The sequence below is a fragment of the Flavobacterium sp. 103 genome, assembly GCF_003096795.1.
Lineage (GTDB): Bacteria > Bacteroidota > Bacteroidia > Flavobacteriales > Flavobacteriaceae > Flavobacterium.
In genome coordinates, this window is record NZ_QENX01000001.1 from 1,211,104 (window position 1) to 1,326,446 (window position 115,343).

Genomic DNA, 115,343 nt, shown 5'->3' on the forward strand with positions numbered 1-115,343 from the left:
TAAAACTGGAAGCCAGGCCCACAATTAAAAACATACTCATCGTCTTGTTTTTTTCTTTTAGTGACCTAACAAAATCTTGGTCTTCTATACAATAATACTGGAAGCCCTTGATGTACTCTTCGGGTATTTTTAGAGTTTCTATGTAATATTTGTCTTCAAATAGTCCGTCTATTTTGGCCATCAAAACCTCTTTTTTCTCAACCGTTACAGCTTTTTTGAGCATTGCTGTCCTACCATTTATGGCATTCAAAATAGGGTCAACCGCCAACATCCCACCTAACAATCCTAATAAGTGTATTGGCTTAAAATCACCAGCTGTTTGCAATTTCCTTTCTTGAGATGTCAGTTTGACTTGATCGCGGGGGATTATTCCGAGATTCTCAGCACTTATTTCGGAGTGTTCATTAATAATCACTTCTTTCAGTTCAATACTTTTGGGGGTTAAATCCACAACAATATTCCCCATTCTGAATTCTTGAATCTTTATGTATTTCCTTAATTCCTCATAATTAACCGCCGAAAAATTCAAAATATCACCCACTTTCGCAAGAATCGAAAAAGCACCATATTGATCTGAGACTACCATTATTTTGGTCGAGGCATTCGTAATATTGATTCCTTCCAGCGGAACTCCATCCGAGCTTACTTGCCCCTTTATCCATTTCTCGACCCCCACTTGTGCTACCGCGAACTGGACTATAAAAAAGAAAATAAATAAAAAAGTAAAATTATTCTTCACAAGTTATCAAGAGATTTTTATGAGTTTTAAAATTATTTGCCGTTTTCATCAGACGCTCTGTTCTTGTTGTAGTGTGTAGCCAAGCCAACAATTAAAAACATACACATTGTCTTGTTTTTAGAATTCAAAGCATTCTCGAAATCGGGATCTTCAACACAATAATATTGAAATCCTTTAATCAGTTCTTCTGGAATTTTCAAGGTTTGTATATAATATTTATCTTCAAAAAGATATTCCAGCTTGTGCATTAAAATTTCTTTTTTTTCTACAATTACATTCTTTTTTAAATTTTCCAATTCACCAGTTAAGAGATTAATAACACCTACTATACCACCAGATCCTGAATAAAGTTTTCGCACAGCAGGTGTTAGTTTGACTTGACCTCGGGAAATTATCCCCATATTTTCAGTGGTAATTTCGGGATGACCGTTGACAACCACTTCTTTTAATTCGACACTTATAACAGTCATCTCAACAACAACATTCCCTAATTTGAATTCTTGCTTGTTTATAAACTTTCGCAAAGGTTCATAATTAACTGCTGAAAAATTCAAAATCTCACCTTCTTTTGCCAGTATAGAAAAAACTCCATATTGATCTGAAACCACTGTTGCTTTAGTTGACGAATTCGTGACATTAATACCTTCTAATGGAGTCGCATTCGACAATACTTGCCCTTTAACCCATTTCTCAACACTCGCTTGTGCCACTGAAAACTGGACTATGAAAATTGAAATAAATAAAAAGGTAAAATTATTCTTCACAAGCAATTTGGGAATTGATTTTTTAAAAACTTAATTATTCTCAGGATCTAAGCATTCGAAAACAGTTCAATTTTTGCGCATAAAACCGATTTTATCTTTTTAGACTTAAAAAATCTTCATCACAACTTATTTGCAAAATGTAAAAGTATCCCAATCCCATCCAAATTAATTACTAATAACTTGGTAAAAGTTTGTTAATTAAAACCGCTCTTCGATACATTGAAAAACAATCATTTTATACCTTTACACAGAATTTCACACAGCGCATAAAAATGAAAAACTGTATTATAGCAAGTACTTCAACCTTGCACGAAGGAGAATACCTTGAGTATTTATTACCCGAATTACAATTGCATTTTAAGGATTGCAAGACAATTCTATTTATTCCATTTGCAAGATCAGGCGGTATATCACATGACGAATACACTTCTAAAGTTGCCACGGCTTTCGCCAAAATAAACATAGCAGTAAAAGGTATTCATGAATTTGAAAACCCAAAAGAAGCCATACAAAAAGCAGAGGGTATTTTCACGGGTGGAGGCAACACTTTCCTGCTTGTCACTCAATTATATAAAAACGATCTCATGAATATTCTTGCTGATACTGTAAAAAATGGAACTCCTTATTTGGGCACCAGTGCAGGAAGCAACATTTGCGGATTGACGATGCAAACGACCAACGATATGCCTATTATTTATCCGCCTAGTTTTCAAACTTTAGGATTAATTCCGTTCAATTTGAATCCACATTATTTGGATCCAGATGACCAATCCAAGCATATGGGAGAAACGAGAGAAACGAGAATCAAAGAATTTCATGCATTTAACACTTTGCCAGTATTGGGATTACGAGAAGGAAGTTGGTTAGACGTAAAAGGAGAGAAAATCATCCTCAAAGGAAATTTGCAAGCACGCCTTTTTAGACAGAACCAATTACCTGAAGAATTAGCCAGCGGAAGTGATTTGAGTTTTTTAAATTAAAGCACAAGTAAATTCCACATCAAAGTGACAACGTACAAATGAAGCAATGTATTAAAAATGGATTTGCTATCAATTGGGATTTGCCATGATTTTATACAGTTCAGAATTGGAAGTGTAAAAACGGTTTTCTAATGCAATCTGCGATAGACGGGCACTAACCAAGCTGTTTTCTCGAGTGTTGATAAGGAATAACGAACTCTCTCCTAAATTGAATAATCGCTCTTCAGATTTTAACATTGTTTCATAATCCATGACCAGCTTATTGGTCAGTTTTTGTTGTTTAACCAAAGACTGAATTTCAATTTTTTGGGCATTGATCTTGTTCGTTAACTGCACTTTTTCTAAATCTCTTGTAAATTCGGACTCCTGAATTTTATATTGAGCTAATTTCAAACTGCCTCTTTCTTTTCTTAGAAACAAAGGAAAATAAAAATCAATACCCACTTTATAATTATCAGAATTGTTCGGAATGTTTGGGTTTGGCTGAGCCAAATAAGAGTAACCTAAATCTATTTTAGGCAAAAGCATATTGGCTTTTAGCTTTTTTTCGACAGTCAAAAAATCAATTTTGCTTTGCAGGGCTTCAATTTTAGGATGACTGGCCAGTGAAAATTCCTGATTCAAATCATTAATATTCAGTGTTTCCTGAATGGTTTCTACAAGGCTTTTCTCCGGAACAATAGCATCAGCAAGTTCTAGCGGTATATTGTTTTCTATCCAAAGAAAGTTTGACAGCTCCAATTTAGCTTTTGATAATTTCAATTTTGAATCCTCAAGAGCAAGCAATCTGTTTTTGACCACAATACCTGCTTCGACGCTATCTATAGCAGGTTTGTCACCTTGCTTGATTAAAGCTTCAATTCCTTCATATCGTTTTTGGGCGTTAACGCTGTAGCTTTCATATAATAAATTTTCTTCGTAGTTTTTTTTCCAATTAAAGTACGCAACTGAAGCATCGTATAAAACCGCAATGGCTTGAAGTTTTTGTTCGGCTTGGCTTAATTTGACTTGGATTTTTGCTTTTTGCAGGTCGGCCATCCTCTGATTAATTAGTAATCCTTGTCCAATAGGAACGCTAATTCCCAGCGATGCTAAACCATTAGCTGGCGTCTTACTTTGAGGATTAAGATAGTACCCCTCGTTCTCTTCGAACCCCGCTTTAATGTCAATTCCAAACCAGGTCGGGATTTTGAAACTGCTGTTTAGTACCGAATAATATTCAGTACCCTGAAACTGTTTTTTGTTATAATCCAGTTCAAGTTTTGGGTCAAATCCGCCACGCGCCATCATCAGATTGGCTTGTGCTTTGCTGATTTCCAAATTGGCATTTTTTACCAGTGGATGATATTTTTTTACAAAACCCAAATATTCATTATAACTCATTTCTTTGAGATGTAGCGGGAGCTGTTCCCCGTTATTGGTCTGACCGTAAATAGTCATTCCCAGTAATGAAAGTATGACAAGAAGGTGTTTCATTATTTTTTTCCTTTTGAAGGTTTCTCTTTTCCTTGATAATAATTTGGAGGAAAACCATTTAGTGTTCTCCATATTTCAAACCAAACCGGCACAGTGTTTAACAATGCTAAAGTTTGAGCACCAGATCCAATACTCAATTGTTTTGGCCACGGAGTTTCGCTTTTGTCTGGTGCAATAAGGATTCTGAATTTGCCATTATCACTGATAAAGTTTTCAATCGCCACTATTTCACCGCCAAATGTACCATACGACATATCCGGCCATCCTGAAAATACGATTGTAGGCCATCCGTCAAACCAAACTCTTACTTTTTCTCCTTTCTTTAGTAAGGGCAGATCTATTGGATCTACAAAAGATTCTACCGCTATATCATATCTGGAAGGCATAATTGTGGCAATAGGAGTTCCTTCTTTTATGGTTTCACCAATTCCCGACTGCAAAGCTCTGTTTATATAACCACTTTGTGCCGCTTTGATATAGTACATCCCGTTTCGAATACTGTAATTAGCATACTGATTCTCCAATTTACTTACCTGAGCTTCTGTGTCGTATTGATTGCTCATTGCAGTATATTGGTCACTTTGTGCTTTGGATAATTTTTCAGAATACTCAGCAATGATTCTGTTGATTTCTACCTCTGCATTGATTAATTCATTTTGGCTCGTGTAAAATTTATTCTCCTGAGTGATGATTTTAGCCTCTGATTCTTGCAGTTTCAAGCGTTTTTCTTCTACATCTGACAAGGCTTTTAGACCTTCTTTGTTCAGTTGTAGCGAACGGTTATACTGCGTGTTGGCAATCTTAAATTGTGTTTTTACCGCTTCAAGATCCATACTGTCGCTTTTTATTTTCAGACGTGCCTGTTTAATCTTGTTTTGGGACTGTTTGAGTTTTAGGCCTTTTTCTTTTTCAATGGCCTGCATTTGTACATTAAGAGTTGTAACTTTCGAACCATAAGAAGCTAAAGACTGTTTTTTTGCATTCACCTGATTTTTGGTGTTTTTGACCAAATTTGGATCCATATAGTCTTCTTTTATTTCAGATATAAAAAGAATAGTATCTCCTTTATTTACATAATCTCCCTCCTGTACATACCATTTTTCAATACGCCCTGAAATGACGGATTGAATAGACTGCGGTCTTTGGTTGGGTTTCAATGTAGTGACTGCTCCAGAACCCGAGATGTTTTGTGTCCAGGGAAAGAAAAGTACAACAACCACAAATATCGATACCGCCAAAATTATTCTGTTCAGAATTTTATAATGAGGCCGGTTGCTCAAATTCTTTACCGTAGAATATTTTTCGAGAGCTTTATTATTTATTGGATTTTTGTCAGATATATTTAACATAACCTTATTTTTTAGTGTCTAATAAAACCGTTCCTTTTTGCATTGTGATTTCCCGCGTACATTTGGTTAACCAATGTGGATTTTGAGAAACAACGATGACTGTCCATTTATTTTTTTCAGAAAGAATAAAGTCTATGATTTCATTGGCTACTTTTATGTCCATTTTATCTGTGGGTTCTTCATAAAATAAAATATTAGGTTTGTGTACAATGCTTCTTGCCAATAAAATCTTTTGCGCATTGGAAGAGGAAAGCTCTTTTCCTTCCGGGAATATTTTAGTGTCTAGTCCTTTTGGCAATGTTTTTATATAGTCGGTTAGCTGAACAGCATCTAGCGCCCATTTTAAAGTTTCGGTATCAATATTTTTATCATTAAAAGTTATATTCTCCAGAATTGTTCCTTCAAAAGGTGTTTCTCCTTGTATGATACTGCCAATTCTAGAACGGTATTGCTTTATGTCTATTTTGCTGAAGGTATCGTCATTGATGAAGAAGTTTCCAGAAGTAGGATGCAATAAACCGGAAAGTACTCGGATTAAAGTCGTTTTTCCTGAACCATTTTCACCATTGATTATGATTTTTTCACCTGAATCAATTTTTAAATTAATCCTCTTTAAAATTCTGGAATTACTTTCCGGAAGCCTGAATTCCAAATCATTGGTTTCAAGGCTGATGTTGGTGTAACAACTTTTGCTTTCAACATTAAATTCTTCTTCCAGTTCCATGTCGGTAACCTGACCAATCTTCTCGACTGCAGTCAATACATCATAAAAAGTTTCCAGTCCAAGAATAATTTTCTCTACAGAATTAATTACCAACAAAATAATGATTTCGGCAGCGACAAATTGTCCAATATTCATTTCTTGACTTAAAACCAAATAACCACCAATAATCAACAAACTTGCAGTAATAACTACCTTGAAAATGATAAGATGCCCAAATTGTCTTTTGAGGACATTAAAGTGATTTTCACGGCTGTGTAAATAATCTTTTATAATTCCATCGTTTTTCTCTAATGCAAAATCATAGTTGAGTTCATTTCTGAAACTAAAATTGTTTCGGGCAATTTCCTGGAGCCATCCAGCCGCTTTGTATTTATTCTTGGATGTTTTTAAGCTGGTTGAGATTCCTTCATTGTATGAAAATTTAAAAATGACATATAAAAAACCTAACAGTAAAAGCCCGAATACCATAAAGAACGAATGGTACAGCGTTAATAATATGATGCTGAAAACTATCTGCAGGATTGCCGCCGAAAAATCAACCAATAATTTTGATGTTCCTTTCTGTATCGTCAAGGTGTCAAAAAAGCGGTTGGATAATTCGGGCGGATAATGACCATAAAGCTCTTTAAATTCTATTTTAGGAAGTCTGGAGGCAAATTCGAATGACGAGCGTACAAACATTTTTTGCTGTAAATTTTCTGTAATTCTTAATTGCATCAGAGATAAGACACCTACAAGGATAACTCCAATAACCACAAGTATAACCAGAACAACCCACGACGCACTTACTCGACCGGATTGAATAAAGTTTACAATCGCCTGAATACCCAATGGAAGGGATAAACTCACGATTCCGGCAAAAATAGCGTAGAAAAAAATTTGTGAAACATCTTTTTTGTCCAGTTTCAAAAGGTTGAATAATCTTTTTAATGAAGTCATGTTTTATTTTTTTAGTACATTTTCAATTAAGTTGAAATAAAAATCAGTTGGCGATATTGTTTCATTACAATTAGTAATCGTTTTCATGTGTTCTCTCAAAAAATGCTGATGCAATGCTCCTTCCACGATGCTCGATGCTAGGCTTTTGGCATAAGCATATTCTGGGTTTACCTCGCTAATAATGGCCGTTATTCTATTGATAACTCTTTTGTAAATGAAATAAAAACCTTCTTTGTTTTCTTGGTCGACCTCTTTATTGTGAAAGGTCTTTGTAAATTCAGCAATAATAATTTTATTTAAAACAGCTTCGTTTATGTAGATTGTTTCATGGTCGTCTTCTATTTTTTCGGTAACCACGGTAATGGCTATTTTTAGTTTTTCCCGAGAATCCGAAACATTTGAAGTTAAAAAAACTAATTTGTATTCCATCCAACTCCAATACCAGGAAGATAAATATACTAACAATTTATGTTTGTTTTCGAAGTAGCGGTAAATAGAGCTCTCATTGGATCCTATTTTTTCTCCCAATTTCTTAAAAGTAAAATCGTCAAAGCCAATTTCATCAATGAGCAAAATACTTTCTTGAATAATTTTTTTGCCCAATGCCGAGGTTTCAGGATCCTTTACAAAGAGCTTGCTGTTTATCTGAATTTTGATGTTTGCTAATATTTGATCCATTACAATATATTTAATTGCAAATATAATAGTAATACTTTTAACTATGAGATTTTAACTTTTATTTAAATATTGTTTTACTTTGAATATGAGCGTTGTCATATTTTGGTTTTATCTAAATGAATATATTTGTGATAAATACAAGTTTATGGGAAAATATGTAACTGCCGAGGAAGCTGTCAAAGTCGTAAAATCAGGAGATAGAGTATATCTTCAGGCGGCTGCGGCTGCACCAACGATTTTAGCGAATGCTTTAACCGAAAGAGCTTCCGAACTACGGAATGTAGAAATATGTCATTTGCATACGGAAGGTGAAGCGCGATATGCTAATCCTGACCTTGCAGAAAGTTTTCATGTCAATTCATTTTTTATTGGTGGGAATGTCCGGCATACTTTAAAAGCTGGAAACGGTTCATATACTCCTGTTTTCTTGAGTGAACTGCCGCGTCTCTTCCGAAGAAATGTGTTGCCGATAGATGTTGCTTTTATTCATGTGTCACCGCCTGACAGCCACGGCTATTGTTCACTTGGAGTTTCAGTGGAGGCTTCGGTTGCAGCGATTGAGAATGCGAGAATTGTGATAGCGCAGGTAAATCCTCAGATGCCGAGAACTTTTGGTGACGGAATCCTGCATATTTCAGAAATAAATTATTTAGTGGACGTAAATGTTCCTATTTATTCACATGAAGTGGAAACTTTTACCGCCGAGGAAGATAAAATAGGAAATTATATTGCCTCTTTGATAGAGGACAGAAGTACGTTACAAATGGGAATTGGTTCGATTCCTAATGCCGCTTTGAGCAAATTGGGGAATCATAAAGATTTAGGATTGCACACCGAAATGTTTTCGGACGGTGTGATTGATCTGATTGAAAGCAATGTGATAAACTGCAACTATAAAGGATCATTACGAGGAAGAGTACTGTCCACTTTTGTGTTGGGCTCAAAGCGGTTGTATGATTTTGTAAACGACAATCCGTTTATTGAATTGCGGGAATCTTCGACAGTAAATGACACCGCCAGAATCAGAAAAAATCCAAAAATGATTGCTATTAATTCGGCTATAGAAGTTGATTTAACCGGACAGGTTTGTGCTGACTCTATTGGACCAAGAATGTATTCGGGTGTTGGAGGGCAAATGGATTTTATACGCGGCGCATCTTTGAGTGATGGCGGAAAAGCGATTATTGCCCTGCCGTCAACTACCAAAAATGGGGTAAGCAGAATTGTACCTTTCTTGAAGCAGGGAGCTGGAGTGGTAACAACCAGAGGACATATTCATTATGTTATTACCGAAAATGGAATTGCTGACCTTTACGGCAAAACATTGAAACAACGCGCAGCCGAACTAGTCAGGATTGCTCATTCGGATCATCAGGAGAGCATTGAGCGAGAGTACTTTTATCTGTTGGACAAATTGTAAAAATACAGTTAGTACATATAAAATGGGCGTGAAAAATTAAATTCACGCCCATTTTGGCTTAGTAAAAAATGCCAATTGGCTTTTTATTTATAGTAAGGAATGACAAGTCATAGCGACTGGTTGATCAATTCCCATTAAAGCAAGAATCGTAGGAGCAATATCCCCTAAAACACCATCGTGAATGGTTTTCAACTCTTTGTCCACAAGAATAATCGGCACTGGATTGGTAGTGTGAGCAGTATTTGGAGAACCGTCAGGGTTAATCATTGTTTCACAGTTACCGTGATCTGCAATGATGATAGTTGTATAATCATTGGCAAGAGCAGCTTCTACAACTTCTTTTACACAAGCGTCAACAGCCTCACACGCTTTTATTGCTGCTTCCATAACTCCTGTATGCCCAACCATGTCACCATTTGCAAAATTTAAACATACAAAGTCAACTTCCCCTTTGTTTAATTCTGGAACCAAAGCATCTTTCAATTCGTAAGCACTCATTTCTGGCTGCAAATCGTAAGTGGCTACTTTTGGAGAGTTTCTTAAAATTCTAGTTTCTCCATGAAAAGGAGTTTCCTGACCTCCAGAAAAGAAGAATGTCACGTGTGGATATTTTTCTGTTTCGGCGATACGAATTTGTTTTTTATTGGCCTTTTCCAAAACTTCACCTAATGTTTCTGTGATGTTGTCTTTGTTGTACACCACTTTTACATTCTCGTATGTTTCGTCATAATTGGTTAGCGTCACATAGTACAATTTTAATTTGTGCATGTTTTGCTCGTGGAAGTCTTTTTGCGAAAGCGCTTCAGTCAATTCACGTCCTCTGTCTGTTCTGAAATTGAAGAAAATAACCACATCGTCTTCTTGAATAGTTGCAAGAGGCTTATCATTTTCGTCCACCATAACCATCGGAGCGATGAATTCATCTGTCACGTGGTTTTTGTAACTTTCTTTTATGGTTTCATAAGCATTAGTTGAATGAGTTCCTGTCCCGTTTACAAGTAAATCATAAGCCAGTTTTACTCTTTCCCAACGTTTATCACGATCCATTGCATAATAACGACCTACCACAGAAGCTAATTTTACGGTAGTGTTTGCAATGTAATCTTCAAGATCTTGTACATATTTTTTTCCTGATTTAGGATCTACGTCACGACCATCCGTAAAAGCATGTACAAATACATTTTGCAATCCATAATCTTGGGTTGCATCGATTAATCCTCTTAAATGAGAAGTATGCGAGTGAACTCCTCCATCAGAAAGCAATCCTAAAAAATGTACTTTTTTATTATTCTTTTTGGCATATTCGAAAGCGTCGATAAGTACCTGTTCTTTCACCAAAGTTTTGTGTTCAACGGCAAGATTGATTTTGGCCAAATCTTGGTAAACAATTCTTCCAGCTCCAAGGTTCATGTGCCCTACTTCGCTGTTTCCCATTTGTCCTTCAGGAAGACCAACATGTAAACCGTCAGTCCTAAGTTGTGCACTCGGGTATTTTGTATAGAGACTATTTATAAACGGAACATTTGCATTATCAATTGCAGAAACTTTCGGGTCAGGTGATTTCCCCCAACCGTCTAAAATCATTAAAATTACTTTTTTGTTCATGGTATGAAATTTTTTGCAAAGATAAAGCTTTCCAAAAAAATATAAGTTCGTCAAAACTACTATTGTACATAAAAAAGAGAAGTACAACAAATACTTAAAATTGTGTTGCAAAAAGCGGCTTTTTCTAAAAAAAACGCAAAAAAAATCCTCAAAATTCCAGTCTGAAAAACAAGAATTTTGAGGAGAATTTTATCCTAATAAAAAGGTACGCCGTTTGACAGGAAAATTTATTTTGGATCGCCACAATCTAGAAAACGTTTTTGACCTGATTGTAGTCTATAAAATATTTGACACTAATGGAAATCACATGACTTAAATCTTCATTGTTTAGCATACCAGTATAATTGTTTCCAAAATCTTTTTTGATTAAATTATCATATTTTGCAGCATTACTTCGGTACAAAATAGTCAATTGACTTCCGGGGGCAAACCACCAATTGTACGACAAATCCAAATTCCAAGTAATCAGATTTTGATTTTTGTTATCGGTATAACCAACGTAGGGACTTAATCTTCCGTTGTCTTCCAGTTTATAAAAATCTTTATTCTCAGTATAAGACCAATAATAACGGGCAGAAAGATCAAAATTCATTTTACTGTTCAACGAATACTTTCCGTTTATATTGTTGGTATAATTGACAACATTTCGGTTCGCATAAATTATAGTATTAGGTGCCAAAGCATCGTTTTGGGAACTACTGTCAACATATCCTTTGTTATTATTTTGGCGAAAAAAGTTGAATTCATAATTTAATGCCACATGGTCATTGAAACGGTATCTTGGACTTAAATAAAAACCATATGATCTTCTTTTCGTTTCATTTAACACCGCAAATGAAGGATTAAAATCAAAAGCAAATTTCTTGTTATAATCGGTCGACAGTGAAAACCATCCTCCAAAACGAGTAGGATCAATGCTGTAACGTCCTTCGGTTCTTGGTTCATAGTAATTGTAGATTTCCACAGGGCGATATTGTAAACCAAATCCAATATAGTTGTTCTTTTTCGTAGTGGTATTTACGTTCCAATTGATTTGATCATCCTGTACTTTGCCTGTTTCTTTCTGAAATTGAGTATACCCATTAATATTGGTGTTGAATGAATTGAATAATTTGGTTGGATTAAGAATTCTGTAACTCGTAAATCCATTAAAGCTATAATAATTAGTTTCGAAAATAATACCCAAATCGTTGTTATCGAAGTCTTTTGTTACCAAATTTCCGCCAAAATTAGAACGATATTTACCACTAGTCTCTGCAAAATTCAAAGTTGTGTTGATTCCGTCTTTTTTACCTTCAAGATCATTTACATAACTATATTCAAAGTTTCCAGATAAATTGTAAGTGTTTTTAGCTGTGTTTAAATCCCAAACCAATGCCGATACATTCGCATCTCTGAAAGATCCATTTCTTGTAACATTCGTATTTACAAAAGATGCTGAAGAATTTTTATGAAAACGCTGGTCAAAAACCAAGACATTGTAATTCGTCAACGGTTCCACTAGAACACGACGTGTTTCTTGTGTAATAGTATCTTTAATAGTCGCATATGTTTTTTGGGTAACAGCATTTAGATATCCAATTCCTAAACCTCCTTTTGTTCTACCCGATATTTTTGTCGCATTATAAAGATCAACAGTCGTTGCTTTTTCTATTATTTCTTCATTAGTTTTTATCTCTGGAGAATAGGACGGCGGCCCTCCGATTCTTCTGGAATAAAAAAGATTTCCTTTGCTGAACAAGTCAGTCCCTTCAGTAAAAAAGGCACGATTTTCATTAAATTGTTGCTCAAAGGGAGACAAATTCAAAATTCGATCATCATATTTGGTTTGACCAAAATCAGGAATAAGCATTGCATCAAGAGTGAAGGCGTCATTTATTCCATACTTAATGTCCAAACCTCCTTTTAATTCTCCGTAGGTTTTTTGGTAGGCATTAGCATACGTATAGAAAGAAGCATACGGCAAAAAGAAAAGTCTTGTAGGTGTTTTTATGTTTTCGATCCCATCCACAGTCCCATTTTGTTGAGTAAATGTTCCTATTTTATTATCGATCAAATTCCACGAATATTTTTGTCGGTCTCTACGTATTTCCCTAAAAAAGTTAACACCCCAAGTTTGCTTGCTTTCACTAGAAAATCGCAAAGCAGAATAAGGAATTCGCATTTCAACAATCCATCCGAAAGAAGTAATAACTGCTTTACTGTCCCAAACGGCATCCCAAGAATAGTCTTCTCCATTACTGTCGGTTGCCAAACAATCGGCTTGTCCATCTGCAGCATTTACAAAAAACTGAAAATTCTGCTGTCCATCATTATAACCATTAATGAAAACACCAAAAAAATCAGCTGCTCCAAAATTGTCTCTTTTATTTATTTCTCTCAGGATTTTGCTTGGCTCGTCGTCATACATCAAGGCTCCAATATAAATAGCCTCATTATCATACAAAACTCGAACTTCGGTTCTTTTATTTTCTGGAATTGCCTTACCATTATCAGGTTGAAACATGACAAAATCAGTTGCAATAGGAACCGATTGCCAAATTGCTTCGTCTAATTTTCCATCTAAACTTATTTTTTCAGTAATAAATTTTGTCTGTAAAGATTTCTTCTGACTATACATCAAAGTTGAGAATAAAAGGAAACAAAAGAAATAATACTTTTTCATGAAAACAATAATTTTAGATGCTTAAGAATATTAAATCAGATTTTAAATTGAAATCTAAAATTGGGATTTAATAAGCTGTTGCATCAATAGACTATTGATTACTGTTAATGTTACAGTTTTATGAAAAAATGATCAAAATTTATTTTTTACCACATTATAGTCAATGTAATAGCGAACGCTAACCGAAAAAATACTAGTCAAATTGCTATTGAAAATATTAGTCAAGTTAGACGAAAGGTCTTTCTCTACTTGTCTGGTTTCTTCCAAAGCGTAATTTCGGTACAGGACAATCATTTCGCTTCCGGGAGCAAACCACCATGAGTACGACAAGTCTAAGTTCCAGGAATTGAAATTTCTGTTTTTATTAAGGTTGTAACTAGGATTTGGAGTTAAATAACCATCCTCCTGCAATGTAAAGAATTCATGATTCTCTGCATAAGACCAATAGTAACGGGCATCCAAATTTAGCGCCATTCTATTGGTAATAGCAAATTTTCCAGTAAGCGTGTTTTGAAGAATTTCTCTATTTCTTTCGGCAAATACAATTCCAGAATCGTCATAACCCACACGCCCTCTGTCATTATTTTTGGAGGTATAGTCTAATGCATATTCTAATGAAAATTGATTATTGAATCGGTATTTTGGATTGATGTAGATCTCATAAGTTTGTCTGTTTTCTTCATTATATTTCGTGAATGAAACAGTTGCATCCAAAATAAAAGCATGATTTCTATTTAATTCAAATCCAAAATAAGAATACACCCTTTTCGGTACATACACATAGCGACCGTAAACCCGTGGCTCATAAAAATCAAAAGTTTCTTTAGGCGTGTAAAATAAAGAAAATTCGTAATAGTTGTTTTTTAAAGAAGCTGCTCCTATGGTAGTTTTTAAGTAGTCATCTTGTATTTTACCAGTTGTATTTTGAATTTCCAAACTGGCCTCCTGAAGAACTTTGAAAGTATTAAAAACTGAAGTCGGATTCAAAATTCTATAACTTGCATTGGCGTAAGCAGCATGATAATTGGTGTAATAAATAAGCCCCAGATCATTGACATCATAATCTTCTGAAATGTATTTTCCTGAAATTTCATATCGAATTTTCCCGCTTGTTTTTTCAAAATTCAAGGCTGTTTTATAACCGTCATAATCTTCGAAAGTATTTACAGTACTGTATTTAAAATCACCATTTAAACTATAGCTGTTTTTCTTGGTATTCAAATCGAATAAAAGCCCAGAAACATTGGCGTCCCGAAAACTACCATTTCGAATAGTATTGGTATTGATAAAAGTTACGGATGAATTTTGATTAAAACGTTGGTCCAAAACAACTATATTATAATTGGCAAGCGGTTCAATGACTTCTTTTCTGGTCGTCGAAGTTACAGTGTCTTTTATGGTTGCGTATGTTTTTTCGGTAATGGCGTTCAAAAAACCTATTCCCAAACCTTTTTTCGTTCGTCCTGATATTTTGATTGCATTTAGTAAATCAACTGTACTTGGATAATCTGTAATTTCCTCATTTTCTCCAACCGTGGGGTCCGAACTTGGATATCCTCCAATTCTTCTTGAATAAAAAAGGTTTCCTTTAGAAAACAACTCGGTTCCTTCGGTAAAAAAAGGCCTGTTTTCATCTAATTTTTGTTCAAATGGTTCGAGATTTAAAATAGCATTGTCAAATTTGGTTTGACCAAAATCAGGTACCAAAATCGCATCCAGCGTAAAAGCATCATTGATTCCGTATTTGATATCGAGTCCACCCTTGAATGTATTATCCGACTGGCTGTTGTCTTTTTGATTGTAAAATGAAACGTAAGGAATAAAGAATAATCGAGTTGGAGTCTTGATATTTTCAATTCCTTCCAATAGCCCGTTTTGAGTAAGCTCGGCTCCAATTTTAGTGTCGATTCGGTTCCAGGAATACACTTGAACATCCCGTTGAATATTTCTAAGGAAATTGACACCCCAGGTTTGCTTGTTTGAATTTGAAAAACGTATTGCCGCATAAGGAATTTTCATTTCTACTACCCAACCTTTATCAGTTATCACTGCTTTACTGTCCCAAATCGCATCCCATGAAAAATCTTTATAATCTTCGGTAGCGATGCAATCTAACTGTACTCCGGCTGCGGTCACATAAAATCTAAAATCCTGCTGTCCGTCATTAAACCCATTAATAAAAACAGAAAAGTAATCGGTTACCCCAAAACTGTCTCTGTTAGTGATTTCCTTTTTTATTTTGCTCGGGTTTTCATCGTATAATGTCGCAGCGATATAAATAGCATCATTATCGTAAACGACTTTTACTTCCGTTTTTTTATTTTCACTTATTGGCTTACCGTTATCTGGCTGATACATAACAAAATCGGATGCAATTTCGGCCGAATTCCATGCATCTTCTGTTATTTTACCATCAATAGAAATCTTAGTTGTAATAGACTTCGTATTAAGAGTCTTTTTTTGACCGTACAGTAGACTTGTGCAAATAATTATGATAAAAAAAATACTATTTCGAATTATGGTCATAAAAAACTATTGATTTACAATCAAAAGTAATACAATATTTTAATAAAAAACTGACATAAGTTATTTTTTTTAAAAAAATAATCGATGAAAAGTTAAAATTTACCGTTAAAATACGTTTTTATTTTGACAAGTGGTATTTGTTTGTATATTTGCAATCCCTGAATTAGTTTGTAACCAAATGAAAAACAATGATTTATAAGATATTTATCTCTACATTTTATCTGTTTGTATCATTGTCCTTTAAAGGCAATACCACAAATACTCCTAAAATAGCCACAAATAAAACAACCGTTTCTAATGTAATCTCAAGTATTGACAACAAGATTCAATTAGTTTATAACTCACTACAAGCCAATCAATTTCAATTACCCAAAGAAGAATGTTTTGCTGAAGCATTGAAAGGGTTTTATGAATTAAAAGAAAAAGGGCTAATCAAAAAAGACATATTGACCTTGGTTGATTTTAGCCTATCGTCTAATGCCAAGCGTCTTTGGATTATTAATTTGTCGACAAATGAAATATTGTTTCAATCTTTAGTTGCTCATGGAAGAAACACTGGTGACGAATTTGCGAATAATTTTTCCAACACACCAGAATCTTTCAAAAGCAGTTTGGGCTTTTATGCCACAGGAGAAGTTTACAATGGAAAGCATGGTATTTCGCTAAAACTTGATGGTCTAGAAAAAGGTTTAAATGATCATGCACGCGAAAGAGCTGTTGTGATTCATGGCGCCGATTATGTTTCAGAATCCTTTATAAAATACCATAAGCGCTTAGGAAGAAGCCAAGGATGTCCAGCTGTTCCGCTTGAATTTGCTCCAGAAATTATTTCGATGATAAAAGGTCAATCTTGTCTGTACATTTATCATCCTTCGATAAATAATCTAAAACAATTCAAACTAATTTCGTAGTTGATTATATAAATCGGTATCCAAATTGTAGATATCATCTCTAAAAATCAATTCATCATTTTCACTCCATGCCGTCCAATACCATTGGTAAATCGCATAGCGTTTTGTTATACCAATAAACAGCGTTTTTTTGGTCGCAATGATAGAGTCCATTTTTTCCCTTGAATATTTCTTTGGGTTTTCCAGTAAAAGCTCCACCAATTCTAAAGGCTCTTCAATGCGAACACATCCTGAACTTAGTGAGCGAAAATTTCGTTCAAACAAATCTCGATGATTGGTGTCATGCAAGTAAACACTATACCTATTAGGAAAATTAATTTTGACAACTCCCAAAGCATTATAATAACCCGGTTTTTGGATATAGCGATATCCTCTGGGGCGCTTTTCATTCCAATTTTTTGGATCTACTTCATTAGTGTCAGAGTCATATATCCCAATACCCTTGTTTTTTAAGTAGTTTCTATTTTTAATTAATTCAGGAATAATATCCTCTTTCAAAATAGTCGGAGGAACCGTCCATGTAGGATTAAAAACAATCGTTTGCAACACCGAAGTCAATACCGGAGTCCTTCTTTTATTTTTCCCCACCACAATACGTTTACTCATAGTAACGTTTTGGTCTTCTACTACATTTAGGCTATAATTAGGAATGTTAATCAGAACATAATTTTGAGCAAATGATTTAGCAAACCATCTCCAACGTTCCAGATTAACTATGATTTGATGTTTTCTTTCTTCTTTTGTAAAATTAAGTGCTTTTATGGTGCTTTTGCCAATCACACCATCCGAAATCAAACCATGTCGAGTTTGAAATTTCTTGACCGCTTCAAACGTTTTATCATCATACACCGAATTAATGCTGTCTTTACTGTCCAAATCTTTCCAATAAAGTAATTTCTTTTTGATATTGACTATTGCCCTATTTTTATGATTGCGTCTTATTATCCCTGTGGTATCTACCTGCTGTGTTTTGTCCTCCGGAAATCCATTAATAAGTTCCAAAGCTTTTATTAATTTTTTATACGTCAACGCTTTTGGCTCAAATTTTTCTGTTATACAAATAAGAGAATCTTTTTCCAAAGCATTATTCAAAATAGAATTCATGTCCAATTCATCGACAGGTAAGTCCCAATTATTGTATAGTTTTCTTGGGTTAAGTTTTCCATTATGAAGATGAATCAGGTATTTTTCAAAATTATAAGTAAGTAGCAAATCATAGTTTATCTGTTCTTCTTCGTCCAATTCACTGAATTTTTTTTCAAGATCTTCTAATTTTGAAATGTTATAATCTGATGGATTTAACCCTTCTCTTTCACATTCTTTGATGATTTTAAGAATGATTTTTCTGTTTTTTTCAGATTGCCATACCGTTTGATTGTCTCTGGATCTATAAAAATCCATGAGTGATTTGCTTTTAAAAGGAGTAATCAACAGAGTGTCAATTTCAATAACCTCTCCTTCTTTGTCTGTAGGGTCAGATATTTTTAAAGAGTCCAAATTTAGAATAGGCTCTTTTTTGCAACTTATTAAAACTGCAAAGACAATAAACAAATAAAACTTATTCATTTCTTATACTTTTTGCCATTAAATAATGCTCGCCAACATCTTTGATTTCAAAAGCCATTCCAACTTTGGCGTAGCCCAATTTTTCATAAAAGCCAACAGCAACTGTTCTGGCATTAAACCAAATTAAATCGGATTGCAGTTTTTTACAATACACTTCACAATGCTTAACCAGTAATTCTCCGATTCCTTTTTTTTGATGCGATTCTAAAACAGCCATTCCTCGAATTTGATATTGATTATTGGCTGCAAAGATGACATTATTATTTTTAAAAATAGATATAATTCCTACTAGATCATTATTTAGGAAATACCCAAAATGACGAGTTGAAGGTAAAGCATCACCTTCAAATTGACAAGTTTCGATTGGTTTTCCTTTTCTAAGAACAGCATGTCTTACGGAATAGGTCTCTAAATCAGTTATTTTTTCGATGTTTTGCATGGTCATTTAAAAAAAATAAAAGTATAACATTTTAATTTTAAAACGGTTGTAATCAAGAATGAGAAATGTCGATTTATTTTTCAAAAAAAAATTTGCAAATAACTGTTTTTATTATTTATCTTTGCACCTCAGTAATGCGAAAGTAGCTCAGTTGGTAGAGCTCCAGCCTTCCAAGCTGGTTGTCGCGAGTTCGAGCCTCGTCTTTCGCTCTAAAATCAAATTCATTTTGATTGTAAAGGGTAAATTTTAATGATTAATGCGAAAGTAGCTCAGTTGGTAGAGCTCCAGCCTTCCAAGCTGGTTGTCGCGAGTTCGAGCCTCGTCTTTCGCTCCAAAACCTCAAATGAAAATTTGGGGTTTTTTTTATTCCAAAATTTCACATCACAAAACTCTGTAACACGCATTCTACTGCGTAAATCAAAAGCCCTACCAAACCTCCCACAAGAGTTCCATTAATTCTTATATACTGAAGATCGCTTCCTATTTCCAGTTCCAACTTTTTGGAAACCTCATCAGTATCCCAACTTTTTACGGTGGAAGATATCAAATCGCCAATCATTTTTTTATTATTGATAAGCACCGACAGTACATCATTCTTGATGAAATTATTAATCTTACCCATCATCAACTGATCGGACTGAATTCCTTTTCCAAAACTCTGTATCATATTGGCAATACTCTTTTTAATAGTTGATTTATCTTTTTGATCCAAATCATTCGTAATAGCCATTTTGATCTCCAACCAAATACCGCTGATATAATCCTGCACCTCTTTTTTGTTAGCAAAACCAAGAACCAAATCATTGACCTTCTGCTGCATTTCAGGAGATTCTTTCAACTCGTTTATAAAATCTATTACATAGTTGTTTACTTTTTTTCGAATAGTACTGTCTTGATGACTTGCCTGCTCCAGAAAATTATACAATCCATTGAAAATTCCTTCTGTTATTTTTTTATCGGCCAAACCAAAAGAAAGAAACGGAGTCGAACTTTTTACTTTTTCTTCAATCAGATGTTTGTTGTTTTGTAATTCAACTATAAGTGTTTTCAAAACATTGGTTACCAATTCTTCTTGTTTATCGCTTTTGGCCAATGATTCCAAACCAAGAGCAATCCATTCAGCAAAATTTACTTTGCTTAATTTACCACTAAACTGCGTTTGTATAAAATGCTGAACTTCGGTATCGTCTATCGTTTTCAAAACTCCCGGAATAACATTTTCAGCAATTAAGCCAGCAACTATATTAGCATTTTTCGCATCAATCAACCAATCAGAAGCTTTCATTGCCACATTAAATTGATCAATTTTTACTTCTAATTTTTCTCTTATCAAAAATTCTTCTGAAACAAAATCCCCAAGATTCTCCCCTATTTTATCTTTGTTACTAGGAATCAAAGCCGTATGGGGTATCGGAATTCCAAGCGGATGCCGGAACAGCGCCACAACAGCAAACCAATCGGCAATACCACCAACCATGGCAGCTTCGCTAAAAGCTTTCAGCCAATCATACTTATAGACGTTGGCAAACACAAAAAGAACTACAGCAAATCCCAAAAGGATCAATGCATTTCTTTTCATCTTACTTAAATCCTGTTCTTTCTTCCTGTTTTCCTGTTCTAGAACTGCATCCATAGTTAACAAATTGATTTATTAGCTAATTTAAGCATTTAAAAAACTATACTTTAAAAAATTAATTGCAAAATTCACTTATCCTTGCTATTAAGTATAAAAATTAAAACAAACTCAACACAAAAGAAATAATTTTAAAATTGTACTTTTGCACACTGAAAATTCGAAAATATGATTATTCAAAAAACCCGTGAGGAAATAGAATTAATGCGCGAAAGTGCATTGATCGTATCAAAAACGTTAGGAATGATAGCTTCTGAAATAAAAGAAGGAGTTACAACATTATATCTAGACAAAAGAGCCGAAGAATTTATCAGGGATCATGGTGCTGTACCTAGTTTCCTTGGACTTTATGGATTCCCGAATTCATTGTGTATGAGTCCAAATTCTCAAGTGGTACACGGAATTCCGAACAACAAACCATTAGAAAGTGGTGATGTAATTTCGGTTGATTGCGGTGCTTTCAAAAACGGATTTCACGGAGATCATGCCTACTCTTTTGAAATTGGCGAGGTTGCTCCCGAAACCAAAAAACTACTTCAAGTTACCAAAGAATCTTTATACGTAGGAATCCGCGAATTGCGTTTGGGTAACCGTGTAGAAGATGTTGGAAATGCGATCCAGAAATATACCGAAGCACATGGTTATGGTGTGGTTCGAGAACTAGTGGGTCACGGTGTGGGACAAAAAATGCACGAAGATCCCGAAATGCCCAATTACGGAAAAAGAGGTCGAGGCAAACTTTTTATCGAAGGAATGGTCGTTGCAATTGAACCGATGATTAATATGGGAACCAAAAACATCAAACAGCATAAAGACGGTTGGACAATAACCACTGCTGATGGAAAACCATCTGCGCATTTTGAACACGACGTTGCCATCATCGATGGAAAACCTGAGATTTTATCGACTTTCTATTATATATACAAAGAGTTAGGAATCGTGAGCAATGAGGAAGATGAGTTTAGAAAAGTGCCATTGGTAATATAAACACGAATTTCACTAATTAGCACGAATTCAAAATCTATCTAAATTTCACTAACTAAATTGAAAAACACTAATTTCACGAATTGGCACAAATTCTAAATCTATTAAATTTCACTAACATCAAAAGATGCACGATTTATATTTAAAAGAAGAAGCTTATACAATTGTTGGTCTTTGTATGGAGGTTCATAAAATTCTTGGAAAAGGACATAGTGAAAAGGTTTATGGAGATGCTTTAGAATACGAGTTTAAGAAAAATAATATTCCCTATTCAAGAGAATCAAAATTCAATATTGAATATAAAGAAATCATCTTGCCAACTTATTATTTTGCCGATTTTGTAATTTTTGATGAAATTATTTTAGAAATAAAAGCAATTCAACAACTTTCCAGTAGTGAAATAAAACAAACATTAAACTATCTTGCCGCATCACAAAACAGACTAGGATTACTAGTTAATTTTGGAGAAGACAGCCTAAAATACAAAAGAATAATTCTTTAACCATAACATAATATTCGTGAAATTCTTATTTTACACACCATTCATTCGTGTAAATTCGTGAAATTCGTGTTTAAATTTTTATCAAATGAAATCTGTGTTTAAACTTATACTCAATACAATCCCGCGTCCCATCCTTATTCGATTAAGTTATGTAGCACGCCCTTTTATCGCTTTTTCATTAAAAGGAGACACTTATACCGATCCAATTGACGGGAAAAGCTTCAAATCGTTCTTACCTTACGGGTACGAAACACAGCGCAATAATGTGCTTTCGCCAAGTACACTTTCGTTGGAGAGACACCGTTTGCTTTGGTTGTACCTAAACGAGCAAACCGATTTTTTTACCGCTCCAAAGAAAGTCTTGCATTTTGCACCGGAACAGGCTTTTTACAAAATGTTCCGCAAGCAAAAAAATCTGGATTATACCACAACCGATTTGTTTTCGCCTTTGGCAGATGTTAAGGCTGACATTTGCAACTTGCCTTTTGAAGACAATCAATACGATGTAATTCTTTGCAATCACGTATTGGAACACATTCCGGACGACACAAAAGCAATGCAAGAACTTTATCGCGTTTTAAAACCGGGCGGAATGGCTATTTTACAAATCCCACAAGATTTGAAGAGAGCCGTAACCTTTGCTGACGATACAATTACTGACCAAAAAGAACGAGCCAAAATATTTGGACAATACGACCACGTACGCATTTATGGCCGTGATTATTTTAACAAACTTAGAAGTATTGGTTTTACCGTTGTTGAAGAAGATTACACGAATAAAATAGCTCCAGAATTGGTAGAAAAATATTGTTTGGCAAAAGGCGAAATCATTCCTGTTTGTTTTAAATAAATATATTTTTTGCGGATCAAAAAGCTCAACACAGATTTCACAGATTTTCACAGATGAAATATTATTTTAATAATCTGTGCTAATTTGTGAAATCTGTGTTTAAAACAGTCTGCTCAGTAAATAATCTTATTAAATAACTGTATTTGAAAACCGAGAATTCATTCCAGTTCTGCTTTGATATTAGTTTTGAGAAAAGGCTAAACACCTATATTCCGACTGCTTATATTGTCGGACATTCCGAAGCTATAACTTATCTGGACAAAAAAGCGAGTCCCGAAGTCCTTCAAAGTTTTGGCGTCGTTTTCGAAAATTTAGACACAAACACTAAAAAGGTTTTATCTCTTTGTGAGGCGCTTAAACCTGAAGCAATTTATAAGAAATTCAGCAAAAACAGTAAATCGTCCAAAAACATTGAGGATTTACTTAAAGACAGCAAACTGGAATTTGGGATTCGACAATTCATACAAACTAATCTAGACCAGTTTTATACTTTAGTTTCTCAAGATGATCTTCCAATTTCGCTTAATTTGGGAAAAGAAAAAGATTTTCGTATTAGTCGAATTGCTTCTAAAAATCAAGCATTAGAAACCAGCCTTCAATTTGACAAACACGAAAACGGAATTTCCTACACGTTACTTTTAAAGGACGACACTACAGTATTTGCACCCTCAAACACAACGATTACTCTTCTTTTGGACGAACCGGGATGGTTAGTAGCCTATCATAAACTGCACCGTCTAAAAGACATCAACACTAAAAAAATCACTCCTTTTTTAACTAAAAAATCTGTTGAGATTCCGTCAAAATTGGTTCCTGACTATTTTGAAAAATTCATCAAGGATATTGCAAAAAAAGCAGATATAAAAGCTACCGGATTTGCAGTCGAACTTAAAGACAAAGTCACATCCTGTTCGCTCCAGCTGGCCCACGATTTTTTTAAAAACACTTATTTTATCAACCTTTTATTCGACTACGACGGTTTTAGTTTCGACAATAGCAAAACCAAGAAAACTCATTCTGAAATTGACACCCGCAATTTGGATGAAATCAAAGTCATTCAATATAAAAGGACAGCCGAAGAAGCATCATTTGAAAACAAATTATTAGACATCGGCTTAATTAAAACCGAAAATGGATTGTTTGGACTTTCGCCAAAAGCAGAAAAACAAGATCCGTATTTAACCATTCAATGGGTAATCGAAAATCAAGAAACCCTAGAATCTTATGGTTTTTCGGTTAAAGATTTAAAAATAGACAGCAAGAAAATCGACACTCATAAAGTAAGTATTCACTTCTCGAATGAAGTCAAAAGCGATTGGTTTGACATCAAAATGACAGTCGTTTGCGAGTCATTTGAGTTTAATTTCACCGAAATAGTTTCGAACATAAAGAACCGAAACAGACTTTTCCTTTTGCCAAATGGCAACTACTTTTTAATTCCAATCGAATGGATGACGCTTTACGGTCCAATGGCAAAATTGGCGAAAGTCCAAAACGGAAATCTTACGTTACCAAAAAGCAATTTTGCAGTTTTAGAAGACATTCCAGAGCTTAAAGATTCCATAAATTTAAAAGCAGATATCGAGTATCACCCTTCAACATTGGTGAAAGCTACATTGAGACCCTATCAAATTGAAGGGGTCAAATGGTTATTGGAACATTACAACAATGGCTTGGGAGCTTGCTTAGCCGACGATATGGGATTGGGAAAAACACTCCAAACCTTAACTACCCTAGTAGCCGTACAAGAACAATTGGATTTTGAAAAAGCCGAAAACGTTCAACTCGATTTGTTCGGAAACGAAATTGCAACACCAAAAGAATATCTAAAAGCATTGATCGTTCTGCCTTCCTCTTTGGTTTTTAACTGGTACAATGAAGCACGTAAATTCACACCGCATTTTCGACGAGTGCAATACATTGGCAACGACCGAAAAATCCTTTCTAAAAAATTAGAAAAATACGATGTGATTTTCACGAGTTACGCGATCGTTTCTAGAGACATTTCGATTTTGGAAAAATACAATTTCAGGTATTTGATTTTGGACGAAAGTCAATACATCAAAAACAAAAACTCCAAAATTTTCAAGGCAATCAATCAAGTTAAAGCCAACCATAAAATATCTCTGAGCGGAACTCCGATCGAAAATTCACTTGATGATTTATGGTCGCAAATGCAATTTATCAATCCGAATATCTTGGGGAGTTATTCCTTTTTTGCCGAAAATTATAAATTTCCAATCGAGAAAAAGCAAGACGAACATAGTTTATTGGAACTAAAAAATCTCATCAGTCCTTTTATTTTACGACGCACCAAAGAACAGGTTTTAAAAGATTTACCAGAACTATCCGAGCAGATTTTCTATTGTGAAATGGAACCTGAACAAGAAAAATTATACGAAGAGGAAAAATCCAAAGCCCGAAACTCGTTATTAAAAACTGATGGTTCTGGAATAGACAAAATCAATATCATCAACACATTGATGCGTTTGAGACAATTGAGCAATCACCCCAAAATGATTGATTCCAAATCGGAAATGGATTCGGGGAAATATATCGCCGTGACCCGATATTTAGAAACTTTGGTACAATCCAACCAAAAAACAATTATTTTCAGTTCGTTTGTATCCAATTTGGATTTTTACAAAAGCTGGTGCAAGGAAAACAAAATCGCTTTCTGTGAACTCACGGGAGAAACCGCTTTGAAAGAAAGGGAATACCAAGTCAATCGTTTTCAGGAACAGGAAAAACCATTACTGTTTTTCATCTCTTTGAAAGCGGGAGGCGTTGGGCTTAATATTACCAAAGCTTCTTATGTCGTTTTCTTGGATCCTTGGTGGAATCCTTTTTCGGAAAAACAGGGAATTGGCCGTGCACATAGAATTGGCCAATTGAATAAGGTAAACGTGATTCGGTTTATCGCCAAAAATACTGTTGAAGAAAAAATTATCCGCTTGCAGGAAAGCAAAAAACTATTGGCTGATTCACTTCTGGACGAAAATTATATTAGCACAGAGATTGAAGATAATTTAGAATTTATATTGGAGTAGAAGGGATTTTAGATTGAAGATTAGCGATTTTAGATTTGGTTTGCTAAATATTTAGGTTGTCGATTTAATGAGGTGCATACTTCTGAAATCAAAAATCGTTAATCAAAAATCAACAATCGTTTGTATATTTACAACTCATGAACGATAATCAATAATGAAATCAATAGCCGTTTTACTTCTTTCTTTCTTTTGCCTGACTCTTACTGCACAAGTGGAGACTGAAATAGCCCCTCCTTATAATATTAAAACGGTTTCTTTTGTACAGAGCAATCAAAACGTTATTCCCATATTCAGACTGGGAGAACAATTTGAATTCCAATTTGATGATTTATTTGGCAACGAAGCCGACTATTATTACGAAATCCAACATTGTGATTACAATTGGGTTCCAACAGACATTCCAAAAAGCGAATACCTTTCCGGTTTTGACGGTCAAAAAATCCAAGAGTATGTAAACTCTTTCAATACTTTGCAGATTTTTACCCATTATAAATTATCCCTTCCAAATAATTATACTAAAATACTATTGAGTGGTAATTATGTTCTTACCATTTTAAATTCGGACAAAGAAGTGGTCATGAAACGGTATTTGATTTTATATGAAGACTTGGTATCAGTCCCTTTAAAAATCAGAAAAGCCCGAACAGTCAAAAACATTTATACGAAACATAATTTAGATTTTGAAATCAAAACGGGAGATCAAATTTTATTTCAAAACCCAATGCAAAACCTAAAGGTTCTTTTGCTTCAAAACGGGAAATTCAGTACTGCCATAAAAAATGTTCCTCCACAATACACAGTCAGCAATAATTTTGTTTATAAATACGATCAGGAAACACAGTTTTGGGCAGGAAACGAATTTTTAAATTTTGATTCCAAAGACCTCAAAAACGCCAATAACTATGTGAGTTTTGTCAACTCAGACAATGATATTTACAACACTCATTTATATACCAATAATGACAAAGCAAATTTTCCATACACAAACTACTCAGACCTTAACGGAAATTTTTCTATCCGAAAACTAGACGGTGAAAACAACACAATTGAGGCGGATTATTCTTGGGTCTACTTCAGTCTCTCTTCTCCTTTGGCCAATCCAAGTTCGTCTATTTACGTAGTTGGGATGTTCAATAATTACAGCTTGACCCCAGAAAATAAAATGGATTTTAATTCCAAAAACGGTCTTTATGAAAAAGCGATCTTAATCAAACAAGGATTTACAAACTACCAATATTTGACCGTAAACAATAAAGGAATTATCGATCAGGAGCATGCTATCGATGGAAATTTTTATCAAACCGAAAACGAATATAACGTATTGGTTTATTACAAAGGAAGCAGCGATCGATACGAGAAGGTCATTGGTCGAGGAACCGCCAGTTCATTAAACATTACAAATTAGAAAACTTTAGTTTTTTTTTAATTAAAATATTCATTTTTTTTGTAGATTTGTTGCCATACAGCACTTAATTAGCTCATTAACATGGTTTCACAAATAACAAGAGGCATTAAAATTTCGGTATTGACTAGTTTTGAAGGAACGTACTTCAAAAACTACAAGATTCATTTTGCCTTTAGTTATGAGATCACAATCGAAAACCACAGTAAAGATTCTGTACAATTGACTTCGCGCCATTGGGAAATCTTTGATTCTTTAAATGATTTAGAATTTGTGGATGGAGAAGGCGTTATTGGCAAAAAACCAGTATTGAAACCAGGAGAACAACACACCTACAGTTCAGGATGTCTATTATCATCTCCTTACGGAGCCATGAAAGGTTATTTCAATATGATTAACTTTACTTCTACCAAATCTTTTAGAGTTATCGTGCCTACGTTCAGACTTTGTGCTCCTTTCGCATTGAATTAATTTGACTTTAATTATGACATTTTTAGCATAATTTAAATCTTTCCTTTGTACTTTTGCATCAAATTTATAATCGTTTAATATTTAATTATAGAGATATGCTAAAAGGATTTTTCAATGTACCCAAAGCGGTAAACGAACCCGTAAAAGGATACGCACCTAATTCCCCAGAAAAAGCAGCTGTTTTATCAGCGTATAAAGAAATGTGGAATACTAAAATTGACGTTCCATTATATATTGGTAGCGAAGAAATTAGAACAGGAAACACCAAAAACATGACCGCTCCACACGATCATCAGCATATCGTAGGAACTTATCATTTAGCCGAAAAAGGACATATACAAAAAGCTATTGCCAATGCATTGGAATCCAGAACAGCATGGGCAAATATGGCTTGGGAACAAAGAGCTGCTATTTTCCTTAAAGCAGCTGAATTGATTGCCGGTCCTTACAGAGCAAAAATTAACGCAGCAACGATGATTGGGCAATCCAAAAATATTCATCAAGCCGAAATCGACGCTGCCTGTGAATTAATTGACTTTTTACGTTTTAACGTTGAATTCATGACTCAAATTTACGCAGACCAACCTAAATCGGCATCCGATATGTGGAACCGTTTAGAATACAGACCGCTTGAAGGTTTTGTATATGCGATTACTCCATTCAACTTTACAGCTATTGCTGCCAACTTGCCTGCAAGTGCCGCTATGATGGGGAATGTTGTAGTTTGGAAACCAAGCGACAGTCAAGTATTCTCTGCCAAAGTTATTATCGATGTATTCAAAGAAGCGGGAGTTCCTGATGGAGTAATAAACGTTGTTTTTGGAGATGCATTGATGATTACAGACACTGTTTTGGCAAGTCGTGATTTTGCTGGAATCCACTTTACTGGTTCTACTCATGTATTCAAAGATATCTGGGCAAAAATTGGAACAAACATTCACCATTACAAAACATATCCACGAATTGTTGGAGAAACTGGTGGTAAAGATTTTATCATTGCTCACCCAAGTGCCAACCCAAAACAAGTGGCTACAGGAATTGTTCGTGGAGCATTTGAATTTCAAGGACAAAAATGTTCCGCTGCTTCAAGAGCTTATGTACCACAAAGCTTATGGCCAGCTATTAAAGAGCAATTAATTACGGATACAAAATCAATGAAAATGGGTTCTCCAGAAGATTTCAGCAATTTTATAACTGCTGTTATTCATGAAGGCTCATTTGATAAATTGGCTAGTTATATTGACCAAGCCAAAAAAGATGCTGATGCCGAAATTATCGTTGGTGGAAATTATGACAAATCTGTTGGATACTTTATTGAGCCAACTATTATAGTAACTACAGATCCTCATTATTCTACAATGGAAACCGAATTATTCGGACCTGTTATGACAATTTATGTTTATGAAGACGCTAAATGGTCTGAAACATTAAAATTGGTAGATTCTACATCTGAATATGCTTTAACTGGAGCAGTTTTCAGTCAAGACCGTTACGCTATTGAAGAAGCAACAACAGCTTTACAAAATGCAGCCGGAAACTTCTACATCAATGACAAACCAACTGGAGCTATCGTAGGAATGCAGCCATTTGGCGGAGCAAGAGCTTCAGGAACCAATGACAAAGCAGGTTCTGCATTGAACTTATTGCGTTGGGCTTCTCCAAGAACGATCAAAGAGACATTCGTAACTCCAACAGATTACAGATATCCGTTTTTAGGAGAATAGTTTTAAAAAAAAGTTTCAGGTTTCAGGTTTCAAGTTTGAAAATCTATGACTAAAATAAAATAGCCGAATCTTAATTTAAGATTCGGCTATTGCTTTTTATACGCTCCAACAAACTTGAAACCTGAAACTTTTTTAAACCACAAACTTCAACGGCAAATGCACCACTTTTTTAGTCTCGAAAAACTCATCCTCGAAGAAATCAGAAATATTGTATTCTGTCGCTTTCGGGAAATCTTTAAGTTCTTCTGTCAAATCACCGCCCTTCAAATAAAGAATACCATTTTTCAGTTCGTGTTTGTTTTGTTTCTTGATTTTAGTTTTTACCCAAGAAACAAAATCAGGCATATTGGTCACAGCACGACTTACTATAAAATCAAAATCACCTTTCACATTTTCGGCACGAAGTTGTTCGGCTTTTACATTTTTCAACTCCAAGGCTTCGGCAACAGCTTGAACAACCTTTATTTTTTTAGCAATAACATCAATCAAATAAAAACGCGTTTCAGGGAAAAGAATAGCCAATGGTATTCCTGGAAATCCGCCACCGGTACCCACATCCAACACATAAGTTCCGGGTTCAAACTTATTTACTTTGGCAATGGCCAATGAATGCAATATATGTTTAGTGTATAACGAATCAATATCTTTACGTGAAATAACGTTGATTTTTTCGTTCCAATCGTGGTATAAAAAATCCAATTTTTGAAACTGTTCTATCTGATTATCAGATAGGTTAGGAAAATACTTTAGAATCTCGTCCATCTTAAAAATTTTTAACAAAAGTACTGCTTTTAGCTTATAAATATTTAACTCAATATTGTATGTTGAAAATATATATTGGTTACCTTTGCAAATATTCAAAAAATTATATGAACAATACCGCACCTACATTTGCAAAACAAGATAATTTAAAGTTTTTTAGAACTCTTAATTCTCGAGTTAACAGCTATTTCAAAGAAAATAATATCGAAAAAACTGGAAACTGGAAAATCCATTTGAAGACTGTAATTCTTTTTACCGTCTTCCTTGTCCCCTATTTTTTGATACTTACTTTAGACATGCTATTTTGGGCACATCTTCTATTAACCATTGTTATGGGAATTGGGATGGCCGGAATCGGAATGAACGTAATGCACGATGCCAACCACGGATCATACTCAACCAAAAGCTGGGTTAATAAATTTATGGGAGGAACCATATACGTATTGGCTGGAAACGTACACAACTGGCAAGTACAACACAACGTTTTACACCATACTTATACAAACATTATAGGTCATGACGAAGACTTAGAAGCAGGAAGAATTATGCGTTTCTCCAAAGAAGCGGAGTGGCATAAATTTCATAAATTTCAACAATATTACGCTGTGTTTTTATACGGTTTATTGACTTTCAATTGGGCTATCACTACTGATTTTAAACAAATGAGCAGTTATATCAAAAGAAAATTATCTTATGGTGAGCCAAAAAGTCCAAAAGTGCTTTGGACAACATTAATCATCACAAAAGTAATTTACCTATCCATTTGGATTGTTTTACCAATTGTTATCGGAATCACGTGGTGGAAAGTTTTGGTTGGATTTTTCGTAATGCATTACACGGCTGGATTAATCTTAAGTATTGTATTTCAATTGGCACACGTAGTTGACGAAGCTGCCAATCCACAACCAAACGAAACTGGGGAAATGGAAAACACTTGGGCTATTCACCAACTGTTTACCACAGTTAATTTCGCACCAAAAAACAAAATCGTAAACTGGTACACTGGAGGATTAAACCACCAAATTGAGCACCATATTTTCCCTCACATTAGCCATGTTCACTATGGTAAAATTGCAAAAATTGTAAAAGAAACGGCCAAAGAATGCCAATTACCATATTACGAATACAAAACAATGACAGCTGCTGTTGTTGCCCATTTCAAACATTTAAGAACATTGGGACTAGAACCCGCACTATAATTATTATCTAAAAAAAGAATAAACCAAAAAATTACAATTTAATGAGCAATCCACTTTCAGACAGAATTAACAATTTAGCCACATCGCAAACATTAGCTATGGCTGCATTGGCAAGAGAATTAAAAGCACAAGGAAAAGACATTATCAGTTTAAGTTTAGGAGAACCCGATTTCAATACCCCAGATTTCATCAAAGAAGCTGCAAAACGCGCTATCGATGAAAACTACAGCACCTATTCTCCAGTAGAAGGTTACGCAGAATTGAAAGAAGCAATTTGCAGAAAATTCAAAAGAGACAATAATTTAGATTACAAACCATCACAAATTGTGGTTTCAACAGGAGCCAAACAATCTTTATATAACATTGCACAAGTAATGCTTAACGACGGTGACGAGGTAATTTTACCGGCACCTTACTGGGTATCTTATTTCGAAATCGTAAAATTATCAGGAGGAGTTCCTGTAGAAGTTCCAACTTCTGTAGAAACAGATTTCAAAATCACTCCAGAACAATTAGAGGCAGCCATCACACCAAAAACAAAAATGATGTGGTTCAGTTCTCCTTGTAACCCGAGTGGATCGGTTTACAACAGAGAAGAATTGACTGCCCTTGCAAAAGTTTTAGAAAAATACCCACACGTATATGTAGTTGCCGACGAAATTTATGAGCACATCAATTTCTCAGGAACTTTCTGCAGCATAGCTTCTATTCCAGGAATGTTAGAAAAAACCATAACTGTAAATGGAGTTGCCAAAGCATTTGCTATGACAGGATGGAGAATTGGATATATTGGAGCACCAGAATTCATTGCAAAAGCCTGTATCAAAATTCAAGGTCAAGTAACCAGTGGCGCCAACAGTATTGCACAACGTGCTACTATTACTGCTGTAGATGCTGACCCATCTGTATTGAAACACATGGTTGACGCTTTCCAAAGCCGTAGAGATTTAGTAGTTGGATTATTAAAAGAGATTCCAGGTGTAAAAATCAACGTTCCAGAAGGAGCTTTCTATGTATTCCCAGACGTTTCTTCTTTCTTCGGAAAAACATTAAAAGGAACATTAATCAAAGATGCTAATGATTTCTCTATGTATCTTTTGGCCGAAGCTTGTGTAGCGACTGTAACTGGTGACGCTTTTGGAAACCCAAACTGCATCCGTTTCTCTTATGCAACAAGCGAAGAATTATTAAAAGAAGCATTACGCAGAATCAAAGAAGCAGTTTCGCTTACTGAAGTTCTGGCATAACATAAAATTTGTTTAAGGTTTAAAATAGTTTAAGGTTTAAAGTTTCATCGCTTTATACTTTAAACTATTTTTTTTAAGCAAAACTCAACCAGCTTCTATCTGATTTATTGACAAAAAATTCGTAACTTCATGAGCCTAAACCGCTAGAAAAATGAAGAGGTCAATTTTATTAATCAGCACACTATTACTCACAGCTACCACATTTGCGCAACATCAAAAACTAGACCCGAATACGTTTACCATTTCGGTAAATTATAGTTATTCCGACCCATCATTATACGGTATAAGTGCTGAATTTGGCAACAGTAATTATTTTCTTTTCAATGAATACACTTCAAGCCTTCTAAACATTTACGCTTCACAATTGGATTATGACAATAATTTGGTGAAGATAAAAGGCAATGGTTTCGCAGTTGAGATCGGCAAAAGAATTTATCAAAAAAGAGGCCGTAAATCCGGAATTTATCTCCAATGGCTATTGGCTTACTCGAGCACCGATTTTAACGAAACAACCTCTTTAGGTAATTTCCAAGGCAACTATTCTTACTGGAGTTTAATTAATCATGATATTGGATACAAAATAAAAATTGCAAAAAATTTTAGCATCGACCCTTCAATGGGATTCAATTGGAAATGGGAAGTAAAAGGAAAAGGAGACATCGACAATATCTACGTTGATAATTTCGTATTCCGATGCGGGGTAAAACTAGGTTACAGCTTTTAACCAAAATTCACAATTATAACTCAATTTTGGGCGTGCTTCCGCGGGCAAACGACTAAATAAGTCGCCAAAATATTTTCAAAAGAAATTACGCAAACTCAGCAAGCTTTCCTAAAAAAATTAAACACAAAAAACGTATTTTTGTTATAATCATACACAGTAAACTAAACCCATAAACAGCATAACCCCTATAAACTTCTTTCAATGAAAATACTACTTCTAGGCTCAGGCGAATTAGGAAAAGAATTTACAATCGCTGCACAACGCATCGGGCAAACCATAATTGCTGTAGACAGTTACGAAAATGCTCCTGCAATGCAAGTAGCACATGGTTTTGAAGTCATCAATATGCTCGATGGAGACGCTTTGGACAAAATCGTAGCCAAACACCAACCCGATTTCATTGTTCCCGAAATAGAAGCCATCAGAACCGAGCGTTTCTATGATTACGAAAAACAAGGAATAACCGTAGTTCCCTCTGCAAAAGCGGCAAACTTTACGATGAACAGAAAAGCCATTCGCGATTTGGCCGCCAAAGAACTAGGATTAAGAACCGCCAATTATCGTTATGCCACTTCAGCCGAAGAACTGCACAAAGGAGTTGAGGCCGTTGGAATGCCCTGCGTAGTGAAACCATTAATGTCTTCTTCTGGAAAAGGACAATCAACCATAAAAACTGCTGCTGATATTGACAAAGCTTGGCAATATGCCGTAGAAGGTTCCCGTGGCGATGTAGTTGAAGTCATAGTCGAAGCTTTCGTAAAATTCAATTCTGAGATCACATTATTGACAGTAGTTCAGAACAACAACCCTACTCTATTTTGCGCACCAATCGGTCACAGACAAGAACGTGGGGATTATCAAGAAAGCTGGCAACCCGCAAAAGTATCCGACAAAGACCTATACGAAGCACAAGACATGGCCGAAAAAGTAACCGAAGCTCTAGGCGGAGCGGGATTATTTGGTGTTGAATTTTTCCTAGCCGATGACGGTGTTTATTTCTCTGAATTATCACCAAGACCTCACGACACCGGAATGGTTACTTTGGCGGGAACGCAAAACTTTAATGAATTCGAATTGCATTTACGTGCCATTTTGAGCCTTCCAATTTTCGAAATTACTCTAGAAAAAGCAGGAGCGAGTGCCGTAATTTTAGCTTCCAAAAATTCAGGAAATCCAACTTTCACCGGAATAGAAAAAATAGCTGCTTTACCCAAGACTCATTTTAGACTTTTTGGAAAACCTACTTCAAGACCTTACCGTAGAATGGGCGTTGCTTTAGTCAATGACACTCTAGACACTCCAATTGAAGAAATAGTAGAAAAAGCAAAAGAAGCCGCTGGATTAATCAAAGTACATTCTTAATTACTTTTTAGAATCTCGAAAAGCAGTCGGCGTCATTGCGGCATGTTTCTTAAACAAACGCACAAAATAGGAATAGTCATCGAAACCCAACTCAGTTGCAATTTCGTTGACTGTTCTTTTTTTATCCATCAACATTCTTTTGGCTTCCAGAATAATCCTGTCCGTAATGACCTGAGTGGTGGTCTTTTTCAAAATTTCATTACATATCCTATTCAAATGCTTCAGCGTAATATGGAGTTGGGAAGCGTAAAAAGAAGGCGCTTTTTCTGTCCAAAAATACTTTTCCAAAAGCATATCAAAATCTTTGATCTTCAAATTATAAGAATGCGTTTCCAAAACATATTCTTCATTGTATTTTCTCGCAATTTCAATATGAATACTGTCCAATAAATTCATTATTTTATCCTGCTTCATTATTTTATTTCCTAGATATTCTTCAAGCATCTTATAAAAATAGAGTTCTATTGACTTTAATTCTTTGTCATCAAATATCATCTCGGGAGAATTCCCCAATGAAGAATAAAAAGGATAAGCCTCTATACTCTTTTGCCTAAAATAAAGATTGTACATCTCTTGGGAATAAAAAACAACAAACCCATCAATATCATCAGACAAACTCCAATGATGTATTTGTCCGGGCTGCATAAAAAACATACTCCCTGACTGGATCCCAAAAGTATCAAAATCGATGTCATGTGTTCCTGATCCTTTTGTAAAAATAACAAGCACATACGAATTATGTCTATGAGGTTCTTCCACAAAGCTGTGATCTACCAAATGATTTTTGAAAGTATTTATATAGAAATCACTATTGACATCATTGCAATTGAATCGCTGAATCGAATAAATTGGATATTTGCTCATAATTTCTAAATGTCTTTATTGTCCTATAATTGGCGAATATAGAAAATAGCTGTGACACGAATAAAAAATACCTTTGAAAAAAATAAAAAAATGTCACACTCACTTCTTCACATCCTAAATAATGATTGCCCTCATTGTCTTGAAGGGAAAGTATTTAATGAAAAAAATATTTTCTTAAATATTGGTTTTCCAAAAATGAATCAATATTGTCCTCATTGTCATTTTAAATTCGAAAAAGAGCCTGGCTATTTTTTTGGTGCCATGTATGTAAACTATGGATTAACCGTTGCACAAGGAATTGCCACTTACCTAATTGCACAACAATTTTTTACAGAAAGATTCGATTTAAGAATCATTGCCATTATTGCCATAGTTATTCTGTCAATGGCTTCTTTCAATATTCGTCTTTCAAGATTGCTATGGATTTACATGTTTAAAAACTATTCCATCTAGAATTAGAACCAAAATACTTAACTTAGGGCTTTCAAATCCGTCCTAAATGAAAAATCTATTCACAATCGTATTATTGTTTATAGCGCTAATATCAGGTGCTCAAGAAAAAAAGGAGCTATTAAAATCCCAAATTGTAGAAGTTTCTTGTGGTCAATGCCAATTTGGTTTAAAAGGAAAAGGCTGTGATTTAGCCGTTCGCATCGACGGTAAATCTTATTTTGTGGATGGAACAAAAATTGATGACCATGGAGATGCACACGCCAAAGACGGTTTTTGTGAAGCCATCAGAAAAGCGGAGGTTACCGGAAAAATAGTGAATAATCGTTTCCAAGTTACCTCCTTTACTTTACTTCCAGAGCAAAAATAAATGGAATTGATACTCAAAAACATTGAGCAACATGTAACGCTTACAGCTCAAGAAAAAGAACTTTTTCTGTCGAAAATAGAGATACACCATTACAAAGCCAAAACCATTTTATTGAACAGTGGCACGATTTGCAAACATTCCTATTTTGTAAATTCGGGTATTTTACGCAGTTTCAACGTTAACGATAATATTGTAGAACATGTATTGACTTTTGCTTGTGAAGGATGGTGGATTGGTGATATGTATAGCTTGCTTTCGCAAAAACCCGGTAACCTATTTATCGAAGTTTTGGAAGATGCCGAAGTGGTTTTATTATCCAAAGAAAATCAAGAAATACTGTATCGTGAAATCCCGAAACTAGAACGTTTCTTCAGAATACTTACCGAAAATTCATTGGTGGCTAACCAAGAACGCTTAATGGACAATCTCAGCCTCACCGCCGAAGAACGCTTTGAAAAATTCTGCAAAAAATACCCTACACTCATTCAGAAAATTGCCCAAAAGCAAATAGCGTCTTATTTAGGAGTTACACCCGAGTTTTTCAGCAAAATGAAAAGCAAAATGCTTAGGAAATAATTTCTTAATGTAGGTTAAGTGCAAAACGCTGACATCAGATATAAATTTGTATAACAAAAATCACTAAATTTATATATCATGAAAAATACAGTTTTACACAAAGCCGACACAAGAGGACACGCAGATCACGGATGGTTAAATGCTTATCACAGTTTTAGCTTCGCTAGTTGGTACAACCCAGATAGAGTTCAGTTTGGAACCTTACGCGTTTTAAACGACGATACTATTGGCGCCGGAATGGGTTTTGGCACACATCCACACGACAATATGGAAATCATTACTATTCCGTTGGAAGGTGATTTGGCTCACAAAGACAGCATGGGAAATGAATCGACTATAAAAACTGGCGATATACAAGTAATGAGTGCCGGAACTGGAATCCAACACAGTGAATTCAACCCAAATGCAGATTTACGCACCAAACTTTTTCAAATTTGGTTATTCCCAAAAACGAGAAATGTGACTCCACGCTACCAACAAATCACGTATGATACTACTGAACAAAAAAATAATTTTGCTCAAATATTATCTCCAAATCCTGATGATGCCGGAGTTTGGATTCATCAAGACGCTTGGTTTCATTTAGCCGATTTTGAAGCTGGTTTTTCTAAACAATATGAAGTAAAAAAAGAAGGAAACGGTATGTATGTTTTTGTAATATCTGGAACAATAACTGTTGACGATCAAGAACTAGAAACTCGTGATGGCTTAGGAATCACTGATTTCAAGACTTTGGATATCAAAGCAAAAACGGACGCAAAATTTCTATTAATGGAGATTCCGATGACATATTAAATAGACACTAAGTTACTAAGAAGCTGAGATTCTAAGATTAAAAAAAGTTCCATTTATAGAATTTAAAAAACTTAGAATCTCAGAAACTTAGATTCTTAGAAACTTAAAAAAACAACCATGACTGAAACAGTAAACATAGAATTCAACGAAAAAAATGGTAATTTCAATATTACCTCCGAAGGCAGAAAAGTAGCTTTAATGACTTTTGTATTTGCCGGTCCCGATAAAATCATCATTGACCATACCGAAGTTTCTCCAGTATTCAACGGAAAAGGGTTGGGTAAAAAATTAGTAGAAAAAGCAGTTGAAGTAGCGAGAGAGAAAAACTGGAAGATTATCCCCTTATGTCCTTTTGCCAAAAAGACTTTTGACAGAAACCCACAATTTAAAGATGTATTATAATGGAAGATCTTTTCGAAAATGACATACTTGGTCGCATTGGTACACAAAAGTACTTATGCAACATCACTTGGAGAAACGGGCAATTCCTTATGGACGAACCTGAAAATGTTGGCGGAAGAGATTTAGGAATGGATCCGTTTTCTACTTTAATGGCTTCTTTGGCGGGCTGCACACTTTCTACCCTAAGAATGTACATTGACAGAAAAGAATGGATAATCCCAGAAATAAATATTTCACTAAATTTATACCAAGAAACAGTAGTTGGCGAATTGACAACAACAATAAGACGAAATATCACCTTTTCGGGAGAAGTTACTGCCGAGCAAAAAGAACGATTGCTGATCATTGCTGATAAATGTCCCATTTCAAAATTACTTAAAGGAAAAACAATCATTAACACCTCAATATAGCCATGGATCCAAAAAACATTAAAAAAGAATATACCAATGGTGAAGTAACCATTGTATGGCAATCAGGAAAATGCATTCATTCCGGAAATTGCGTTCGCAATAATCCTGACGTTTTCAAACCCAAAGAACAACCTTGGATTACGCCCGAAAATTCAACAACAGAAAAAATTATTGAAACAATCAATAAATGTCCTTCAGGAGCATTGAGTTTTTACATGAATAAAAAGGATTAGTCCAAAGTGATTAGTAAATAGGAATTAGCAAAAAACGAAAACTTTTAGTCAATATTCAATTTCCGAATCACTTTTGCAGGATTACCCACTGCCAATGAATTTTCAGGAATATCCTTGGTCACTACAGATCCCGCACCAATGACACAACCGGCACCAATAGTAACTCCCGGACAAATCACAGAGTTCCCTCCTATCCAACAATCATCACCTATGGATACGGGTTTTGAACTTTCGACAGTTCTTCTTTCAATAGCATTCAGCGGATGGGTTGCCGTATAAATATGGACTCCGGGTGCAAAGAAAACATTATTCCCAATAGTCACTTTCATCGTGTCCAAAACCACACAATTGACATTGAAATACACATTCTCCCCCGAATGTATATTGTATCCATAATCACAATGAAACGGTGGTTCTATATACAGTCGCTTATGGGAATTCGGCATCAACTCCCGAAGAATCGCACGTGATCTCCCATTCATCAAATATTCGGTTACATTGAGTTTATGCAATAATTTTTTGGCTTTGGTACGCTCTTCTATTAATTGCTTATCATTGGCAAAATAGATTTCGCCCAAAAGCATTTTTTCTTTTTCGGTCATTTTTCCAAATTATAATTCAAATTGTAAAACATTTGAAGTATCTAAATGTCTGTATTTGTCATAATCTTTATACTTATTCATGATGAGCTGTGCCTTAAAAAAACAAAGTGTCGACTCCGCACCTTGATTAATATTGACGTTTTTTTCTTCAAGCCCATCGTAAGAAGCTCCATTTACTCGATTATAAATAATCTGATTCAGATGATTATTCCCCAAAAACCATGAAAATGCAAGATTCAATTGGTCTCTGTATTTGACATTACCCGTTACTTCATAGAACAAATGCAAGGTAATAATTGTTGTCGCAACTTCAATAGGTTGCTCTCCGTAAGTATTTTTTTTCACCCCCTTAACAAACCAACCTCTATTTGAAATTACACTTAATTCCCCTTTCATAAAATAATGTGACAAGAGAAAATCAAAGGTAATCAAGGCTATATTTTTGTATTTTAAATCTCCTGTAGCTAAAAAACTAAAGAGCATCGCTTCGGGAAGTACATTATTGGCATAAGTCATATAATCTTCGTACCAACACCATTCTTCATCAGAGTTAATGTGATAATGATTTAATAATTTGTCTGCAAGTTGTGCTATATTTTTTTTAATTCCTTTCTCTTGATTAGCCTGATAATAGTAATAAAGCCCCTTGAGAGTGTAGGCAATCGCTCTGGGAGACGTAACGGCATCGATATGCACAGTGGCTTTGTCCCAAGCTTTTTGTGCTTGTTGAACTAAATCTATCGGAAGTTTTTTTTGATGAGCCAACAAAAAACCTAAACTCCACAATGCCCTTCCATTGCAATCCTCAAGATTCACCAACTCATTCTGTTTTGTCAATTGGCGATTAATATCTTTGTAATTGTCGAATCTGCCATCTTCTCGCTGAATTTCAACAATAAAATTCAAATAGATTTCTGCCAAATCCAAAGCAATTGGATCTGCACTCATATCATAATACATCACTATATTAATCAATGCTCGAGCATTATCATCTAAAGTATAACCTGCAGATAAATCGGGTTGGCTAAAATTTGAGAATTGAAGAATCCCATAATCTGTTGTTAATTCTTTGATGTGATCCAACTTTATAGGTGGAAAAGTGAATCTTAATTTCTCCTTACTTTCTGTCACTTCAGCAAATAGGAACGCGTATTTTAAAGCAATATTCTCCCACGTTGTTTCGTGTGTAAACGCATAACCATTGCGCCCCATTCTCAATCGTTTTTCTTTGTTTTCAACCAGTTCCAATATGGCACTTTTGAATTCTTCGGGTTTATCAAATTCATGTAACAATATTCCAATACTCGAGTTTAAACTCTCTACAGCATGAGCTATCGGAGTTGAAATAATCGCACAGCCACAACTCATCGCATATGCAAAAGTTCCACTCACGGCCTGATTAGGATCTTTGGAAGCAAACAGATAAATGTCTGACAAAATCAAATAGTTAAGCAGTTGCTTTAACTCCAAGAATTCATTGATAAAGAAAACATTATTCTCAATTTTGAGTTTTTTGGCCGTATCCATAAGCATATTACGGTATTTCTCCCCTTCTTTTTTTAAGACTTCAGGATGCGTTTTCCCGATTACCAAATAAATAACTTCAGGATGTTTTGCTATAATATCGGGCAGTGCATATAAAACGGTTTCAATATTTTTATTATCACTAATTAATCCAAATGTTGACAATACTGTTTTACCGGAATAATTGAATTCGTTTTTTAGTTTTTCCTTTTGATCCCAAAGGACCATGTGAGTGCCGTGTGGTATTATTCTTAATTTTGATTCCTGACAATCATAATCCTTTATTAAAATCTCTTGGGAGCTTTTGGTCAGCACCACAATCTTGTTAGACAAATCAATGATAGCCTTAACTATTTTTTTTAATTTATCATTCGGTCCAGGCAATACTGTATGAAAAACTGTTGCAATAGGTTTGTTTATTGCCAATAAAAAGGATAACAAATAATTCCCATAATCCCCTTCAAAAAGACCAAATTCATGCTCAATACAAACCATTCCAATATCATCACGGTTGTTGATTTTTTCAGCCAGAATACGATATTCATCAATCGAAGAAACTGTTAGTGCATAATGCACATCAAGACCATATTCAAATTGATTTTCTTCTTTTTGCAAAGCACAAACCTCTATGGGCAGCGAATCCCCAAAGATTAACTTAACGGAATTAACTACATCACTAGAAAAAGTTGCCAATCCACATTGTCTCGGCGGATAAGAACTCATCAACAGTATGATTTTGCTTTCTTTTGCTTTCACTTATATTTATTTTCTATTTCCATCGATGTTTACAGTCCATTTTAGATTGAGTTCATTACCTAGTAATTACTTCTTACTGTTTTTCAGAGCAACCATTAATTCCACCATATCCACTACGGCGTAAGTGGAAGAATAATCCGAAACAGCATAAGGCAATATGAGGCTGTTATTGTGAATTATCGAACCACAGGAATATACCACATTAGGAACGTATCCTTCGCGTTCATCTTCCAAAGGAGTTAGCAATGGCTCAGGTAATCTGCCTATTTCCTTTGAGGGATCATCCAAATCAAACAATGACGCACCTATACAATAACGTCTCATAGCCCCTACTCCATGTGTGATCACCAGCCAACCTTCTTGAGTCCACAAGGGAGAGCCACAATTCCCTATTTGAGTATATTCCCATGGATATTCGGGTCTCTGAATAATTTGTGGGTCTTTCCATTCATTGGGTCGTGTCGAATACATCAGATAATTGTTGACTCCATCTATTCTACCCAACATGGCATATTTACCTTTTATCTTCTTAGGAAATAACGCCATTCCTTTGCTCTGTGAGCCTTCACCATACAAAGGCATTATGCGGAAAGTATAAAAATCCTCAGTGGTAATTAATTTTGAAAGGACCGAATGCCCATTATAAGCTGTATAGGTTCCCATTACACTTTCAGTACCATCATCATCAACAAAACGAACAAAACGGGCATCTTCAATTCCGCGACTCTCAACATCAGATACTGGAAATATAACGCGCTCGGAAATATCGGAATCATGCTTGAATTGTATGTCATAAAACGAATCCAACAACCAAATCACTTCTTCATAAGCTTCTTTTTTTTCTTTACTGATGTTTTTACACTCTAATTCTTTATTTATCAAATCTTTAAACACGGAATACTCAAAGACTTCTGGCAAGTCACACAAGATGGGTGAATAAATATCCAGTGTATGCATTTCATCCAATTTGGACAAAAAGCGTTTTTTATTAAACATCATTTTATGTGAAATCTCAGCTTTTTCAATACTATCTCCAATTCGCATCATCCTTAGATTATTGTCTTTGTCAATAATTCCTCTTCTAAATACGATAGACGACACATGTCCTTCTCCTGTAGCCCGAAATGAAATAACAACTCGCTTTTCTCCTTTTTCCAAACTCGATTGATCAAAATCTTCCACCATTGAAGGATTAAAAAACGCAGCTGATTCTATGGAGTATTCCATGGTAAGATAGGAACCTATTAGCATTTTTCTTTCTTCTGACAGTCCCTCAAAATTTATTTGCATTTCTTCAATTATTGGCCGAACATTTCCGCAATGTCTATAAAATAAAGACGAAATATTCCGGTGCCGTCTTGCAAACTCTCTATTTATCTGTTCCAAAGTATGATTAACCTGTTGATCGTTCATAACCAATATACGAGCAACCAATTCTTTGGTTCTTTCTTCTCCACTCATAAAATATCGAGCAACAACTCTACTGGAATCAGGCAAAAACTTTATATTTTTTCGGGTAACAGAGACTTTCATAAAACTATTTTTTAATTATAATACAAGAAAAAGTATTCTGGTTGCTGCAGAAAGGCATTTTAGTTTTTATCCTATTTTATCATCTTGATAAATAAGTCCAACTTCATCTAATCAGGGCTTGCGTAATTTTATCAATCCAGACTAAATAGTCTTGTCATTTTAGGAAAATAGTGGATTTAAAAAATCTTTTTTTTTACGCTAAATAAAATCAAACCCAACCAAATTTACGAATAAAAAATCACTTAAGCGCATGATAATTATCATATTACACCCTAATATAAAGCATGATCTTATAAAAACAAAACAATCTTATTTAGCCCTGATGGAAGGGAAAATCCCACACTTTTGGGTGTGGATTGGAATGACAGCAGGAGAAATCATCTTGAAATACAAAAAATTGCTGCTCCTAAAAAAAATAGTACTTTTGCAGTCGGTTTTTTGATTTCACTTTTAAAAACCTGAAACTTTTAAAAATTAAAACAAAAAAATATGAAGGCATACGTATTTCCAGGTCAAGGTGCGCAATTCACAGGAATGGGCAAAGACTTATATGAAAACTCCCCATTAGCAAAAGAATTATTCGAAAAAGCAAATGAGATTTTAGGTTTCCGCATTACAGATATTATGTTTGAAGGGACAGCTGAGGAATTGAAAGAAACCAAAGTGACTCAACCGGCAGTTTTCTTGCATTCGGTTATTTTGGCCAAAACATTGGAAGATTTCAAGCCTGAAATGGTAGCAGGACACTCTTTGGGTGAATTTTCTGCATTGGTTGCCAATGGTACTTTATCTTTTGAAGACGGATTAAAATTAGTTTCACAACGAGCGTTGGCAATGCAAAAAGCCTGCGAGATCACACCATCAACAATGGCTGCTGTTTTGGGATTGGCTGATAATATCGTTGAAGAAGTTTGTGCTTCGATTGATGGTATTGTGGTTGCAGCAAATTATAACTGTCCTGGACAATTAGTTATTTCGGGAGAAACCATAGCTGTAGAAAAAGCTTGTGAAGCAATGAAAGCCGCTGGCGCAAAAAGAGCTTTATTATTACCTGTTGGTGGCGCTTTTCACTCACCAATGATGGAACCTGCAAGAGAGGAACTTGCTGCCGCTATTGAAGCGACTACATTCTCTACTCCTATTTGCCCAGTGTATCAAAACGTGACAGCAAGCGCAGTATCTGACGCCAACGAAATCAAGAAAAACTTAATTATTCAATTGACCGCTCCGGTACGTTGGACACAATCTGTACAACAAATGATTGCTGACGGCGCTACTCTATTTACAGAGGTTGGGCCTGGAAAAGTATTGGCTGGTTTGATTGGAAAAATTGATAAAGAGGCTGTAACGGCGAACGCATAAAATTTAGATTGCAGATTGCAGAATAAAAACAAAAAAATCCCAAATTATCTTTGATAGTTTGGGATTCTGTTTTTCTGATATCTACATTCTAAAATCTAACTTCTAATTTTCTGTTCCCATTTCCAGGCGCTGGCCATGGCTTCATCCAAGGTTGACTGTGCCTTCCAGCCCAAAATATTATTGGCTTTATCGGTATTGGCATAAGCTTCGGTAATATCGCCTTCTCTTCGAGGAACAATCTTATAAGGGAGTTTTTTACCACTCACTTTTTCGAAACTGCGAATCACTTCCAAAACTGAACTTCCTGTTCCTGTTCCCAGATTAAACGTTTCTACTTTGTCCAGGTTCTTTTTATTCAGTAAACGCTGCAAAGCAATAACATGGGCCTTAGCCAAATCGACTACGTGTATGTAATCTCGAATACAAGTCCCGTCCGGCGTAGGATAGTCATCTCCAAAAACGGATAATTCCTGACGCAAACCAAAACCAGTTTGGGTAATAAAAGGCACTAAGTTTTGTGGTACGCCCAATGGTAGTTCCCCAATTTCGGCAGAAGGGTGTGAACCAATCGGATTGAAATAGCGCAATAAAATAGCGTTGATATTGGTCGCCTTTGCAACATCAATTATAATTTCTTCCCCTATTTTCTTGGTATTACCATAAGGGGACATTGGCTGTTGCACTGGAGCATTTTCGGTAATTGGCATTTTTTCGGCTTGACCATAAACCGTACAAGACGAACTAAAGATAAAATTAGCTTCGTCTTTCTTTTCTAATTCCTGCAAAATGTAAACCAACGTACCTAAGTTGTTTTCATAATACAGCAAAGGATTTTCCACGCTTTCACCCACTGCTTTAGAAGCTGCAAAATGAATAACTCCTTTAACATCATTATGCTTTTTGAAAAAGTCCTGCACGCTCTTTTTTTCACGTAAATCCAACTTTTCAAATATTGGCATCCTGCCTGTAATAGCAACAATCCCTTTTAAAACTTCTTCCGAAGAATTAGAAAGATTATCAATAATCACAACCTCAAAACCCTCATTTTGTAATTCGACTACAGTATGGGAACCAATGAAACCTAAACCTCCTGTTACTAGTATTTTCATGTTTGTTTATATAAAAAAGACGCTATAGATAGCGTCTTTATGGAAATTATTTTAAATATTCTAAAACACTGTCCGTTATAAATTTAATTTGATCATCATCAAGTTCTGTATGCATCGGTAGTGAAATTACTTCTTTTACCAATTGATTCGTTACCGGAAAATCTTCCTCTTTGTAACGCACATCCAAATACGCTTTTTGCGAATGCAACGGAATCGGGTAATATATAGCACATGGAATTCCTTTGTCCAGCAAATGTTGCATTAATCCGTCTCTATTAGCCCCAACAATTCGCAATGTATATTGGTGGAAAACATGGCAATCACAATTATCGCAAATACTAGGAGCAACAATATTTTTGTGCCCTTCAAAAGCAGCAGTATATTTTCTGGCAGCATTTTGTCTTGCTTTTCCATATTCATCTAAAAAAGGCAATTTAGCATTAAGCACAGCGGCTTGAATACTGTCCAAACGAGAATTCACGCCTACTACATCATGGTGATAACGTTCATACATTCCGTGATTTACGATTCCGCGCAGTTTGTGTGCCAAAGCATCATCATTGGTAAAAATAGCGCCACCATCACCATAACATCCTAAATTTTTTGACGGAAAAAAAGAAGTAGAAGATACATGACCTATTGTTCCCGCTTTCTTTTTAGTCCCATCAGAGAATTTACAATTCGCTCCTATAGCTTGCGCATTATCTTCAATTACATACAAATTATGTTCTTTGGCGATAGCCATAATAGCTTCCATATTGGCAGCTCGCCCAAATAAATGAACCGGCACAATCGCTTTGGTTTTTGGTGTAATCGCTTTTTTGATAGCCTCAATAGAAATATTCATATTCACCATATCCACATCTACCAAGACAGGCGTTAATTGCAACAATGCAATCACTTCAACAGTAGCTGCAAAAGTAAAATCGGCTGTAATAACTTCGTCGCCAGGCTTTAAATCCAATCCCATCATGGCGATTTGCAAGGCATCGGTTCCGTTAGCACAAGGAATTACGTGCTTAACATCTAAATATTCTTCTAACGATTTTTGAAATTTATGAACCTGTGGCCCATTAATATAAGTATTGGTATCCAAAACTTCCTGAATCGAAGCATTTACAGTTGCTGCGATTTTATCGTATTGACTTTTTAAGTCAACCATTTGTATTTTTTTCATGTATTCTTTTTTAGTATCCTATGCCTTTCAAAGGAACAATTAATAGAAGTAAACTTGCTTTAAGATCAAATTTAACTGCAATTTAGCCATCACAAACAAGCATCACAAAAATAGTTATTTAATGAGTTTAAACCAATCAAACCCACAATAAAAAATATTTTTCCGATGAAATAAAAAGTGGGTTCCTGACAACGATAATTTAAACATTTATTAGGAAAGAAAATAACACAAAGAAAATGTATTTTTACAAAAAAAATCATCAATGCATTTTCTTTATAATTTAGCCATTCTGTCTACCCAATTTTTATTAAAAATCATAGCTTTTTTCAGCACTAAAATGAAACTTTTCGTTGATGGAAGAAAAGATGTTTTTACAATTTTAGAACAAAAAATATCAGCTAAAGACCAGACCATTTGGTTTCACGCTGCGTCTTTAGGTGAATACGAGCAAGGCCTGCCTGTGATTGAAAAAATCAAAGAAAAGTATCCAACCCATAAAATCGTGATTACCTTTTTTTCTCCATCAGGTTATGAAGTTCGAAAAAATAATACTGTTGCCGACGCAACGGTTTATCTACCTTTGGACACCCCAAAAAACGCAAAACGCTTTTTAGAATTGGTACATCCAGACTTTGTATTCTTCATTAAATATGAATTTTGGATTAATTATCTAGACCAATTGCAAAAACAAAACATTCCAACTTATTTGATTTCAGGTATTTTTAGAGAAAAGCAATTATTCTTCAAATGGTATGGTGGTTTTTACAGAAAAGCGTTGGACACCTTTACCCATTTTTTTGTACAAAATGAAAACTCAGAAAAACTAATTACCCAGTTAGGAAAAACCAATGTCACTGTTTCTGGCGACACTCGATTTGACAGAGTTGTTGCTATCTTGGAAAAAGACAATGCTTTGGACTTTATAGCTCAATTTAAAAACAATAAAACAACAATCGTAATAGGAAGTTCTTGGCCTAAAGACGAAACACTACTTTCAGAATACATCAATTTATGCACTCACGATGTTAAATTCATCATTGCACCCCACAACATAAAACCAGAACAAATCAAACAACTACAAAATAGTATCACTAAAAAAACGGTATTGTTTTCAGAAAAAGAGAACAAAGATTTATCACAATTTGAAGTATTTATAGTTGACACCATTGGTATATTGACCAAGATTTACAGTTATGGAGACATTGCCTATGTAGGTGGTGGTTTTGGAAATCCAGGCGTACACAATTTGTTGGAACCAGCTACTTTTGGAATCCCGATCGTAATTGGCCCAAATTATTCTCATTTTGACGAAGCCATTAATTTAGTAAAAATTGGAGGCTGCATCTCAATAAACGATTCTAAAGAGCTCCAAATAGCCTTTTCAACTTTAATTCAAAACACTGACATAAGACATCAAAAAGGGGAGATTTGCAGCTCTTTTGTACAAAAAAACAAAGGAGCCACTAACAGCATTTTGGAAAAAATAACTCACAAGAAAAGCTAAAAACAAAAGAATTACAACTATTTGTAACCGAGTGAAAAAGAAACATAAAACCACATAAATCAAGAAGATATTTTATCTTTTGTAATTATTTACCTATTTTATATTCCCTAAAAGAAAAAGCTAACCCCTTGATTGAAAATTATTTTTAAAAAATAAATGAAAAAATATTTTACATATTAAAAATTTTATATCTTTGCCACGAATTAATAATTAACCTTTATATTAAATTAAGATGAAAAAAGTATTTTTAAGTTTAGCTGTTGTTGCTGTATTAACTGTTGTATCTTGTAAAAAAGCTGATGCTCCTGCTGAAGAAACTACTGCTGTAGATTCTACTGCTGTTGCTCCTGCTGATACTACTGCTGTAGCTGCTGATACTGCTGCTGTAGCTGTTGATTCTGCTGCTGCTGCACCTGCTGCAACTCCTGCTGCTGCTCCAGCTAAGTAATTTCAAATTACGCTAGAAAAAAATAAGCTGCATTCAATGCAGCTTTTTTTTTGGACCTATTTCAACGAATCTATCATTTCACTACTTTGAAAGATATTCAAAAAAAAATACCATCACGAAATCGTGATGGTATTTTTTTTTCTTTTATCATACCCTAATAATCAATCCAAAAAAATCAAATCATTATCCGAGAAGTCCAAGATTTCCGAAACTGACGCATATTTCATGATTTCATCAATCCCCTTCTGAACCCTTAATTCAGTCGTATATTTTCTACTTAAAGCAAAAGGCGCCCCATCCAAAAACAGCTTAAAAAAATATTTACCCCCAGCCGATTTGTGCTTATCAAAAGTCGCCAGATTAATATTGCTTTTAAAATACTCAACTGCTTCTTCGCACTCAAACTTAAGCTCATACTTCAAGCTCGTAAAAATAACTTTCCCTTTTCTGGAAGTAAACACAAACTTATATTGATCATCAAATCTTTTACTAATTACAAAAGCCCCCATTTGATTTTAGAATTTAAAATTTAGATTACCGATTTCAAACAAAAGATTAAATCACTGACACACAAACTAGTTCATCATTATAATTTACACAAATAAAAAAAGCTCCAAACATAGTTTGAAGCTTTTTGTACTCAGAGCGGGACTTGAACCCGCACGAACATTGCTGTTCACTGGATTTTAAGTCCAGCGTGTCTACCAATTTCACCATCCGAGCATTATACTTTTCGGTTTTATATATAATTTTTTAGAAAAATTAATTAAATATAGCACCATCCGAGCATTAGACGATTTTGAGCGAAAAACGGGGCTCGAACCCGCGACCTCGACCTTGGCAAGGTCGCGCTCTACCAACTGAGCTATTTTCGCATTTCATTCTTAAAAAGAACCGCAACACTTATCTCGTATTGCGGTTGCAAATTTAGAATATTTATTCAATTACACAAGGCTTTTTTTGAAAAAAAATTGATATAAAATTTAACGTTCTGACAACGATAACTTTAAATCTACAAAAATTATTTCCTTGATAGCATTCTTTTAATCTCATTGAGTTTCATCAATGCTTCAACAGGAGTAATTGCGTTTATATCCAAATTAACAATCTCTTCTTTTATTTCCTCCAGCAAAGGATCATCAAGATTAAAGAAGCTCATTTGCATTTCATCTTTTGCCGATTTTATACCATTCAATACATCACTCGAATGGTTTTTTTCTAATTTCTTCAGCATTTTTTGTGCTCTTGAAATAACAAGTTGAGGCATTCCCGCCATTTTGGCTACATGGATACCAAAACTGTGTGCGCTTCCCCCTTTTACTAGTTTTCGAATAAAAAGCACTGTATCCTTTAATTCTTTTACAGAAACATTATAATTCTGAATTCGAGGCATCGTCTCACTCATCTCATTCAATTCGTGATAATGCGTCGCAAACAATGTTTTGGGTCTGGATGGATGCTCGTGCAAAAACTCGGCGATAGCCCAAGCAATAGAAATCCCGTCATAAGTACTCGTTCCTCTTCCAATTTCATCCAACAACACCAAACTTCGATCGGATATATTATTCAAAATAGAAGCGGTTTCATTCATCTCGACCATAAAAGTAGACTCTCCCATCGAAATATTATCTGAAGCACCCACTCTGGTAAATATCTTATCCACAATTCCCATCCTAACACTTCCCGCCGGAACAAAACTTCCCATTTGCGCAAGCAACACAATCAAAGCTGTTTGACGCAATATTGCCGACTTACCCGACATATTGGGTCCGGTAATCATAATTAATTGTTGTGTTTCCCTATCTAAGAAAACATCATTCGTAATATATGGAACTCCAACAGGTAATTGCTTTTCGATTACGGGATGCCTTCCATCTTTAATTTCCAGTTCGAATGTTTCATCAATTTCAGGGCAAACATATTTGTTTTCTATTGCCAATTGCGTAAAGCAGCACAAACAATCCAATTGCGCCACCAAATTGGCATTCATCTGAACCGGCTTGATGTAAGTTGCCACCCAACTCACCAATTGTTCGAATAAATCGCTTTCAATTTTTTGAATTTTCTCTTCCGCCCCTAAAATTTTAGTTTCATATTCCTTTAGCTCCTCGGTAATATAACGCTCCGCACTTACTAATGTTTGCTTTCTAATCCACTCTGCAGGAACTTTATCTTTATGCGTATTTCGAACTTCAATATAATATCCAAAAACATTGTTGAACGATATTTTCAATGACGAAATTCCTGTACGTTCGGATTCTCTTTTCTCAATTCCTTCCAAAAACTGTTTTCCAGAAGTAGATATCGCTCGTAAATCATCCAATTCAGCATTAATTCCTTTAGCAATCGCGTTCCCTTTGGCAATTGCCACGGGAGCATCCTGATTTAAGGTAGTCTGTATTTTTTCACGCAACAAATCACAACTATGTAAACTGTCACCGATTACTTTTACAGCTTCTTGCGGACTTGACAAAGCCAATGTCTTGATTGGAATAATAGCATCCAATGACTCTTTCAGATAAACCACTTCACGAGGAGAAACTTTACCTGTTGCAATTTTGGAAATCAAACGCTCCAGATCCGAAATCTGCTTGATTTGATTTTGAATATTTTTTAAAACATCTTGGTTTTCTTTCAAATAAGAAACCACTTGATGACGACTTTTTATTTTATTAGCGTCTTTTAACGGCAATGCCAACCAACGTTTTAACAAACGACCTCCCATTGGCGAAAGCGTTTTATCAATTACATCCAATAATGTAACAGCATTAGGATTATAACTATGATACAATTCCAGATTACGAATCGTGAATCGATCCATCCAAACATAGGCATCCTCAGCAATTCTATGGATAGCCGTAATGTGCTGTACTCTATTATGCTGTGTTTCGGATAAATAATAAAGAATGGCACCCGATGCAATAATTCCTTCTCTCAATTCTTCGATTCCAAAACCTTTTAAAGAAACAGTTTGAAAATGTTTCGTCAATGTTTCTAAAGCATAATCTTCTTTAAAAATCCAATCTTCCAAATAGAAATTATGGAAATCCTCCCCGAAAATTTCACGGAATTCGCTTTTGCTGTTTTTTGGAACCAAAACCTCACTCGGATTGAAATTTTGAAGCAATTTATCTATGTATTCAGCATTCCCTTGGGCAGTAAGAAATTCACCAGTGGAAACATCCAAAAATGAAACACCAATCATTTTATTGGCAAAATAAACTGCCGCAAGAAAATTATTGGTTTTAGAATGCAAAACCTCATCATTCATGGAAACTCCCGGCGTAACAAGTTCCGTAACTCCACGTTTAACGATGGTTTTGGTCATTTTGGGATCTTCCAATTGATCACAAATAGCCACTCGAAGCCCCGCTTTGACTAATTTAGGCAAATAAGTATTGATAGAATGATGAGGAAAACCAGCCAGTGCAGTCTCAGTCTCGGAACCCGCCCCTCTTTTCGTTAATGTGATTCCCAGAATTTTAGAAGCCCGAACGGCATCTTCTCCAAAAGTTTCATAAAAATCCCCAACACGAAACAACAAGCAAGCATCAGGATATTTCCTTTTGATTTCATTGTATTGTTTCATTAATGGAGTCTCTTTAACTATCTTATCTTTTGCTGCCAAAATTGTTGTATTAGAATGAATAAAAAACTCAGCGAATTTATAATTTTATACCGCAAAAAACTAAGGCGAAAAAAAATTAAATTAGTTTTAAGAAAAATTTACAATACAATTTTGTTAATTTGTTTAAATTTGTCAATCAAATCTAAAAAGACTATGAAAAAAATACTTCTATTAGCGATGCTAACTATTTTAGGAACAACTGTTTCTAACGCTCAAGAGACTTCAAAAAAAGCAAAAAAAGCAAAAACAACAGCTGTTGCTGCATTACCAAAAGTAGATGGTGCAGGAATGGTTTTTGAAAATGAAACTATTGATTATGGAACCGTAGCTCACAATGCTGATGGTAACCGTCAATTTGTTTTCACTAATAATGGTAACAAACCATTAATCATCACAAATACTCAAGGATCTTGTGGATGTACTGTACCAACTACACCAAAAGAACCAATTGCGCCAGGAGCTAAAGGAGTTATTGGAGTTAAATATGCTACAGACAGAGTAGGTCCATTTACAAAAACTGTGACTGTAACTTCAAATGCTGAAGGTCAACCAACAAAAACCCTTACAATTAAAGGAACTGTTTTACCAGACGCTGCACCTGCTGCAACAAAAAGCTAACATTACTTTTTTATCAAATAAAGAAAGGCTTCCTGATTTTTGGGAAGCCTTTTTTATAAAAACAATTACCCAACTATGAGAAAACTTGAAAACAGCGAACTGGAAAGAAAATCAATTGACGATTTTAAAAAATCTGAAAAAACACCCTTGATTTTAGTTTTGGACGACATTCGCAGTTTGCACAACATAGGATCTGTTTTCAGAACGGCCGATGCTTTTTTAATCGAAAAAATAATCTTGTGCGGTATCACAGCCACTCCCCCAAACAAGGAAATTCACAAAACTGCCCTCGGAGCAACCGAAACTGTAACTTGGGAACATCATGAAAATGTACTGGAAGTTATTACGAATTTAAAAGAAGAAAACATCGTTACCCTTGCTATTGAACAAGTTGAAAGTTCCGTTTTCCTTCAAGATTTTAAAGTAGACAAAAAGCAAAAGTATGCTTTAATCTTCGGAAATGAAGTTTATGGTGTGGCACAGGAAGCTGTAGCTTTATGTGACGGATGCATCGAAATTCCGCAATTGGGAACCAAACATTCTTTAAATATTTCTGTAAGTGCTGGGATTGTAGTTTGGGATTTATTTAAACAATTTAACAATTAAAAGTCAATTTGTAATTACTCATTTTTTATCTAATAAACTTCTAAACAAACTTTTGCGTTTTGATTTAAAAGCCTATTTTTATAAAATGAAAATTAGACTCCACATCAACATATTATTACTTTTTGCATTTTCAATTTATAATTTTGGTTATGCTAATCTCATCCATAATCCACCTAAAAAAGGATTTACTGCTTCACTAATAAAATCCAACAAAAAAACTCATTCACTTGCCAATGTTGCACCAATTCTTACTGCGACAGACGATCAAACTTATTGTCCTTTAACCAGCGTCAATATTGCACCATCAATTTCCATTACAGATCCAGACGACACAGGTACTGATGCGATTTACATCCAAATTTCATCGGGTTATATCAAAGGAGAAGACCTTTTATCTCTTAATAATGCTTTATCACATACCTCAATTACAAGCAGCTGGAATTCTAATGAAGGGAAATTAACATTAAAAAGTCCCACAGGAGCACAAGTAACCTATATCGATTTTGAAAATGCCATAAAAGACGTTCAGTTTAACAGTTCTTCGGCCACACCCTCAGGGATAAGAAAATTTTCAATTAGTATAGGCCAAGCCAATTATTTACCTAGAAACGGTCATTATTATGAATACGTGCCTAACTTAGGAATTACTTGGACCGATGCCAAGGCCGCGGCAGACATCAGAACTTATTATGGACTTAAAGGCTATCTGGCTACGCTTACCGCCGCAGACGAAGCGCAATTAGCAGGAAAACAAGCTCCAGGAGCTGGCTGGATTGGCGGAAGTGATGCCGAAACAGAAGGTGTCTGGAAATGGGTAACAGGGCCTGAAGCAGGCACTGTTTTTTGGAATGGCCTTTCCAATGGTTCAAGTCCCAATTTTGCTTTCTGGAATTCAGGAGAACCTAATCAAGCAGGGGATGAAGATTATGCCCATATCACGGCTCCCGGAGTTGGAATAGCAGGTTCTTGGAATGATTTAGCCAATGCTGGAAGTCCGAGTGGTGATTATCAGCCCAAAGGATACATTGTGGAATATGGAGGAACAGCCGGAGATCCGGTATTACAACTTTCAGCCAGTACTACTCTGAGCATTGCATCCATAACGAGTACCAAACCAGATTCAAGATGTGACGCAGGAACAGTTACCCTACAAGCTACGGCTACAACAGGAACTATTAATTGGTATGATGCCGTAACCGGAGGCAACTACATGGGAACTGGCGCTAATTTTATCACTCCAATTTTAAACACTACAACCAACTATTATGTTGAAACAACAACCGCTAGTTGTGCCAGCAGCAGAACTGCAGTAGAAGCCAAAGTAAGCATCACTCCAACAATCACAGATACAAATTCTCCCGTAACCAACTGTGGACCTGGATTATTTACATTAACAGCGACTCCCTCTATTGGAACCATAAATTGGTATTCTCAAATTGCAGGAACTGTTGTAGGCAGTGGATCGCCCTACATCACACCGCACATTGCTACAAGCACAACCTATTTTGTCGAAGCCATAAACAATGGCTGTACAAACGGCATAAAAGTTCCTGTTGACTTACTTGTTTACCCATTACCAGCAGTTACTAATGAAACTGTAAAAAAATGTAATCTCAGCACAGTTACATTGGATGCAGCAATTCCCAATATGACCTACCTATGGTCAACAAATGAAACTACTCAAACAATTGACGTTTCGACAACAGGAATTTACACAGTAGATGTAACTAGTCTTGCGCCTGAAAGCTGTACTAACAGAAAAACAATTACCGTAGTCGAGGACAATAAACCAGAAATAAAAGAGGTAAAAGTCGACGAAACAACCGTTACAATAGAACTAGTAAAAGCTGAAGATTATTTTGAATTCTCAATAGACGGATATAATTACCAAGATTCCAATGTTTTCACTAATGCACCCAGCGGATTACAAACCGCTTATGTTCGCGATATCAATAAATGCAGTACTGACAGTGAACCTTTCATCGTCATTATTGTCCCAAAATATTTCACTCCAAACAATGATGGATTTAATGATGTTTGGGAAATAAAAGGACTAATAAACTATCCTTTGGCCGAGGTTTCCCTTTTTGACCGCTACGGAAAATTAATAACCCAACTCAATCATTCCAATCACAGTTGGGATGGCAATTTTAACAAAAAACCATTACCCGCAACTGACTATTGGTATCTGCTAAAATTGGACCCTAATAGCCCAGAATTAAAAGGACATTTTTCTTTAAAGAGATAATGTAATCGTTTTTCTTTTAATCTTATATATTGATTGTAATTGTATTTTAAGATTAAAAGAATTTCAACATAAAAAAATATTACGTTCTCTTTTGTAAAAAATTGCATTGTATTGAAAACCGTATTCAAAAATAAAATACTTTCTCTTTTTGTTGTAATATTTTTTAATACAACAGGCACTATCAATGCCAATAATCCTCCCAAAAAAGATTTTAAAAAAAACTATATTCAAAATATCAACTTATCTAAATCTATTTTTATAACAGGCTCTCCTATAATCACAGCAACGGGAAATCAAATTTATTGTCCGCAAACCAGCATTAAAATAGTTACTGATATAAGCATTAATGATCCTGCAGAGAACACAATTAATGCAATAAACGTTCAAATATCCTCAGGATATTTAATTGGAGAAGATGTTTTGACGCTAACAGGTTCGCATCCAACGGTGACGTCAATTTGGAATGCAGAAACCGGAAAACTCTCACTTACGAGTATAAACGGAAATCCACTACCTCATTCAGATTTTATTAATGCTGTCAAAAATATTGAATTCAAAACCAGTTCTGCAGTACCTACTGGCAGCAGAAATTTTTCTATAAATTTAGGCAAATCCAATTACCTTCCCTCGTCCACACATTATTATCAATTCGTATCCTCACCTGGCATTTCATGGGGAAATGCTAAAAGAGCCGCAGAATCAAGTTCTTACTTTGGTTTAAAAGGCTACTTAGCGACCATTACCACATTAGACGAAGCTAAATTTATAGGAGAGCAACTCTCTGGAAATGGATGGATTGCTGGAAGTGACGCCTTAAAAGAAGGAGAATGGAGATGGCAATCGGGACCAGAAATGGGTACAATTTTTTGGAATGGACTTCAAGCTGGCTATACTACTACTTTCGCTTATTGGAATAACTATAAAGAACCTGATAATGGAGGAATAATAGACTTCATAAAAAGACCTGGAGTAGAAGATTATGCTTATATCACAGATCCAAATAATGGACAAAAAGGAACTTGGAATGACTTAGAACTTTATGGAGTGGAAGACCCTACAAAATTTAACCATCCTAAAGGATACATTGTTGAATATGGTGGCATGCCGGGCGATCCTCCACTACAAATGTCAGCCAGCACTACTTTAACTATGCTTGCAATTACAAGTACGGTTGCTCCACAAATTTGCAATTCTGGAAGCAGTAAGCTCGAAGCCACAACCTCTACAGGAACAATCAATTGGTATGACACAGCAATTGGCGGAAATATAATTGCAACAGGGACCAATTTTGCAACACCAATTTTGAACACCTCAACAACCTATTATGTAGAAAGCACTATTGCAGGTTGTAAAACCCAAAGAACCCCCGTTGATGTAAAAGTAAATTCAGTCCCAAACATAACCCCTGAAACTGTACTTTCACCAGTTTGTGGTTTTGGTATTTTTTTCTTAAAAGTCACAGCAAGCGAAGGAATAATCAATTGGTTTCCAACAAATTCAGGAGGCAGCATTTTAGGAACTGGATTCACTTATATAACGCCACAAATCTCTACAAACACCACTTTTTATGCAGAGGCCAATAACAATAACTGTATTTCATTAACAAGAACACCATTTAAAATTGAGATCTATCCGCTTCCTCCTGTAACAGATCAAAAAGTAGCTATATGCATTCCTGGTTCAGTTGAGCTGGACGTCTCTATTCCTAACATGACTTATCTTTGGAACACCGGCGAAACCTCGCAAACAATTAAAGCTCCAACAACAGGAATTTACACCGTAGATGTGACCAGCCCAGCGCCAGAAAATTGCACAAACACAAAAAAAATTACTGTATTTGAATATGACAAACCCGAAATAAAGAATGTAAAAGTTGACGAAACAACCGTTACCATTGAACTAATAAAAAACGAAGATTATTTTGAATATTCAATAGACGACATTTACTATCAAAGCTCTAATGTTTTTACGAATGCACCCAGCGGATTACAAACCGCTTATGTACGTGAAATCAATCAATGCAGCATCGATGACAAACCTTTTATTGTAATCATTGTCCCGAAATATTTCACTCCAAACAATGACGGATATAATGATGTCTGGGAGATAAAAGGATTGATAAACTATCCCTTAGCCGAAGTAATTCTTTTTGATCGTTATGGAAAAAAAATCGCCCAACTCAATCATTCGAATCGTGGTTGGGATGGAACATTCAACAAAAATCCTTTGCCTGCGACTGATTATTGGTATGTACTAAAATTGGACACTAATAGCCCCGAATTGAAAGGACATTTTTCCTTAAAAAGGTAAAGCACTGATTTTATATCGATTACAAATATTCATTTTAAACAAGTTCTCTTTTATTTTAAAAAAATGAATACTTTTATAAAATGACAAGAATAAATACTTTTTTCATACTAACATCATTGATACTGGTTTTTTCAAAAACAAGCTATGCAAATGATACATGCCAAAGAAAAAATGATAGTATTCTAAAAAAAGAAAATATACTTACCACTTTCAACACCAATAAATATAATACATTAGACAATATCCCTCCTTTCCTAAAAGCTACTGGAAATCAAATTTATTGTCCACAAACCAGTATCCCTATCGTAACTGATATGAATATTACCGACCCTGACGATACTAACACCCAATCTATTTACATTCAAATTTCTGTTGGATATAATGACAAACAAGATTTGTTAACTCTTACTGGAAATCATCCTTCGATTGTTGCAAATTGGGATCCAAATGCGGGTAAACTAAAACTATCGGCACCCGTAAATGGAATTTTGACACCATACGCTGAGTTTATTGCGGCAATAAAAGATGTTGTCTACACCAACTCTTCCAAAAAGCCAACCGGAAACAGAACGTTTTCAATAAGTATAGACAAAGCGAATTATTTACCAACCAATCAACATTTTTATGAGTATTTTGAATCACCCGGAATCACCTGGGGAGATGCAAAAACAGCAGCCGAAACAAAAACTTATTTTGGTTTAAAAGGATATTTAGCAACAATTTTATCCGCAGAAGAACAACAAATAATTGGCGAACAATTACCCGGAACGGGTTGGATTGGCGGATCTGATTATAAAGTAGAAGGAGAATGGAGATGGTTAACCGGACCAGAAAATGGCACTTTATTCTGGAGTAATCTAGAAGTAGGACCCGGTGGTGTAAAATATTCCAATATTTTCGGACCTGGTTATACTCCAAATTTTGCCTATTGGAATAGAAAAAATGGCACCAATAACGAACCCGATAATGGTACAGGTCTAGAACATTTCGCTCATATTTTAGACAAAGATTCAAGTCTCGGCATAAAAGGCTCTTGGATTGACTTAACTTATTACGGAACAACAACGGGACCTATGAAATCAAGAGGCTATATCGTAGAGTACGGAGGCATGCCTTTAGATCCTGAACTTCAAATTGCAACAAGTACAACTATAACTATACCTCAAATCACAAATACAATACCCGCGTCTAAATGTGATGTAGGCGAAGTATCTCTAGAAGGGACTACTAATTTAGGTGAAGTTAGATGGTATGAAAATGAAACTGGCGGAATTCCAATTGCTTCTGGAAATCAATTCACCACGCCAAAATTATCAAGCACAACTACTTATTACATAGAAACCGCTTATGCCTTCTGTGCAAAAACATCTGAACGTACTCCAATAACGGCAACTATAAATGTAATTCCAATCATTACAACACCACAAACCACATTTACAACCTGCGGGCCGGGTGAAGCAACTTTATCTGTACTTTCTAGTGAAGGAGAAACCTATTGGTATGAAGGGCCTACGAATAATAGCCTAGTTGGAATCGGGACTAGTTTCACCAGAAATTTTTCAAAAGATACAGATTATTATGTTGAAGCTGTAAGTAATGGATGCAGTAATGGCAAACGAATAAAGATCAATGTAATCGTATATGACTTACCAAAAATTGAAGACGAAGAAATTCTTTGGTGCACAAAAAATAAAATAACACTAGATGCGTCCTTAAACGGAATCACTTACTTATGGTCAACCGGTGAAAATACTAAAACAATAATTCCGAACAGCCCTGGTGAATTTACCGTAAAAATCAAAACTCCCGAACCCGAAAGCTGTACCGTAACAAAAACCATTACGGTTTTTCAGCATCCAATACCTGAGATTATTGACCCAATTGAAGCTGATGAATCACAGGTAACTATTCGTTTGAAAAATCCACAAAATTATTTTGAATACTCTATCGACGGAATCAATTATCAAAGTTCTAATGTATTTACAAATGTTCCAAGCGGATACCAAACTGCTTACGTAAGGGAAATAAACTCATGTGAAAATCCAATTACAAAAAACTTTATTGTACTAATCGCACCCAAATACTTCACTCCAAACAATGACGGATTTAATGATGTCTGGGAAGTAAAAGGATTGCTCAATTACCCATTAGCGGAGATAACAATTTTTGACCGTTATGGTAAAATAATTACGCTACTTAATAATTTAAATCGCAGTTGGGACGGCACCTTTAACAAAAATATTTTACCTGCAACCGATTATTGGTATGTATTAAAATTAGATCCGAATAGTCCGGAATTGAAAGGACATTTTTCATTAAAAAGATAAATTACAAACTACCCTTTTCTTGAATTTTATCTAAAATAAAAAGATAATCCTCCTGATTATTTACAAAGTCCCGATCAGAAACATCGATGATTAAAACATTCAAATCGGTTTGAGTCTTGATATACTCCAAGTATCCTTTGTTTATTTTTTCCAAATAATCCGCTGTGATGTCTTGTTCGTAACTCCTACCTCGCGTTTTTATGTTTTGCAACAATCGATTGGTGTTTTGATAGAGATAAATATACAAATCCGGCTTTGGCATTTCTTTATAAATGATATCAAATAACGTACGATACAATCTAAACTCGTCTTCTTCTAAGGTAATTTTAGAAAATAACAACGATTTAAAAATATGATAATCGGCAATGATAAAATCCTTAAATAAATCAAATTGCGATAAATCATCCGATAATTGCTGGTACCTGTCTGCCAGGAAAGACATTTCAAGCGAAAATGCGTAACGGCTTTGATCTTCATAAAATTTGGGCAAAAATGGATTGTCGGCAAAACGCTCCAAAACGGTTTTAGCATTAAAATCTTCGGCCATTTTTAGTGCCAAAGTAGATTTTCCTGCACCAATATTACCTTCTATTGCAATGTAATTATATTGGTTTAATATTATTTTATCCAAAGGACTTTCTAACTTTTGGACTACTTCACAAATACTCTCATCTGGAGTTATCTGAATGAGTTCCGCAATTGTTTTTTTTAAAATAGGATGCACCCAGCCAACATTCAAATCCTGAAAAGGCAACAAAACAAATTTTCGATTTTGCATTAGCGGATGCGGAATTTGAAGATGATCCAAATCTAGGATTTCATCATCAAAAGCAATCAAATCAATGTCAATTATTCTAGATTGATAACCCACATTTTCCTTGCGAATACGACCCAATTTTTTTTCTACTTGCAAAACCAGCTCCAAGATTTTCTGTGCAGAATATAAGGTATGCAAAACCAAGGCGCAATTATAAAACGCCTCACTTTCAAAACCCCAAGAAGGTGTTTCGTATAAATGTGAAACTTTTATAATAGTCCCGATTTCCTGATGAATCAATTCAAGACATAATTCAATGTTTTTCAAACGATTGCCCTGATTGCTTCCTAGAGATAAAATAACTTGATGCTGTAATTCCATATTAGGCACAAATTAAGCAAAAGAATTTTAGAATAGCAGTATATTTGCCCAGAGTGTTTCAATTTATTTTCAGCATTAACTGTAACAAATATGCACTTTTTGCAACTTATTAGAAAAATATACTATATGAGATTTTTAGGAAATGTGATGGCTACCATTATTGGTATTTTTATTTTTTTTATGTTGTTTTTCTTTGGGATAGTACTCATAGGAGCATTATTTGGAGGAGAGTCAGAAGGTGTTGAGATCAAAAAAAATTCAGTTATAGAATTAGACCTGAAGAATATTTCCAATGATTATGCCGGTAAATACAAAGACCCATGGATAGATGTCTTTTCTGAGAAAAAAAACATTGGACTTACCGATATCATTAATGCCATAGCTGTTGCAAAAACAGACAGTGATATTAAAGGAATATCCATTTTGAATCAAGATTCTGAACTAGGATTGGCTCAAAGCAAAGAATTGAGAGAAGCATTGAATGATTTCAAAAAATCAGGAAAATTTGTTATGGCCTACGCCAATAATTATACACAGAGAGATTATTACCTAAACTCAGTTGCCAACACTATCTATTTGAATCCTGCCGGTGATCTTGATTTTAAAGGATTATCTACTGAAATAATGTTCTTTAAAGATTTCCAGGAAAAATCTGGAGTTAAAATGGAAGTCATTCGTCACGGAAAATACAAAAGTGCCGTTGAACCTTTCCTTGAAAACAAAATGAGTGATGCCAATAGAGAGCAAACCACTGCCTTGCTAAACTCTGTTTGGAGCTCCGTTCTTGCCGATATTTCGGAAAGTCGCCACATATCTACTTCTAGATTGAATGAAATCGCAACCGGTTTATTGGCACGTACCCCAGAAATGGCCAAAGCAAACAAACTTATTGACATTGTTGCCTATGAAGACGTTTATCATGATGCTATCAAAAAAGCTTTGAAAGTAGCTGGCGATGAAGACTACAACAAAGTATCAATAACCGATTATGCGCAAAAAGTAGCAACAACATCCATAATTTCAGACTCAGACAATCAAATTGCCGTAATTTATGCGCAAGGAGAAATTCAAGGTGGTGAAGGCGATGTCAACGTAATAGGCGAAGGCTCCATGCGTCGTTCATTACAAGAAGCCAGAAAAGACAAAGATATAAAAGCCATCGTACTTCGCGTTGACAGTCCTGGAGGAAGCGCCTTGACATCTGATTTAATTTGGAGAGAAATTGAACTAACCAAAAAAGTAAAACCAGTTGTTGTATCTATGGGAAATTATGCCGCTTCTGGAGGATATTATATTGCCTGTAACGCAAATACCATTTTTGCAGAAAGAAACACAATAACAGGATCAATTGGAGTTTTTGGAGTTTTACCAAACCTTAGTCAGTTAACAACAAAAATTGGAATCAATACGGAACAAGTAATGACCAATGAAAATGCTAATTACAGTCCATTTGTTCCTTTGAACGAAAAATTCAAAGCAGTAACCCTAGAAGGCATAGAGAAAGTGTACAAAACATTTGTGACTCATGTTGCCGAAGGACGAAAAATGACATTTGCACAAGTAGATTCTATAGCTCAAGGCCGCGTTTGGACCGGTACTGAAGCCAAAAGAATTGGTTTGGTGGACAAAATTGGGAATTTAAATGACGCCTTAAAAGAAGCTGCAACATTGGCAAAAATCAGAGATTATTCTACACAAAACTTTCCGGTTTACGAAAAAGATTTTAGCGATATCTTTTCCAAATTCCCTTTTGCAAAATCAAAAGAAGATTTAATCAAAGGCGAAATTGGAGAAGAAAATTATTTTATTTTGCAGCAAATTAAAAAAATTCAAATGCAAAAAGGAATCCAAGCCAGAATGCCTTTTGAAATTTCAATTCACTAATTTTATTTTGCATATCATAAACCCTTTCAGACTAAAAAACTGAAAGGGTTTCTTTTTTTATAAAATTGCCACTATTCTAAAATCATAAAATAAGATTAAAGAATGGCGTTACGATAATCAATTAAAAAAACAAATATTAACTTCGTATGATAAATTTATAAGTCAAAACATCATAAACCCTTATTTTTGTATAAATAACCCAAATTATTCAACCTATATGCTAAAGAAAATTTTAAAAATCGTTGGAATTACATTGGTAGTGCTAGTCGCTTCCCTATTTGCCATTCCGTATTTCTTTAAAGATCAAATAAAAGCCAAAATTACCGAAGCCATCAACGAAAAAGTAGATGCAAAAGTTTCCTTTTCCGATGCCGATTTGAGTCTGTTCAAAAATTTTCCTAAAGCGACAGTTACACTGGATAAATTATTGATCATCAACAAGGCTCCTTTTGAAGGAGACACTTTGGTTTCATTAGGCGAATTGAACCTTAAAATGTCCATCAAAGAATTGTTTAAGGGCAAGGATGAAGCCATGCAAATTGAAGGAATCACGTCCAAAAACGGTTTCATCAACATCATCTTCAACAAAGACGGAATCGGAAATTTTGACATTGCCTTGAAAGACGATAAACCCGAAGAAAAAGGAAAAAGCAAACCTTTGTCATTGAAAATACAGAAATACCAAATTGAGAATTTCAAGTTTCAATACTTTGACCAAGCTTCGCAAATGAGAATGGTCATCGACAGCTTGAATCACGAAGGAACTGGAGATTTTAGCAACTCAAAATTGGATTTAGACACCAAGTCAACGGCAAAAGTATCATTTGATATGGGCAAAATCAATTACATGAAGAATGTTGCATTATCATTGGATGCAGTTCTTGGAATTGATTTAGAGAAAAGCAAATACACTTTTAAGGAGAACAAAGCTTTAATCAATCAATTGCCGTTAGAGTTTGACGGTTTTATACAATTGGTCGATGCGGGACAAGTCTATGATTTGAAATTCAAAACCCCGACTTCCTCATTCAAGAACTTCTTGGGATTGATTCCGGCTTCTTATTCTTCTAGTTTAGAAGGTGTAAAAACGACAGGAGATTTTACGGTTAGCGGTTTTGCAAAAGGAATGCTTACAGATACCACGATTCCAAAATTCAACATTGCCATTGCTTCTAACAACGGTTCTTTTCAATATCCAAGCTTACCAAAATCAGTTCAAAGCATTATTATTGACACTAAGATTGTAAACGAAACTGGGCTAATGAATGATACTTATGTTAATCTTGATAAGCTCTCCTTCCGAATAGACCAAGATGTTTTTAATGCAAAAGCTAACATCAAAAACATCAGCACCAATGCTTTGGTTGATGCCGCTTTGAAAGGAACCATAAACTTAGCCAATCTTTCTAAAGCCTATCCTATCAAACCGGACAAACCGCTTACCGGAATTTTGAAAGCGGATGTAACGACCAAATTCGATATGGCTTCGGTAGAAAAAAGCCAATATCAAAACATAAACAATGCGGGAACCATCGGTTTGACCGGATTCAATTATGCTGACGCCAATGGTAAAAATATGACTATCAGTAATGCATTAGTTCAATTCAACCCAAGTCAAGTGCATTTGAAACAATTCAATGCCAAAACAGGAAAAAGTGACCTAAGCGTAACGGGCGTTTTGGATAATTTTTATGGCTTCATGTTCAGAAAACAAGAGCTGAAAGGTAATTTCAACCTGTCTTCAAACCAACTTGCTGTTAGTGATTTCATGACAACCAGCACTGCTCCTGCGGCTACAGGAACAACTGAAGCCACAACTGCAAAAACAAAGAAATCAGAACCATTGAAAATACCAGCTTTCTTAAATTGTACGCTTACCGCAAAAGCCAATACGGTTTTGTATGACAACCTTACTCTAAAAGATGTGTCGGGAAAAATGATTATAAAAGACGAGAAAGTTACGTTGGAAAATGTAAAAACGTCAATTTTTGGTGGAAATATAGGCGCCAGTGGATCCGTTTCCACAAAAGGAAAAACACCGATTTTCGACATGAATCTTAACTTAAACCAAGTTGATATTCAACAAAGTTTCACCCAATTGGATATGTTGAAAAAAATAGCTCCGATTGCCGGAATCGTAAACGGAAAAATAAACACTACCATCAAATTGAACGGAAATCTAGATGCCACTGAAATGACTCCAGATTTGAAAACAATCTCAGGTGATTTGATTGGGCAATTACTTTCTACAACCATAAACTCGAACAATTCGACTTTGTTAACAGCATTGACCTCCAATTTGAAATTTATTGATTTAAACAAAGTGAATCTTAATGACATCAAAGCAGCTCTTACTTTTAAAGACGGAAAAGTAAACGTAAAACCATTTGAGATTAAATACCAAGACATAAAGGCGGTTGTTGGTGGTACGCATGGTTTTGACCAAAGTATGGATTACAACATCAAGTTTAATGTTCCTGCCAAATACCTTGGTAAAGAAGCCAATGCCTATATCTCAAAAATGTCGCCCGCGGATGCTGCCAAATTTGACAACATTCCTGTAACGGCATTGATGACTGGGTCATTCAGCAGTCCGAAAATCTCGACGGATATGAAAACGGTAATGACCAACTTAACGATGCAATTGGCCAAACAACAATCAGATAAATTGCTTAAAAAAGGAAGTTCAGCATTGGATAAATACCTAAACACCAACGCAAAACCAAGCACTGACACAACAAAAACCAATGCCCAAAATGCCCAAAAAGAAGATATAAAAAAGAAAGCCGGGGATTTAATCAACGGTTTGTTTAAAAAGAAAAAACCTGCTGAACCTGCAGCACCATAAATTACTTAAATTAAAACTAAAAGCCGCCTCCAATTTTGTATTGTGAGGCGGTTTTTTTATTAACCTGAGTTCCATTAACTGATTTTGGAGCAGAAAAATTGGGCTCTTTTAGCAACATGGTTCCCGCTATCCGTTGCAATCTCCCGAAGAAAAATCGGGAGGATTTTCACTACTATCGGGGCTAAAGGGAAAGATTAGGCTTTTTAGTAATCATTAAAAGGTTATTAAGAAAAAGTAGGATTGCTATTATTATTTTTTATATTTGAAAAAATACAAATAGAAACAAACTTTTGCCAAGTTCTCCAATTTTGGGGTTTATATATCAAGGTTTGTATAGCATATTTAGGAGTTGCAGGCAATATTCACGCAAAAAACAAATAAAACATGAACATAAGTATAGAACAAAATAAAGCAGTAAATGATATTGTAGAACTTATTGCTTTGAAATTAGGGAATGAAAAAAGAGAGTTGAATATAGTGGATGCTATTTCAACTTGTGCTAGACTAGCAGGAAGTTTATTGTTTAGGTCTTTTGAATTCCAAATTAAGGACGCTAAACCGGGAAGTGTAATGTTGTCAGAAAATGCAAATATAAAAGGACCTGAATTGATAAATATTACCCATATTGTGTTACAAAATTTCGGCATAACAATTGACAATCAAAAAATGAGTGGCAGTTCGGGAGAAGAAACAAAAATTAATTTTTTAGATGCAATTGATTTAGTGCAAAACCAAGCATTAGAAATCATGAATAAGTACAATTTATCATATGAACAATTAGCTCATTCAACTGCTATTGCAACTGCATTCATTATACAACAAAGTCCAAACATACCTGCTGAAACAGGTTTTGGCAAGGCAATTTATCATTATATTGAAGGTTCAAAAACTTATCCTCCAGATTTCATTAAATCAACAATTATCAGTGAAACAAAAAATCATATAAAACTGGATTACCAAACAAATGAAATCAAATCAAAAGAAAATAGCGGAAAATCATGGTGGAAAATATGGTAAATAAACATGCCCACTAGCAACTACTACAACAAATTTGGGCAATTAGCTTAATGGGAAAATGGTTCTGTATTTGGAATGATTCGCCAAATCCACGCTATCATATGCGGTATCTGCGGACTATATTGTCATTTCGACGGAGGAGAAATCTCAGTTAGCTATTCCACAAAGTACACACAACGCTGTACGGAGCTACTTGCTGAGATTTCTCCTCCGTCAAAATGACAAGTTTAAGCATAATTGGATACCAAAAATCGTCAATAGTAGCTTTAGCGAACTGACGCAGTAAACACTTTTAAAAATAATTTCTTTAAATTTCCAGACGAACTACATAACCCTCAAAACTTCGGACATTGAAAACGGTTCCGTCTTCAAAAATGAGGTATTGCCCTTTGATCCCCACGAGTTTCCCTTTGAAATTATGCTCTTTTTCAAGGTTTAAGCTGTTTACTTTTTTGGGGTAATTCAATACTGGGAAGTGCATTTGGTAAACATCATTTTTCTCCAAATGATAAAATTCCTGCACCTCGGCGGGGATCAACTTTTCGAGTTTTAATTTCTCGGCGACTAAATCCACATGAACTATGTCGTTTTGGATCATTTTGCGCCAATTGGTTTTATCAGTATAATGGCTTTTGAGAGCGACCTCTGTAATTCCGGCCAAGTAACGATTGGGCACTTCGACAATTGAAATGGCCTGGCTCGCGCCTTGATCAATCCATCGTGTGGGCACTTGCGTTTTTCGGGTCACCCCAACTTTTACTTCGCTCGACAAGGCCAAATAAACAATATGCGGTTGCAACTGTACCTGCTCCTCGTATGCCAAATCACGGTCTTCAATCCCGAGATGCGCGGTGCTCAACTCGGGTTTCATAATCCAATCGCCCACTGCAGGACTCGAATAGAAACAATCGTAACAAAAACCTTGGCGGTATATTTTTTTCTTTTTGCCGCAATTCAAACATTGGTATCCCTCGAAGTTGATTTCCAACTCTTTGTTCAATACTTGATTCATGTTCAAAAAACTGTTTTCGAAAACCAAATAATATTGAATAGGATTTCCAAATTCGGTTTGCATTTTAGAAAGTACGCCTTGGTAAGTCATTGGGATTTTAGATTGTAGATTAACGATTTCTGATTATTCGATTTCTATTCCTAAATGGAATCTTTACCCGAAATAGAATTGTTTTTTATAAAAAAACACTATTTTTGATACAAAAGCAAAGTTAATATTTGTAAATCGATATCCAAATCTTAATTTTTTGTCTTTTATTAAAAGGTAAAAATCAGAAATCGTTAATCTTCAATCATAAATCATAAATCCCGATGCCTTTATCATTTATCAATTCCATCGCTTCTTGGTTTTTAAAACAAAGAATTCATCAGATTGAACTTTTCTTGAAGTACCCGAATGAGGTTCAGGAAGAATTGTTGATGAATCTAATCCGTTCCTCCGAAGAAACGGTTTTTGGCAAACAATACGATTATGCATCCATAAAATCATACCAGACTTTTACCGAGAGAATTCCGATTTCGACCTACGAAGATTTGGAACCCCTGATAGAACGCACCCGAAAAGGCGAACAAAACGTGCTTTGGGAAACCCCAATAAAATGGTTTGCCAAATCAAGTGGTACTACCAATGCCAAAAGTAAATTTATACCGGTAAGTAACGAAGCACTTGAGGATTGCCATTACAAAGGCAGCAAGGATTTATTGTGTTTGTATTTGAACAACAACGAAGAATCTGAAATGTTTGTGGGTAAAAGCCTCCGTTTGGGAGGAAGTTCTCAGATTTACGAAAACAACAATACTTTTTTTGGAGACTTATCAGCGATTTTGATCGAGAACATGCCTATTTGGGCCGAATTCAGTAGTACGCCCAGCAGCAAAATTTCTTTGATGAGCGAATGGGAAACCAAAATAGGCGCAATCATCAACGAAACCAAAAATGAAAATGTAACCAGCTTTGCCGGTGTTCCTTCTTGGATGTTGGTGCTATTGAACAAAATATTGGAAGAAACAGGAAAAACAAACCTTATGGAAGTGTGGCCCAACTTGGAAGTGTATTTCCACGGAGGTGTAAGTTTTGACCCTTACAGGGAACAATACCAAAAAATACTGCCTCACAACCAATTTAAATACTACGAAATCTACAATGCCTCCGAAGGTTTCTTCGCCATTCAGGACTTGAATAATTCCAGTGATTTATTGTTAATGCTCGATTACGGAATTTTTTATGAATTTATCCCGATGGATACTTTTGGAACTCCGGAACAAAAAGCCGTTCGATTAGCGGATGTGCAATTGTTCAAGAATTATGCCATGGTGATTACTACCAATGGCGGTTTATGGCGCTATTTAATAGGCGACACGGTTCGATTTACTTCTTTAAGCCCGTATCGAATCCGGGTTACTGGACGCACCAAACATCACATCAATGTTTTTGGTGAAGAATTAATGGTCGAAAATACCGATCAGGCTATTGCCAAAGCCTGCCAGATCACTGAAACCGAAGTGGTAGATTATACCGTTGCCCCAATATTCATGAAAGACAAAGAAAAAGGAGGTCACGAATGGATGATAGAATTTAAGAAAAAACCAAAAGACATCGCCGCTTTTCAAAAAGCGCTGGATGAAACCCTACAGTCTTTAAACTCCGATTACGAAGCAAAACGCTACAACAATATGACTCTTAATCCACTTGTAATTAATGTTGCGCGAGAACGATTGTTTTATGATTGGCTCAAAGAGTGCGACAAACTTGGAGGACAACACAAAATCCCTAGATTATCCAACAAAAGAGATTATCTCGAACAATTGAAAAAAATGCAAAACTAAACCACTATGAAAAGAATATTCCTTTTACTAACTGTTATAATGATTACTTCCTGCAGCTCCTCCAGTCATATTTGTGGTGGTAATGGCGGAAAAACATGTGTAAAAACTACTCCTAAAACCAATATTAACAAAGGTCTTGATACCTAGAAACCTGTTACTATTTCTATATAAAAGTAAAAGTCATTCAAATTAGATTTTTGAATGACTTTTATTTTATTCGATAATCACTTTAAGTGACAACTCATCACTATTTTTCCAATATCTTTTTCAAATTGGCTAGATTTTGAGTTTCGGCATCTTTAATGATTTTTTCTCCTACAAAGTTCATCAAATTCATTGGATAAGATGAATGACCATAAAATTCAGCAGTAACTTTTGTTTCATTTGCTGATATAGATTCCAATAGCGTGCTTGCTTTGTCATCACCTTTCATCGGTCGCTCAAAATGCAAATCGACATCGATTCTATCTTCAGAAACAGCTGTAATCTGTTGCGAACCTGCTCCAACATTATCATCTTTGCTGTCCCAGGAAGCTTTGAACCCAACAGTTCCATCCATGCCTTGATAGTACATGTTTACATCTGGATCTTGCATAACCCAAATACTGTAATTCTCTTGATTTTTGACCAATTTCACATAATCAAAAACCACTTGCTTTGGCTTATTAATGGTTGTTGAAACCGAAACGGTATAATCGTTTGGGATGAAGAGCGCGATGATTAGCAATAATGCTATCAGACCAACTATTCCTAAACCTATAATTTTAAGTATTCTCATATGTATCCTATTAATTACTTGGTTTTTCATCAAAATTAACCATCCAGTGGATTCCAAATTTATCCACAAACATTCCGAAATAAGCCCCCCAGAAAGTTGGACTCATAGGCATAAAAGGATTTCCTCCCGCGGATAGTCCATCAAAAAGTTTATCAGCTTCTTGTTTGCTTTCTGCATTGATTGAAATCGAAACATTTGAACCAATTGCAACCGCACCGCTAGCTTCATTACTGTCACTTCCCATCAGGACATGATCTTTTCCTATAGGCAGTGAAATATGCATGATTTTGTTTTTATCCTCTTCAGATATTGCCCCTCCTCCTTCTGCATCTGCTGGCATGTCACCAAACTTTCCCACATAAGGAAATTCACCACCAAAAACTGATTGATAAAACAAAAAAGCTTCTTCGCAGTTTCCATTAAAAATTAAATACGGATTAATTGTTGCCATAATATTTTGATTTTTTTTTAGTTAATAAGATTTTAGGAGATTATATAAAGTTAAAAAAAATCCCTTCTATGTTTAGACATAAAGGCTCTCCACATATTTTTTAAAATTATCCAAAATTGCCTGCCAGCCATCACGCTGCATTTCCTCTGGATTTACTGTTTCCGGGTCAAAACTTTCGATAACCTCAACGCCAGTTTGAGTTTCTGTAAAATATACATCAACCTTTCTGCCGTCGGCCATTACATATTTAATTGCTTTATTTTGTTCCACCAAAGTGTATTCTCCCTCAAAATCAAAACTCATCGATCCATCTTTAGCAGCCATCGTGGACTTGAATTTACCGCCAATCCTTAAATCATTTTCGGCATAGGGCGTGTGCCAATCATCTGAAGCATTGTTCCATTTTGTAATATGTTCCGGACTTATCCAACATTCCCAAACTATTTTTATCGGAACATTTATGGTAGTTTGCACTGTTATCATTTTATCTAAATTTTTTTTTTTGAACTTAAAATTACAATTTATTTAAAATCAATGGACAATTTTATGTTGAAAATAAATATTATACCTAAAAAAATGGCCCGCAGATTCAAAGTGATTTACGCAGATTTTCCCTTTTTGTTCATAAAAAAACCTGCTCGAATGACGAACAGGTTTTATACAATTATTTTTAATTAAACTTAAGAAGCTATCTCCAGACGCTTCAATAAATTTTTATTCAATGTTTCTTTGGCGTATTCCATATCAATTTCTAATTTTTTATCATCAGAACTTGGTAATTCATACATCGCATCGGTAAGAATGGCTTCGCATAACGAACGCAATCCACGTGCACCCAATTTATATTCCAATGCTTTTTCAACAATAAAATCTAAAGCTTCATCTGTAATGGTGAATTCAACCTCATCCATCAAAAACAACTTTTGATATTGCTTGATTAAAGCATTTTTTGGCTGGGTCAAAATCGCACGCAACGTTTCTCTATCCAAAGGATCCATGTGTGTCAAAACAGGCAAACGACCAATGATTTCAGGAATTAATCCAAAGTCCTTAATGTCTTTTGGGATAATATATTGCAACAAATTGTCTTTGTCAATATTATCCACATTTTTGGATGTAGAATAACCAACTGCCTGACGGTTCAAACGTTTTGAAATAATACGTTCCACTCCATCAAAAGCACCGCCTGCAATAAACAAAATATTCTGTGTGTTAACCTCAACAAATTTTTGATCTGGATGCTTACGACCTCCTTTTGGTGGTACGTTAACTACAGTTCCTTCCAATAATTTCAGCAAAGCTTGCTGCACTCCTTCTCCCGAAACATCACGAGTGATTGAAGGGTTGTCGCTTTTACGTGCAATTTTATCAATTTCGTCAATAAAAACAATTCCTCTTTCGGCTTTGGTTACATCATAATCGGCTGCCTGTAAAAGACGAGTCAAAATACTTTCAACATCTTCTCCCACATAACCGGCTTCAGTAAGCACCGTTGCATCAACAATAGCAAGTGGCACGTCCAACATTTTGGCAATCGTTTTGGCTACCAATGTTTTTCCTGTACCAGTTTGTCCTACCATAATGATATTACTTTTTTCAATCTCTACCTCATCGTCCAATTGCTGTTGCATCAAACGTTTGTAGTGATTGTAAACCGCAACAGACATTACTTTTTTGGTTTGTTCCTGTCCAATAACGTATTGATCAAGGAAAGCTCTGATTTCTTTTGGTTTTTTTAAAATTAAATCACCAACTAACTTAGAGCCTCTGTTTGTTTTTAATTCTTCCAGAACAATTCCATGCGCCTGCTCGATGCATTTATCACAAATGTGAGCATCGATTCCCGCAATCAATAAATTAGTTTCTGGTTTTTTCCTTCCGCAGAAAGAACATTGTAATACTTGTTTTGCCATTTTTCATGTTTCAAGTTTCAAGTTTCAGGTTTCAAGTCAATTCTAACAACTTAAAACATGAAACTTTAAACTAATTTAAACCCTTCTTAAAACTTCATCAATCATTCCGTATTCTTTGGCTTCATCAGCAATCATCCAATAATCGCGTTCGCTGTCTTTGTGTACTTTATCAAAAGTTTGCCCAGAATGTTGCGATATAATTTGGTATAACTCATCTTTCAATTTCAACATTTCGCGTAAGTTGATTTCCATATCAGTAGCAACACCTTGTGCTCCTCCTGATGGTTGGTGAATCATAACGCGTGAATGAGGCAAAGCCGAACGTTTTCCTGCAGCTCCAGCACACAAAAGAACAGCTCCCATAGAAGCGGCCATTCCTGTACAAATTGTAGCTACATCCGGTTTGATGTATTGCATCGTATCATAAATCCCCAAACCTGCATAAACACTCCCACCCGGTGAATTCAAATAAATCTGAATATCCTTAGAAGCATCCGCGCTTTCCAAGAACAATAACTGTGCCTGAACGATATTTGCAATCTGATCATCAATTCCTGTGCCAAGGAAAATAATTCTATCCATCATTAATCTCGAAAAAACGTCCAATTGTGAAATATTCAATTGACGCTCTTCTATAATATAAGGAGTCATATTTTTTGGATTCATCGCAGCCACTATTTTATCATAGTACATTGCATTTACTCCTTGACCCTTAATAGCAAATTTTTTGAATTCTTTTCCGTAGTCCATTTTAAAAAGTTTATAAGTTTATAAGGTATAGTTTCTAATGTTTTTCTGTCTAAATAGTAAAGCAAAGGTTGTTCCTTTTTATTTTTTGTGACAAACTGTCTCGTTTTTCAACTCATTTTCGTTTTATCAGAACCTATTCAAACAAAAGAGCGTCAAAACAAATATGTTTGACGCTCAAATATACTTATTTTTTTATAAATTATTCTCCGTAAGAAGCAGCAATAAACTCTTCGTAAGTCACTTCTTTCGTAGTTGGATTCGCTTTTTCTTTGAATAATTCAAGTAATTTAGCCGCAACCACTTGGTCAGAAAGTCTTTTCACTTCTTCTTGGTTGGACAATACTCTTGCCACAATTCCTTGAACTTCTTCGTCAGTAGGATTTGTTTGTCCAAATTGAGCCATTTGTTGTTTGATTGCATTTGTTGTAAACGCTTTCAAATCTTCAAAAGTAATTTGGATATTGCTTGTAGCCATTGCTTTTCCTTCGATCAATTGAAAACGCAAACCTCTTTCAGATCTTGCATATTCCACAACTGCTTCTTCTGGAGTCAATTGTTTTTCGCCAACAGTTTGCAACCATTTGATTAAGAATTCAGATGGCAAATCGAATTTTGTATTTTCAATCAAAAATTCTTGAACATCAGCCAATAATTTTTGGTCAGCTTGTTGAGCAAATTGAGCTTCAGCATCTTCTTTGATTTTTGCTTTCAAGTCTTCCAATGAAGCTACATTTCCAGCACCAAAAAGTTTGTCGAACAATTCTTGGTTCAATTCAGCCAATTCAGCTCCGTTGATAGCCTCGATAGTGAAGTCAACATCTACTGCCAAACCGTGAACATTATCGTGACCTACTTTCAAATAATCCATCAATTGGTGGTCATCTTCAAATAAACCTTTAGTGTTTACAGTAACTACATCGCCCACTTTTTTTCCAATGAATTTGTCAGCAGTCGCTTTATCTTTAAAAATTGCCAAAGCAATTGTAGTAGAATTATTGATTCCTTCAGCCTCATTAGAGAAAGTTCCAGTAATATCAGAATCAGCAACTACAACTTCTTGCGGAATTGGAGTACCAAATTGTTTTTGGATACGCGCTACTTGACCGTCAATTAATTTGTCATCTGCAGTAACGATATATTTTACGATATCATTTTTAGCTTCAAGGTCTAATTCAAAACTTGGAACCAAACCGATTTCGTACTCAAAAACTAATTCTTCATCATCCCAGTTGAAGTTTTCGTTAACTTTAGGAAGTGGAGTTCCCAAAAGATTTAATCTTTCAGATTGCACAAAACGCTCCAAAGCCAAATCAACAACTTTCTTTACTTCTTCTTGTTTAATAGCCTTACCATATTGTTTTTCAACAAGGTCTTTAGGCACAGCACCTTTTCTAAAACCTTTTACAGTCGCCAAAGGCATTTTTTCGTTTATTCTTTTTGCTACTTGTCCTTTGTAATCCATGTGAACAACTGTCATTACAATCGTTTCATTCACAGCGTCTATTGCTACTCTTTTGATATCCATCTTCTTCTTTAATTTACATTATAAAATTGGGTTGCAAAATTATGAAATTTTTGCAACCCAAACAAGTATTTTAAGATTTTGAATTTTAGACAATTATTTAATGAAATCAAGAGCAAATCCTATCATATTAAAAAAAGATTTACTTCATCATATTCATTAAAATTTATATGGGCGAGACCCCATTTTTGGCAAGGGCCAAATCAACTTTGCGCTTATACGGCCCTTCCCAAAAATACGGTCGGGCTATCCACGCTACTTCGGTAGCTAGTTTCTATCCCTCTCGCGTGTGCAAAACAAGAAACATAATGCAACACAACAGCATTGCTAGCTACTGCGCAATCAATTTATCAAACAAAAACATCATAAGAAATTCGAACAAACCTTATCTTTGTAGTAATCGACGCTTTAAATCAAAGCAAAATGACTCTAGACCAATATCTTGCCAGCATAAGCACAGCGTACAAAGACGGTATTGCAACGGAATTATATGAAGGGAAAATTCCAAATCTAACCGAAGAAATAATCAATCAAATAGCCCACAAAACAGGTTTACACTTTATACTGACAAAAGATCCAGAAGGCAACGTTTGCATGGCAAACAACAATGAGATTCGTTCTGAATTCAGACAAACTTTCTCTCCATTGGATATTCTCGATTATGCATATGCCATTCTACATTCATCAAGCTTCCATTCTGCAGACAAAAAAATCCTAAAAACAAATTTTCCATACCCAAAAAATGCTGACATCTTTTGGAAATTAGCTGAAATAGGATCCAAAATCAAACAAATTCATTTATTTGAAAATCCAAAAACAAAAAATTCTATTACTTATCAGCAAAAAACAAGACTCGCATTATCAGAAACAAATCTATTAATAGAGAAAATAGACAAAATAATACTGGAATAACTAAAAGGCCAATTTATTTTTTAAAACTCAAAACCCGAACGGAATCTCCAACTTTCACCTTCCCCAATCCCAGTCCGATTAAATTCTGTCCAAACAACACTTTATTCCCAAAATTTCTATATTTCGCCAATGTCTTTAATGGATCTTTTCCCGAAATCACTCCCTTTTCTTGATCTACTGTCGTCATCACACATCGGTCGCAAGGTTTCACCCCAACAAAAGAAACAGTACCAATTTTGAATTCTCGCCAAGCATCTTCTTCAAAAGCATCACCATTGGTAAAAACAAAATTTGGTCGAAATCGATTCATCGGAACCCTAACCTCCATGCGTCCATTCAAATCATCCAACGAAGCTTGCCCAATAATCAAAAAAGGATACGCATCCGAAAAAGAATTAATTTCATCACCACTAATCGCATAATCCGGATCTAATTTTCGTTCACTTTCTTCTGGCATATAAACCAATCGAACCGAAAAACCGAGAAATTTTGAAAACCATTTGCTCGTGTTTGGACTTACTTCAAACGCATCAATAGTATCATCCCAAACGGTTACTTCAATTTTAGAATTCGCATCCGAAAAAACAGGATGAAGTTCTAGATCGACAGATTCCATATTAACTCTGTGTGTAATTCTCAAAAATCCGTCAACAATATCCGGACTAAAAAGAGCCAATTCAGGATATTCTCTTTGCGACAAAAAACGTCCGTTATCATCAACTAATAACCAACGACGATCCAACTCTAAACCACGATCCGTAACTTGAGCCTCTTGCAATGAAATTCCACCCAACGATTTTACAGGATAAACCCAGATTTCTGAAAGTTCCAACATAACATTATTTTTTTTCAAATCTACAAATTAAACTTCTACACTAGAGTCAATAAATAACCCAAAACAGAACCGCCAATTACAATGAGACTGCTATTGATATTTTTGAACCAAAAAGCAATCACAATACTTGTCAATTCAATACAAATTGTTTTCCAATCCGTAATTGTTGTTATCCCCATATCTACGCAAACTGCCAAGATAATTGCCACCGACGCGACATTTACTGCGTCCAAGAAAACAGAAAATAATGTAGAATTTCTCATTTTCTTCACCAACGGATTCAACAACGCAACAAACAAAAACGAAGGCAAAAATATCCCAACGGTAGCCAGCAAAGCTCCTGTCCAATCATTAATTTGATACCCGATAAAAGTAACAGAAGAAAACACGGGACCAGGCGTAAACTGCCCCACAGCAATGGCGTCCATTAATTGGCGACGCGATAAAATGCCTGTCGCAACCAACTCGCTATCCAAAAAAGCAAATAAAACATAACCGCTTCCATAAAGAATAGCCCCTATTTTCAAAAATATCAAAAACAAACTCCCATTGGAGATCGAAGTATTGGGAGAAAATGAAAATGGAAAAATTACAATAGACAGAAAATTTTGATCCGTATTTTGAAAGAGTTTATTTTTTATTCCAAACACGAACAGAGCAAAAAAACCAGCTCCAAACAACAAGTATAACTCATTAAACTTCAACAACGACAATATCAAAACTAAGATTCCGACACAATAAAGCTCAACCGTTTTTAAAGACTTTTTCGCCAAAGGAAAAACAGCAAAAAGGATTATGGCTATTATAGCCGGTTTAATCCCATAAATAAACGGCTGAATTTCCGGAAGCTGTCCGTACTTTTTATATATCCAGGCAAAAAATCCCGTTATCAATACCGACGGACAAATGAAACAAAGTCCAGCAACCAGCAATCCTTTCCAACCCGCTCTTTCATGACCAATATGAATTGCCATTTCTGTACTGTTTGGACCAGGAATCAAATTGGTAGCACCTATCAGATCTAAAAAATGCTGCTCGGTTATCCACTTTTTCTTGGTAACCACTTCCTCTTTCATCATTGCGATATGAACAGCAGGTTCACCAAATCCAATAATCCCTAGTTTTAAAAATAATTGAGCAAGCTCCTTTAAATTATTATTCATTTACTTTAAAATCTTGATTAATAAAATAAGACTCCATAAAACTATTTTCATTGCTGTTTGCCAAAATTAAAACAAAAAAAACAGCCTTCTTAAAAGGCTGTTAGAAAAATCAATCTTTTACAGATTTATTTATTTTTTCTCACTCTTTCTTTCTGTCATAGCCATACCACATTTTGGGCATTTCCCTGGTTTATCAGATGCAGAACCATCCATAGTACAAACGTACTTACTTTTCACTGTAGTTGTAGCTTGGTTTCCTTTTGCTGTGGCAGTATGTGCTGTTTCTTTACTCGCTACCAAATCCATCCCACATTTTGAACACTTCCCTTTTTTATCACTTATTACTTTGGGATGCATCGGACAAGTATACATTGTTTTTTGAACTTCTTTTTTAGAAGCTGTGACAGTCGTTTGAGCTGATACGGCAGTTCCCATAGCAAAGAAAGCCGTCAAGGCAAGAATTAATGTTTTCATGATTTTTTTTATTTGATTATAGTTATTTGAATTACTTCTTGTTTTTTTTGTTTTAAAGTTAAAAATCTCTATCTGAATAATAATCCATAAAAAAACTGCATTTGGCATCCAAAAGAAACCAAATACAGCTCAAATTTATATTAAGAATTTAATATTCATTCTGTTAAAATCTTTGACCAAAATTACACTATTCCAACTTCAGAATAAAAAAAGCCATTACATTTTTTTAAAAGCCTATTTATCACCAATAATGGAATAAATAATAGACTGGCATAATGACAATATGATACTAAAAAACATGGCAACCCAAAACGTATCAACAGTAAATCCTCCCACAATCTTGGTACATAATAAAATAATCAAGGCATTTACCACCAACAAAAACAACCCTAAAGTCACTATTGTAAAAGGCAAGGTCAGTAATACCATGATAGGCTTAATAAAAATATTAAGCAGTCCCAAAACAACGGCTACTACCATTGCCGTAAAAGGACCAGCCACATGTACACCTGGCAAAAAATGAGCAATTCCAAAAACCAATCCTGCGGTAACAATTATTCTAATGATCAAATTCATAGTCTCGTCTTTTAAAATTTCAATAAATATAATAAATTTTCTATACTATATTAAATTATTTTAAAAATGCACTTGCTAATTCATAAAACATTGTAGGGTTTTCAGCATGTAACCAATGGCCAACATTAGGAATTGTCGCTACTGTTGAAGACGGGAAATGAGTTTTTATTTCATCAAAATCACTATCAAGTATATAATTAGAATTTCCACCACGTATAAAAAGTGTTGGCTTTTCAAAAATCACGCCTTCGGCTAATGCTTTTCCGATTTCATCAATTTTTCTATTGAAAACGTTCAAATTAAATCGGAAAGCCAATTGACCTGGTTCTTGCCAGTATAAACTTTTCATCAAAAATTGACGTGTCCCAAAATCGGGTATATACTTTTTCATTATTTCCTCAACCTCATTCCTGCTTGGTTTAACCGAAAAATCCACAGCATTCAATCCCGCCAATATATCTTGATGGTGAGGAGCATAAAATTTAGGACCAATATCGGCGACCAATAACTTATCAACTAAATTTGGATAGGAAGTTGCCAAAAGCATTGCCACTTTACCTCCCATAGAGTGACCTATAATATCAATCGATTCAAGACCGTTTGTCTGACAATAGTCAAAAACATCTTGAACCATAATTTCATAACTAAATTCATCCGAATGAAAACTGCGCCCGTGATTGCGCAAATCCAGCAGATGTACTTGAAAACCATCGGAAACAAATTGTGTTCCTAATGTTTTCCAATTGTCGGACATTCCAAGAAAACCGTGAAGTATTAATAAAGGTTTTCCAGAACCTTCTATTTTTGAGTAGAGCATTATTATTTTAGATTGCAGATTTCAGATTTTAGATTGCAGAGTAAAAACTGCATTCCAAAACAGTAATCAATATTAGATTTTTTTATTTTTTTGATTAGAAAATTAAAATTTTAGATTTGAAGATGACAGGCATAAAAAATCACAAATCATCATTCGTTAATCTTAAATCAAAAATCTTATTTTAGTTTTCGCAAATACATATTCACCACATTATCCAAACCAAGATAAATCGCTTCGGAAATTAGTGCGTGCCCAATTGAAACTTCCAATAATCCTGGAATGTTTTCCTTAAAAAACTGAACATTGTCCAAACTCAAATCATGTCCAGCATTAATTCCTAAACCTAAATCATTTGCTAAAACTGCAGATTTCACATAAGGATCAATTCCATTTTTATTTCCTAAGCTATATTGATGGGCAAAAGCCTCGGTGTACAATTCAATTCTATCGGTACCGGTTTTTTTGGCTCCTTCAATCATCTCAGAAATTGGATCAACAAAAATAGAAGTTCTAATTCCGTTTCGTTGAAACTCCTGAATAACTTCTGATAAATAAGACTGATTCTTTATTGTATCCCAACCCGCAGAAGAGGTAATTGCACCAATGGCATCAGGAACCAGTGTAACTTGATCTGGTTTGCATTCTAAAACCAAATCGATAAAATTATGCTGAGGATTTCCTTCAATATTATATTCGGTGTACACAATCGCTTTTAAATCTCGGGCGTCTTGATAGCGAATATGACGCTCATCCGGACGTGGGTGAATCGTGATTCCCTGACCACCAAACTGCTGAATATCAGTAGCTACTTTCAATAAATCAGGCACATTTCCTCCACGAGCATTACGTAAAGTGGCAATTTTATTTATATTAACGCTAAGTTTTGTCATAGAAACAGGTATTAATAGATATGTAAGTATATTTGATAAGACAAAAATACAAAGTAAAACCTAGCAGATTTTGTATAATTTTGATTATTTTGCATCGATTATTGAGGATAGATTTATGGCAGATTTAAAAGACTATATTACAAACGACTACAAAGCAATTGATGCTCAAGAAACTATTGGGTCAGTTCAAGACTTTTTTGGTGACTTAACCTTTTCCCATTTTCCTGTCATCGAAGAGGGGATTTTCATTGGAAGTATCGCCGCAGATGACATTGAAACTTTTGACAGTGATAAAAAAGTCAATGACTATAAATATGTACTTGAACATTTTTTTGCCAGAACCGACATGATTTGGCTAGACGTTTTAGAAGTTTTTGCCAAAAATCACACTAACTTAGCTCCCATTTTGGACGAGAATAATAAGTATGTTGGCTATTATGAAATTGAGGACATCATTAAATTTTTTCATGAAACTCCTTTTCTTAAAGAACAGGGAGCCATCATTATAGTGAGTAAAAATACTATCGATTATTCGATGAGTCAAATTGTACAAATTGTAGAGAGCAACAATGGTAAACTTTTAGGTCTTTTCATTTCAAATTCCGATGTAAATACTACTGAAGTCACTATCAAAATCAGTGTCGGTTCATTGAATGAAATTATTCAAACTTTCAGAAGATATAACTACGACATCATTTCAGAACATAACGAAGACAATTACATCAAAAGTTTAAAAGAACGTTCGGATTATTTAGACAAATATTTGAACATGTAATTATTTGGATTAAGGCATTTAAAATCCAAAATAACGAATAACAAAATATCAAAACCAAAAGAAATGAAAGTAGCTATTTACGGCCAATATTATTTAGTTAGCACAGAACCTATCATAAAAGACATTTTTGTGTTTTTCAACAATAATAACGTAGAAATGGTTATTGAATCCGATTTCCTAAACATGTTGTATGAAAAAAAAATCATAGAAAAAGAATACAACACTTTTTCCTTTAATGATGAATTGGATTCTAGCTTTGATATGTTAATCAGTATTGGCGGTGACGGAACAATTTTAAGAGCAGTTACGCTGGTTCGCAATTCAGGTGTCCCAATTTTGGGTATAAACGCAGGAAGATTGGGTTTTTTGGCAACGGTACAAAAAGAAAACATCGCCGCTTTCATGCAGTTTGTCATTGACAAAAAATATAAAATTTCTAAAAGAACTTTGTTAAGCTTGACGTGTTCACCTGAAAACAAAACTATAGAAGGACTCAACTTTGCCATGAATGAAATATCGGTGAGTCGAAAAGAAACCACATCGATGATCACCATCGATACTTATTTGAACGATGAATTTTTAAATTCCTATTGGGCCGATGGTCTTATTATTGCCACTCCCACAGGAACTACAGGTTACTCATTGAGTTGTGGAGGTCCCATATTGACACCCGATGTAAAAAGTATAGTTATAACACCTATTGCTCCTCACAACTTGAACGCAAGACCTCTTGTCGTTCCTGATACAACGGAGGTTCGTTTAAAAGTTTCTGGAAGAGAACAACAATATTTAGTATCATTGGATTCAAGAATAACAAGTGTTGCAAATGATTCTATTCTAACCATAAAAAAAACCGATTTCGAAATAAATATGGTGGAGATCCCGGAAGAAACTTTTTTAAAGACTCTAAGAACAAAATTACTTTGGGGTGAGGACAGAAGGAATTAAAACTTCCCCCTATACGAATTATTCCTTTTTTGTCGTTACTATTACATCCTTTGTATATAAAAAAAGGGATCTGGTCTAAAAAAAGACAGTATTCCTAAGATACGTATTGAATCCTATTGATAATTATTATATTTGCAGGCAATTTTATAATTTATGAGTAAAATTTTCATTTCATTTTTATGCTTTTTTACCTTTTCTTCTATTCATGCCCAGATTAATGAAATAGGAGTTTTTCTTGGAGGCAGTAATTACATAGGAGATGTGGGTTCAACAACTTACATTGCTCCAAATGAACCTGCATTCGGTATTTTATACAAATGGAATAAAAGCCCAAGACATGCTTATAGATTTTCCTACACACAATCACAAATCTCCGGAAACGATCATGATTCAAAAGAATCTGGAAGAAATAACAGAAGATATAGTTTTGTAAACAACATAAAAGAGCTATCAGCTGGATTGGAGTTTAATTTTTTTGATTTTAATTTACATGAGGAAAAACCAAAATTTACTCCTTATGTATATTCTGGCTTAAGCTATGTTCTTTACGATGATTTATATGTAACATCAGGGATTACACATAAAAACAATACAAAAAGTACAATTGCTATACCAATGACCCTTGGCGTAAAAACAAATTTTTCAAGGAGTTTCGTTTTAGGTTTAGAAGTTGGAGCTCGATATACTTTTACCGACAACCTTGACGGCAGCAATCCAAGTAATAGTAGTTTACCTAAATTTGGCAATATAAATAATAATGATTGGTATGTATTCTCAGGAGCAACATTAACGTATACTTTTGGAAACAAACCATGTTACTGCGCAGACTAAAATAAGATGTTAAAAGACGAAATAAACACAGAAAATATTCCCAAACACTTGGCCATTATTATGGACGGGAATGGTCGTTGGGCAAAACAAAAAGGATTCCTAAGAACACTTGGACATGAGAGCGGCTCAAAATCTGTAAAAAAAATAATTCAAGAATGTTTGGATTTAGGCGTAGAATACTTAACCTTATATGCTTTCTCTACTGAAAACTGGAATAGACCCAAGCTTGAAATAGACACTTTAATGAGGGTTTTAATCAATTCATTAAAGAAAGAGCTTAAAACAATGCAAGAAGGCAACATCAAGATGAACGCTATCGGTAATTTAGAAAAATTACCGACAAAAGCTCAAAAGCAATTATTTGATGTGCTGGACAAAACAAAAGACAATACGAAAATGACATTAACTCTCGCCTTAAGCTACGGATCTAGGGAAGAATTAGTAAATGTTGTGAAAATAATAAGCGATAAAGTTAAAAATAATATAATTTCAATAGACAGTATTGACGATTCAATTATAAATGAGCATCTTTACACGCATAATTTACCGGATGTTGATTTATTAATAAGAACTAGTGGAGAACACAGAATAAGTAATTTTTTGCTATGGCAAATAGCCTATGCAGAATTGTACTTTACTGATGTATTATGGCCCGATTTTAAAGAACAAGATTTACATGAGGCTATCATTAGTTATCAAAAAAGAGAACGTCGATTTGGAAAAACAAGTGAACAAATTAAATAATTTTTTAGTGTTACATAAAAGCATAAAACTAGTCCTTACCTTTTTAATTTTAGGAACTTTCACTCAAATTAAAGCCCAAGACAGAGTACCATTTGACCAAGGTAAAAAATACATATTAGCAGATGTAAAAGTAGTTGGAGACATTAGTTTCAATCCTCAAACTGTAGTTACTTTTGCTGGATTGGAAAAAGGACAAGAAATTACAGTTCCGGGAGAACAAATAAGTAGTTCAATAAAAAAATTAGGAAAGCTGGGTCTTTTTGATGAAATTTCATTTTATGTAAATAGAATTGAAAATGACAGCATTTACCTAGATTTGAATATTAAAGAATTACCAAAAATCAATGAAGTAAAATTTGTTGGTGTTTCCAAAAGCAAAACGGAATCTTTCATTAAAGACAATGGCTTAACCAATGGTAAAATTGTAACCGAAAACTTAATTACCACAACAAAAAACTACATTGAAAAAAAATACAAGAAAGATGGTTTTTTCAATACTAAAGTTTACATAACCACTTCAAAAGACACGACCCTAACCAAGAATCAAGTAAACATGCTTGTAAAAGTTGACATTGGGGAGAAAGTCAAAATATACAAAATTGATTTTGAAGGCAATAAAAATGTTCCAAGTAGCAAACTACTTGGATCCATGAAAAACACCAAAGAAAAAAATTTCTCACATGTTTTGAAGCGATCAAAATACATTGAAGCTAAATACCAAGAAGACTTAGAAAAGATAGTTAATGACTATAAAAAAATCGGATATCGTGATGCCCGTATTTTAGGGGATTCTGTTACATATAATAAAGAAAAAAATGCCATCTACATAAAAATTAAAGTAGAAGAAGGAATTAAATACTATTTTGGAAATATTAAATTTATCGGAAATACTGTTTACTCTGACGAAGGGCTAAGAAGTATGTTAGGTATCCATACTGGAGACGTATATAATGGTGTACTTCTTCAAGAAAGGATTGCAGACAAATCTAAACCAGACGGAGAAGACATTACCAATTTATACCAAAATAACGGATACCTGTTTTCAAGCATAAATGCTGTAGAAACAAAAACAACTGATAATGTAATTGATTTTGAAATCCGAGTTACCGAAGGCCCAATCGCATATTTCAACAAAATCACTGTTGTTGGAAACGACAAAACCAACGATGAAGTAATTTATAGAGAATTAAGAACAAAACCTGGAGAAAAATACAACAAAGGAGAATTAGTAAGAACCATTAGAGAGATTGGACAATTAGGATTTTTTGATCCTGAAAAAATCGATCCTCAATTCAAAAATGTTGATTCTGGTGCCGGAACTGTAGACATCGAATATCATGTTGTAGAAAAAGGAGCTAGCCAAATTGAACTTCAAGGAGGATATGGCGGAGGTGGTTTCGTAGGAACTTTGGGGTTGTCTTTCAATAACTTTTCGGCAAGAAATTTATTCAACAAAGATGCCTATCACCCACTTCCTATGGGAGATGGACAAAAAGTAGCCTTACGTCTTCAAGCAAGTTCTTACTACAAAACCTATAGTTTATCGTTTTCAGAACCTTGGTTTGGAGGAAAAAAACCAATCCAATTTAGTAGTTCATTTGCATTTAGCCAACAATACAGTTCTAACTACCAAATGCAAAAGGTAGATAAATCAAAATACATCAATATCACCTCTTTGTCTGTTGGAATGGCAAAAAGATTGACAGTGCCTGATGATTTCTTCACGCTGTCACAATCTATCAGTTACCAACAATACGATTTGCATAATTATCTTTACGGATTATTTACATTTGCAAATGGGACATCTAGAAATTTATCCTATTCTGTGGGTCTTACCAGAAACAGTAAAGGATTCAACCCTATATTCCCAACTTATGGTGCGGAATTTTCAGTAAATGGTGAGTTTACACTTCCTTATTCCCTAATTACCGGCACGGATTATGCAACATTAGGAGATCAGCAAAAATATAAATATATTTACTCTGGAAATTCCTATGTAGATAACAATGATAGGGTTGTAAATGCTGGAGATTATTTGGATAAATACCCAAGTTCATCATATGTCTCTAATAAAGTAGACAATTATCAAGATGCAGTTGCTGATCCTGCAAAAGTGGATCAAGAAAAATACAGATGGTTAGAATATTACAAAGTACAATTTACAGGAGACTGGTTTACTACTTTATATAAAAAATTAGTATTACGTACTTTAATGCAATTTGGATTTTTAGGAGCTTACAATCAAGACAGAGGAGTTATTCCTTTTGAAAGATACTACATGGGAGGAGACGGAATGGCAGGAAGCTCGATTGATGGAAGACAAAACATACAGCTAAGAGGATATGAAAATGGAGCTTTGACTCCTGCAAGTTCAAGTGGTGATGCTTATGGTGCTACTGTTTACAATAAGTTTTCATTAGAATTACGTTATCCGATTACATTGAAATCATCAGCATCTATTTATGCTTTGACCTTTGCAGAAGCCGGACAGTCATACGCTTCATTATCTGATTACCAACCGTTTAATTTGGCTCGTTCAACGGGTGTTGGTTTAAGGGTATTTATGCCTGCTTTTGGTTTGTTGGGTATCGATTTTGGTTATGGATTCGATGCTGTTCCTGGAGCCATAAAACCAAGTGGATGGCAAACGCATTTCATCATAGGTCAGCAGTTTTAAATAAATTTGGTTTAAAATTTCTAAAATTAAAAATTATGAGAAAAGAATTTTTATTTATAATTTTATCCCTTATTGTTTTAACGACAGTAAAGGCTCAAACCAAAGGAAATAAAGTAGGCTACATTGATATGGAATACATATTGCAAAATGTACCAGACTATATAGAGGCCAAAGCACAATTAGAACAAAAAGCACAGAAATGGAAACAAGAAATCGAGGCTAAAAAATTAGAAATTAACAAACTGACCGAAGCTTTAAAAGCTGAAAAACCATTGTTGACAGCCGAATTAATTGAAGAAAGAGAAACGGAAATAAAGTTCCTCGAATCTGAAAAATTAGATTATCAGCAAAAAAGATTTGGCCCTAATGGGGACTTAATAATACAAAAAGCCGGATTAGTTAAGCCTATACAAGATCAAGTTTTCACAGCTGTTCAAGATATAGCTGAGGCCAAAAAATATGACTTTATATTTGACAAATCTTCACATTTAACTATTCTTTTTGCCGCAAAAAGATTTGATATTAGTGATCAAGTGATTCGGGTATTAAATCGAACAGAAAAAAGAGAACAATTAACCAAAAAACAGCAAAAAGAAGAAGAGGCTAAAGAGAATAAAGAAGACGAATTAGACGAAAATCCTATTCTAGCCGAAAGAGAAAAAGCATTATTAGATAAAAAAGCCGCTCGAGAAAAATTGGTCGCTGATAAAAAAGCGGCTCAAGAAGAAGCTCGCAAACAATACGAAGAAAAAAGAAAACAATTACTAGCCGAAAGAGAAGCGAAAAAAAATGGCACAGTTGTTGCACCTGTTAAAACTGAGGGAGTAAATACTTTCACACCAAATACAACTGAGAACACAACTACAACAAAAACGACAGCCGAAGAGGTTAAGCCAAATATACAGGAAGAGCGAAAAAAAGCGCTAGAAGAAAAAAGAAAAAAAATACTTGAAGAAAGAGAAGCTACAAAAAAAGTAGCCGAAGAAAAAAGACTAAAAGAAATTCAAGACAGAGAAGCTTTGAAAAAAGCTAATGAAGAAAAATTAAAATAAAACAACTAAACAAATTCTAATTATTAAATATTTTAAAACAATGAAACAATTCAAAACTTTACTAATTGCTGCGATACTATTTTTAGGTGCAACTCAAATTTCAAATGCTCAAACAAAAGTAGCTCACGTTGATGTAAATGAAATCATGTCTAAATTGCCTGCTATGCTTGATGCCCAAAAACAATTGGAGAAATTGAGTGGTACTTATGATGCAGACTACAAAAAGATGGTTGAAGAATACCAAGCAAAATTAAAAAAGTACGAAGCTGAATCTGCAACAGTTACTGAGGCCGTAAATCAAGAACGTTCTAAAGAAGTTCAAGATATGCAAAAAAGAATTGTTGACTTTAGAGACAATGCTCAAAAAGAATTACAGACAAAACAAGAAGAAATTGTTAAGCCAATTATGGAAAAAGTAAAAGCTTCTATACAAAAAGTAGGAAAAGCTAAAGGTTTCCAATATGTTCTTGACGGATCTACACTTTTACTTGCTGATGGAACAAACATCACTGTTGACGTGAAAAAAGACTTAGGTTTTTAATCTAAAATAAATCAATCACAAACTGCTCCTCCAAAATATTGGTGTGAGCAGTTTTTTTTTACAAAAAAAAATATAGTATATTTAGACTATAGCTTTTAAATTTGCAACCATGACAAACGATAGACCAATTGGTGTTTTTGATTCTGGAATTGGAGGAACTTCCATCTGGAAAGCCATTCATGATTTACTGCCAAATGAACAAACAATCTACCTAGCCGACAGCAAAAATGCCCCTTATGGGCAAAAATCAAAAGCAGAAATCATTGCTTTAAGCATGAAAAACACAGATTTATTGATTGAAATGGGCTGCAAGCTAATTGTGGTAGCCTGCAATACTGCAACAACCAATGCTATCCAAGAATTAAGAGCAAAATACTCCATTCCGTTTATTGGTATTGAACCTGCCATAAAACCTGCGGCAACACACTCCAAAACTCAAACAATAGGAATCTTGGCCACAAAAGGGACTTTGAACAGTGAACTTTTCAATAAGACCACAGAGAAATATCAAGACATCAAAATCATCGAGCAAATAGGCCATGGTTTGGTTCAATTAATCGAAGATGGTCAAATCAATTCTCCGGAAATGACCGAATTACTTAATTCTTATTTAACTCCAATGATTGAAGCCAATATTGACTATCTCGTATTGGGTTGCAGTCATTACCCCTATTTAATTCCACAAATAAAAAAAATCCTTCCGGAACACATTCATATCATTGACTCTGGAGAGGCTGTTGCCAAACAAACTCAAAACATACTTAGAGACAAGGTAGGCTTTTCAACAGCCAAAAGCACCGCTCCAATTTTCTACACAAACACCAATCCAAAAGTTTTAACTGAAATTTTAGAAAACAAATACCAAGTTGAAGAAAAGGATTTCTAAACTATTCTAGCTTTTTCCTAACAAACCAGATACCGTCCAAATTAAGATTCAAAGTTAGTTTATGATAATTTTCTTGAACCAATGAATTGGTTATTTGCCCTTTTTGTCCATAAGTATAGGAAATAAACAAAGCCGAAGATAGATGATCTAATGGCAGTGAAGCTCCAATTGAAAAATTCTTATCCTCAATTTTTTTATTGTCCACTTCCAAATATCCCGTGTCATAATTAACCCCTGCAGCATATTTTATTCGATCAAAATAACTTCTTGATGCTTTTGCTTTTTGATAAGACAATCCCAACGCAAACTTTTCTTGATTGGAAAAATTACCATACATATCGGATTGATTGGTAGCATCCCAAAATCTTTTCTCGTAATCAAAAGCTATACTTAGTTTGTTTTTAAAGGCTTTATTGAAACCAACCCCTACTTCTAAAGGTAAATAAAAATCGTCTGTATTGGATTTTTCATCTGTCTCCAAAGTAGAAGTACCGGTACCATTTACAACAGTAACAGATTGAATTTTGGTTGCATTTACACGTGTTGGCGATTTTACATTTAATCCAAAAGTCAACGACGGGTTCATTTTGAATTGTGAACCCAAAATAGGTCGAATACCACTATAACTTACTTTTTTATCTATACTGGTAACTGAGCTATTGATTTCATACGTCCTTTCATCAGTTGTATTCCCAAAAAGGACTGAGGCAGAAAAACCTAAAGATAATTTATTGCTCAATTTATAGGCATACGAAAAATCCAAATTATTCAATCCACCTGTCCCCATTACGTTCAAATAATAATACTCATTACTACTATCCAGTATCGGTATTTTTAATCCAGAAATTTTAAAAGAAGAACTGGAATAAGGCATCATAGCAACGCTAACTGCCGATTTATTATTAATAGGAAAGGCAAAAGCAAAATGGGAAAACTGAAAATTGTTCCGATTTTCTTTTTTTAGATTATCTTCAAAAAAGGATTGAATGCCTTTACCTCCCACTTCAAAAAAGAAATTATTCGCCGGAATATTAACAAGTGAAGCTGCATTTTTGTTATTGATAAAATTATCCGAAGGCAATGCTATGCCGGCAGTACCAAGAGATGGAATTAATCCAAAATTAGCTTCATACAAACTTCCCAATCCATAAAGCGAGTAGGGCGAAGTAGCAATACTTTGAGAGTAAGCAATAAAGGAAGAAAAAAACACTAAAACCAAAAAAGGGCAACTCTTTTTCATTTAATACGTTATATAATAGATTTGTAATTTCATTTCACTTTCTTTATTGGTCTGGTCCCCCAATACAACTCTATCTACAACTTTGGATAAAATAGGTAACGTAAAGATTAAACCACTCTTCGAATCCGACTCTTTCAGCATTTCTTTTTGCAAAAAAGAACCTAGCGACAGTTGATAACTCACACTTTCATCAAATTCATCATTCTCATTATTTAAAGTTGCAACCATACTCTCACCACTCGAATTTGTAAGCGACGTTTTTATTCGATTCAACTTATCAACTACATAAACACTTAATTTCTCTGGCAATGGAAACATTTTCGAATACGAATTCTTGACGGGTTTCATTATTAACTTTGCATCGACTATGGCTCCTTTTGCTGCAAGGTATTTTAGTTGTTTTATATTTGGAAAATCGACACGACAGACTATTCCCGTACCAGATTGAATGAATCCAGCATTACCAGTATATTGGCTGGATAAATTCATTTTTGACAATGGCAAATCATTAATTAAAGTTCCTGACCTATCTGATGAAATTGAGTTAAACTGCTTAGTGGCATCCAAAACAGTAAAATCCATTTTATGAAAATCTTCGGTACCTCCTTTCCCTTTGGAATAGTACAATCGAAGTACACTAGACAAATTGAATCCAACCACACTACCTGAAGTATTAGAACTTGAAGTAACTACAAAACCTTTTAAATATTCTGTAAAATCACTGGAAGTAGTAATTTCATTATTCTTAAACTTATTAAAAAGCTCCAATCCAAATTCATTATCCAATTTAATATTGATACTATCCCTGCCTATTGGCTTTGGCCTATAAGTTATTGTACCTAAACTCGCAGAATTATACTCTAAAGCAGAATTACTATAAAAGCTTATATCATTCACATTGGGTTTGAACTTTTTGATTACCCTATGAATATTTAAAGTCTGAACTTTGGTAGTATCAGCATAATAGTAATTATCATATCTTAGAATCATCGCAATGGAATCAAATACATAACCTGTTGCCTCTGTGTCGGAATTTCCACGGTAAATATTAAATGAAGATGCAGAAACCTGGAAATAGCTATCCGACTTCACTTTCCCAAAAAGAGGATCATCATAATTCCCTACCAAGATTCTACTTTCATTAGAAGTAACCAAAGAATCCAGCTTTATGGTAGAAACATCAACGGTGACCGTATCTATTGAGAGCACTTTATTTTTTAAGGCTAGATAATCTGCTCCTACAACAAATTCCCCAGCATCAACATCAGAATCACAAGAGAATATTAATAACCCAAAAAACATCAAAATCAAAAACTTGTACATACTTAATTTTTTGGGCAAATATATAAGCGCTCGTTACTGCAGTCCTAATAACATATACTGTTCGGGTTATTCAATCTATAAAAAGTGATAAACTGTCTATGACTTACTATACTGTTCCAAAACTAGATTCACCTTTAATAATAGCCCGTTTGTCTATAGAATAAACCCATGCATATATATTCTTTTTTATTCATTGGCAACACAACTACTTTTGGACCAATAATTAAATAATGAGAATAAACAACTTTACGAAGATTTTTATTTTGATTCCAATATTTAGTGTTTATGCACAAAAAGGATTCACAATTGATTTGAACATAAAAACCGAACCGATAGAAAATGGTTCCATAAAACAAACTGGAATTGGGATATTCTTTTTTAAAGACATTGGAACTAAAAATAAATTGACGAATACTTTTAAATACAAAAGCACAACAGTTACAGATGAAATTGAAACCTATCTATTAAAAAATTATGTTACAAATTATAGTAGCACTCACTTTATTGGTTTTGAAAACATTTTTGAATTTTCTCACCAAATAGCAGAAAAAACAAAGTTGAAAATAGCAATAGAGCCAACAGCTAATTATGAAGGTAATTTTGACATTTCAGACATAAGCATATTAGGAGGTATTGAACTTAGTCAATCATTAAATAAAAATAATAGTATAGATCTGGGAATAAAAAGAATGACCGTTTTTGGTAAACCCGAAATACTTCCAACGTTTTCATTCAATCATAAATTCAACAATGAAACTTATTTAAAATTAGGATTTCCAAATTCGGAACTAGCCTATTCCAATTCGATTCGAAATAAATTCAGCCTAAACAATGACTTTAGCGGAAGCAGTTACAATCTATATTCTCCTATTGCAACGGATGATACAAATACCATTACAAAATTGGGCTTCTCTCAAATGGAAACCACATTACAATTCGAAAGGAATATGGAGACCTCTTGGTATGTCAGTCTCAAAGGTGGATTTTCATCAAACAAAGAATTTAAATTTTCTGATGAAAACAGAACGAATGAAATGAATCAAACCTTAAAAAATGGAGGCATCTTTTCTATTAGTATAAAATACAAACTTTAATAAACACCATGCACATTATGAAACATTTAAAAAAAGGAATATTTCTTAGCACATTACTAATCTGTTTAATTTCAATCAGTTGCAGCAATGATGACACAGAAGACAAACTAGGAAACTGGATAAAAAAATCAGCATTTGATGGGCCGGCACGATCTAGTGCAACAAGTTTCGTCATTGGAACTTATGCTTATGTAACTACTGGCTATACTGGAGATGAATATCTAAAAGACCTTTGGGCTTACAATTCCGACGGAGATTATTGGGAACAAAAAGCAGATTTTATAGGTGTTCCAAGAAGCTCTGGATCAGGCTTTGAATTAAATGGAAAAGGATACATAGGTCTTGGCTATGATGGGACCAATAAATTAAAAGATTTTTTTGAATACAATCCTGACACCAATACGTGGTCTCAAAAAGCAGATTTTACAGGAACTGCCAGATATGGAGCAGTAGGATTTCAAGTGGGAGGAAAAGCATATCTCGGAACAGGATATGATGGTAATTATTTAAAAGATTTTTACCAATACAATGCAACAGATAATTCTTGGACACAAGTCAATGGATTTAGTGGCAACAAAAGAAGAAACGCCACCGTTTTTGTTATTGATGACATTGCCTATTTAGGTACAGGAATAAACAGTGGCGTCAATCAAGTTGATTTTTGGGCATTTGACCCGAGTACAGATGTTTGGACAAGAAAAAGAGATTTGGATGATGATGAGAGCGATCATGACACCTACTCCATTAAAAGAGCCAACGCATCCAGTTTTGCAATTAATGGTTTAGGATATATTACTTGCGGTGAAAGCGGAAATACCATTTGGGAATACAATCCCAAAACAGACATTTGGAAAGAAAAAACAGCCCTTGAAGGTTCAGGAAGATCGGATGCGACAGGAATAACAATCAACGGACAGAAAGGTTTTGTTATGTTAGGAAAATCAGGAACATCGTACTTTGATGATATATGGGAATTTAAACCAAACGAGGAGCAAAATGACGATGATAACTAACCGCAAAAGCAAATTCTTCCGAAAACAACTCCGGAAGAATTTGTCTTATATGTTCAATTTATTAATAATTACATTTTTAATAGGACTGCTGATTTTTATTTTTTGCCAAAAGGAAAAAAAATTAAATGTTCAATCCATAAAGATTAATCATGGCTGGGGATATGCTATTACAAATAACAATCAAATAATTATAAAGCAAACAATCATCCCGGTTATTGGTGAGTATAAAAGTTTTCAAACAGAGAAAGAAGCTATAGCTGTAGGGAAATTGGTAATAAAAAAATTGAACGCCAATAAATCGCCAACGATTACAAAAAATGAATTAATTTTATTAAAAATAAGACTGTAAATGAATATCGTATCAATAAAAAATAACGCCTCAAACAAAATACTTATCCACAGTATCATTTGGTGTTTTTTTATTAGTACCTCACTTATTCAATTTTATGAAAGCCCATTTCGTATCAATACCGATTTCTACATACAATGGATATCTGGAATAATACTATTTTATCTCAACTATATATACCTTGTTCCTCAATTGTTATTGCAAAAAAAATATGGGTATTATTTCACTATTTTACTCATTCTGATAGTGATTTTTATGTTCTGCAGATTCCAGTTTTTTATGCCTGAATTTCGAGAAATGAGACCACCGAATGGAATAAATTTTTCTAAAATACCGCTCGGAGATAAAAATATAGAACATAGAATCCACAGAAGAAACCAACCCATTTTCTTTCAACTTGTTCCTTCATTCTTTTATATTTTGATCGTTGCCATTAGTACCATAATTAAAACATTATCTGAGTTTTACGATGACCAACAAAATAAATTAATTGCCGAAAGCCAAAGAACTTCTACGGAGTTGAACTATTTAAGAAAGCAAACCAATCCACACTTTTTATTCAATTCACTCAATAGCATTTATTCGTTGGCCCATAAAAAATCTGAATTGGTGCCCGATGCTATCGTGACTTTATCCGAAATGATGCGTTACATGCTTTATGAAACGGACAATAAAACGGTTTTACTAGAAAAGGAAATCGATTACATTAAAAATTATATTGAATTACAAAAATTAAGACTCAATAACATTGAAAACATTAGCATAAATATTCATGGTGACACTAAAAATAAATTTATAGAACCCATGTTATTAATATCATTTATTGAAAATGCGTTCAAATACGGGACCGATTATAAAGGAACTGCTTATGTCAAAATTGTTATAAGAATTGAAGAAAACATATTGACATTTTGGGTCGAAAATAAAATAGAAAACAACAAAAAGGATCCTGAAAACTCAGGTATAGGATTGTCAAATATTAAAAACAGACTTAATTTGCTTTATCCAAACGCACATGAGCTAAATCTATCAGCTACAGAGACAAAGTATTCAGTACATTTGATTTTAAAACTGGATCAAATTCAACTGCAAGCAAATTCAGCTTTTGTACCAACATCATAATTTAAGATAACATGAAATGTGTCATTATAGACGACGAACCATTAGCAGTAGATTTATTGGTAGAATTTGTTGGAAGAGTCGATTCATTGGAACTCGTTACCACATTTACTAACGCAATAGATGCCATATCTATAATCAACCAATCCCAGATTGATTTGATTTTCTTGGACATCGAAATGCCGCATTTTTCGGGAATTGATTTCATCAATGCCATCGAGAAAAAACCTTTAATCATCTTTACGACTGCTTATTCCAATTATGCTGTTGAAGGATTCAATCTTGGTGCGGTGGATTATTTAGTAAAACCTATTCCTTTTAACCGTTTTCTAAAATCTGTTTTACGGGCTCAACAAATCTTTGCTCCCAAAAATCTACCAATAGAAACTTCTACAGCAAATACACCAGAAATTGAGCATGATTTTATGTTCGTTCGCGCCGAATATGAAAATGTAAAAATTAATTTTGCAGATATTTTATTTATCGAAGGATTGAAAGATTATGTCAAAATATACACCACCGACAATAAATATACGCTAACTCTAATTAGCTTAATAAAACTGGAGAACCTATTATCATCCAAAGGTTTTGCTAGAATCCATCGTTCCTATATCATCAATATCAAGCACGTTAAATCGATCCAAAAAAACAAGGTTTTAATGGCCGAAAAAAGGATTCCTATCAGCGAAAGCTATAAAACTTCCTTCTTTGAAAAAATAAACATTTGATTGTAAAACGTGGAATTCTGAATGGTTTTATTCCTATTTAAACCAGCTCGAATACATCACGTAATTATTGGAAATACGTTCTATTTCTCCAGCGAAATTAGACTGGTCAATATCTTTTACTTTCTTGGCAGGAACACCCGCCCAAATGGTACCTGGCTCAACAATTGTATTTTGTGTAATCACTGATCCCGCTCCAATAATTGAATTGCTCCCAATAACGCAATTATCCATAACAATTGCCCCCATGCCTATTAATACATTGTCATGAATCGTACAGCCATGCACAATTGCATTATGGCCTATGGAAACATTATTTCCAATAATGGTTGGATGTTTTTGATAGGTACAATGAACAACCGCTCCATCTTGAATGTTAACTTTATTACCAATAGTAATAAAATGAACATCTCCGCGAATTACCGCATTGAACCAAACACTACATTGCGAACCAAAAGTAACATCACCTACAATAGTAGCATTCTCGGCTACATAACAATCTTCTGGAATAGCCGGTGATTTTCCGTTTACAGCCTTTATTATCATTTTCTCTTTTAACTATTAATTAATTGCGGGACAATTACAATCGTATTTTACAGGTTTACACAAAAAGTTAATACCCAAAGTAAGTTGATGAAATCCACCACTTTCATATTGAATATCGCCCAATAAATGAGTATAAGTATAGGCAAACATAAAGTTTTTATAATTAAACCCAAGAATAGGTGTAATATATTGTAATTTCTGGCTATTCGTTCCGCTTCCGTTACTGTACTGAGCTCCATCAAAACTTCTTCTATAAGACAAGCCACCCCACAATTGTCCCATATCCAAATTTTTATAAGCTTTCAAGTTCATGTCCAATGAACTCTCTTTCGTCTTATCCACAAATTGAAACAAAAGCGAAGGTTCTAATAAAATTTTGTCGGCATTACCAAAAACATAACCTCCACTAACGATAAATTTTCGCAAGTTGTCACTTTCGTATTCGGTATAAATAGTCTGTCTCGTTTCCAAAACATTTTTGACTACAGCATTAAAACTAAAATCAAGTAAATTATATGACGCTCCAATATCCAAATTAAAATAAGAGGCATGTTGAACTACATTTCCAAGAGCCGGATCATAATCTCCTGAATTCATAAAATCAGTTTCGTCCAATTGACTTTGATTGACCCCAACGTTGACACCAAATGACAATTGATTCAAATCAACTTCATCTCTGGAAAACATAATATGATGGGCATAAGTAGCCTTGAAACCAAATTGAGAATGATACCCATTGACATCATTAAAAACGATTGCTCCTATCCCAGATCTTTCTCCCACTCTACCATTATAACTCAAAGTTTGAAGTGCCGGGGCATCAGTCTGATCAAACCATTGTTTACGGGCTGTAAGTCTAAGTTTAGAACAATTGGAAGCTCCCGCCATGGATGGAAAAATCAAGTAATAATTATCCGATAAATAATCCGAATATACCGGAATTCCTTCCTGAGAAAACGCAAAAGAACTTATAAATAAAAACGTAATTATAGACCTAATCTTGAAATTCATGAGGGGATCCTTTTATGAAATTAGTGGGAATAAAAAACCTTTTGTTAATTTATTCATTAAAATACCAAATATAGTTAATCGTAGAAAATAACTTTAGTAAATTTGCACAAAATCGACAAATCATGACTAAAATAACGATAAAAGAAACACAAAACCCGACCATTATAAAATTTGAATTCCCAGATTTCATCACTCAAAATGAAAGCTTCGAATTTAAAAACATAGATGAGGCAAAATCATCTCCACTTGCTCAGCAACTTTTTTACTTACCATTTGTAAAAACAGTGTATATCTCTGGTAATTTTATAGCTATTGAAAGATTTAGCATTGTAGAATGGGACGATGTAAAAGAAGCAGTAGCCGAACAAATTGAAGCTTATGTAAACAAAGGAGGAGCTATAATCACTGTTGATGAAAACAAAACCAAAAAACAGCCTGTTACTGTTTACGGGGAATCTACCCCTAATCCATCTGCTCTAAAATTTGTTGTCAATAAAATGATAACAAAAAATGCTGTTGAATTCAAAAACATTGACCAAAGTGCGCCTTCACCATTGGCAACCGAATTATTTAAATTCCCTTATGTAAAAGAAATTTTCATTGATGAAAATTATATTTCGGTTACTAAATATGACATCAATGAATGGCAAGACATCACGATGGAATTAAGAACTTTCATCAAGCAATTTATTGAAAATGGAGGAACTGTTCTTGACGAGACTTTAATTCAAACCATTATTAAAGACGAAAAAACCAAAGATGAGTCATTTGACTCACTTGACGAAACGTCTCAAAAAATAATCAACATCTTGGAAGAATATGTAAAACCCGCTGTAGCTGCAGATGGTGGTAATATTCTTTTTGACTCGTATGATGAATCTTCCAAAACTGTCAAAGTAATTATGCAAGGAGCTTGTAATGGATGTCCATCTTCTACTTTTACCTTAAAAAGCGGTATCGAAAACATGCTGAAAAGTATGCTAAATGACGAAGAAATTAAGGTAGAAGCTGTTTAAAAAAATAAAACTTATTCAAAAGCGTTTCAGAAATGGAACGCTTTTTTTATATCAAAAGAACAAATTTTAACTACAAACCTTTTATAAAACACTCTGTTTTTTTATCTAAAGCAAACAAGGCGTCACAAAAAAACAGATTGATTTTCAATGTTTTGCATTTTATTTTGGTTAAAAATCATAAAAAAATGGTTACTTTTGAGTTCTTAACTAAAAAATTAAAACCATGGGAGTATCATCATTTTTCAAGAATTTATTTGGATCAGCCAAAGAAACTGCAAACGAAATTGTAGACCAAGCGGAATCTGCTATTGAAGAAACCAAAATAGCAGCCCAACCATATGTAGAAAAAGCAGAAACTTTTCTAGAAGACACCGTAACAAAAGCAAAAGAAACTGCCACACCCTATATGGAAAAAGCGGAAGCAATTGTAGAAGAAACTGTATCCAAAGTAAAAGAAACCGCAACTCCAATACTAGAAAAAGCAGAAACTTTTGTTGAAGAAACGATTTCCAAAGCAAAAGAAACCGCAACTCCTCATGTAGAGAAAGCGGAAGAATTTGTAGAAAATGCTGTAGCAAAAGCAAAAGAAGTTGCTACACCCTTAATTGAAAAAGCCGAATCAATAATTGAAGATGCCAAAGCAAAAGGCACTGAAGCCATAAACAATCTAAAAGAAAAAGCAAATACTTCAGACTCAAAAAAACTAGAAAACCCAAATAAAACTGAAGAAGAATCGGAATAGCTTTTTATAAAAATATTAAATTCGTATTTTTGCAATTCAACTTATAACCTTCTCCTTTGAGAAGGTTTTTTATGAATTATAATATGATTTTAGATCCAAATTACATCGCCGGCTACGCCAATACTTTTATAACAAAACTTATTGAATATTCCCCACAGGTTGTTTCGGCTGTTATCATTTTATTTGTCGGACTCTATGCCATCCGAATAATCAATAGACTTATTCGAAAAATAATGGTCAAAAGAGATTTGGATCCTACACTTACCAAATTTCTTGCCGACATTTTACTTTGGGTTTTAAGAGTATTATTATTTGTGACTTTCATCGACAAACTAGGAATAGGAACTTCTTCATTTGTGGCAATTCTGGGAGCAATGGGACTTGCCGTTGGTTTATCGTTGCAAGGTTCATTATCCAATTTTGCTGGAGGAATGCTCATTATTCTTTTCAAACCTTTTAAAGTTGGAGATACTATAGAAGCACAAGGAGTTTTGGCAACGGTTCAGGAAATTCAAATTTTTGTAACCAAATTAATCACCTCTAATAATCAAACCATTTTTGTTCCAAATGGTGCTTTGTCAAATGGAACAATCATCAATTATTCGATGCAAGGATCCAGAAGAGCCGATTTAACCATCGCTTTATCTTATGACACTGACCTAAAAAAGGCAAAAGACATTATAACTAAGGTTCTGGCAAACAATCCTAAAGTATTAACTTCTCCTATTGCAGAAGTATCGGTTAAAAATTTAACAGACAACGCCATTCAACTGGCTGTAAGGCCTTGGGCAAAAAACGAAGATTATGGAACTGTAGTTTCAGACACTTTGGAAAACTGCAAATTGGCTTTTGATGCTGAAGGACTTACTTTTCAACCGTATGTTACCGAATTATCCAGAAGTAATAAACCACAATAATAAAAAAGATTGGCTATTTTTTCGGTATGGTCATTAAAAAATCTTTCAAATAATAAGGTTCAAAATAGGCGACATCAACAGTGTCGCTTTTTTTATATTTATCAAAACTTAAAGCACTCATCTCATTGGCCGAGGGATATTTAATATCGTCCAAAAACACAAAATTATCTTTTGCTAAAACGCCTTTGCATTTCTCATTACAATCACCAACAAAATATATTTTCTCTTGAATGTCTTCAAAAGAATTTTCGGTAATAATTTCGGCCAAAACTTCTCGTTTTTTTTCTAAAGAAGCAGAAAAAATAGCACTATAAACCTCCATTCTGCGAGCGTCAATCATAGGTATGATTACACCGTCTGTTACTGAAACTCTTGAAGCCAATGTTTGCAAAGTATCTATTGCAATTAATGGTATATTCAAAGCGTAACACAAGCCTTTGGCTGCCGAAACCCCAATACGCAATCCGGTATAAGATCCTGGCCCCTGACTTACGGCAACAGCTTCCAAATCTTTCATAGCAATTCCAGCTTCACTGATAATTTCTTCAATAAAAACATGTAACCGTTCTGCATGGGAATAGCCCTCTTCAGCAATTTCTTTGCACAATATTGTTTTTCCATCTTTTGCCAAAGCAACAGAACAATTTTTGGTGGCGGTTTCAATGTTGAGGATATAGGACACTTTCTTAGATTTTAGATTATAGACTGCAGATTTTAGATTTATAAATCCAAAAACATCAAATAATTGATTCGGTTGCAAATTTACACCGATTTTTGATAAATCCTTTATTTAAAACGTGAGTTCAATTATAAATTTTGAAGCAGAGAGATTTGGCATTTTTGGAAACACAGTCCCGCTTTTCGTTGCAATCTTATAAGCCAAACCCCGGCTTATAAGGATTTCCACTGTAATCGGGGCTAAAGGGAAAGATTTGGTATTTTTGCAATCTTCAAAGAATACCAAACCTCCAAAAAACGTCATATTTGACGTTTTGGCTAATTTCACAATCTGACTATAACAAAAAAGCGTCCTGAAAATTCAGGACGCCTCTCTTTTTTTATTGAAAACAAAAACTATTTTTTCTTTTCTTCCGTTGCCACAAATACTTTGTCACCAGAGTTTAGATCTTTGGAAACCGTAGTGTAAGGGCCCGTGATAACTACATCACCTTTTTTAAGACCAGACATCACTTCAATATTGGTGTCATCTTGAATTCCTGTTTTTATAATTCTGATTTTGGCTTTATCACCAACTTTCACAAAAACACATTCTAGTTTTTTATCACTTTTTGGAGCTGCTTTCTTTTCGCCTTCATCTGGACCATCCATTTTACCCACTTTTACTGCAGTTGTATCAGACTTCACAACAACCGAACTGATAGGAACGTGAACCACATTCGTTTTGGTTGTCGTAATGATATCTACCGTAGCAGTCATCCCTGGACGGAATGGAGAATAAGAAGCTGGCTTGCCAACCACTAAATCTTGGTAGGATTCTTTTAAAATTCTAACTTTTACTTTAAAATTAGTCACCTGATCTGCTGTTAAAGCTGTACTTGCCGAATTGGAAATACTGGTTACAACTCCTTTGAATTGTTTTTTCAAATAGGCATCAACTTCAACATTGGCCAAATCTCCCACTTTTATTTTTACAATATCATTTTCGTTGACATCCACTTCAACTTCCATATTGTTTAAATTCGCCACTCTTAAAAGTTCAGTTCCCGCCATTTGTTGCGTCCCCAAAACTCTTTCACCAAGCTCTACATTTAATACCGATATAGTTCCATCTGCCGGAGCATAAATCACTGTTCTTCCCAAGTTATCTTTAGCTTCATTTACAGTTGCAGATGCACTTTGCACATTATAATATGCTGATTGCTTGTTAGCTTTTGCCACTTCAAAAGAAGAAACAGCCTTGTCCCAGTCTGATTTGGAAATAATTCCTTTCTCAAACAATGTCTTATTTCTTTCATAATTGGCCTTAGCCTCATTAAACGACGCATCAGATTGACTTAAACCTGCTTTGGAGCCAGACAAATTAGCGACACTTCTATTCAATCCAGAAGTATATAAATCAGGATTTATCTTTACCAATAATTCTCCTTTTTTTACCACTTGCCCTTCTTTGATTGGCAAATCTATAATCTCACCAGAAACCATCGAAGCGATTTTAACTTCGATTTCGGGTTGAATTTTACCTGTTGCCGAAACAGTTTCGACTATTGTACCGGTTTCAACATTGGCAATTTCTACTTCTTTGCCTTTATCTTTATTCCCGATAACTCCAGCTTTTGAAAGACCTACTAGTGCTCCAATAATTACTACTGCAGCTCCTATTATAATGTATATTGTTTTTTTTGACATGGTATTATTTTTTCATGATTTGGTCAATTGGAATTCCAAAATAAAATTCTAATATTTTTATTTTGAAAATATAGTCATACTTAGTTCTTATCACTTCTGACTGAGCATTGGTTAACAAAGTTTGTGATTGATTGAAATCGAAAGAATTCATCAAGCCCACAGCATATTTTTCCTTTGCATAATTATAAGCTCCTTCTCTGGCTTCAAGAGCAACAATCGCAGATTCATGCGCATTCATAGCTCCTTTTGCATCCGTAAAAGCGGTATAAACATTTCTTTGCAAATCTAAATCTGCTTTTTCCATTGCAATTTTAGACTTTTCTAAATTAACTTTATTACGATCTACATTATTTCTAACAGACCATCCATTAAAAACAGGAACATTTAATTGCAGTCCAAAATTTTGTCCTTTGTTATCATTTAATTGCTGGAAAGGAGGGTCTGCTGGCTGAGTCTGACCCGTCTGAACATTAAAAGTATCTGCATAAGAAACACGGCTATTAAAACCATAAAAAGCGGTTAAGGTTGGTTGAAAAGCCCCTTTCGAAATAGCTACATCTTTCTCAGCAATTTCTAGATTGGTTTTAGCAATTTTTAATTCTGTTCTACTTTCTTTTGCCTTTGCATAAATATCAATCGGCTTTTCCGACATAATATTATTCTCATCATTAATATTAGTATCATCAATTACATCAAAATCCCAGAATTCTTTTAATTGTAATAATTGAGCTAAACTCAATTTAGATATCAATAAAGCGTTCTCAGCATTAATAACATTTTGCTTGTTGGTAGCTACCGTTGCTTTTACATCTAATAAATCACCACGAGGAATAGATCCCGCTTTAACCAATTCTTCAGAACGTTTGTATTGCTTTTCATTAATCCCCAATTGCTCTTGTTGTACTTTTAAATTTTCTTTATTAAAAAGCACTTGTAAAAAAGCATTGGCAACATTCAAAGCAATGTCTTCTTGCATTTTCAATAATTTATATTTGGAAGCTACAATAGAAAGATTGGCTCTTCGCATAGTGTTCTGATTTTGCATTCCTTTATATACATCTACGCCAACATTCGCACCAACTCCCGTTTGTTGAGTAGTCTGATTTCTCAAAAGCCCCGTTGTAATATCCTGATTCAAACCAATATTCCAAGAATGACTTGCACTTAAATTAGCGCTTGGCAAAAATTTACCAAAAGCACCTCTTTTATCAATACTGGCAGAAAGCGTGTCCAGTTCGGTATTTTTTATGGAAATATTATTTTTTACGGCATATCTTACACATTCTTCCAAAGTCCATGCCTTGGTTTGGGCTTGGGTAGCTAATCCAATCAGGAAGACAAAAGCGATACTTATATAATTTATTTTTTTCATTTGTTATGGAATAAAGACGCAGCAAACACTGCATATATTTAACTTAATTTGTTTATCAAAAAACTTTCTTCAGTGCTTATTTTGGTTTTGCATCCTCAGTTATTAAACCTTGGTTCCAAACTTTTATTTTATCCGAAGCTTTAATACCGCTTTTCACTTCTACATAAATTCCGTCACTAACACCCAATGTTATATCTTTTCTTTCAAACTTTTGTGGCCCCGTTTGAATCTCTACATACGGTTTTAAAGTTTTCTTATCAAATTGAACCAACGATTCTTTTAAAGCCTGAACTTTTTCCGCTTTTTCCAGAATGATAGAAGCGTTAGCACTCAAACCTGCTCTAATAAAAGTATTGTCTCTATTGGTTAATTTCGCTTTAATTTCAAATTGAATCGCTCCGTTTTCTGTTTTTCCTTTCGGTGCTATATCGGTCAAAACAGCAGTGAATTTTTTATTTTCAATGGCTCCAACAGTAATTTCAATAGGCATATTTAATTTTATTTTCCCTACTTCAGATTCATCTACTTTACCAACAAAAATCATTCTCCCGACATCAGCAACACTTGCAATAGTAGTTCCTTCATTAAAATTGTTACTTTCAATTACCTGGTTACCCACTTTTACCGGAACATCCAACACCATTCCATTTACAGTAGAACGAATCAAGGTATTAGCATAATTTCCTAATCCAGAAGTAGTACCCGTTTTTACGATATCAAATCCTTGAATGGACGCAATATAATTTTGTTTAGCTTGATTGTAGGCTAACTGAGCAGCATCAAAATCATTGGCCGAAATCACTCCTTTATCAAATAAGGTTTTTTGTCTTTGATATAATTTTTCTTGGTTATCCAATGTAATTTTTGCTGTTTTCACTTGATTTTGCGAATTACTCAAATTAGAAACATTGGCAACCACTTTGATTTTGGCAATCATATCTCCAGCTTTTACAGGTTCCCCAGCTTTGATATACACCTCTTCAATGATCCCAGAAATATTAGGCTTGATCAATACTTCTTCGTCAGGCACAATATTCCCAGTTGCAAGGGTGCTTTTAACAATTGTTTTCACTTCCACTTTATCTGTTTCAAAAACAATAGGTGATTGTTGGTTTTTTGCGTACAAATAATATAAAGCTCCAAAGAAAACTATTGCTATTAAAATCAATACGGTTATGGTTACTCCTTTTTTCATTTTATAAATTTTATTCGATTATTATTGTTTTTTGATTGTTTTTATTCTGTTCGTAGAGCATCTACTGGTTTGACATTTATGGCTGTTTGTGCCGGAATAAATCCAGCCAATAATCCTGACCCCACTAAAATTAATAAGGCTAAAAACACTACTGTTAAATCAACACTTGGATTAATAAACATCATTCCATCTGTGGGCATTGTTGCCAAAATCATATTCAGTATAGCCAGTAATCCGGTTGCTACGGCAATACCAAACATACCTGCTATAATGGTTAGAAAAATTGCTTCCAATAATATTTGGGATCTAATGGCCCCGGGTGTTGCACCTAAAGCTCTTCGGATTCCTATTTCATTGGTTCGTTCTTTTACAACGATGAGCATAATATTTGAAATCCCAATAATACCAGATAACAGTACTAAAGTTCCAACAAAATAAGCGATGAATTTAAGAACCATAAATAAGTCCTGTACTTTTTGAAATTCAGCAAACAAGTCAAAATTACCAACAGCTCTTTCATCATCAGGATGAATAGAATGTCTCTCTCGAATCAATGCCAGAATCGCAGGTCTAAGCTCAGTTATTGATGCATTATCATTTGCCGTAAGTGCCATCCAACCTACTTTATCCCCAAAATTAAAGGCTTGCTGAAAAGTGGTAAAAGGAATGAAAATATTTTTTTGAGCCCCTTCAGCATTTCCATTATTATTCCCCTTGGACTTATAAACACCCACCACCATAAAATTGATACCATTTATTTTGATGTAAGTACCTATGACTTCTTCGGCATTCATGTACAATTCATTGATAACACCATTACCTATTATGGCAACTTTGCGCCTTGCCAATATATCTTGTTGATTTACAAAACGACCTTTAACAATGTCCATTTGCTCTTGTTTCACCAATTCTGGATAATCACCATAAATAGTATAAGCACCTGTTTTTGTACCTCTAACTACATTACTAACCCCATTAAAATCACCCAATTGATTGCGGGGAGAAACGTATAACAAGTCAGGAAATTTTTGTTTTAAAGCATCAACATCGCTATTTCTAAAATCATATCTTCGGGTTTTAGGTAACCCTTTATAAGCCTTTGATGTAGTTTGTGTCCAAACAAACATAGTGTTTGTAGCAATACCGTCAAATCCTTTTTTTACACCATTTTCTAATCCATTTGAAGCAGCCAATAATATTACCAAAATAAATATTCCCCAAAACACTCCAAAAGCCGTAAGTAGCGTTCGGAAGGTATTGGCAGTTAGCGCTTCTAAAATTTCGTTCCAATTTTCTCTATCAAACATAATTATTCGTCTCTAAGTGCTACAATAGGTCTAATTTTGGCCGCTCGATAAGCCGGAACAAATCCTGCCAAAGCTCCTGCAACTACCAAAACAATTAAGGTTGATATCGCTACTGTAAAATCTACTTGTGGATTCACAAAATATTCACTTTGCGCATGAGGACCAATTAATTCCAAAAGTGCCAATCCAGTCAATAATCCAATAAAACCAGAAATAGTGGTAATAAAGATAGACTCGTGCAAAATCATTATAATAATTGAAATCGGAGAAGCCCCAAGCGCTTTTCGAATCCCAATTTCCTTGGTTCGTTCTTTTACAATAATCAGCATAATATTACTAACTCCAACAACGCCGGCAATAATGGTACAGATTCCAACCCACCAAAAAAACAATCGAATATAAAGATTCAAATCATAAAACTTTTTGGCTTCTTTGACAGAATTAAAAATTCCAACAGCGCTTTCATCATCAGGAGCAGCACCATTTTTACTTCTCAACAATTTTCCATAATCATTTTTGAATTTTTCAGACTCGGCTACAGCTTCTTCATAAGTGTCTTTCTTTTTCAAAGTATAAGCCATATAACTTATTTTATCTCCTAATCCAAAAACCTGCTGTGCTGTAGTTAAAGGCACAAATACTCTACTTTCTTCTCTCTCCCCACCTGGATCAGTAAACACGCCAACTACTTTAAAATTGATATTCGCTACGGTAATTTGTTCGCCTATAGGATTTTTTTCTTTAAACAGGTCTAATTTGACTTTTTGACCAATCACAGCTGCTTTTACATTGTATTTCAAATCATTTGCATTAATATATCTGCCTTTTATAACTGATACATTTTCTATTTCCATACCGTCGGTATTAACACCTCTGTATTGATAATTTCCTGATTCCTTTCCATAACTTACGGTAATTCCCCAGCCAGTAGCAGTAGCCCCATTTTTATCCAATTGGTCTCCGTATTTTTGTACTCCAAGATCAAAATCACTATTTCTAAATTGTATTTGCCTTCCAGGATTCATTCCTTTATACGCTTTAGTTGTCGCACCCGACCAAACCTCAATTACACCAGCCGCATCGCGTTCAAATTGTTTTTCGATTCCGTTTTGCAAACCTTTTCCAACACCAAGAAGAATCACCAAAATAAAGATACCCGAAGCCACAGAAACTCCAGTGAGAAAGGTTCTCAATTTATTTTTGGCAATCGCCTCAAATATTTCCTGCCAACGTTCTATATTAAACATAAGAAGAAGCTCTAACTTGTTCTACCATTTTATCGTCAATGATCAATCCGTCTTTCAGGACTACATTTCTTTTGCACATAGCGGCAATATCCGGTTCGTGTGTTACTATCAAAATAGTTTTTCCTTCGTCATTAATCCCTTGAATCAACTCCATTACTTCATATGAAGTCAGTGTATCTAATGCTCCTGTAGGCTCATCTGCCAATAATACTTTTGGATTGGATGCCAAAGCTCTAGCAATAGCCACACGTTGCTTTTGACCTCCAGAAAGTTCATTTGGTAAATGATGTGAATGAGAAGCCAAACCTACTTTCTCTAAATATCTCATTGCAATCTCATTGCGCTCTTTTCTCTTCATACCCTGATAATACAAAGGCAGAGCTACATTATCCAATGCACTTTTGTAATTAATCAAGTTAAAAGATTGAAAAACAAAACCAAGAAATTGGTTTCGGTATTTAGAAGCGATAGTTTCATTTAATTTTTTAATTGGCACATTGTCCAAAGTATAAAGCCCGGAATCTGCTTCATCAAGAATTCCCAGAATATTAAGCAACGTAGATTTTCCTGATCCAGACGAACCCATGATGGCGACCAATTCACCTTCTTTTATATTGAAATTAATTCCTTTTAGCACATGCAATTCGGAATGTCCCATTTTGTATGATTTATGTAAGTCTTTAATTTCAATCATGATTTCGTTTGTTTTAAGCAATAGTATTTATCTTCTAAAAAAATAGCAACATGAAAAGTGAATACTCCGATGGCCAATTTAAAACATAAGACTTATATCTCACTAAAATGTTACACCCTTAACCAAAAAATATATTTGTTTTGTTAAATTTGCGCTCAAAACACCAAACAAATGCTAAAATCACTTTCGATTCTAATTATTTCCTTATCTACATTAGCGTTAACAACAAGTTGCTCATCAACTTCCCAAAAAATAGAAGCCTTAAAACCCGAACCGGACGATGCCGTACCACTGACTTATACAAATACACCTTCGTATATAAATCTGCCTGTCAGTATTAAACTAAAAGATATTGAAAACCAGACCAACGCCTTATTGAATGGTTTAATCTATGAAGACAACAACATCGAAGACGACAATATCGAAATAAAAGTTTGGAAACAAGCCCCAATAACTATTGTCAATGACCATGGAAAAGAAGGCGAAAAAATCAAAACCGTTTTACCCTTAAAAATTTGGGCAAAATATAGAATCGGGACAAAAACCATGGGGGTTGATTTATACAAAACACAAGAGTTTAATTTAAATGGAGTAGTCACTTTGTTGAGCAGCGTAAGTCTGAACAATTGGAGACTAAGTTCAAAAACAACATTAAAATCATTGGATTGGGTAGAAAGTCCAACAATGACAGTTTTTGGAAAAAATATGCCTGTAACGTATCTCATCAATCCTGCCGTAAGTCTTTTCAAATCAAAAATCGAAAAAAGTATTGATACAGCCATCGAAGATTCTATGGATTTCAAACCTAATGTAATGGAGGCGCTATCCAAAATATGCACTCCTCTTGAGATGAGTGAAACCTATAAAAGCTGGCTCAGAATTGTTCCAATTGAAGCATATTCAACCAATGCCAAATTAAAAAATGATTCCTTTCTACTCAATATGGGAATGAAATGTAATATGGAAACTTCGATTGGAAAAAAGCCTGAATCAAAATTTGAAGCGAACAAAATTGTACTGAAAGCAGTTGAAAAGATTCCAGAACAAATTTCTGCCAATATTGCTGCCGTCTCTACTTATCAAGAAGCTTCCAAATTAATGACTACTAATTTTGTTGGACAAGAATTTGGATCCGGGAGCAAAAAAGTAAAAGTTCAAAATGTGGCTATTTGGCACAAAGAAGGAAAATTGGTAATTGCTTTGGATCTTTTAGGCTCTGTAAACGGAACAATTTATTTGACTGGAATTCCGCAATATAATGACACAACCAAAGAAATATATTTTGACAAATTGGATTATGTATTAGACACCAAAAGCAAATTAATGCGTACAGCAAACTGGTTGGCCCAAGGGATTATTTTGAGAAAGATACAAGAAAGTTGTCGTTATTCTATCAAGCAAAATTTGGATGAAGCCAAACAAAGCATGATGACTTATCTAAAAAACTACTCTCCTATGCCTGGCGTTTTCATTAACGGAAAAATGGAAGACATTCAATTTCAAAAAATAGAGCTGACCAATCAAGCAATGATTGCTTTTATAAAAGTAAATGGAAACATAAACGTTGCCATTGACGGACTGAAATAAAGTAAGCAGGTTTCAGTATTTAGCCAGCAGTTTATAAAAAAAGCAGTCTCGAAAACATTATTCGAGACAGCTCTTTTTTACTGGAATTGCAATTGAATTTTGCAATTGATATTCGATCCTACCGTTTCTTCTTTTTCATTCGGTAAACATAATAACCAAGCGCGCCAACAAGCACATAAGGAATCACCATAAGATAAACGATTCCGTCATTTACAGCCGCCGCTTTGGCTTTGTTTTCGTCACCAGACAAAGCTGCTCGACACATTGCACATTGCGAATATGAAGAAAGCGAAAAGAATAAAGAACATAAAATATAGAAATATACTTTTAATCCAATTCTTCTTTTTGTCATTCCCTCTTTTTTATTTTCTCTACTAAACATAATAAGGCGAAATCATTAAATATACAATCACTCCCGTTACCGCAACATAAAGCCAAATTGGAAAAGTGATTTTGGCAATTTTTTTATGTTTATCGAATTTACTGGCCAAGGCACGAACGTAAGTTATCAAAACCAACGGTATTATGGCAATCGATAAAAAAATATGGGTAATCAAAATAAAGAAATAGACATATTTTAAAACTCCTTCTCCACCATATTTTGTTGATTCTGCCGTCATGTGATAGGCAACATACATGACAAGAAAAGCAACCGAGCACCCTATAGCCATCTTCATTAGCAACTCATGACGCTTTCGATTACCGCTTTTAATAGCCAATACTGCAGCAACCAACAATACTGCAGTTATTCCATTTATAGTAGCATAAATAGGCGGTAAAAACGATAGAGGCGTTACATCAAATCCAAAATCTTTTAACTTCACTTTAAAAAGAACTGCCACTGCAAGAGGAATTGCAATTGACAGCAACACAATCCATTTATTATATTTTTGTTCTATAGTATTATTTTCCATTCTTTATTATTATGCTATTTTTTTTTTAATCTTTATTCTTGGTTCTTTCTTCTTTATTCTTTGAGCAAAACTTGAATATCCTGCTGAATATCTCTAATTCCCTTTTTCTCCAATCCATCATAATATAAAATCGGATTACCGTAATCGTCTTTTCTACATCTGATATTTCCATTTTTATCTATCAAAGCAAAAAGTCCCGAATGTTCAAAACCACCTTTCGCTTTACTGTTCTCACCAACATAAATATTAAATCCTTTGTTGGACAAATTGTAGATATAATCATGGTCACCCGTCAGGAAATTCCAATTGGAGGATTTCACCCCCAATATTTTTGCGTGCTCTTTTAAAACAGACGGTGTATCATGGACTGGATCAATAGTTATCGAGACAATCCCAAAATTAGGATTCCCAAAAAACTCATTTTGAAGCGTCACCATATTGGCGTTCATTTTAGGACAAATGGAAGGACATGTTGCAAAGAAAAATTCTAAAACATACACTTTCCCTTTATAAAAATCATTAGAAATTTTCACATTATCTTGATTTGTCAGTTCAAACTTTGGCGCAGGCCCAACTTTAACCAACTTCGCATCTACAGCTTTAGAACCGCTTACTTTGTCCAAACGATCACCTTGAACCACACTATTATTCTGCATTCTATCTACAATTTTTGGAACAGCATATATTCCAAAAACAAGTATCACAAAAGAAATTCCTATATATGATTTATTTTTAAGCATCTTTTATAATTGTTTTGTTGCATTATGATTCTTTTTTAAAGCGGCACGGTATTCATAAAGAATAACCTTGAAATCATCTAGCATTTCATTACTTAATTCTGCTGGATGGAATGTACTGTACCCTTCTTTGTAGCCTTTCTTTTCTTTCCTACCTCTCAAGTTTCTTTCTTTATCAACTATATAAACATCGGGAGTACCAAAATCAGGATCCAGATTCCCTTTTAATTTTAGTTGACCAAAATAAGACTTGATTTCTTCTGGATTTGCAAACACAAAATGCCATTGGCTTACATCGGTAAAAGCGCCTAAAGCATCAACTACAGCTTTAACATCTTTTTCGGTTCCCAAAGGAGCAACAACAACAAATTGCAGATCTTTAAAATCATGATAACGTTGGTAAATTTTTTCATTTAAATTGAAATAATTCCCTCTATTTTTAAGAATTTCAGTACCAGAAAAACCAAGTATTGTAATCTTATTGTCCAAACTTACTTTTTCACCATTTAGGGATTTCCATTCTCCAAGATCAGGAATCTTTGGAGTAATAACAGGCAATTTTGTAAAACTATTAACTCCAGACGCAAAAAATAAATAAGCAACTATAGGCAATATAAATAATACAAAAAGAACAATATTTTTTTTCATTAGAACTTTATAAAATTTATTGTATTAAAATAAAAAAAGGCATCCGTCGAGACGGATACCTTTTTCATTGAATTAATATCTTGTTAAAAATTCCATTTAATGGTAGAATTTTTAAAAACCTCAAATACATAGTCTCCCTCTGTCAATAAAATAAAAAGCAAATAACAAACTAAGAATATTAATGGAAAAACAACTGCATTTCTCAATGACTTTTTTTCTCCTTCCATGTGCATAAATGCCCATACAATATAATATGCCTTAACTAATGTTAGTATGATAAACAACCAGTTTAACAAACTCATTGTTAAAAAAGTATGCATATATAATGCATCTGGTCTGATGATACCAAAAGCAACCTCAACAGTTGTGATTAAAGACAATAGACCAAAAACAGTCCAAATTCTTTTTGTATTAGAAACATGTGCGTGTGACATAATGATAAATCTAAAATTAAACTAAATAGAAGAATGTGAAAACAAATACCCAAACTAAATCAACAAAGTGCCAGTACAACCCCACTTTCTCAACCATTTCGTAACTTCCTCTTTTCTCGTAAGTACCCAAAAGAACATTAAAAAAGATAATGATATTGATTACTATACCTGAGAAAACGTGAAATCCGTGGAAACCTGTAATAAAGAAGAAGAAATCAGCAAAAAGCTTACTTCCGTATTCATTATGAGTTAGATTGGCTCCTTCAATAACCATCTTAGCTTGACCTAAACGCACTAGAGATTCTTCTCTAGAAAGGACAATTTTTTCTTTGTTTTTGTTTAAAGTTTCGATTCTTACCAAAACATCAGGATGAGTTTTGAATCCAGCTTGAACTTCTGCCACTGTATAAGTAGGAATAGCTGCTTCATCCATGAACCATTTTCCTTTAGCTCTTGTTAATTGTTCTCTTTCTACTGGTAATTTTGCAGCAAAATCTTCCAAAGCAACACGATGACCTTCCTTGTCAACAAACTGCAGCAAGCTACCTCCTGTTGTTTCAATAGCACCATATTCTCCTTTGATAAAATTTTTCCATTCCCAAGCTTGAGAACCAACGAAGATTAAACCTCCAATGATTGTAAGAAACATATAAAGGGCTACTTTATCCTTTTTCATTTGGTGTCCAGCATCAACGGCCAAAACCATTGTTACAGACGAAAAAATCAAGATAAAAGTCATCAACGCCACATAGTACATCGGAGCAGATACACCGTGTAAAAATGGAAAGTGTGTAAACACCTCATCGGCTAATGGCCATGTTTCAATAAATTTAAATCTAGAAAACCCGTAAGCTGCTAAAAATCCAGAGAACGTTAAGGCATCTGATACGATAAAAAACCACATCATTAATTTACCATAACTTGCTCCCATTGGCTCATTGCCGCCTCCCCAAGTTTTTTCACTATTTGCAGTAGTAACTGTCGCTTCCATAAAAGTTATTCGTTAAAAAGTTTCCAAATTTACGTTTTTTTCTTATTTAAAGAAATATAAAAATAAAAATAAATAAACCCACAAGAAGTCAAGAAAGTGCCAATACATTGCACCTAGTTCTATTCCAAGAGTTTGGGTTGAATTATATTTTTGTTTAAAATGATTATAAATAATAATTAATAATGATATCATACCTCCAGCAAGGTGAATCAAATGAACCACCACTATTACATACAAGAATGTTGTAGTTATAGAACTAGCATTTCCAGTGAAATAATGGCCATTCGCAACTATTTGTCCAAATCCAACAAATTGCAATACTATGAATGAAATCCCCAAAGCTAATGTTGCCAAAAGTAATGAAGTAGTCTTGCTACGATTGTCTTTTTGAATCGCTTTTTTGGCCAAATGAAAAGTAACACTACATCCCAAAATAGCAATGGTACTAAAATAAAAAGCGGATGGCAATTGAAAATCTTTCAACCAATCTGCTCGTGATTGACTCACTACATACGCACTCGTTAGACCCGCAAACATCATTGTCATGCTCACCATAGCGAACAATAAAATCAATTTATAAGATCTTGCCGTTCTTAATTTATAATCTTCGGCTGTCATTGTCATTTCCATAATTATCTTAAAAATTTATCCAAAATATACACTAATTGTAATAACGTTATATAAGAAACACTTACCAGCATTAACGTTCTTGCAGCTTTTGCAGTTTTTATTTTATACAGACGAACCGCATAAAACAACATCCAAAGACCAAGACATAATACTAAAACAGATGCAACTGGTGTAATAAATAAACGCCCGGTGTACCCTAATGCAGGCAAAAGAGACGCAATAATCAACCAGATGGTATACAATATAATTTGCAACGAAGTCCCTTTATCTTTCTTACCTGTTGGCAACATAAAGAAACCTGCTTTTTCATAATCTTCATACA

106 protein-coding genes and 4 tRNA genes (2 of these 110 only partly in view) are annotated in these 115,343 nt (G+C 34.6%); 54 read left to right on the forward strand and 56 right to left on the reverse strand.

The genetic code is table 11. From position 1 onward, the window contains the following. Both C8C85_RS04985 and C8C85_RS04990 read right to left on the reverse strand, forming a co-directional pair. On the reverse strand, positions 1-739 hold the 5' portion of the coding sequence (locus tag C8C85_RS04985; protein WP_116796090.1) for a carboxypeptidase-like regulatory domain-containing protein. The gene continues 35 nt to the left of window position 1, outside the view; only the first 739 of its 774 coding nucleotides appear in the window; its start codon is at positions 737-739; its stop codon lies beyond the left edge, outside the window. A 32-nt stretch (positions 740-771) separates the two neighbouring features. Next, positions 772-1,503, reverse strand: a complete 732-nt coding sequence (locus tag C8C85_RS04990; protein WP_116798375.1) for a carboxypeptidase-like regulatory domain-containing protein — start codon at positions 1,501-1,503, stop codon at positions 772-774. A 272-nt stretch (positions 1,504-1,775) separates the two neighbouring features. On the opposite strand from C8C85_RS04990, the gene pepE reads away from it, so the two are divergent. Beyond that, the gene (gene pepE, locus C8C85_RS04995; RefSeq protein WP_116796091.1) at positions 1,776-2,483 is read left to right on the forward strand and encodes a dipeptidase PepE; all 708 of its coding nucleotides are present in this window, start codon (positions 1,776-1,778) and stop codon (positions 2,481-2,483) included. Positions 2,484-2,552: 69 nt separating this feature from the next. Here pepE and C8C85_RS05000 read toward each other — a convergent pair whose 3' ends face one another. Genes C8C85_RS05000 through C8C85_RS05015 form a run of 4 tightly spaced genes read right to left on the reverse strand, consistent with a single transcriptional unit; the run spans position 2,553 to position 7,649 of the window. Beyond that, positions 2,553-3,959, reverse strand: coding sequence for a TolC family protein (locus C8C85_RS05000; protein WP_116798376.1), 1,407 nt, complete (start codon positions 3,957-3,959; stop codon positions 2,553-2,555). Continuing rightward, the gene (locus tag C8C85_RS05005; protein WP_116796092.1) at positions 3,959-5,308 is read right to left on the reverse strand and encodes an HlyD family secretion protein; all 1,350 of its coding nucleotides are present in this window, start codon (positions 5,306-5,308) and stop codon (positions 3,959-3,961) included. Before C8C85_RS05005 ends, C8C85_RS05000 begins: the two co-directional genes overlap by 1 nt. A gap of 4 nt (positions 5,309-5,312) precedes the next feature. Further along, positions 5,313-6,971, reverse strand: a complete 1,659-nt coding sequence (locus C8C85_RS05010) for a peptidase domain-containing ABC transporter (RefSeq protein WP_116796093.1) — start codon at positions 6,969-6,971, stop codon at positions 5,313-5,315. Positions 6,972-6,974: 3 nt separating this feature from the next. Further along, entirely contained in the window at positions 6,975-7,649 is a 675-nt protein-coding gene (locus tag C8C85_RS05015) for a TetR/AcrR family transcriptional regulator (protein ID WP_116796094.1), read from the reverse strand. A gap of 145 nt (positions 7,650-7,794) precedes the next feature. On the opposite strand from C8C85_RS05015, the gene C8C85_RS05020 reads away from it, so the two are divergent. Further along, on the forward strand, positions 7,795-9,069 hold the full coding sequence (locus C8C85_RS05020; protein ID WP_116796095.1) for an acetyl-CoA hydrolase/transferase family protein: 1,275 nt from the start codon (positions 7,795-7,797) through the stop codon (positions 9,067-9,069). A gap of 87 nt (positions 9,070-9,156) precedes the next feature. Here C8C85_RS05020 and gpmI read toward each other — a convergent pair whose 3' ends face one another. The 3 genes from gpmI to C8C85_RS05035 form a co-directional block, all read right to left on the reverse strand. After that, a complete protein-coding gene (gpmI, locus tag C8C85_RS05025) occupies positions 9,157-10,674 on the reverse strand; it encodes a 2,3-bisphosphoglycerate-independent phosphoglycerate mutase (protein ID WP_116796096.1) in 1,518 nt (505 codons plus the stop codon). Positions 10,675-10,921: 247 nt separating this feature from the next. Further along, a complete protein-coding gene (locus C8C85_RS05030) occupies positions 10,922-13,339 on the reverse strand; it encodes a DUF5916 domain-containing protein (protein ID WP_116796097.1) in 2,418 nt (805 codons plus the stop codon). Positions 13,340-13,471: 132 nt separating this feature from the next. Then, positions 13,472-15,865 (reverse strand): DUF5916 domain-containing protein, encoded by a 2,394-nt coding sequence (locus C8C85_RS05035; protein WP_116796098.1) that lies wholly within the window; start codon positions 15,863-15,865, stop codon positions 13,472-13,474. A 188-nt stretch (positions 15,866-16,053) separates the two neighbouring features. Here C8C85_RS05035 and C8C85_RS05040 point away from each other — a divergent pair, with 188 nt between their 5' ends. Continuing rightward, positions 16,054-16,776 carry a murein L,D-transpeptidase catalytic domain family protein gene (locus tag C8C85_RS05040; RefSeq protein WP_116796099.1) on the forward strand — a complete coding sequence of 241 codons (723 nt, stop codon included), beginning with the start codon at positions 16,054-16,056 and terminating at the stop codon, positions 16,774-16,776. On the opposite strand, the gene C8C85_RS05045 is transcribed toward C8C85_RS05040, so the two are convergent. Both C8C85_RS05045 and C8C85_RS05050 read right to left on the reverse strand, forming a co-directional pair. Further along, a complete protein-coding gene (locus tag C8C85_RS05045) occupies positions 16,765-18,342 on the reverse strand; it encodes a murein L,D-transpeptidase (RefSeq protein WP_116796100.1) in 1,578 nt (525 codons plus the stop codon). The two genes, C8C85_RS05040 and C8C85_RS05045, sit on opposite strands and share 12 nt — an antisense overlap. Continuing rightward, complete coding sequence (locus C8C85_RS05050; RefSeq protein ID WP_116798377.1) at positions 18,335-18,781, reverse strand: GNAT family N-acetyltransferase; 447 nt, start codon at positions 18,779-18,781, stop codon at positions 18,335-18,337. The genes C8C85_RS05045 and C8C85_RS05050 overlap by 8 nt, the downstream gene beginning before the upstream one ends. A gap of 136 nt (positions 18,782-18,917) precedes the next feature. Between C8C85_RS05050 and C8C85_RS05055 the strand changes: the two genes are divergently transcribed. Both C8C85_RS05055 and C8C85_RS05060 read left to right on the forward strand, forming a co-directional pair. Continuing rightward, positions 18,918-18,990: transfer RNA gene (locus tag C8C85_RS05055), tRNA-Gly, on the forward strand. Positions 18,991-19,039: 49 nt separating this feature from the next. Beyond that, positions 19,040-19,115, forward strand: a tRNA-Gly gene (locus tag C8C85_RS05060). Between the two features lie 42 nt (positions 19,116-19,157). Here the strand turns inward: C8C85_RS05060 and C8C85_RS05065 are convergent. Continuing rightward, on the reverse strand, positions 19,158-20,414 hold the full coding sequence (locus tag C8C85_RS05065; protein ID WP_116796101.1) for a DUF445 domain-containing protein: 1,257 nt from the start codon (positions 20,412-20,414) through the stop codon (positions 19,158-19,160). 168 nt (positions 20,415-20,582) lie between these two features. Here C8C85_RS05065 and map point away from each other — a divergent pair, with 168 nt between their 5' ends. The 7 genes from map (at position 20,583) to pruA (ending at position 29,397) form a co-directional block, all read left to right on the forward strand. Continuing rightward, positions 20,583-21,401 (forward strand): type I methionyl aminopeptidase, encoded by an 819-nt coding sequence (map, locus tag C8C85_RS05070; protein WP_116796102.1) that lies wholly within the window; start codon positions 20,583-20,585, stop codon positions 21,399-21,401. Positions 21,402-21,525: 124 nt separating this feature from the next. Then, entirely contained in the window at positions 21,526-21,900 is a 375-nt protein-coding gene (locus C8C85_RS05075; protein WP_116796103.1) for a GxxExxY protein, read from the forward strand. Between the two features lie 85 nt (positions 21,901-21,985). After that, a complete protein-coding gene (locus tag C8C85_RS05080) occupies positions 21,986-22,750 on the forward strand; it encodes a class I SAM-dependent methyltransferase (protein WP_116796104.1) in 765 nt (254 codons plus the stop codon). A 143-nt stretch (positions 22,751-22,893) separates the two neighbouring features. Continuing rightward, a complete protein-coding gene (locus C8C85_RS05085) occupies positions 22,894-25,800 on the forward strand; it encodes a DEAD/DEAH box helicase (RefSeq protein ID WP_116796105.1) in 2,907 nt (968 codons plus the stop codon). A 154-nt stretch (positions 25,801-25,954) separates the two neighbouring features. Further along, a complete protein-coding gene (locus tag C8C85_RS05090) occupies positions 25,955-27,205 on the forward strand; it encodes a DUF5103 domain-containing protein (RefSeq protein ID WP_116796106.1) in 1,251 nt (416 codons plus the stop codon). Positions 27,206-27,286: 81 nt separating this feature from the next. Continuing rightward, complete coding sequence (gene apaG / locus C8C85_RS05095; RefSeq protein ID WP_116796107.1) at positions 27,287-27,673, forward strand: Co2+/Mg2+ efflux protein ApaG; 387 nt, start codon at positions 27,287-27,289, stop codon at positions 27,671-27,673. Between the two features lie 95 nt (positions 27,674-27,768). Then, positions 27,769-29,397: an L-glutamate gamma-semialdehyde dehydrogenase gene (gene pruA / locus C8C85_RS05100; RefSeq protein WP_116796108.1), complete on the forward strand. Its 1,629-nt coding sequence runs from the start codon at positions 27,769-27,771 to the stop codon at positions 29,395-29,397. Between the two features lie 132 nt (positions 29,398-29,529). Here pruA and rsmG read toward each other — a convergent pair whose 3' ends face one another. Further along, positions 29,530-30,159 (reverse strand): 16S rRNA (guanine(527)-N(7))-methyltransferase RsmG, encoded by a 630-nt coding sequence (gene rsmG, locus C8C85_RS05105; RefSeq protein ID WP_116798378.1) that lies wholly within the window; start codon positions 30,157-30,159, stop codon positions 29,530-29,532. A gap of 107 nt (positions 30,160-30,266) precedes the next feature. Here rsmG and C8C85_RS05110 point away from each other — a divergent pair, with 107 nt between their 5' ends. The 4 genes from C8C85_RS05110 to purT all read left to right on the forward strand — a co-directional run bounded on the left by C8C85_RS05110 (position 30,267) and on the right by purT (position 34,691). After that, a complete protein-coding gene (locus C8C85_RS05110; RefSeq protein WP_116796109.1) occupies positions 30,267-31,358 on the forward strand; it encodes a fatty acid desaturase family protein in 1,092 nt (363 codons plus the stop codon). Positions 31,359-31,399: 41 nt separating this feature from the next. Beyond that, entirely contained in the window at positions 31,400-32,605 is a 1,206-nt protein-coding gene (locus C8C85_RS05115; RefSeq protein WP_116796110.1) for a pyridoxal phosphate-dependent aminotransferase, read from the forward strand. Between the two features lie 151 nt (positions 32,606-32,756). Further along, a complete protein-coding gene (locus tag C8C85_RS05120) occupies positions 32,757-33,329 on the forward strand; it encodes a hypothetical protein (protein ID WP_116796111.1) in 573 nt (190 codons plus the stop codon). Between the two features lie 201 nt (positions 33,330-33,530). Then, a complete protein-coding gene (gene purT, locus C8C85_RS05125; protein WP_116796112.1) occupies positions 33,531-34,691 on the forward strand; it encodes a formate-dependent phosphoribosylglycinamide formyltransferase in 1,161 nt (386 codons plus the stop codon). Here the strand turns inward: purT and C8C85_RS05130 are convergent, their stop codons facing one another. Beyond that, on the reverse strand, positions 34,692-35,555 hold the full coding sequence (locus C8C85_RS05130; RefSeq protein ID WP_116796113.1) for an AraC family transcriptional regulator: 864 nt from the start codon (positions 35,553-35,555) through the stop codon (positions 34,692-34,694). Between the two features lie 90 nt (positions 35,556-35,645). Here C8C85_RS05130 and C8C85_RS05135 point away from each other — a divergent pair, with 90 nt between their 5' ends. The 7 genes from C8C85_RS05135 (at position 35,646) to C8C85_RS05165 (ending at position 38,791) form a co-directional block, all read left to right on the forward strand. Continuing rightward, positions 35,646-36,008: a DUF983 domain-containing protein gene (locus tag C8C85_RS05135; protein WP_116796114.1), complete on the forward strand. Its 363-nt coding sequence runs from the start codon at positions 35,646-35,648 to the stop codon at positions 36,006-36,008. Between the two features lie 46 nt (positions 36,009-36,054). Next, positions 36,055-36,375: a DUF6370 family protein gene (locus C8C85_RS05140; RefSeq protein ID WP_116796115.1), complete on the forward strand. Its 321-nt coding sequence runs from the start codon at positions 36,055-36,057 to the stop codon at positions 36,373-36,375. Then, the gene (locus C8C85_RS05145) at positions 36,376-36,951 is read left to right on the forward strand and encodes a Crp/Fnr family transcriptional regulator (RefSeq protein WP_116796116.1); all 576 of its coding nucleotides are present in this window, start codon (positions 36,376-36,378) and stop codon (positions 36,949-36,951) included. It abuts the gene before it with no gap. A gap of 78 nt (positions 36,952-37,029) precedes the next feature. Beyond that, positions 37,030-37,746: a pirin family protein gene (locus C8C85_RS05150; protein ID WP_116796117.1), complete on the forward strand. Its 717-nt coding sequence runs from the start codon at positions 37,030-37,032 to the stop codon at positions 37,744-37,746. A gap of 117 nt (positions 37,747-37,863) precedes the next feature. After that, entirely contained in the window at positions 37,864-38,148 is a 285-nt protein-coding gene (locus C8C85_RS05155; protein ID WP_116796118.1) for a GNAT family N-acetyltransferase, read from the forward strand. After that, entirely contained in the window at positions 38,148-38,558 is a 411-nt protein-coding gene (locus C8C85_RS05160) for an OsmC family protein (RefSeq protein ID WP_116796119.1), read from the forward strand. The genes C8C85_RS05155 and C8C85_RS05160 overlap by 1 nt, the downstream gene beginning before the upstream one ends. A gap of 2 nt (positions 38,559-38,560) precedes the next feature. Further along, a complete protein-coding gene (locus C8C85_RS05165) occupies positions 38,561-38,791 on the forward strand; it encodes a (4Fe-4S)-binding protein (RefSeq protein ID WP_116796120.1) in 231 nt (76 codons plus the stop codon). Between the two features lie 44 nt (positions 38,792-38,835). On the opposite strand, the gene C8C85_RS05170 is transcribed toward C8C85_RS05165, so the two are convergent. From C8C85_RS05170 to C8C85_RS05180, 3 genes are all read right to left on the reverse strand, one after another. After that, a complete protein-coding gene (locus C8C85_RS05170) occupies positions 38,836-39,393 on the reverse strand; it encodes a sugar O-acetyltransferase (RefSeq protein ID WP_116796121.1) in 558 nt (185 codons plus the stop codon). 9 nt (positions 39,394-39,402) lie between these two features. Next, positions 39,403-41,673 carry a glycosyltransferase gene (locus C8C85_RS05175; RefSeq protein WP_116796122.1) on the reverse strand — a complete coding sequence of 757 codons (2,271 nt, stop codon included), beginning with the start codon at positions 41,671-41,673 and terminating at the stop codon, positions 39,403-39,405. A 66-nt stretch (positions 41,674-41,739) separates the two neighbouring features. Next, a complete protein-coding gene (locus C8C85_RS05180) occupies positions 41,740-43,206 on the reverse strand; it encodes a glycoside hydrolase family 130 protein (protein WP_116796123.1) in 1,467 nt (488 codons plus the stop codon). Between the two features lie 489 nt (positions 43,207-43,695). Here C8C85_RS05180 and fabD point away from each other — a divergent pair, with 489 nt between their 5' ends. Continuing rightward, on the forward strand, positions 43,696-44,568 hold the full coding sequence (gene fabD, locus C8C85_RS05190; protein WP_116796125.1) for an ACP S-malonyltransferase: 873 nt from the start codon (positions 43,696-43,698) through the stop codon (positions 44,566-44,568). Between the two features lie 95 nt (positions 44,569-44,663). Here the strand turns inward: fabD and galE are convergent, their stop codons facing one another. Together galE and C8C85_RS05200 are read right to left on the reverse strand one after the other, a co-directional pair. Further along, complete coding sequence (galE, locus tag C8C85_RS05195; RefSeq protein WP_116796126.1) at positions 44,664-45,677, reverse strand: UDP-glucose 4-epimerase GalE; 1,014 nt, start codon at positions 45,675-45,677, stop codon at positions 44,664-44,666. Between the two features lie 46 nt (positions 45,678-45,723). Next, positions 45,724-46,854: a DegT/DnrJ/EryC1/StrS family aminotransferase gene (locus C8C85_RS05200; RefSeq protein WP_116796127.1), complete on the reverse strand. Its 1,131-nt coding sequence runs from the start codon at positions 46,852-46,854 to the stop codon at positions 45,724-45,726. Positions 46,855-47,116: 262 nt separating this feature from the next. Here C8C85_RS05200 and C8C85_RS05205 point away from each other — a divergent pair, with 262 nt between their 5' ends. Beyond that, a complete protein-coding gene (locus tag C8C85_RS05205; protein WP_116796128.1) occupies positions 47,117-48,358 on the forward strand; it encodes a 3-deoxy-D-manno-octulosonic acid transferase in 1,242 nt (413 codons plus the stop codon). A gap of 232 nt (positions 48,359-48,590) precedes the next feature. Then, a complete protein-coding gene (locus tag C8C85_RS05210; protein WP_116796129.1) occupies positions 48,591-48,806 on the forward strand; it encodes a hypothetical protein in 216 nt (71 codons plus the stop codon). A 161-nt stretch (positions 48,807-48,967) separates the two neighbouring features. On the opposite strand, the gene C8C85_RS05215 is transcribed toward C8C85_RS05210, so the two are convergent. The 4 genes from C8C85_RS05215 to mutS all read right to left on the reverse strand — a co-directional run bounded on the left by C8C85_RS05215 (position 48,968) and on the right by mutS (position 52,434). Continuing rightward, on the reverse strand, positions 48,968-49,315 hold the full coding sequence (locus C8C85_RS05215) for a DUF1508 domain-containing protein (RefSeq protein WP_116796130.1): 348 nt from the start codon (positions 49,313-49,315) through the stop codon (positions 48,968-48,970). Between the two features lie 128 nt (positions 49,316-49,443). Continuing rightward, positions 49,444-49,529: transfer RNA gene (locus C8C85_RS05220), tRNA-Leu, on the reverse strand. 79 nt (positions 49,530-49,608) lie between these two features. After that, positions 49,609-49,681, reverse strand: a tRNA-Gly gene (locus tag C8C85_RS05225). Positions 49,682-49,827: 146 nt separating this feature from the next. Next, positions 49,828-52,434, reverse strand: a complete 2,607-nt coding sequence (gene mutS / locus C8C85_RS05230) for a DNA mismatch repair protein MutS (RefSeq protein ID WP_165818096.1) — start codon at positions 52,432-52,434, stop codon at positions 49,828-49,830. A 153-nt stretch (positions 52,435-52,587) separates the two neighbouring features. Between mutS and C8C85_RS05235 the strand changes: the two genes are divergently transcribed. From C8C85_RS05235 to C8C85_RS05255, 5 genes are all read left to right on the forward strand, one after another. Next, a complete protein-coding gene (locus tag C8C85_RS05235) occupies positions 52,588-53,052 on the forward strand; it encodes a DUF1573 domain-containing protein (protein ID WP_116798380.1) in 465 nt (154 codons plus the stop codon). Positions 53,053-53,127: 75 nt separating this feature from the next. Next, positions 53,128-53,658: an RNA methyltransferase gene (locus tag C8C85_RS05240; protein WP_116796131.1), complete on the forward strand. Its 531-nt coding sequence runs from the start codon at positions 53,128-53,130 to the stop codon at positions 53,656-53,658. An 85-nt stretch (positions 53,659-53,743) separates the two neighbouring features. Beyond that, positions 53,744-55,906: a T9SS type B sorting domain-containing protein gene (locus tag C8C85_RS05245; RefSeq protein WP_116796132.1), complete on the forward strand. Its 2,163-nt coding sequence runs from the start codon at positions 53,744-53,746 to the stop codon at positions 55,904-55,906. 111 nt (positions 55,907-56,017) lie between these two features. Then, positions 56,018-58,216 (forward strand): T9SS type B sorting domain-containing protein, encoded by a 2,199-nt coding sequence (locus tag C8C85_RS05250; RefSeq protein WP_243412049.1) that lies wholly within the window; start codon positions 56,018-56,020, stop codon positions 58,214-58,216. Positions 58,217-58,296: 80 nt separating this feature from the next. Then, positions 58,297-60,543 carry a T9SS type B sorting domain-containing protein gene (locus C8C85_RS05255; protein WP_116796133.1) on the forward strand — a complete coding sequence of 749 codons (2,247 nt, stop codon included), beginning with the start codon at positions 58,297-58,299 and terminating at the stop codon, positions 60,541-60,543. A 1-nt stretch (position 60,544) separates the two neighbouring features. Here C8C85_RS05255 and folK read toward each other — a convergent pair whose 3' ends face one another. After that, entirely contained in the window at positions 60,545-61,681 is a 1,137-nt protein-coding gene (gene folK, locus C8C85_RS05260) for a 2-amino-4-hydroxy-6-hydroxymethyldihydropteridine diphosphokinase (protein WP_116796134.1), read from the reverse strand. A gap of 126 nt (positions 61,682-61,807) precedes the next feature. Here folK and sppA point away from each other — a divergent pair, with 126 nt between their 5' ends. The 3 genes from sppA (at position 61,808) to C8C85_RS05275 (ending at position 67,430) form a co-directional block, all read left to right on the forward strand. Further along, positions 61,808-63,565 (forward strand): signal peptide peptidase SppA, encoded by a 1,758-nt coding sequence (gene sppA, locus C8C85_RS05265; RefSeq protein WP_116796135.1) that lies wholly within the window; start codon positions 61,808-61,810, stop codon positions 63,563-63,565. A gap of 217 nt (positions 63,566-63,782) precedes the next feature. Then, complete coding sequence (locus C8C85_RS05270) at positions 63,783-66,413, forward strand: AsmA-like C-terminal region-containing protein (RefSeq protein WP_116796136.1); 2,631 nt, start codon at positions 63,783-63,785, stop codon at positions 66,411-66,413. 384 nt (positions 66,414-66,797) lie between these two features. After that, entirely contained in the window at positions 66,798-67,430 is a 633-nt protein-coding gene (locus C8C85_RS05275) for a hypothetical protein (RefSeq protein ID WP_116796137.1), read from the forward strand. A gap of 307 nt (positions 67,431-67,737) precedes the next feature. Here the strand turns inward: C8C85_RS05275 and C8C85_RS05280 are convergent, their stop codons facing one another. Continuing rightward, complete coding sequence (locus C8C85_RS05280; protein ID WP_116796138.1) at positions 67,738-68,532, reverse strand: DUF2797 domain-containing protein; 795 nt, start codon at positions 68,530-68,532, stop codon at positions 67,738-67,740. Between the two features lie 221 nt (positions 68,533-68,753). Between C8C85_RS05280 and C8C85_RS05285 the strand changes: the two genes are divergently transcribed. Together C8C85_RS05285 and C8C85_RS18430 are read left to right on the forward strand one after the other, a co-directional pair. After that, positions 68,754-70,268: a GH3 auxin-responsive promoter family protein gene (locus C8C85_RS05285; protein WP_116796139.1), complete on the forward strand. Its 1,515-nt coding sequence runs from the start codon at positions 68,754-68,756 to the stop codon at positions 70,266-70,268. Positions 70,269-70,274: 6 nt separating this feature from the next. Then, the gene (locus C8C85_RS18430; protein ID WP_165818097.1) at positions 70,275-70,415 is read left to right on the forward strand and encodes a hypothetical protein; all 141 of its coding nucleotides are present in this window, start codon (positions 70,275-70,277) and stop codon (positions 70,413-70,415) included. A gap of 100 nt (positions 70,416-70,515) precedes the next feature. On the opposite strand, the gene C8C85_RS05290 is transcribed toward C8C85_RS18430, so the two are convergent. From C8C85_RS05290 to C8C85_RS05315, 6 genes are all read right to left on the reverse strand, one after another. Continuing rightward, a complete protein-coding gene (locus C8C85_RS05290) occupies positions 70,516-71,046 on the reverse strand; it encodes an SRPBCC family protein (RefSeq protein WP_116798382.1) in 531 nt (176 codons plus the stop codon). Positions 71,047-71,056: 10 nt separating this feature from the next. After that, positions 71,057-71,497, reverse strand: a complete 441-nt coding sequence (locus tag C8C85_RS05295) for a VOC family protein (protein WP_116796140.1) — start codon at positions 71,495-71,497, stop codon at positions 71,057-71,059. Positions 71,498-71,569: 72 nt separating this feature from the next. After that, positions 71,570-71,980: an SRPBCC family protein gene (locus C8C85_RS05300; RefSeq protein ID WP_116796141.1), complete on the reverse strand. Its 411-nt coding sequence runs from the start codon at positions 71,978-71,980 to the stop codon at positions 71,570-71,572. Positions 71,981-72,177: 197 nt separating this feature from the next. Next, positions 72,178-73,410, reverse strand: a complete 1,233-nt coding sequence (gene clpX, locus C8C85_RS05305) for an ATP-dependent Clp protease ATP-binding subunit ClpX (RefSeq protein WP_077371265.1) — start codon at positions 73,408-73,410, stop codon at positions 72,178-72,180. A gap of 75 nt (positions 73,411-73,485) precedes the next feature. Beyond that, positions 73,486-74,160 (reverse strand): ATP-dependent Clp endopeptidase proteolytic subunit ClpP, encoded by a 675-nt coding sequence (gene clpP, locus C8C85_RS05310; RefSeq protein WP_116796142.1) that lies wholly within the window; start codon positions 74,158-74,160, stop codon positions 73,486-73,488. Between the two features lie 199 nt (positions 74,161-74,359). Beyond that, positions 74,360-75,685 carry a trigger factor gene (locus C8C85_RS05315; RefSeq protein ID WP_116796143.1) on the reverse strand — a complete coding sequence of 442 codons (1,326 nt, stop codon included), beginning with the start codon at positions 75,683-75,685 and terminating at the stop codon, positions 74,360-74,362. A gap of 420 nt (positions 75,686-76,105) precedes the next feature. On the opposite strand from C8C85_RS05315, the gene C8C85_RS05320 reads away from it, so the two are divergent. Further along, positions 76,106-76,594 carry a type ISP restriction/modification enzyme gene (locus C8C85_RS05320; protein WP_116796144.1) on the forward strand — a complete coding sequence of 163 codons (489 nt, stop codon included), beginning with the start codon at positions 76,106-76,108 and terminating at the stop codon, positions 76,592-76,594. Positions 76,595-76,607: 13 nt separating this feature from the next. On the opposite strand, the gene C8C85_RS05325 is transcribed toward C8C85_RS05320, so the two are convergent. From C8C85_RS05325 to C8C85_RS05350, 6 genes are all read right to left on the reverse strand, one after another. Next, complete coding sequence (locus tag C8C85_RS05325) at positions 76,608-77,429, reverse strand: MOSC domain-containing protein (protein WP_116796145.1); 822 nt, start codon at positions 77,427-77,429, stop codon at positions 76,608-76,610. 35 nt (positions 77,430-77,464) lie between these two features. Then, positions 77,465-78,592, reverse strand: a complete 1,128-nt coding sequence (chrA, locus tag C8C85_RS05330; RefSeq protein WP_116796146.1) for a chromate efflux transporter — start codon at positions 78,590-78,592, stop codon at positions 77,465-77,467. 129 nt (positions 78,593-78,721) lie between these two features. Next, positions 78,722-79,066 (reverse strand): heavy metal-binding domain-containing protein, encoded by a 345-nt coding sequence (locus tag C8C85_RS05335; protein WP_133243371.1) that lies wholly within the window; start codon positions 79,064-79,066, stop codon positions 78,722-78,724. A 234-nt stretch (positions 79,067-79,300) separates the two neighbouring features. After that, on the reverse strand, positions 79,301-79,642 hold the full coding sequence (locus tag C8C85_RS05340) for a phage holin family protein (RefSeq protein ID WP_116796148.1): 342 nt from the start codon (positions 79,640-79,642) through the stop codon (positions 79,301-79,303). Between the two features lie 55 nt (positions 79,643-79,697). After that, the gene (locus C8C85_RS05345; protein WP_116796149.1) at positions 79,698-80,459 is read right to left on the reverse strand and encodes an alpha/beta fold hydrolase; all 762 of its coding nucleotides are present in this window, start codon (positions 80,457-80,459) and stop codon (positions 79,698-79,700) included. A gap of 176 nt (positions 80,460-80,635) precedes the next feature. Continuing rightward, on the reverse strand, positions 80,636-81,349 hold the full coding sequence (locus C8C85_RS05350; RefSeq protein ID WP_116796150.1) for a pyridoxine 5'-phosphate synthase: 714 nt from the start codon (positions 81,347-81,349) through the stop codon (positions 80,636-80,638). Positions 81,350-81,464: 115 nt separating this feature from the next. Here C8C85_RS05350 and C8C85_RS05355 point away from each other — a divergent pair, with 115 nt between their 5' ends. From C8C85_RS05355 to murI, 8 genes are all read left to right on the forward strand, one after another. Beyond that, a complete protein-coding gene (locus C8C85_RS05355) occupies positions 81,465-82,124 on the forward strand; it encodes a CBS domain-containing protein (RefSeq protein WP_116796151.1) in 660 nt (219 codons plus the stop codon). A 63-nt stretch (positions 82,125-82,187) separates the two neighbouring features. After that, the gene (locus C8C85_RS05360) at positions 82,188-83,072 is read left to right on the forward strand and encodes an NAD kinase (protein WP_116796152.1); all 885 of its coding nucleotides are present in this window, start codon (positions 82,188-82,190) and stop codon (positions 83,070-83,072) included. A gap of 153 nt (positions 83,073-83,225) precedes the next feature. Beyond that, positions 83,226-83,903 (forward strand): DUF6089 family protein, encoded by a 678-nt coding sequence (locus tag C8C85_RS05365; protein WP_116796153.1) that lies wholly within the window; start codon positions 83,226-83,228, stop codon positions 83,901-83,903. 6 nt (positions 83,904-83,909) lie between these two features. Further along, on the forward strand, positions 83,910-84,647 hold the full coding sequence (locus C8C85_RS05370; protein ID WP_116796154.1) for an isoprenyl transferase: 738 nt from the start codon (positions 83,910-83,912) through the stop codon (positions 84,645-84,647). Beyond that, a complete protein-coding gene (locus C8C85_RS05375; RefSeq protein WP_116796155.1) occupies positions 84,580-87,324 on the forward strand; it encodes an outer membrane protein assembly factor in 2,745 nt (914 codons plus the stop codon). Before C8C85_RS05370 ends, C8C85_RS05375 begins: the two co-directional genes overlap by 68 nt. A gap of 35 nt (positions 87,325-87,359) precedes the next feature. Beyond that, on the forward strand, positions 87,360-88,376 hold the full coding sequence (locus tag C8C85_RS05380; RefSeq protein WP_116796156.1) for an OmpH family outer membrane protein: 1,017 nt from the start codon (positions 87,360-87,362) through the stop codon (positions 88,374-88,376). Positions 88,377-88,416: 40 nt separating this feature from the next. After that, the gene (locus C8C85_RS05385; protein WP_116796157.1) at positions 88,417-88,917 is read left to right on the forward strand and encodes an OmpH family outer membrane protein; all 501 of its coding nucleotides are present in this window, start codon (positions 88,417-88,419) and stop codon (positions 88,915-88,917) included. A gap of 109 nt (positions 88,918-89,026) precedes the next feature. Further along, positions 89,027-89,803 carry a glutamate racemase gene (murI, locus tag C8C85_RS05390; RefSeq protein ID WP_116796158.1) on the forward strand — a complete coding sequence of 259 codons (777 nt, stop codon included), beginning with the start codon at positions 89,027-89,029 and terminating at the stop codon, positions 89,801-89,803. A gap of 1 nt (position 89,804) precedes the next feature. On the opposite strand, the gene C8C85_RS05395 is transcribed toward murI, so the two are convergent. Together C8C85_RS05395 and C8C85_RS05400 are read right to left on the reverse strand one after the other, a co-directional pair. Continuing rightward, complete coding sequence (locus tag C8C85_RS05395; protein WP_116796159.1) at positions 89,805-91,043, reverse strand: aromatic hydrocarbon degradation protein; 1,239 nt, start codon at positions 91,041-91,043, stop codon at positions 89,805-89,807. Further along, a complete protein-coding gene (locus C8C85_RS05400; RefSeq protein ID WP_116796160.1) occupies positions 91,044-92,366 on the reverse strand; it encodes a DUF4270 family protein in 1,323 nt (440 codons plus the stop codon). It abuts the gene before it with no gap. 230 nt (positions 92,367-92,596) lie between these two features. Between C8C85_RS05400 and C8C85_RS05405 the strand changes: the two genes are divergently transcribed. The 5 genes from C8C85_RS05405 to C8C85_RS05425 all read left to right on the forward strand — a co-directional run bounded on the left by C8C85_RS05405 (position 92,597) and on the right by C8C85_RS05425 (position 96,669). Then, the gene (locus tag C8C85_RS05405) at positions 92,597-93,460 is read left to right on the forward strand and encodes a DUF6268 family outer membrane beta-barrel protein (RefSeq protein WP_116796161.1); all 864 of its coding nucleotides are present in this window, start codon (positions 92,597-92,599) and stop codon (positions 93,458-93,460) included. 17 nt (positions 93,461-93,477) lie between these two features. After that, positions 93,478-94,473 (forward strand): Kelch repeat-containing protein, encoded by a 996-nt coding sequence (locus tag C8C85_RS05410; RefSeq protein WP_116798383.1) that lies wholly within the window; start codon positions 93,478-93,480, stop codon positions 94,471-94,473. 49 nt (positions 94,474-94,522) lie between these two features. Beyond that, positions 94,523-94,822: a DUF4907 domain-containing protein gene (locus tag C8C85_RS05415; protein WP_243412050.1), complete on the forward strand. Its 300-nt coding sequence runs from the start codon at positions 94,523-94,525 to the stop codon at positions 94,820-94,822. A 297-nt stretch (positions 94,823-95,119) separates the two neighbouring features. Then, positions 95,120-95,944, forward strand: coding sequence for a sensor histidine kinase (locus tag C8C85_RS05420; protein WP_243412051.1), 825 nt, complete (start codon positions 95,120-95,122; stop codon positions 95,942-95,944). An 11-nt stretch (positions 95,945-95,955) separates the two neighbouring features. Next, the gene (locus C8C85_RS05425; protein WP_116796164.1) at positions 95,956-96,669 is read left to right on the forward strand and encodes a LytR/AlgR family response regulator transcription factor; all 714 of its coding nucleotides are present in this window, start codon (positions 95,956-95,958) and stop codon (positions 96,667-96,669) included. Positions 96,670-96,702: 33 nt separating this feature from the next. On the opposite strand, the gene C8C85_RS05430 is transcribed toward C8C85_RS05425, so the two are convergent. Both C8C85_RS05430 and C8C85_RS05435 read right to left on the reverse strand, forming a co-directional pair. Next, positions 96,703-97,212: a gamma carbonic anhydrase family protein gene (locus tag C8C85_RS05430; RefSeq protein ID WP_116796165.1), complete on the reverse strand. Its 510-nt coding sequence runs from the start codon at positions 97,210-97,212 to the stop codon at positions 96,703-96,705. A gap of 15 nt (positions 97,213-97,227) precedes the next feature. Then, a complete protein-coding gene (locus C8C85_RS05435) occupies positions 97,228-98,223 on the reverse strand; it encodes a type IX secretion system membrane protein PorP/SprF (RefSeq protein ID WP_116796166.1) in 996 nt (331 codons plus the stop codon). Positions 98,224-98,345: 122 nt separating this feature from the next. On the opposite strand from C8C85_RS05435, the gene C8C85_RS05440 reads away from it, so the two are divergent. From C8C85_RS05440 to C8C85_RS05450, 3 genes are all read left to right on the forward strand, one after another. After that, entirely contained in the window at positions 98,346-99,239 is an 894-nt protein-coding gene (locus C8C85_RS05440) for a NifU family protein (RefSeq protein ID WP_116796167.1), read from the forward strand. A 223-nt stretch (positions 99,240-99,462) separates the two neighbouring features. After that, positions 99,463-99,981: a YtxH domain-containing protein gene (locus C8C85_RS05445; protein WP_116796168.1), complete on the forward strand. Its 519-nt coding sequence runs from the start codon at positions 99,463-99,465 to the stop codon at positions 99,979-99,981. 83 nt (positions 99,982-100,064) lie between these two features. Further along, a complete protein-coding gene (locus tag C8C85_RS05450) occupies positions 100,065-100,898 on the forward strand; it encodes a mechanosensitive ion channel family protein (protein ID WP_116796169.1) in 834 nt (277 codons plus the stop codon). A gap of 13 nt (positions 100,899-100,911) precedes the next feature. Here C8C85_RS05450 and tsaB read toward each other — a convergent pair whose 3' ends face one another. From tsaB to C8C85_RS05490, 7 genes are all read right to left on the reverse strand, one after another. After that, on the reverse strand, positions 100,912-101,580 hold the full coding sequence (gene tsaB / locus C8C85_RS05455) for a tRNA (adenosine(37)-N6)-threonylcarbamoyltransferase complex dimerization subunit type 1 TsaB (RefSeq protein ID WP_116798384.1): 669 nt from the start codon (positions 101,578-101,580) through the stop codon (positions 100,912-100,914). A gap of 392 nt (positions 101,581-101,972) precedes the next feature. Then, positions 101,973-103,265, reverse strand: a complete 1,293-nt coding sequence (locus C8C85_RS05465; RefSeq protein WP_116796171.1) for an efflux RND transporter periplasmic adaptor subunit — start codon at positions 103,263-103,265, stop codon at positions 101,973-101,975. A 4-nt stretch (positions 103,266-103,269) separates the two neighbouring features. After that, positions 103,270-104,637: a TolC family protein gene (locus C8C85_RS05470; protein WP_116796172.1), complete on the reverse strand. Its 1,368-nt coding sequence runs from the start codon at positions 104,635-104,637 to the stop codon at positions 103,270-103,272. A 76-nt stretch (positions 104,638-104,713) separates the two neighbouring features. Then, complete coding sequence (locus C8C85_RS05475) at positions 104,714-105,832, reverse strand: efflux RND transporter periplasmic adaptor subunit (protein WP_116796173.1); 1,119 nt, start codon at positions 105,830-105,832, stop codon at positions 104,714-104,716. Positions 105,833-105,873: 41 nt separating this feature from the next. Next, on the reverse strand, positions 105,874-107,139 hold the full coding sequence (locus C8C85_RS05480; protein WP_116796174.1) for an ABC transporter permease: 1,266 nt from the start codon (positions 107,137-107,139) through the stop codon (positions 105,874-105,876). 2 nt (positions 107,140-107,141) lie between these two features. Next, positions 107,142-108,386, reverse strand: coding sequence for an ABC transporter permease (locus C8C85_RS05485; protein ID WP_116796175.1), 1,245 nt, complete (start codon positions 108,384-108,386; stop codon positions 107,142-107,144). After that, entirely contained in the window at positions 108,379-109,080 is a 702-nt protein-coding gene (locus C8C85_RS05490; RefSeq protein ID WP_116796176.1) for an ABC transporter ATP-binding protein, read from the reverse strand. The genes C8C85_RS05485 and C8C85_RS05490 overlap by 8 nt, the downstream gene beginning before the upstream one ends. Before the next feature lie 171 nt (positions 109,081-109,251). Between C8C85_RS05490 and C8C85_RS05495 the strand changes: the two genes are divergently transcribed. After that, positions 109,252-110,667 (forward strand): DUF4403 family protein, encoded by a 1,416-nt coding sequence (locus tag C8C85_RS05495; protein ID WP_116796177.1) that lies wholly within the window; start codon positions 109,252-109,254, stop codon positions 110,665-110,667. 118 nt (positions 110,668-110,785) lie between these two features. Here C8C85_RS05495 and C8C85_RS05500 read toward each other — a convergent pair whose 3' ends face one another. The 8 genes from C8C85_RS05500 to cyoE form a co-directional block, all read right to left on the reverse strand. Further along, a complete protein-coding gene (locus C8C85_RS05500) occupies positions 110,786-111,019 on the reverse strand; it encodes a hypothetical protein (RefSeq protein WP_116798385.1) in 234 nt (77 codons plus the stop codon). A 22-nt stretch (positions 111,020-111,041) separates the two neighbouring features. After that, on the reverse strand, positions 111,042-111,581 hold the full coding sequence (locus C8C85_RS05505; RefSeq protein WP_116796178.1) for a DUF420 domain-containing protein: 540 nt from the start codon (positions 111,579-111,581) through the stop codon (positions 111,042-111,044). Positions 111,582-111,634: 53 nt separating this feature from the next. Further along, on the reverse strand, positions 111,635-112,321 hold the full coding sequence (locus C8C85_RS05510; RefSeq protein WP_116796179.1) for an SCO family protein: 687 nt from the start codon (positions 112,319-112,321) through the stop codon (positions 111,635-111,637). 3 nt (positions 112,322-112,324) lie between these two features. Then, on the reverse strand, positions 112,325-112,966 hold the full coding sequence (locus C8C85_RS05515; protein ID WP_116796180.1) for a hypothetical protein: 642 nt from the start codon (positions 112,964-112,966) through the stop codon (positions 112,325-112,327). An 83-nt stretch (positions 112,967-113,049) separates the two neighbouring features. Continuing rightward, entirely contained in the window at positions 113,050-113,400 is a 351-nt protein-coding gene (locus tag C8C85_RS05520) for a cytochrome C oxidase subunit IV family protein (protein WP_116796181.1), read from the reverse strand. 16 nt (positions 113,401-113,416) lie between these two features. Beyond that, positions 113,417-114,391 carry a cytochrome c oxidase subunit 3 gene (locus C8C85_RS05525; protein ID WP_116796182.1) on the reverse strand — a complete coding sequence of 325 codons (975 nt, stop codon included), beginning with the start codon at positions 114,389-114,391 and terminating at the stop codon, positions 113,417-113,419. Between the two features lie 42 nt (positions 114,392-114,433). Next, complete coding sequence (locus C8C85_RS05530; RefSeq protein WP_116796183.1) at positions 114,434-115,021, reverse strand: heme-copper oxidase subunit III; 588 nt, start codon at positions 115,019-115,021, stop codon at positions 114,434-114,436. A 2-nt stretch (positions 115,022-115,023) separates the two neighbouring features. Then, positions 115,024-115,343, reverse strand: the 3' end of a protein-coding gene (gene cyoE / locus C8C85_RS05535; RefSeq protein ID WP_116798386.1) for a heme o synthase. Its footprint extends 595 nt past the window's final position; 320 of the gene's 915 nt are visible here — the last part of the coding sequence; the start codon falls outside the window, past its right edge — the gene reads right to left on this strand; it ends in the stop codon at positions 115,024-115,026.

Bases quoted from the DNA above. Each gene is read 5' to 3' on its own strand.
- pepE (WP_116796091.1), top strand. From the start codon at position 1,776: ATGAAAAACTGTATTATAGCAAGTACTTCAACCTTGCACGAAGGAGAA.
- C8C85_RS05000 (WP_116798376.1), bottom strand. From the start codon at position 3,959: ATGAAACACCTTCTTGTCATACTTTCATTACTGGGAATGACTATTTAC.
- C8C85_RS05005 (WP_116796092.1), bottom strand. From the start codon at position 5,308: ATGTTAAATATATCTGACAAAAATCCAATAAATAATAAAGCTCTCGAA.
- C8C85_RS05010 (WP_116796093.1), bottom strand. From the start codon at position 6,971: ATGACTTCATTAAAAAGATTATTCAACCTTTTGAAACTGGACAAAAAA.
- C8C85_RS05015 (WP_116796094.1), bottom strand. From the start codon at position 7,649: ATGGATCAAATATTAGCAAACATCAAAATTCAGATAAACAGCAAGCTC.
- C8C85_RS05020 (WP_116796095.1), top strand. From the start codon at position 7,795: ATGGGAAAATATGTAACTGCCGAGGAAGCTGTCAAAGTCGTAAAATCA.
- gpmI (WP_116796096.1), bottom strand. From the start codon at position 10,674: ATGAACAAAAAAGTAATTTTAATGATTTTAGACGGTTGGGGGAAATCA.
- C8C85_RS05030 (WP_116796097.1), bottom strand. From the start codon at position 13,339: ATGAAAAAGTATTATTTCTTTTGTTTCCTTTTATTCTCAACTTTGATG.
- C8C85_RS05035 (WP_116796098.1), bottom strand. From the start codon at position 15,865: ATGACCATAATTCGAAATAGTATTTTTTTTATCATAATTATTTGCACA.
- C8C85_RS05040 (WP_116796099.1), top strand. From the start codon at position 16,054: ATGATTTATAAGATATTTATCTCTACATTTTATCTGTTTGTATCATTG.
- C8C85_RS05045 (WP_116796100.1), bottom strand. From the start codon at position 18,342: ATGAATAAGTTTTATTTGTTTATTGTCTTTGCAGTTTTAATAAGTTGC.
- C8C85_RS05050 (WP_116798377.1), bottom strand. From the start codon at position 18,781: ATGCAAAACATCGAAAAAATAACTGATTTAGAGACCTATTCCGTAAGA.
- C8C85_RS05065 (WP_116796101.1), bottom strand. From the start codon at position 20,414: ATGGATGCAGTTCTAGAACAGGAAAACAGGAAGAAAGAACAGGATTTA.
- map (WP_116796102.1), top strand. From the start codon at position 20,583: ATGATTATTCAAAAAACCCGTGAGGAAATAGAATTAATGCGCGAAAGT.
- C8C85_RS05075 (WP_116796103.1), top strand. From the start codon at position 21,526: ATGCACGATTTATATTTAAAAGAAGAAGCTTATACAATTGTTGGTCTT.
- C8C85_RS05080 (WP_116796104.1), top strand. From the start codon at position 21,986: ATGAAATCTGTGTTTAAACTTATACTCAATACAATCCCGCGTCCCATC.
- C8C85_RS05090 (WP_116796106.1), top strand. From the start codon at position 25,955: ATGAAATCAATAGCCGTTTTACTTCTTTCTTTCTTTTGCCTGACTCTT.
- apaG (WP_116796107.1), top strand. From the start codon at position 27,287: ATGGTTTCACAAATAACAAGAGGCATTAAAATTTCGGTATTGACTAGT.
- pruA (WP_116796108.1), top strand. From the start codon at position 27,769: ATGCTAAAAGGATTTTTCAATGTACCCAAAGCGGTAAACGAACCCGTA.
- rsmG (WP_116798378.1), bottom strand. From the start codon at position 30,159: ATGGACGAGATTCTAAAGTATTTTCCTAACCTATCTGATAATCAGATA.
- C8C85_RS05110 (WP_116796109.1), top strand. From the start codon at position 30,267: ATGAACAATACCGCACCTACATTTGCAAAACAAGATAATTTAAAGTTT.
- C8C85_RS05115 (WP_116796110.1), top strand. From the start codon at position 31,400: ATGAGCAATCCACTTTCAGACAGAATTAACAATTTAGCCACATCGCAA.
- C8C85_RS05120 (WP_116796111.1), top strand. From the start codon at position 32,757: ATGAAGAGGTCAATTTTATTAATCAGCACACTATTACTCACAGCTACC.
- purT (WP_116796112.1), top strand. From the start codon at position 33,531: ATGAAAATACTACTTCTAGGCTCAGGCGAATTAGGAAAAGAATTTACA.
- C8C85_RS05130 (WP_116796113.1), bottom strand. From the start codon at position 35,555: ATGAGCAAATATCCAATTTATTCGATTCAGCGATTCAATTGCAATGAT.
- C8C85_RS05135 (WP_116796114.1), top strand. From the start codon at position 35,646: ATGTCACACTCACTTCTTCACATCCTAAATAATGATTGCCCTCATTGT.
- C8C85_RS05140 (WP_116796115.1), top strand. From the start codon at position 36,055: ATGAAAAATCTATTCACAATCGTATTATTGTTTATAGCGCTAATATCA.
- C8C85_RS05145 (WP_116796116.1), top strand. From the start codon at position 36,376: ATGGAATTGATACTCAAAAACATTGAGCAACATGTAACGCTTACAGCT.
- C8C85_RS05150 (WP_116796117.1), top strand. From the start codon at position 37,030: ATGAAAAATACAGTTTTACACAAAGCCGACACAAGAGGACACGCAGAT.
- C8C85_RS05155 (WP_116796118.1), top strand. From the start codon at position 37,864: ATGACTGAAACAGTAAACATAGAATTCAACGAAAAAAATGGTAATTTC.
- C8C85_RS05160 (WP_116796119.1), top strand. From the start codon at position 38,148: ATGGAAGATCTTTTCGAAAATGACATACTTGGTCGCATTGGTACACAA.
- C8C85_RS05165 (WP_116796120.1), top strand. From the start codon at position 38,561: ATGGATCCAAAAAACATTAAAAAAGAATATACCAATGGTGAAGTAACC.
- C8C85_RS05170 (WP_116796121.1), bottom strand. From the start codon at position 39,393: ATGACCGAAAAAGAAAAAATGCTTTTGGGCGAAATCTATTTTGCCAAT.
- C8C85_RS05180 (WP_116796123.1), bottom strand. From the start codon at position 43,206: ATGAAAGTCTCTGTTACCCGAAAAAATATAAAGTTTTTGCCTGATTCC.
- fabD (WP_116796125.1), top strand. From the start codon at position 43,696: ATGAAGGCATACGTATTTCCAGGTCAAGGTGCGCAATTCACAGGAATG.
- galE (WP_116796126.1), bottom strand. From the start codon at position 45,677: ATGAAAATACTAGTAACAGGAGGTTTAGGTTTCATTGGTTCCCATACT.
- C8C85_RS05200 (WP_116796127.1), bottom strand. From the start codon at position 46,854: ATGAAAAAAATACAAATGGTTGACTTAAAAAGTCAATACGATAAAATC.
- C8C85_RS05205 (WP_116796128.1), top strand. From the start codon at position 47,117: ATGCATTTTCTTTATAATTTAGCCATTCTGTCTACCCAATTTTTATTA.
- C8C85_RS05210 (WP_116796129.1), top strand. From the start codon at position 48,591: ATGAAAAAAGTATTTTTAAGTTTAGCTGTTGTTGCTGTATTAACTGTT.
- C8C85_RS05215 (WP_116796130.1), bottom strand. From the start codon at position 49,315: ATGGGGGCTTTTGTAATTAGTAAAAGATTTGATGATCAATATAAGTTT.
- C8C85_RS05235 (WP_116798380.1), top strand. From the start codon at position 52,588: ATGAAAAAAATACTTCTATTAGCGATGCTAACTATTTTAGGAACAACT.
- C8C85_RS05240 (WP_116796131.1), top strand. From the start codon at position 53,128: ATGAGAAAACTTGAAAACAGCGAACTGGAAAGAAAATCAATTGACGAT.
- C8C85_RS05245 (WP_116796132.1), top strand. From the start codon at position 53,744: ATGAAAATTAGACTCCACATCAACATATTATTACTTTTTGCATTTTCA.
- C8C85_RS05255 (WP_116796133.1), top strand. From the start codon at position 58,297: ATGACAAGAATAAATACTTTTTTCATACTAACATCATTGATACTGGTT.
- folK (WP_116796134.1), bottom strand. From the start codon at position 61,681: ATGGAATTACAGCATCAAGTTATTTTATCTCTAGGAAGCAATCAGGGC.
- sppA (WP_116796135.1), top strand. From the start codon at position 61,808: ATGAGATTTTTAGGAAATGTGATGGCTACCATTATTGGTATTTTTATT.
- C8C85_RS05270 (WP_116796136.1), top strand. From the start codon at position 63,783: ATGCTAAAGAAAATTTTAAAAATCGTTGGAATTACATTGGTAGTGCTA.
- C8C85_RS05275 (WP_116796137.1), top strand. From the start codon at position 66,798: ATGAACATAAGTATAGAACAAAATAAAGCAGTAAATGATATTGTAGAA.
- C8C85_RS05280 (WP_116796138.1), bottom strand. From the start codon at position 68,532: ATGACTTACCAAGGCGTACTTTCTAAAATGCAAACCGAATTTGGAAAT.
- C8C85_RS05285 (WP_116796139.1), top strand. From the start codon at position 68,754: ATGCCTTTATCATTTATCAATTCCATCGCTTCTTGGTTTTTAAAACAA.
- C8C85_RS18430 (WP_165818097.1), top strand. From the start codon at position 70,275: ATGAAAAGAATATTCCTTTTACTAACTGTTATAATGATTACTTCCTGC.
- C8C85_RS05290 (WP_116798382.1), bottom strand. From the start codon at position 71,046: ATGAGAATACTTAAAATTATAGGTTTAGGAATAGTTGGTCTGATAGCA.
- C8C85_RS05295 (WP_116796140.1), bottom strand. From the start codon at position 71,497: ATGGCAACAATTAATCCGTATTTAATTTTTAATGGAAACTGCGAAGAA.
- C8C85_RS05300 (WP_116796141.1), bottom strand. From the start codon at position 71,980: ATGATAACAGTGCAAACTACCATAAATGTTCCGATAAAAATAGTTTGG.
- clpX (WP_077371265.1), bottom strand. From the start codon at position 73,410: ATGGCAAAACAAGTATTACAATGTTCTTTCTGCGGAAGGAAAAAACCA.
- clpP (WP_116796142.1), bottom strand. From the start codon at position 74,160: ATGGACTACGGAAAAGAATTCAAAAAATTTGCTATTAAGGGTCAAGGA.
- C8C85_RS05315 (WP_116796143.1), bottom strand. From the start codon at position 75,685: ATGGATATCAAAAGAGTAGCAATAGACGCTGTGAATGAAACGATTGTA.
- C8C85_RS05320 (WP_116796144.1), top strand. From the start codon at position 76,106: ATGACTCTAGACCAATATCTTGCCAGCATAAGCACAGCGTACAAAGAC.
- C8C85_RS05325 (WP_116796145.1), bottom strand. From the start codon at position 77,429: ATGTTGGAACTTTCAGAAATCTGGGTTTATCCTGTAAAATCGTTGGGT.
- chrA (WP_116796146.1), bottom strand. From the start codon at position 78,592: ATGAATAATAATTTAAAGGAGCTTGCTCAATTATTTTTAAAACTAGGG.
- C8C85_RS05335 (WP_133243371.1), bottom strand. From the start codon at position 79,066: ATGAAAACATTAATTCTTGCCTTGACGGCTTTCTTTGCTATGGGAACT.
- C8C85_RS05340 (WP_116796148.1), bottom strand. From the start codon at position 79,642: ATGAATTTGATCATTAGAATAATTGTTACCGCAGGATTGGTTTTTGGA.
- C8C85_RS05345 (WP_116796149.1), bottom strand. From the start codon at position 80,459: ATGCTCTACTCAAAAATAGAAGGTTCTGGAAAACCTTTATTAATACTT.
- C8C85_RS05350 (WP_116796150.1), bottom strand. From the start codon at position 81,349: ATGACAAAACTTAGCGTTAATATAAATAAAATTGCCACTTTACGTAAT.
- C8C85_RS05355 (WP_116796151.1), top strand. From the start codon at position 81,465: ATGGCAGATTTAAAAGACTATATTACAAACGACTACAAAGCAATTGAT.
- C8C85_RS05360 (WP_116796152.1), top strand. From the start codon at position 82,188: ATGAAAGTAGCTATTTACGGCCAATATTATTTAGTTAGCACAGAACCT.
- C8C85_RS05365 (WP_116796153.1), top strand. From the start codon at position 83,226: ATGAGTAAAATTTTCATTTCATTTTTATGCTTTTTTACCTTTTCTTCT.
- C8C85_RS05370 (WP_116796154.1), top strand. From the start codon at position 83,910: ATGTTAAAAGACGAAATAAACACAGAAAATATTCCCAAACACTTGGCC.
- C8C85_RS05375 (WP_116796155.1), top strand. From the start codon at position 84,580: ATGAGGCTATCATTAGTTATCAAAAAAGAGAACGTCGATTTGGAAAAA.
- C8C85_RS05380 (WP_116796156.1), top strand. From the start codon at position 87,360: ATGAGAAAAGAATTTTTATTTATAATTTTATCCCTTATTGTTTTAACG.
- C8C85_RS05385 (WP_116796157.1), top strand. From the start codon at position 88,417: ATGAAACAATTCAAAACTTTACTAATTGCTGCGATACTATTTTTAGGT.
- murI (WP_116796158.1), top strand. From the start codon at position 89,027: ATGACAAACGATAGACCAATTGGTGTTTTTGATTCTGGAATTGGAGGA.
- C8C85_RS05395 (WP_116796159.1), bottom strand. From the start codon at position 91,043: ATGAAAAAGAGTTGCCCTTTTTTGGTTTTAGTGTTTTTTTCTTCCTTT.
- C8C85_RS05400 (WP_116796160.1), bottom strand. From the start codon at position 92,366: ATGTACAAGTTTTTGATTTTGATGTTTTTTGGGTTATTAATATTCTCT.
- C8C85_RS05405 (WP_116796161.1), top strand. From the start codon at position 92,597: ATGAGAATAAACAACTTTACGAAGATTTTTATTTTGATTCCAATATTT.
- C8C85_RS05410 (WP_116798383.1), top strand. From the start codon at position 93,478: ATGAAACATTTAAAAAAAGGAATATTTCTTAGCACATTACTAATCTGT.
- C8C85_RS05415 (WP_243412050.1), top strand. From the start codon at position 94,523: ATGTTCAATTTATTAATAATTACATTTTTAATAGGACTGCTGATTTTT.
- C8C85_RS05420 (WP_243412051.1), top strand. From the start codon at position 95,120: ATGAGACCACCGAATGGAATAAATTTTTCTAAAATACCGCTCGGAGAT.
- C8C85_RS05425 (WP_116796164.1), top strand. From the start codon at position 95,956: ATGAAATGTGTCATTATAGACGACGAACCATTAGCAGTAGATTTATTG.
- C8C85_RS05430 (WP_116796165.1), bottom strand. From the start codon at position 97,212: ATGATAATAAAGGCTGTAAACGGAAAATCACCGGCTATTCCAGAAGAT.
- C8C85_RS05435 (WP_116796166.1), bottom strand. From the start codon at position 98,223: ATGAATTTCAAGATTAGGTCTATAATTACGTTTTTATTTATAAGTTCT.
- C8C85_RS05440 (WP_116796167.1), top strand. From the start codon at position 98,346: ATGACTAAAATAACGATAAAAGAAACACAAAACCCGACCATTATAAAA.
- C8C85_RS05445 (WP_116796168.1), top strand. From the start codon at position 99,463: ATGGGAGTATCATCATTTTTCAAGAATTTATTTGGATCAGCCAAAGAA.
- C8C85_RS05450 (WP_116796169.1), top strand. From the start codon at position 100,065: ATGATTTTAGATCCAAATTACATCGCCGGCTACGCCAATACTTTTATA.
- C8C85_RS05465 (WP_116796171.1), bottom strand. From the start codon at position 103,265: ATGTCAAAAAAAACAATATACATTATAATAGGAGCTGCAGTAGTAATT.
- C8C85_RS05470 (WP_116796172.1), bottom strand. From the start codon at position 104,637: ATGAAAAAAATAAATTATATAAGTATCGCTTTTGTCTTCCTGATTGGA.
- C8C85_RS05475 (WP_116796173.1), bottom strand. From the start codon at position 105,832: ATGAAAAAAGGAGTAACCATAACCGTATTGATTTTAATAGCAATAGTT.
- C8C85_RS05480 (WP_116796174.1), bottom strand. From the start codon at position 107,139: ATGTTTGATAGAGAAAATTGGAACGAAATTTTAGAAGCGCTAACTGCC.
- C8C85_RS05485 (WP_116796175.1), bottom strand. From the start codon at position 108,386: ATGTTTAATATAGAACGTTGGCAGGAAATATTTGAGGCGATTGCCAAA.
- C8C85_RS05490 (WP_116796176.1), bottom strand. From the start codon at position 109,080: ATGATTGAAATTAAAGACTTACATAAATCATACAAAATGGGACATTCC.
- C8C85_RS05495 (WP_116796177.1), top strand. From the start codon at position 109,252: ATGCTAAAATCACTTTCGATTCTAATTATTTCCTTATCTACATTAGCG.
- C8C85_RS05500 (WP_116798385.1), bottom strand. From the start codon at position 111,019: ATGACAAAAAGAAGAATTGGATTAAAAGTATATTTCTATATTTTATGT.
- C8C85_RS05505 (WP_116796178.1), bottom strand. From the start codon at position 111,581: ATGGAAAATAATACTATAGAACAAAAATATAATAAATGGATTGTGTTG.
- C8C85_RS05510 (WP_116796179.1), bottom strand. From the start codon at position 112,321: ATGCTTAAAAATAAATCATATATAGGAATTTCTTTTGTGATACTTGTT.
- C8C85_RS05515 (WP_116796180.1), bottom strand. From the start codon at position 112,966: ATGAAAAAAAATATTGTTCTTTTTGTATTATTTATATTGCCTATAGTT.
- C8C85_RS05520 (WP_116796181.1), bottom strand. From the start codon at position 113,400: ATGTCACACGCACATGTTTCTAATACAAAAAGAATTTGGACTGTTTTT.
- C8C85_RS05525 (WP_116796182.1), bottom strand. From the start codon at position 114,391: ATGGAAGCGACAGTTACTACTGCAAATAGTGAAAAAACTTGGGGAGGC.
- C8C85_RS05530 (WP_116796183.1), bottom strand. From the start codon at position 115,021: ATGGAAATGACAATGACAGCCGAAGATTATAAATTAAGAACGGCAAGA.